Annotated in this window: 113 protein-coding genes (2 of these 113 only partly in view); 49 read left to right on the forward strand and 64 right to left on the reverse strand. The window is 54.8% G+C overall.

Features of this window, described 5'->3' with window-relative positions:
• Both OU789_RS02765 and OU789_RS02770 read right to left on the reverse strand, forming a co-directional pair.
• A protein-coding gene (locus OU789_RS02765; protein ID WP_274653077.1) for a Gfo/Idh/MocA family protein crosses the window boundary here: on the reverse strand, positions 1-212 show its start. It extends 799 nt beyond the left edge of the window; only the first 212 of its 1,011 coding nucleotides appear in the window; its start codon is at positions 210-212; its stop codon lies off the left edge, out of view.
• Between the two features lie 7 nt (positions 213-219).
• Positions 220-1,260 carry a Gfo/Idh/MocA family protein gene (locus tag OU789_RS02770; RefSeq protein WP_274653079.1) on the reverse strand — a complete coding sequence of 347 codons (1,041 nt, stop codon included), beginning with the start codon at positions 1,258-1,260 and terminating at the stop codon, positions 220-222.
• Positions 1,261-1,417: 157 nt separating this feature from the next.
• Between OU789_RS02770 and OU789_RS02775 the strand changes: the two genes are divergently transcribed.
• The 4 genes from OU789_RS02775 to OU789_RS02790 all read left to right on the forward strand — a co-directional run bounded on the left by OU789_RS02775 (position 1,418) and on the right by OU789_RS02790 (position 4,637).
• Positions 1,418-2,161, forward strand: a complete 744-nt coding sequence (locus tag OU789_RS02775) for a GntR family transcriptional regulator (protein WP_274654496.1) — start codon at positions 1,418-1,420, stop codon at positions 2,159-2,161.
• Positions 2,162-2,244: 83 nt separating this feature from the next.
• Entirely contained in the window at positions 2,245-2,988 is a 744-nt protein-coding gene (locus tag OU789_RS02780; protein ID WP_274653081.1) for a CPBP family intramembrane glutamic endopeptidase, read from the forward strand.
• A gap of 135 nt (positions 2,989-3,123) precedes the next feature.
• Positions 3,124-4,122: a Hint domain-containing protein gene (locus OU789_RS02785; protein WP_274653083.1), complete on the forward strand. Its 999-nt coding sequence runs from the start codon at positions 3,124-3,126 to the stop codon at positions 4,120-4,122.
• The gene (locus OU789_RS02790) at positions 4,119-4,637 is read left to right on the forward strand and encodes a toxin-activating lysine-acyltransferase (protein WP_274653085.1); all 519 of its coding nucleotides are present in this window, start codon (positions 4,119-4,121) and stop codon (positions 4,635-4,637) included. Before OU789_RS02785 ends, OU789_RS02790 begins: the two co-directional genes overlap by 4 nt.
• Here OU789_RS02790 and OU789_RS02795 read toward each other — a convergent pair.
• From OU789_RS02795 to OU789_RS02810, 4 genes are all read right to left on the reverse strand, one after another.
• Complete coding sequence (locus OU789_RS02795) at positions 4,634-5,413, reverse strand: LamB/YcsF family protein (RefSeq protein ID WP_274653087.1); 780 nt, start codon at positions 5,411-5,413, stop codon at positions 4,634-4,636. The two genes, OU789_RS02790 and OU789_RS02795, sit on opposite strands and share 4 nt — an antisense overlap.
• 1 nt (position 5,414) lies before the next feature.
• On the reverse strand, positions 5,415-6,437 hold the full coding sequence (locus tag OU789_RS02800; protein WP_274653089.1) for a 5-oxoprolinase subunit C family protein: 1,023 nt from the start codon (positions 6,435-6,437) through the stop codon (positions 5,415-5,417).
• On the reverse strand, positions 6,434-7,210 hold the full coding sequence (locus tag OU789_RS02805) for a 5-oxoprolinase subunit B family protein (RefSeq protein WP_274653091.1): 777 nt from the start codon (positions 7,208-7,210) through the stop codon (positions 6,434-6,436). The genes OU789_RS02800 and OU789_RS02805 overlap by 4 nt, the downstream gene beginning before the upstream one ends.
• A 68-nt stretch (positions 7,211-7,278) precedes the next feature.
• Positions 7,279-7,794 (reverse strand): winged helix DNA-binding protein, encoded by a 516-nt coding sequence (locus tag OU789_RS02810; protein ID WP_274653093.1) that lies wholly within the window; start codon positions 7,792-7,794, stop codon positions 7,279-7,281.
• A 147-nt stretch (positions 7,795-7,941) separates the two neighbouring features.
• Here OU789_RS02810 and OU789_RS02815 point away from each other — a divergent pair, with 147 nt between their 5' ends.
• Together OU789_RS02815 and OU789_RS02820 are read left to right on the forward strand one after the other, a co-directional pair.
• Positions 7,942-8,835 carry an NAD-dependent epimerase/dehydratase family protein gene (locus OU789_RS02815; RefSeq protein ID WP_274653095.1) on the forward strand — a complete coding sequence of 298 codons (894 nt, stop codon included), beginning with the start codon at positions 7,942-7,944 and terminating at the stop codon, positions 8,833-8,835.
• A gap of 103 nt (positions 8,836-8,938) precedes the next feature.
• Positions 8,939-11,110, forward strand: coding sequence for an esterase-like activity of phytase family protein (locus OU789_RS02820; RefSeq protein WP_274653097.1), 2,172 nt, complete (start codon positions 8,939-8,941; stop codon positions 11,108-11,110).
• Positions 11,111-11,174: 64 nt separating this feature from the next.
• Here the strand turns inward: OU789_RS02820 and OU789_RS02825 are convergent, their stop codons facing one another.
• On the reverse strand, positions 11,175-11,837 hold the full coding sequence (locus tag OU789_RS02825; RefSeq protein ID WP_274653099.1) for a GntR family transcriptional regulator: 663 nt from the start codon (positions 11,835-11,837) through the stop codon (positions 11,175-11,177).
• Positions 11,838-11,924: 87 nt separating this feature from the next.
• On the opposite strand from OU789_RS02825, the gene OU789_RS02830 reads away from it, so the two are divergent.
• From OU789_RS02830 to OU789_RS02850, 5 genes are all read left to right on the forward strand, one after another.
• Positions 11,925-13,067 carry a mandelate racemase/muconate lactonizing enzyme family protein gene (locus OU789_RS02830; protein ID WP_274653101.1) on the forward strand — a complete coding sequence of 381 codons (1,143 nt, stop codon included), beginning with the start codon at positions 11,925-11,927 and terminating at the stop codon, positions 13,065-13,067.
• Between the two features lie 50 nt (positions 13,068-13,117).
• Positions 13,118-14,350 carry an ABC transporter substrate-binding protein gene (locus tag OU789_RS02835; protein WP_274653103.1) on the forward strand — a complete coding sequence of 411 codons (1,233 nt, stop codon included), beginning with the start codon at positions 13,118-13,120 and terminating at the stop codon, positions 14,348-14,350.
• Positions 14,351-14,516: 166 nt separating this feature from the next.
• A complete protein-coding gene (locus tag OU789_RS02840; RefSeq protein WP_274653105.1) occupies positions 14,517-15,275 on the forward strand; it encodes a carbohydrate ABC transporter permease in 759 nt (252 codons plus the stop codon).
• A gap of 10 nt (positions 15,276-15,285) precedes the next feature.
• The gene (locus OU789_RS02845) at positions 15,286-16,119 is read left to right on the forward strand and encodes a carbohydrate ABC transporter permease (RefSeq protein ID WP_274653107.1); all 834 of its coding nucleotides are present in this window, start codon (positions 15,286-15,288) and stop codon (positions 16,117-16,119) included.
• A 6-nt stretch (positions 16,120-16,125) separates the two neighbouring features.
• Positions 16,126-17,193 carry an ABC transporter ATP-binding protein gene (locus OU789_RS02850; protein WP_274653109.1) on the forward strand — a complete coding sequence of 356 codons (1,068 nt, stop codon included), beginning with the start codon at positions 16,126-16,128 and terminating at the stop codon, positions 17,191-17,193.
• 75 nt (positions 17,194-17,268) lie between these two features.
• On the opposite strand, the gene OU789_RS02855 is transcribed toward OU789_RS02850, so the two are convergent.
• The gene (locus OU789_RS02855; protein ID WP_274653111.1) at positions 17,269-19,833 is read right to left on the reverse strand and encodes a hybrid sensor histidine kinase/response regulator; all 2,565 of its coding nucleotides are present in this window, start codon (positions 19,831-19,833) and stop codon (positions 17,269-17,271) included.
• A 43-nt stretch (positions 19,834-19,876) separates the two neighbouring features.
• A complete protein-coding gene (locus OU789_RS02860; RefSeq protein ID WP_274653113.1) occupies positions 19,877-20,308 on the reverse strand; it encodes a molybdopterin-dependent oxidoreductase in 432 nt (143 codons plus the stop codon).
• Between the two features lie 270 nt (positions 20,309-20,578).
• Between OU789_RS02860 and OU789_RS02865 the strand changes: the two genes are divergently transcribed.
• Positions 20,579-21,196 carry a response regulator gene (locus OU789_RS02865; protein ID WP_274653115.1) on the forward strand — a complete coding sequence of 206 codons (618 nt, stop codon included), beginning with the start codon at positions 20,579-20,581 and terminating at the stop codon, positions 21,194-21,196.
• 39 nt (positions 21,197-21,235) lie between these two features.
• On the opposite strand, the gene OU789_RS02870 is transcribed toward OU789_RS02865, so the two are convergent.
• The 4 genes from OU789_RS02870 to OU789_RS02885 form a co-directional block, all read right to left on the reverse strand.
• Entirely contained in the window at positions 21,236-21,670 is a 435-nt protein-coding gene (locus OU789_RS02870) for a universal stress protein (RefSeq protein ID WP_274653117.1), read from the reverse strand.
• Positions 21,667-24,276, reverse strand: coding sequence for a TRAP transporter permease (locus OU789_RS02875; RefSeq protein ID WP_274653119.1), 2,610 nt, complete (start codon positions 24,274-24,276; stop codon positions 21,667-21,669). Before OU789_RS02875 ends, OU789_RS02870 begins: the two co-directional genes overlap by 4 nt.
• A 104-nt stretch (positions 24,277-24,380) precedes the next feature.
• On the reverse strand, positions 24,381-25,346 hold the full coding sequence (locus tag OU789_RS02880) for a TAXI family TRAP transporter solute-binding subunit (protein WP_274653121.1): 966 nt from the start codon (positions 25,344-25,346) through the stop codon (positions 24,381-24,383).
• Between the two features lie 34 nt (positions 25,347-25,380).
• Entirely contained in the window at positions 25,381-26,253 is an 873-nt protein-coding gene (locus tag OU789_RS02885) for a MurR/RpiR family transcriptional regulator (RefSeq protein WP_274653123.1), read from the reverse strand.
• Between the two features lie 108 nt (positions 26,254-26,361).
• On the opposite strand from OU789_RS02885, the gene OU789_RS02890 reads away from it, so the two are divergent.
• From OU789_RS02890 to OU789_RS02910, 5 genes are all read left to right on the forward strand, one after another.
• On the forward strand, positions 26,362-27,678 hold the full coding sequence (locus tag OU789_RS02890) for an aspartate aminotransferase family protein (protein ID WP_274653125.1): 1,317 nt from the start codon (positions 26,362-26,364) through the stop codon (positions 27,676-27,678).
• A complete protein-coding gene (locus OU789_RS02895) occupies positions 27,675-28,448 on the forward strand; it encodes a 3-keto-5-aminohexanoate cleavage protein (protein ID WP_274653127.1) in 774 nt (257 codons plus the stop codon). The genes OU789_RS02890 and OU789_RS02895 overlap by 4 nt, the downstream gene beginning before the upstream one ends.
• 102 nt (positions 28,449-28,550) lie before the next feature.
• On the forward strand, positions 28,551-29,255 hold the full coding sequence (locus OU789_RS02900; protein ID WP_274653129.1) for an ABC transporter permease: 705 nt from the start codon (positions 28,551-28,553) through the stop codon (positions 29,253-29,255).
• Positions 29,249-29,965 carry an ATP-binding cassette domain-containing protein gene (locus OU789_RS02905; RefSeq protein ID WP_274653131.1) on the forward strand — a complete coding sequence of 239 codons (717 nt, stop codon included), beginning with the start codon at positions 29,249-29,251 and terminating at the stop codon, positions 29,963-29,965. The genes OU789_RS02900 and OU789_RS02905 overlap by 7 nt, the downstream gene beginning before the upstream one ends.
• Complete coding sequence (locus OU789_RS02910) at positions 29,962-30,765, forward strand: substrate-binding domain-containing protein (protein ID WP_274653133.1); 804 nt, start codon at positions 29,962-29,964, stop codon at positions 30,763-30,765. The genes OU789_RS02905 and OU789_RS02910 overlap by 4 nt, the downstream gene beginning before the upstream one ends.
• A gap of 8 nt (positions 30,766-30,773) precedes the next feature.
• Here the strand turns inward: OU789_RS02910 and OU789_RS02915 are convergent, their stop codons facing one another.
• From OU789_RS02915 to OU789_RS02935, 5 genes are read right to left on the reverse strand one after another with little or no spacing between them, the layout of a single operon-like run.
• The gene (locus OU789_RS02915; protein WP_274653135.1) at positions 30,774-31,253 is read right to left on the reverse strand and encodes a DUF6505 family protein; all 480 of its coding nucleotides are present in this window, start codon (positions 31,251-31,253) and stop codon (positions 30,774-30,776) included.
• Position 31,254: 1 nt separating this feature from the next.
• A complete protein-coding gene (locus OU789_RS02920) occupies positions 31,255-31,950 on the reverse strand; it encodes a biotin/lipoate--protein ligase family protein (RefSeq protein ID WP_274653137.1) in 696 nt (231 codons plus the stop codon).
• Between the two features lie 2 nt (positions 31,951-31,952).
• A complete protein-coding gene (locus tag OU789_RS02925; protein WP_274653138.1) occupies positions 31,953-33,020 on the reverse strand; it encodes an Mrp/NBP35 family ATP-binding protein in 1,068 nt (355 codons plus the stop codon).
• Between the two features lie 6 nt (positions 33,021-33,026).
• Positions 33,027-33,212, reverse strand: coding sequence for a DUF6494 family protein (locus OU789_RS02930; protein WP_263953916.1), 186 nt, complete (start codon positions 33,210-33,212; stop codon positions 33,027-33,029).
• A 32-nt stretch (positions 33,213-33,244) separates the two neighbouring features.
• Complete coding sequence (locus tag OU789_RS02935; RefSeq protein WP_274653141.1) at positions 33,245-35,212, reverse strand: 4Fe-4S binding protein; 1,968 nt, start codon at positions 35,210-35,212, stop codon at positions 33,245-33,247.
• A 352-nt stretch (positions 35,213-35,564) separates the two neighbouring features.
• On the opposite strand from OU789_RS02935, the gene OU789_RS02940 reads away from it, so the two are divergent.
• From OU789_RS02940 to OU789_RS02975, 8 genes are all read left to right on the forward strand, one after another.
• A complete protein-coding gene (locus tag OU789_RS02940) occupies positions 35,565-36,134 on the forward strand; it encodes a DUF3305 domain-containing protein (protein ID WP_274654498.1) in 570 nt (189 codons plus the stop codon).
• Positions 36,131-36,724 carry a DUF3306 domain-containing protein gene (locus OU789_RS02945; protein ID WP_274653143.1) on the forward strand — a complete coding sequence of 198 codons (594 nt, stop codon included), beginning with the start codon at positions 36,131-36,133 and terminating at the stop codon, positions 36,722-36,724. The genes OU789_RS02940 and OU789_RS02945 overlap by 4 nt, the downstream gene beginning before the upstream one ends.
• A gap of 1 nt (position 36,725) precedes the next feature.
• Positions 36,726-37,340, forward strand: a complete 615-nt coding sequence (locus OU789_RS02950; protein ID WP_274653145.1) for a TorD/DmsD family molecular chaperone — start codon at positions 36,726-36,728, stop codon at positions 37,338-37,340.
• Between the two features lie 68 nt (positions 37,341-37,408).
• A complete protein-coding gene (locus tag OU789_RS02955; protein ID WP_263953911.1) occupies positions 37,409-37,597 on the forward strand; it encodes a twin-arginine translocation signal domain-containing protein in 189 nt (62 codons plus the stop codon).
• Positions 37,598-37,728: 131 nt separating this feature from the next.
• Positions 37,729-40,623, forward strand: a complete 2,895-nt coding sequence (locus OU789_RS02960) for a formate dehydrogenase subunit alpha (RefSeq protein WP_274653147.1) — start codon at positions 37,729-37,731, stop codon at positions 40,621-40,623.
• A 12-nt stretch (positions 40,624-40,635) separates the two neighbouring features.
• Positions 40,636-41,229 carry a formate dehydrogenase FDH3 subunit beta gene (fdh3B, locus tag OU789_RS02965; protein WP_263953909.1) on the forward strand — a complete coding sequence of 198 codons (594 nt, stop codon included), beginning with the start codon at positions 40,636-40,638 and terminating at the stop codon, positions 41,227-41,229.
• A gap of 65 nt (positions 41,230-41,294) precedes the next feature.
• A complete protein-coding gene (locus tag OU789_RS02970) occupies positions 41,295-42,491 on the forward strand; it encodes a formate dehydrogenase subunit gamma (RefSeq protein ID WP_274653150.1) in 1,197 nt (398 codons plus the stop codon).
• On the forward strand, positions 42,488-42,613 hold the full coding sequence (locus OU789_RS02975) for a hypothetical protein (RefSeq protein ID WP_263953907.1): 126 nt from the start codon (positions 42,488-42,490) through the stop codon (positions 42,611-42,613). Before OU789_RS02970 ends, OU789_RS02975 begins: the two co-directional genes overlap by 4 nt.
• Before the next feature lie 8 nt (positions 42,614-42,621).
• Here OU789_RS02975 and OU789_RS02980 read toward each other — a convergent pair whose 3' ends face one another.
• The 3 genes from OU789_RS02980 to OU789_RS02990 form a co-directional block, all read right to left on the reverse strand.
• Positions 42,622-43,359 carry a Hint domain-containing protein gene (locus OU789_RS02980; RefSeq protein WP_274653152.1) on the reverse strand — a complete coding sequence of 246 codons (738 nt, stop codon included), beginning with the start codon at positions 43,357-43,359 and terminating at the stop codon, positions 42,622-42,624.
• Positions 43,360-43,475: 116 nt separating this feature from the next.
• On the reverse strand, positions 43,476-43,862 hold the full coding sequence (gene cueR, locus OU789_RS02985) for a Cu(I)-responsive transcriptional regulator (protein WP_274653153.1): 387 nt from the start codon (positions 43,860-43,862) through the stop codon (positions 43,476-43,478).
• Between the two features lies 1 nt (position 43,863).
• The gene (locus tag OU789_RS02990; RefSeq protein ID WP_274653155.1) at positions 43,864-46,326 is read right to left on the reverse strand and encodes a heavy metal translocating P-type ATPase; all 2,463 of its coding nucleotides are present in this window, start codon (positions 46,324-46,326) and stop codon (positions 43,864-43,866) included.
• A gap of 355 nt (positions 46,327-46,681) precedes the next feature.
• Here OU789_RS02990 and OU789_RS02995 point away from each other — a divergent pair, with 355 nt between their 5' ends.
• Positions 46,682-48,223 (forward strand): phospholipase D family protein, encoded by a 1,542-nt coding sequence (locus tag OU789_RS02995; protein WP_274653157.1) that lies wholly within the window; start codon positions 46,682-46,684, stop codon positions 48,221-48,223.
• 6 nt (positions 48,224-48,229) lie between these two features.
• Here OU789_RS02995 and OU789_RS03000 read toward each other — a convergent pair whose 3' ends face one another.
• On the reverse strand, positions 48,230-49,114 hold the full coding sequence (locus tag OU789_RS03000) for a LysR family transcriptional regulator (RefSeq protein WP_274653159.1): 885 nt from the start codon (positions 49,112-49,114) through the stop codon (positions 48,230-48,232).
• 99 nt (positions 49,115-49,213) lie between these two features.
• On the opposite strand from OU789_RS03000, the gene OU789_RS03005 reads away from it, so the two are divergent.
• Positions 49,214-50,194, forward strand: a complete 981-nt coding sequence (locus OU789_RS03005; RefSeq protein ID WP_274653160.1) for an NAD(P)-dependent alcohol dehydrogenase — start codon at positions 49,214-49,216, stop codon at positions 50,192-50,194.
• Positions 50,195-50,210: 16 nt separating this feature from the next.
• Here the strand turns inward: OU789_RS03005 and OU789_RS03010 are convergent, their stop codons facing one another.
• The 4 genes from OU789_RS03010 to OU789_RS03025 all read right to left on the reverse strand — a co-directional run bounded on the left by OU789_RS03010 (position 50,211) and on the right by OU789_RS03025 (position 54,497).
• Positions 50,211-51,320, reverse strand: coding sequence for an ABC transporter ATP-binding protein (locus OU789_RS03010; RefSeq protein WP_274653162.1), 1,110 nt, complete (start codon positions 51,318-51,320; stop codon positions 50,211-50,213).
• A gap of 11 nt (positions 51,321-51,331) precedes the next feature.
• Positions 51,332-52,234, reverse strand: coding sequence for a carbohydrate ABC transporter permease (locus OU789_RS03015; protein ID WP_274653164.1), 903 nt, complete (start codon positions 52,232-52,234; stop codon positions 51,332-51,334).
• Positions 52,227-53,150 (reverse strand): carbohydrate ABC transporter permease, encoded by a 924-nt coding sequence (locus OU789_RS03020; RefSeq protein WP_263953897.1) that lies wholly within the window; start codon positions 53,148-53,150, stop codon positions 52,227-52,229. Before OU789_RS03020 ends, OU789_RS03015 begins: the two co-directional genes overlap by 8 nt.
• Before the next feature lie 75 nt (positions 53,151-53,225).
• A complete protein-coding gene (locus tag OU789_RS03025) occupies positions 53,226-54,497 on the reverse strand; it encodes an ABC transporter substrate-binding protein (protein WP_274653166.1) in 1,272 nt (423 codons plus the stop codon).
• A 698-nt stretch (positions 54,498-55,195) separates the two neighbouring features.
• Here OU789_RS03025 and OU789_RS03030 point away from each other — a divergent pair.
• The 5 genes from OU789_RS03030 (at position 55,196) to OU789_RS03050 (ending at position 59,347) form a co-directional block, all read left to right on the forward strand.
• Positions 55,196-56,059, forward strand: a complete 864-nt coding sequence (locus OU789_RS03030) for a hypothetical protein (RefSeq protein ID WP_274653168.1) — start codon at positions 55,196-55,198, stop codon at positions 56,057-56,059.
• Between the two features lie 139 nt (positions 56,060-56,198).
• The gene (locus OU789_RS03035) at positions 56,199-56,450 is read left to right on the forward strand and encodes a helix-turn-helix transcriptional regulator (protein ID WP_108800536.1); all 252 of its coding nucleotides are present in this window, start codon (positions 56,199-56,201) and stop codon (positions 56,448-56,450) included.
• 1 nt (position 56,451) lies between these two features.
• Complete coding sequence (locus OU789_RS03040) at positions 56,452-57,753, forward strand: type II toxin-antitoxin system HipA family toxin (RefSeq protein WP_274653171.1); 1,302 nt, start codon at positions 56,452-56,454, stop codon at positions 57,751-57,753.
• 73 nt (positions 57,754-57,826) lie between these two features.
• Entirely contained in the window at positions 57,827-58,900 is a 1,074-nt protein-coding gene (locus tag OU789_RS03045; RefSeq protein ID WP_274653173.1) for a hypothetical protein, read from the forward strand.
• A 249-nt stretch (positions 58,901-59,149) separates the two neighbouring features.
• Entirely contained in the window at positions 59,150-59,347 is a 198-nt protein-coding gene (locus tag OU789_RS03050; RefSeq protein ID WP_108800533.1) for a hypothetical protein, read from the forward strand.
• 62 nt (positions 59,348-59,409) lie between these two features.
• On the opposite strand, the gene OU789_RS03055 is transcribed toward OU789_RS03050, so the two are convergent.
• From OU789_RS03055 to OU789_RS03110, 12 genes are read right to left on the reverse strand one after another with little or no spacing between them, the layout of a single operon-like run.
• Positions 59,410-61,539, reverse strand: a complete 2,130-nt coding sequence (locus tag OU789_RS03055) for a GmrSD restriction endonuclease domain-containing protein (protein ID WP_274653176.1) — start codon at positions 61,537-61,539, stop codon at positions 59,410-59,412.
• Positions 61,540-61,551: 12 nt separating this feature from the next.
• Positions 61,552-61,689, reverse strand: coding sequence for a hypothetical protein (locus tag OU789_RS03060; protein ID WP_274653178.1), 138 nt, complete (start codon positions 61,687-61,689; stop codon positions 61,552-61,554).
• A 39-nt stretch (positions 61,690-61,728) separates the two neighbouring features.
• Complete coding sequence (gene brxL / locus OU789_RS03065) at positions 61,729-63,804, reverse strand: BREX system Lon protease-like protein BrxL (RefSeq protein ID WP_274653180.1); 2,076 nt, start codon at positions 63,802-63,804, stop codon at positions 61,729-61,731.
• A gap of 9 nt (positions 63,805-63,813) precedes the next feature.
• Positions 63,814-66,309: a BREX-1 system phosphatase PglZ type A gene (gene pglZ / locus OU789_RS03070; RefSeq protein ID WP_274653182.1), complete on the reverse strand. Its 2,496-nt coding sequence runs from the start codon at positions 66,307-66,309 to the stop codon at positions 63,814-63,816.
• Positions 66,306-69,761 carry a BREX-1 system adenine-specific DNA-methyltransferase PglX gene (gene pglX, locus OU789_RS03075; protein ID WP_274653184.1) on the reverse strand — a complete coding sequence of 1,152 codons (3,456 nt, stop codon included), beginning with the start codon at positions 69,759-69,761 and terminating at the stop codon, positions 66,306-66,308. Before pglX (OU789_RS03075) ends, pglZ begins: the two co-directional genes overlap by 4 nt.
• The gene (pglX, locus tag OU789_RS03080; RefSeq protein ID WP_274653186.1) at positions 69,761-73,291 is read right to left on the reverse strand and encodes a BREX-1 system adenine-specific DNA-methyltransferase PglX; all 3,531 of its coding nucleotides are present in this window, start codon (positions 73,289-73,291) and stop codon (positions 69,761-69,763) included. Before pglX (OU789_RS03080) ends, pglX (OU789_RS03075) begins: the two co-directional genes overlap by 1 nt.
• A complete protein-coding gene (locus OU789_RS03085) occupies positions 73,291-73,842 on the reverse strand; it encodes a hypothetical protein (protein ID WP_274653188.1) in 552 nt (183 codons plus the stop codon). Before OU789_RS03085 ends, pglX (OU789_RS03080) begins: the two co-directional genes overlap by 1 nt.
• On the reverse strand, positions 73,839-75,026 hold the full coding sequence (locus OU789_RS03090) for an AAA family ATPase (protein WP_274653190.1): 1,188 nt from the start codon (positions 75,024-75,026) through the stop codon (positions 73,839-73,841). Before OU789_RS03090 ends, OU789_RS03085 begins: the two co-directional genes overlap by 4 nt.
• Positions 75,026-78,544: a BREX system P-loop protein BrxC gene (brxC, locus tag OU789_RS03095; protein WP_274653192.1), complete on the reverse strand. Its 3,519-nt coding sequence runs from the start codon at positions 78,542-78,544 to the stop codon at positions 75,026-75,028. Before brxC ends, OU789_RS03090 begins: the two co-directional genes overlap by 1 nt.
• Positions 78,545-78,548: 4 nt before the next feature.
• Positions 78,549-79,151 carry a DUF1788 domain-containing protein gene (locus OU789_RS03100; protein ID WP_274653194.1) on the reverse strand — a complete coding sequence of 201 codons (603 nt, stop codon included), beginning with the start codon at positions 79,149-79,151 and terminating at the stop codon, positions 78,549-78,551.
• Between the two features lies 1 nt (position 79,152).
• The gene (locus OU789_RS03105; RefSeq protein WP_274653196.1) at positions 79,153-79,767 is read right to left on the reverse strand and encodes a DUF1819 family protein; all 615 of its coding nucleotides are present in this window, start codon (positions 79,765-79,767) and stop codon (positions 79,153-79,155) included.
• Positions 79,764-80,636, reverse strand: a complete 873-nt coding sequence (locus tag OU789_RS03110) for a WYL domain-containing protein (RefSeq protein WP_260112387.1) — start codon at positions 80,634-80,636, stop codon at positions 79,764-79,766. The genes OU789_RS03105 and OU789_RS03110 overlap by 4 nt, the downstream gene beginning before the upstream one ends.
• A 570-nt stretch (positions 80,637-81,206) precedes the next feature.
• Here OU789_RS03110 and OU789_RS03115 point away from each other — a divergent pair.
• The 9 genes from OU789_RS03115 (at position 81,207) to OU789_RS03155 (ending at position 88,154) form a co-directional block, all read left to right on the forward strand.
• On the forward strand, positions 81,207-82,085 hold the full coding sequence (locus OU789_RS03115) for an ArdC family protein (RefSeq protein ID WP_274653202.1): 879 nt from the start codon (positions 81,207-81,209) through the stop codon (positions 82,083-82,085).
• Entirely contained in the window at positions 82,082-82,261 is a 180-nt protein-coding gene (locus tag OU789_RS03120) for a hypothetical protein (protein ID WP_274653204.1), read from the forward strand. The genes OU789_RS03115 and OU789_RS03120 overlap by 4 nt, the downstream gene beginning before the upstream one ends.
• Positions 82,262-82,711: 450 nt before the next feature.
• Entirely contained in the window at positions 82,712-83,020 is a 309-nt protein-coding gene (locus OU789_RS03125) for a hypothetical protein (protein WP_274653206.1), read from the forward strand.
• Positions 83,017-83,220 (forward strand): hypothetical protein, encoded by a 204-nt coding sequence (locus tag OU789_RS03130; RefSeq protein WP_025060004.1) that lies wholly within the window; start codon positions 83,017-83,019, stop codon positions 83,218-83,220. Before OU789_RS03125 ends, OU789_RS03130 begins: the two co-directional genes overlap by 4 nt.
• Positions 83,217-83,441 carry a hypothetical protein gene (locus OU789_RS03135; protein WP_446719156.1) on the forward strand — a complete coding sequence of 75 codons (225 nt, stop codon included), beginning with the start codon at positions 83,217-83,219 and terminating at the stop codon, positions 83,439-83,441. Before OU789_RS03130 ends, OU789_RS03135 begins: the two co-directional genes overlap by 4 nt.
• Complete coding sequence (locus OU789_RS03140) at positions 83,428-83,709, forward strand: hypothetical protein (protein WP_274653211.1); 282 nt, start codon at positions 83,428-83,430, stop codon at positions 83,707-83,709. The genes OU789_RS03135 and OU789_RS03140 overlap by 14 nt, the downstream gene beginning before the upstream one ends.
• A 174-nt stretch (positions 83,710-83,883) precedes the next feature.
• On the forward strand, positions 83,884-84,474 hold the full coding sequence (locus OU789_RS03145; protein ID WP_274653213.1) for a hypothetical protein: 591 nt from the start codon (positions 83,884-83,886) through the stop codon (positions 84,472-84,474).
• Entirely contained in the window at positions 84,461-86,269 is a 1,809-nt protein-coding gene (locus OU789_RS03150) for a relaxase/mobilization nuclease domain-containing protein (RefSeq protein ID WP_274653215.1), read from the forward strand. Before OU789_RS03145 ends, OU789_RS03150 begins: the two co-directional genes overlap by 14 nt.
• Positions 86,262-88,154: a type IV secretory system conjugative DNA transfer family protein gene (locus tag OU789_RS03155; RefSeq protein WP_274653217.1), complete on the forward strand. Its 1,893-nt coding sequence runs from the start codon at positions 86,262-86,264 to the stop codon at positions 88,152-88,154. Before OU789_RS03150 ends, OU789_RS03155 begins: the two co-directional genes overlap by 8 nt.
• A 123-nt stretch (positions 88,155-88,277) precedes the next feature.
• Here the strand turns inward: OU789_RS03155 and OU789_RS03160 are convergent, their stop codons facing one another.
• Both OU789_RS03160 and OU789_RS03165 read right to left on the reverse strand, forming a co-directional pair.
• Positions 88,278-89,165: an ImmA/IrrE family metallo-endopeptidase gene (locus OU789_RS03160; RefSeq protein ID WP_274653219.1), complete on the reverse strand. Its 888-nt coding sequence runs from the start codon at positions 89,163-89,165 to the stop codon at positions 88,278-88,280.
• The gene (locus tag OU789_RS03165; RefSeq protein ID WP_274653221.1) at positions 89,162-89,497 is read right to left on the reverse strand and encodes a helix-turn-helix domain-containing protein; all 336 of its coding nucleotides are present in this window, start codon (positions 89,495-89,497) and stop codon (positions 89,162-89,164) included. Before OU789_RS03165 ends, OU789_RS03160 begins: the two co-directional genes overlap by 4 nt.
• 145 nt (positions 89,498-89,642) lie before the next feature.
• Between OU789_RS03165 and OU789_RS03170 the strand changes: the two genes are divergently transcribed.
• Genes OU789_RS03170 through OU789_RS03180 form a run of 3 tightly spaced genes read left to right on the forward strand, consistent with a single transcriptional unit; the run spans position 89,643 to position 92,512 of the window.
• Positions 89,643-90,974: a nucleotidyltransferase domain-containing protein gene (locus OU789_RS03170; RefSeq protein WP_274653223.1), complete on the forward strand. Its 1,332-nt coding sequence runs from the start codon at positions 89,643-89,645 to the stop codon at positions 90,972-90,974.
• Positions 90,958-91,503, forward strand: a complete 546-nt coding sequence (locus OU789_RS03175; RefSeq protein WP_274653224.1) for a hypothetical protein — start codon at positions 90,958-90,960, stop codon at positions 91,501-91,503. The genes OU789_RS03170 and OU789_RS03175 overlap by 17 nt, the downstream gene beginning before the upstream one ends.
• Positions 91,451-92,512 (forward strand): CBASS cGAMP-activated phospholipase, encoded by a 1,062-nt coding sequence (locus OU789_RS03180; RefSeq protein WP_274653226.1) that lies wholly within the window; start codon positions 91,451-91,453, stop codon positions 92,510-92,512. The genes OU789_RS03175 and OU789_RS03180 overlap by 53 nt, the downstream gene beginning before the upstream one ends.
• 114 nt (positions 92,513-92,626) lie before the next feature.
• Here the strand turns inward: OU789_RS03180 and OU789_RS03185 are convergent, their stop codons facing one another.
• The 14 genes from OU789_RS03185 to OU789_RS03250 form a co-directional block, all read right to left on the reverse strand.
• Positions 92,627-93,625, reverse strand: a complete 999-nt coding sequence (locus tag OU789_RS03185; RefSeq protein ID WP_274653228.1) for a type IV secretion system protein — start codon at positions 93,623-93,625, stop codon at positions 92,627-92,629.
• Between the two features lie 20 nt (positions 93,626-93,645).
• Entirely contained in the window at positions 93,646-93,822 is a 177-nt protein-coding gene (locus OU789_RS03190; RefSeq protein WP_165590010.1) for a DUF4177 domain-containing protein, read from the reverse strand.
• Positions 93,815-94,810, reverse strand: coding sequence for an ATPase, T2SS/T4P/T4SS family (locus OU789_RS03195; protein WP_058260726.1), 996 nt, complete (start codon positions 94,808-94,810; stop codon positions 93,815-93,817). The genes OU789_RS03190 and OU789_RS03195 overlap by 8 nt, the downstream gene beginning before the upstream one ends.
• A gap of 2 nt (positions 94,811-94,812) precedes the next feature.
• Positions 94,813-96,126, reverse strand: a complete 1,314-nt coding sequence (locus OU789_RS03200; RefSeq protein WP_274653237.1) for a TrbI/VirB10 family protein — start codon at positions 96,124-96,126, stop codon at positions 94,813-94,815.
• Positions 96,119-96,814 carry a TrbG/VirB9 family P-type conjugative transfer protein gene (locus OU789_RS03205; RefSeq protein ID WP_274653239.1) on the reverse strand — a complete coding sequence of 232 codons (696 nt, stop codon included), beginning with the start codon at positions 96,812-96,814 and terminating at the stop codon, positions 96,119-96,121. The genes OU789_RS03200 and OU789_RS03205 overlap by 8 nt, the downstream gene beginning before the upstream one ends.
• Positions 96,815-96,817: 3 nt before the next feature.
• Positions 96,818-97,468, reverse strand: coding sequence for a virB8 family protein (locus OU789_RS03210; protein WP_274653241.1), 651 nt, complete (start codon positions 97,466-97,468; stop codon positions 96,818-96,820).
• 4 nt (positions 97,469-97,472) lie between these two features.
• Complete coding sequence (locus tag OU789_RS03215; protein WP_274653243.1) at positions 97,473-98,252, reverse strand: type IV secretion system protein; 780 nt, start codon at positions 98,250-98,252, stop codon at positions 97,473-97,475.
• Positions 98,249-99,397, reverse strand: coding sequence for a lytic transglycosylase domain-containing protein (locus OU789_RS03220; protein ID WP_274653245.1), 1,149 nt, complete (start codon positions 99,395-99,397; stop codon positions 98,249-98,251). Before OU789_RS03220 ends, OU789_RS03215 begins: the two co-directional genes overlap by 4 nt.
• Positions 99,390-99,548: a hypothetical protein gene (locus OU789_RS03225; RefSeq protein WP_274653247.1), complete on the reverse strand. Its 159-nt coding sequence runs from the start codon at positions 99,546-99,548 to the stop codon at positions 99,390-99,392. Before OU789_RS03225 ends, OU789_RS03220 begins: the two co-directional genes overlap by 8 nt.
• Positions 99,541-101,907, reverse strand: coding sequence for a VirB4 family type IV secretion/conjugal transfer ATPase (locus OU789_RS03230; protein ID WP_274653250.1), 2,367 nt, complete (start codon positions 101,905-101,907; stop codon positions 99,541-99,543). The genes OU789_RS03225 and OU789_RS03230 overlap by 8 nt, the downstream gene beginning before the upstream one ends.
• Positions 101,897-102,175, reverse strand: a complete 279-nt coding sequence (locus OU789_RS03235; protein WP_058260733.1) for a type IV secretion system protein VirB3 — start codon at positions 102,173-102,175, stop codon at positions 101,897-101,899. The genes OU789_RS03230 and OU789_RS03235 overlap by 11 nt, the downstream gene beginning before the upstream one ends.
• A gap of 7 nt (positions 102,176-102,182) precedes the next feature.
• A complete protein-coding gene (locus OU789_RS03240; protein WP_247034531.1) occupies positions 102,183-102,473 on the reverse strand; it encodes a TrbC/VirB2 family protein in 291 nt (96 codons plus the stop codon).
• The gene (locus tag OU789_RS03245) at positions 102,473-103,051 is read right to left on the reverse strand and encodes a lytic transglycosylase domain-containing protein (RefSeq protein WP_274654500.1); all 579 of its coding nucleotides are present in this window, start codon (positions 103,049-103,051) and stop codon (positions 102,473-102,475) included. The genes OU789_RS03240 and OU789_RS03245 overlap by 1 nt, the downstream gene beginning before the upstream one ends.
• Before the next feature lie 64 nt (positions 103,052-103,115).
• On the reverse strand, positions 103,116-103,442 hold the full coding sequence (locus OU789_RS03250; RefSeq protein WP_051371962.1) for a hypothetical protein: 327 nt from the start codon (positions 103,440-103,442) through the stop codon (positions 103,116-103,118).
• A gap of 163 nt (positions 103,443-103,605) precedes the next feature.
• On the opposite strand from OU789_RS03250, the gene OU789_RS03255 reads away from it, so the two are divergent.
• Positions 103,606-103,893: a hypothetical protein gene (locus tag OU789_RS03255; RefSeq protein WP_274653259.1), complete on the forward strand. Its 288-nt coding sequence runs from the start codon at positions 103,606-103,608 to the stop codon at positions 103,891-103,893.
• Positions 103,894-104,046: 153 nt separating this feature from the next.
• Here OU789_RS03255 and OU789_RS03260 read toward each other — a convergent pair whose 3' ends face one another.
• The gene (locus tag OU789_RS03260; RefSeq protein WP_170394736.1) at positions 104,047-104,502 is read right to left on the reverse strand and encodes a MerR family transcriptional regulator; all 456 of its coding nucleotides are present in this window, start codon (positions 104,500-104,502) and stop codon (positions 104,047-104,049) included.
• Positions 104,503-104,573: 71 nt separating this feature from the next.
• Here OU789_RS03260 and OU789_RS03265 point away from each other — a divergent pair, with 71 nt between their 5' ends.
• On the forward strand, positions 104,574-105,509 hold the full coding sequence (locus OU789_RS03265) for a cation diffusion facilitator family transporter (RefSeq protein ID WP_170394733.1): 936 nt from the start codon (positions 104,574-104,576) through the stop codon (positions 105,507-105,509).
• Positions 105,506-106,099, forward strand: coding sequence for a methyltransferase family protein (locus tag OU789_RS03270; protein ID WP_217354369.1), 594 nt, complete (start codon positions 105,506-105,508; stop codon positions 106,097-106,099). The genes OU789_RS03265 and OU789_RS03270 overlap by 4 nt, the downstream gene beginning before the upstream one ends.
• On the opposite strand, the gene OU789_RS03275 is transcribed toward OU789_RS03270, so the two are convergent.
• Entirely contained in the window at positions 106,087-106,437 is a 351-nt protein-coding gene (locus tag OU789_RS03275; RefSeq protein WP_170394730.1) for an ArsR/SmtB family transcription factor, read from the reverse strand. The two genes, OU789_RS03270 and OU789_RS03275, sit on opposite strands and share 13 nt — an antisense overlap.
• 62 nt (positions 106,438-106,499) lie before the next feature.
• Between OU789_RS03275 and OU789_RS03280 the strand changes: the two genes are divergently transcribed.
• Positions 106,500-107,348 (forward strand): cation diffusion facilitator family transporter, encoded by an 849-nt coding sequence (locus tag OU789_RS03280; RefSeq protein ID WP_170394727.1) that lies wholly within the window; start codon positions 106,500-106,502, stop codon positions 107,346-107,348.
• A 12-nt stretch (positions 107,349-107,360) separates the two neighbouring features.
• Here OU789_RS03280 and OU789_RS03285 read toward each other — a convergent pair whose 3' ends face one another.
• The 7 genes from OU789_RS03285 to OU789_RS03315 are packed head-to-tail and all read right to left on the reverse strand — an operon-like array spanning position 107,361 to position 111,671.
• Positions 107,361-108,713, reverse strand: coding sequence for a dihydrolipoyl dehydrogenase family protein (locus OU789_RS03285; protein ID WP_170394724.1), 1,353 nt, complete (start codon positions 108,711-108,713; stop codon positions 107,361-107,363).
• A 21-nt stretch (positions 108,714-108,734) separates the two neighbouring features.
• Positions 108,735-110,165, reverse strand: a complete 1,431-nt coding sequence (gene merA, locus OU789_RS03290; protein WP_217354368.1) for a mercury(II) reductase — start codon at positions 110,163-110,165, stop codon at positions 108,735-108,737.
• A gap of 1 nt (position 110,166) precedes the next feature.
• A complete protein-coding gene (locus tag OU789_RS03295) occupies positions 110,167-110,304 on the reverse strand; it encodes a hypothetical protein (RefSeq protein ID WP_160325920.1) in 138 nt (45 codons plus the stop codon).
• Positions 110,301-110,687 (reverse strand): mercury resistance system transport protein MerF, encoded by a 387-nt coding sequence (gene merF / locus OU789_RS03300; protein WP_057821980.1) that lies wholly within the window; start codon positions 110,685-110,687, stop codon positions 110,301-110,303. Before merF ends, OU789_RS03295 begins: the two co-directional genes overlap by 4 nt.
• A complete protein-coding gene (locus OU789_RS03305; protein WP_072629817.1) occupies positions 110,684-110,935 on the reverse strand; it encodes a hypothetical protein in 252 nt (83 codons plus the stop codon). The genes merF and OU789_RS03305 overlap by 4 nt, the downstream gene beginning before the upstream one ends.
• Positions 110,936-110,945: 10 nt before the next feature.
• A complete protein-coding gene (locus OU789_RS03310) occupies positions 110,946-111,248 on the reverse strand; it encodes a periplasmic mercury ion-binding protein (protein ID WP_170394718.1) in 303 nt (100 codons plus the stop codon).
• A gap of 15 nt (positions 111,249-111,263) precedes the next feature.
• Positions 111,264-111,671: a mercuric transporter MerT family protein gene (locus tag OU789_RS03315; RefSeq protein ID WP_174821699.1), complete on the reverse strand. Its 408-nt coding sequence runs from the start codon at positions 111,669-111,671 to the stop codon at positions 111,264-111,266.
• 76 nt (positions 111,672-111,747) lie between these two features.
• Here OU789_RS03315 and OU789_RS03320 point away from each other — a divergent pair, with 76 nt between their 5' ends.
• Positions 111,748-112,161: a MerR family transcriptional regulator gene (locus tag OU789_RS03320; RefSeq protein WP_170394715.1), complete on the forward strand. Its 414-nt coding sequence runs from the start codon at positions 111,748-111,750 to the stop codon at positions 112,159-112,161.
• A gap of 96 nt (positions 112,162-112,257) precedes the next feature.
• Here OU789_RS03320 and OU789_RS03325 read toward each other — a convergent pair whose 3' ends face one another.
• Positions 112,258-112,355: the final stretch of a hypothetical protein gene (locus tag OU789_RS03325; RefSeq protein ID WP_274653278.1), read on the reverse strand. It continues 103 nt past the right edge of the window; 98 of the gene's 201 nt are visible here — the last part of the coding sequence; its start codon lies off the right edge, out of view; the stop codon is at positions 112,258-112,260.

Consider the following 112,355-nt stretch of genomic DNA (forward strand, 5'->3'; position numbering starts at 1 on the left):
ATCAAGATTAGGTCGATCTCGGGGTCATCAATGATGTCTTGTCGGTTTGTGATCTGCGGAACATCTGGAAATCTTTTGCGCAAGCCCGCTTCAACGCCAGTTGGCCCATCATTCCACCAGCCGACAAAATCTGCGCCGGCGTCAATCATGTTTTGGGCCATGCCATAGATGTGACGATGTTCAATGCCCAGAGCGGCAAATTTAAGTGTCATTGGTGAATTACTCCGTTGCGGGCACATCAAGAATGCGACCCTCGCTCGATGATTTGGTGATGGCTTCAATCAGCGACTGTACTTTCAGAGCGTCGCGTCCAGTTATAGCTGGGGCACGGTCATTGCGAACCGCGTCGACAAAATCCTCAACCACCGCTTGATGCCATGCGTGGGTAAAGGCCATCGGGTCCGCTCCTCCGCCTGAGGCAGCTTCTTCTCCAACGACTTCCGAAGTGCCGTCCTGATAGCTCAGAGTGAATTTGCCAGACACCAAGCTCGCAGACCCCTTGGTGCCGTGGATGGTAATGCTCTCCGCGCTACCCGGATAGCTCGCTGTACTTGCGAGGAGCGAGCCAACCGCGCCATTAGCGAATTCTAGCCCCGCAGACACAAAGTCCTCGGATTCCATCTCGTGCAGCGATGTCGTGCGTGCCATCGCTTGAACTCGGGAAACTTGGCCAACAAGGCTGATAGCGACGTCAATCGTATGGATGGATTGGGAAATTAGAACCCCGCCGCCATCGCGCGCATAAGTACCTCTTCCTGGTTCATCGTAATAGGCTTGCTCCCGCCACCATGGTACGTTGATTTCGACCGCCGCGATCTCTCCGAGTTTTCCTTGCGCCAAGGCTTCACGAGCCGCGAGCGCTGACTGTCGCAATCGATGCTGAAAGAAGACGCCAAGCATCACGTTGTTGTTTTCACAAATCTCGACGATTTCTGTGGCGGCAGTGAGCGTTCGCTCAAGTGGTTTTTCTATGAGAATGTGTTTTCCTGCCTCCGCAAGCTCCTTCACGATTTCTGTGCGCGCGTTGGGCGGGGTGCAGAGCGCAACAATTTCAATTCGCGGATCAGCAGCGATTTCGGAAATATTCTCATATACGGTGATAGAGTCGGCGGCTTCGGAACAGTGTTCCTCAACGAATTTTTCGGCGCGGTCTTTGTGGCGCGATAGAACGCCAGCGAGCCGAACATCATCCCCAATGGATTGGATTGCCTTAGCATGTGTTCCTGCAACCATGCCGAGGCCAACAAGTGCAATTTCCATTAGTTTTCTCCCTATTCACAGCGTCTCAAACAGAGTAGCATACCAGTATACCGGTCTCAAAGGAGAATATGCCGGACCGCAATTTTTGATGTGCAAGGTACTTACCCGTTTGGCTGAAAACAGACAAAATCACTCACAGCTTCCTTTTGTTCCCTCAATGTCAGTGCGGGACTTGGAACTCCCGCGAATAGATACATTGCACCGCGCGGGCGATCAGATTTACGGGCTACTCCGGCGGCATATTCAGAGCATGCAGCTTGCCCCGGGCGCTTCGATCTCCGAAAGCGAAGTTGCCTCGATCTTGGGGGCAAGTCGAACCCCCGTTCGCGAAGCCTTTCAAAAACTGCGCGAAGAGGGGCTCATAAAGACCTTACCAAGCCGTGGAAGTTTTGTTGCAAAGTTGAGCCGTCAAAGGATTCACGAAGCGCAATTCTTGAGAGAAGCAATTGAAGTCGCAGTGGTGCAAAAACTCGCCACAAAAGGAATAAGCCGCCAAGTCATAGCTGCCTTAGAAGGTAACCTGCAGCAGCAGAAAGTTGCCGCAGAAAACGAAGACATTCAGGGCTTTCATGCTTTGGATGACGAATTTCACGGCTTGTTGGCAAAAGCGACCGAGCTGATGCGCGTCGAAGCGGCTTTAGATCGAGAGAAGGCCCATCTCGACCGATTGCGGGGTATTTCGCTGCGAGTTGATGGGCATCCCGCGGTTCTGTTTTCTGAGCATCAGGCTATTTTAAAAGCAGTTGTTTCTGGTGAAAGTGATCGAGCAACTCAGCTTGTCAGAGAACACTGTCAGTCCATTTTCAATGCTCTTAATGCGCTGCACAATCAACATCGCGATTACTTCGACGAGTTAATCCCATCGGCCGCGGATCGACAAAATCGCCATACCGAGCTGTAAATCAACGCTTCCGAAATAAAATGGCTGCAAATCCTTCGAAAGTTGAACAACACTATGCGAAGTTGATTTAGATGGACCATTTTATGATCGTATTTCAATTTCTCGCCCTCACGTTTACTATTTCTCTATTAGGGTTTGCTTGTATTTTCGTGCTCCCTTTCGCGCGAAGTCCGGACAATCTGAAAGGGCTGCCGTTCTGGCTCGTTATGGTGTGGGGCCCGTCACTTGCGGCGATGATCTTGGCCTATGCGAACGGCAATCTTCTTGATCTGCTTGGGCGCGCCGTCAGAGTTTCGGGCGTACCTATGTCTGTTTGGCTCCTCGTTTTATCTCCGCTTGTGGTTTTGTTCCTTATGCGAAAACGCGCGCCGGAAAAGGCGAGCAAGATCGGAGTGGGCGCTCTTGTGGGCATGGTCGTGTTTAATCTTCTGCTCGGTCCGCTGGGTGAAGAATTGGGCTGGCGCGGCTTTATGCAGGAGCACTTAACGCCGCAATTCGGATGGCTGGTTGCTTCGCTTGCGGTTGGATTGGTCTGGGCGGTTTGGCACCTTCCGCTCTGGGCAATTGATTCACCACACGCAAAAATATCGCTTCCGGCATTTCTGGTTCACGTGATGTTGTATTCGGTGATTATCGGTGCGGCCTATACCCTTTCTGGGGGCTCAATACTTCCCGCTATCCTGTTGCATCTGACGCTGAACCTAGCGTCAAATCTTGCAGTTAATGTTGGGTATCGCGAACCAAGTTCTTGGTTCCACGCGAGCATGCTGCCATATGCGATTTTGGCGATTGGCTCGGTGGTTCTTGTGTTCCTCACGGCGGCTTAGTTTCTTTGAGTGTTGCATCAAATACGCGGTGTTCCATTGGAGTGATTGTGAGGCCATATTTTCGACAGGAATTAGGTAAATATGCTTATTGATGGCATGAGATGGTGTTCGAGATAGCGTAAGAGTAGCGAGAACATGGGTTATAATATTACAGAGGTGTCCGGTAACGCGGTTGGAAGCGGCCTCGGAAATGTTGCTGAATGGACGTTCGATGTTCAGAAATCCGACCTTCTGGTAACTGGTGACTTTGACCTAGATGCCGGAGGGCTGGGATCGGGTGGTGCAGAACCCGACGAATACTTCATCTCAGACTTAAGCACGACGGCTTATGGAACTCCTACGATTGATGCTAATGGTATACTGACGTTTGATTTTTCTGCACACACAGCTGCGATCGTCGCAAACGGCGGAGCGGTGATAACATTTACCGTAACAGGCTATAGTTACAATGATCCCAACGACCCAGACGATGACGAATTTGACGCCGATCTTGTCACGATCAACATCGCCATCTGCGTTCAACGTGGAACCGAAATTCAAACCAAAGGCGGCTTAACGCTTGTTGAAGACCTCGAAGTCGGTGATTTGGTCCAGACCGTGGATTCAGGTCTGAAACCAGTCAAATGGATTGGTTCACGAACTCTGAATGGAACAGACCTTGAGCACCTTCCCGAACTTCGCCCCATCAGGATTTCCGCTGGCGCGCTTGGCGATAATACCCCGACCAGCGATCTTCTTGTTTCTCCGCAGCACCGTGTCCTTTTATCGAGCAGCAAAGCGGAGCTTTTTTTCGGCGAAAGCGAAATACTCGTTTCAGCCAAAAGCCTTGTGAATGACACCGATATCCGTGTCGCAAGTGACATTGACGATGTCGAGTATTTCCATGTTTTGTTTGACCGCCACGAGATCATGTTAACCAATGGTGCGGCGACCGAGAGCTTTTTCCCAGGCGATTATGTCTTGGATACGTTGAATGCCGGTACCGTTGCCGAACTCGAGGCGTTGTTTCCAGAACTGATGCAAAACCCAGAGGGCTTTGGCCCACCTGCGCGTTTGCCCCTCAAAGGATTTGAGGGCAGTCTGCTTCGTGAAACTGAACAAAGCGATGTCAAAAAGGCTGCCTCGCAATCATGAGCAAACTACAAGATTCTGCCGGCCGCGATATTCCTGCTTCCGAGGCTCCCTCTGCTGAAACGCTTCGTATCTACGGCGACTTCATGTTTCTTGCTTTTCGGAGCCCGTGGCATGCGCGCATGAGCGTCGCGAACATGCGAGCGGCTTTTGAACAGCCGATTGCACTGAAGCAATTTCAGGTTTTCCGTTTTGATGGTATCCCGCGCGGGCTACTGACTTGGGCCAACATGAGTGCCGATGCAGAGCGCCGTTACGTCTCCGGCGAGATTTTGAAAGACGAGGATTGGAGCTCTGGTGATCGTCGCTGGATCATCGACATAATCGCACCTTACAAAGGGTTAACCGCTAGCATAAGCCGTTGGACTATGGTGCCAGGGCAGTTCACCGATGGACAGTTTCGCTTTCGCCGCGTTCTTGAAAATAGCGGCACGCGCCGGATTGTTGAGGTGGATCTGACCAACCCGAAAGACAAAGCTACGATCTTTACCGAAGAAGAGTATTTGGAGCAGCTCTAGCCAGAGTTACCTGTGCCTTCCATAGGTGCTAGCGTAAATCCCGCACTTTTGAGCTTCTTGCGAAGTTGGCGTGCAATTTCCAAAGCGTTTTTTGTGTCACCATGGGTGCATATCGTGTCGATAGGAGTCGGGATGCGTTTTCCGCTTTCGGAAATTATTGCGCCTTCCTCAAGCATCGCAAGTATCCGTGAGCTCGCAAGTTCAGGATCATGTATAACCGCCCCATCAATGGACCGATCAACAAGCGTTGCGTCGGGGTTGTATGCTCGATCTGCGAAGATCTCGGCGGCCCACCGCGCTCGAAGCTCTTGAGCGACCTCTTGCATCGGCGTTGCGGCGAGGACCACTAGGATAATATCTGGATCAACGCTAAGCGCAGCCTCATAGCAGGTACGAGCCATGTCTTTATCTTCTGATGCCATATTCGACAGCGCACCATGGAGCTTAAAGTGCCGGACCTTTAGCCCTTGGGCCGCGGCCATCGCGCGCGCGGCACCTAGCTGATACCGGACCATATTGGCCAGTGTAGAGGGCGCTATCGACATGCGCCGACGACCAAAGCCTTGCAAGTCTGGAAAGCCGGGGTGCGCGCCGATGCCCACACCATTCTCGTGAGCACGGGCCATTGTCTTTGCCATCACATCTGGGTCACCGGCATGAAATCCGCACGCAATATTGGCGGAGGTAACGACATTTAGCAGCGCTTCATCATTCCCCATGGTCCAGTCGCCAAAAGACTCGCCCATATCCGCATTCAGATCGATCAGTTGAGCCATTTTAGCCTCCGTTATCCGTGTCCCAGCCTGTTATGGCTCCACTAATGAGTTGATACCCTAGCAAGTCTTTGATGTCATTTGGATCCCGAAGCAGCGGTCTCACTTTCGATTGAAGCGATTTGTAAAGAACGTCAACCGGCCTATGCACCTGTTTTGCTTCTTCATAGTCAATAAAGCGAAAGCGAAGCTCTGTTCCAACCGGTGCCTGCGCCACAGTCGGTAAATCATCTGGTAGAACCATCCCAATTCTTGGGTACCCACCTGTCGTTTGACACTCCGGCAAGAGCACAAAAGGCTTGCCCGCGCCGGTCATTTGAATGTCTCCCGCAAACATCGGCTCAGACAGGATAGAGAGCGCTGATTTCGTGGTGAAACCTTCGCCATCATAGACAAGCTCGGCCCCTTGGCGATTGCTATTGATGGACCGCGTGAAGCTGGTCTGCGTGAACCGCTGTCGTTCTTCTTCTGAAAACAGCGCGGTGTGCACCGAGGGTAAAATGCGTACCGTTCCACCGCCAAACCGTCTGTCGCTATCAAGGGTGGAGCTAATGAACTCCTCTGTGTTGTATGATCCAACAGGTAGGTTTTCACCTGTTTCGACACGTTTGCCAATTCCAGCAGTTAGATGCGCAGACCGGCTTCCTAGAAAACATGGCGTTTGAAACCCGCCGCCAACATGCAGATATCCGTAAGTTCCGGACAATGCGGAGCCGATGGACAGGGTTTCTCCATCGTTCAGCTTGTGGCTAGAGTTCCATTTGATAGGTCGGCCATCTATTGAGGCACTCATCGGAGCGCCGGTTAGGGCAATGTAAACCGTACCCTGTGCCTCGAACGTCCCTCCGAACCCTGCCATTTCTAGCGAGGCGTTGTCGGTGCTTTGGTTTAGTAGCGCAGAGCCTTCGATATGCGCAACGGGATCGGCGGCACCTCCGCGCGAGAGCCCTTTGGCAATGACACCAGTTCGTCCCAAATCCTGAATGGTTGCGAGAGGGCCGATGTTTCGAACAAAAAGTCTGGTCATCCGCCGACGACCTCAAAGCTTGCTCCGCCATTGCCTGATGGCGTTCCGGGGAGGTCGGGGTAGGGAGAGCTTGGGTTTTGAAGCAGTTTTGCAAACGTGCGCTCGGAAATAGCGTGAAACCTGACTTCGTCGCCTGGTGTCAGCGCAATTGGTGTTGTGCCATCTATGTTGAAGTTTGCAAACGCCATCTGGCCAATCTGCCGCCACCCAGTTGGAGCGGAGTTTGTGAACGTGGTGATCTGGCGAATTGCGACTGTGACTGCGCCTCGTGGTACGCTTTTTGTCAGCCCCGTTTGGCGAGGTATGTTCCAATTGTCAGGCAGACTGCCGAGATATGGTTGCCCAGGAGCAAAACCCAAAGTCATGACACGCAGGGTCGTTGCCTCAATCTCTTGTATGGCGCGTGCCTCCGAGATACCTGCAAGTTCTGCGGCTTCTCCGAGTTGTGGGGCATATTCACCAGCGAAACACGCCGGAATGTGCCAAAGCTTATGCGGCGTTGGCAGCGGGGCTGCTTCCCAATCTTGCTCGCCCAGCATCTTAAGAACGCACTTGCGTAGATCATCTCGCGACAATTGCGAAATATCGAATGATATCAATACCGATGTGAGTGACGTCGTTGTTTCCAGAATGCCTTCAACATCGGCACTGTCAACTGCGGCCCTAAACGCGAGGGCAGCACTGTTTGCCCCGTCTGTGAGCGTGTCTGAAAACGTCACCAATAGCCCTGACAGGCCGACGTCTCGCAGCAATGGTTGACTTGGTGAGGACATTTGCTCGGTGCCTTTGGTCGATGCGCTTTACATAATGACAATTTATCAACGTTTTGACAATGAGGCCTTCACAACGATGACGCGGATCGGCTCGCTTGGTCATAGTGGCCAGACAGCAACCGCAAGACTTTTGCCATCTCGGCAAGATCGTCATCTGACAAGCCAGTGTGATTGAGCCCGTCAACAAGGCACTGATTTCTGATGTCACGGTAGGCTGCGCAGGCTTTTTGGCCGGCTTCGGATGTTGCGTAAAAGACCTCCTTGCCACGTTTCTCCGTGGTCAAAAGCTCGAGTTTTACGAGCTTGCGCAACGCATATGTGATGGTGTGCGTATCTTCGATATTTAGTAAAAATGCGATATCGGTGAGACGCTTCTTGCGGTCCCGATGGTTCGTATTGTGAAGAACCAAAATTTCAGTCGCGCTAAGTTCCGGAAAACCCGCAGCGGCCATGCAGCGTTGTATCCATCGGGTAAACGCGTTGTAGGCCACAATAAGGCCGAATTCATATTCGGAAGATGCTCGCCCTTCGCCCTCTGCAAGGTGCCGCGAAGAGACGATGGGTCGGTTTTGTTGAGCTGTCATGGTCAAGCACCGTTTGTCTGGTCGCGGATAGTATAGCTTAAACTAAGAGCTTGTTGATAAAATAACGGCGTTTTCTCATTGTATGGGGCGCTTGCGGTTCCCTTCGACAGACATCATGTTGCACAAGACAGTTGAGGAGGCGAACAAATGAGAATTGCATTCACAGGCGGAACAGGAAAAGCAGGTCGGCATGTAACACGCTACCTACGCGATCAGGGGCACCACGTTGTTAACATCGACCTTAAGCCGTTGAATGAGGAGGGGATCGATGACTTGCTCGCCGATATCACCGACTCTGGTTCGATGTTTAACGTTCTGTCGAGCTATGCAAATTTTGGCGAGCTTGACGCCGGAACAGGCGTGCCGGCATTCGACGCAGTCGTTCACTTTGCGGCGGTGCCACGCATTCTTATTCATCCAGACCACGAAACTTTTCGGGTGAACACAGTTGGAACCTATAACGTCATCGAAGCAGCGGTGAAGCTTGGTATAAAGAAGGTCATCTTTGCCTCCTCCGAAACCACGTATGGGGTTTGCTTTGCGGATGGCGAAGTAAAGCCGCAATCGCTCCCTGTTGAAGAAGATCACGATGTAAATCCGATGGATAGCTATGGGTTGTCCAAGGTTGTTAACGAGAAAACGGCGCGTTCATTTCAAGTGCGTTCGGGTATTGATATCTATGGTCTGCGGATTGGAAATGTCATTGAGCCGCATGAGTACGGTGTATTTGCCGATTTCGTAAAAGACCCATCACTGCGTCGGCGCAACATCTTTTGCTATATCGATGCGCGCGACCTCGGACAGATTGTGGACCTATGCCTAAAGAAAGACGGGTTAGGATTTGAGATTTTCAATGCAGGAAACGATTCAAATTCGGTTGCCATCACCAACGACGAGATCGTTGAGCGGTTTTATTCCGGAGCAGAAGTCACGCGTGAATTGGGCCCGCACGAGGCGTTATACTCCAATCGAAAGATCAGAGAAGTCCTTGGCTTTAAAGAGCAATACAATTGGAAGGATTGTATGAAGGCGATCGCGTAGAGACCCAAGGCCGAGCGGTTTTTACAAAAACACCATAAATTGTTTACCTCGTTGTTTCCGTTGTCCCTCAGGCACAGCGCAATCATTTAAATGAGGGAACACAATGAAAATCCAACTGCTTGGCCTTACTTCTGTATTGGCGCTATCCGCCGGAGCTGCGATTGCGGAGAAGAACTTCAACCGCATCGCGTCTTTTGCCGTTGTGCAAAATATGTCAGCCGGAGAAGATCAAAGCCGCGAAACTTCTCCAGAGATTATTGCCGCCACCGAAGACGGCATGACGCTTGTATACACCGACAGCCCGCTTGGTGTTCTTGGCCGGATCGACATCACTGACCCAAAATCGCCCAAACCGCTTGGCAATATTGATCTTCAGGGCGAGCCCACATCGGTTGTTGTGATCGGGGACATCGCACTCGTTGGGGTCAACACATCGGAAAGCTATGTGAAACCCTCTGGTGAGCTACGTGCGATAAGCATCAAAACCGGTGAAATGCTTGCAAGCTGTGATCTGGGCGGCCAGCCGGATAGCGTTGCGAAATCGCCGGACAATAGCTTCATTTCCATCGCGATCGAAAATGAGCGCGACGAGGATCTGAATGACGGCATTCTCCCTCAGAACGACGCTGGGTTTCTAGCCATGCTTGATGTCACGGAAGGAATTCCTTCTTGTGACAGCCTCAAAACAGTCTCGGTGACTGGCCTTGCAGAAATCGCGCCAAGCGACCCGGAGCCAGAGTATGTCTCAATCAATGCGCTGGGCGAAACTGTGGTGACGCTACAGGAAAACAACCATCTCGTGGTTGTCGATCGCGACGGTGAAGTAATTTCTCACTTCTCAGCGGGCTCGGTTGACCTCGAAAACATTGACGCCACAGATGAGCGCGGCGCGTTGATTTTCACAGAAAGCCAGAAAGGCCGCCTGCGTGAACCTGATGCGGTCGCTTGGATTGATGAGACGCATTTCGCAACTGCGAACGAAGGCGATTACCAAGGCGGTTCCCGCGGTTGGACCATATTTTCCAAGGATGGCAGCGAGATCTATGAGAGCGGCGCATCTTTTGAGCACGCTATCGTTCAAATCGGCCATTATCCTGACAAACGCTCGGACGCAAAAGGGGTTGAGCCAGAGTCGGTAACGTTTGATGTGTTTGGTGATACGCCGATGGTTTTTGTTGGTGCGGAGCGCGCGAGCGTCGTCGGCGTTTATGATGTTACCGATCCGAAAGCGCCAGTGCTTGAGCAGCTACTGCCCTCTGGTGTCGGTCCAGAAGGTTTTGTGACAATTCCAAGCCGAAACCTTCTCGTGTCCGCAAATGAGAGTGACTTGATCGAAGATGGCGGCGCACGCGCGCACGTCATGCTTTATCAGTACGAAGATGCTCCGGCGGCTTACCCGCATATCACTTCCGAAGGCGCAGATACGCTTATCGGTTGGGGCGCGCTATCGGGCATGGTCGCGGGCGAGGGCCGGACCATTTATGCGGTCAACGATAGTTTCTATGGCTATCAACCGACAATCTTTACCATCGACGCAAGCACCAAACCGGCGCGAATTACCAAAGCGACACCAGTAACGCGTATGTCCCGCCCCGCCCAAAAGCTCGACATGGAAGGGATCACTACTGATGGCGAAGGTGGATTTTGGATTGCGTCCGAGGGGCGAACAGATCGCGTAACCCCGCACGCGCTATACCATTTGAATGCAGAAGGTGAGATTACTCAGGAGATTGGGCTGCCCCAAGAGCTCATGTCTGTTGAAATGCGCTTCGGCTTTGAGGGAATTGCACGTAGTGGTAGCACGCTTTGGATGCCGGTGCAGCGCGATTGGGCTGACGATCCGAAAGGGCACGTTAAGCTCGTATCCTACAATATCGAAACGAATGAATGGGGCGCTGTTCGTTATCAGTTGGACGGTGCAGAAGGCGGCTGGGTCGGCCTGAGCGACATGGCCATTTATGGCGATCATGCCTACATCGTTGAGCGCGACAACCAGCATGACTACCGTGCGAAAACCAAAAAGGTTTATCGCGTTGCCCTCGAAGAGTTGGTGCCAGCGCCGCTTGGCGGAGAGCTTCCGGTTGTATCGAAGGAATTGGTACGCGACCTCCTACCTGATCTCACATCGACGGGTGGTTTTGTCTTGGATAAGGTTGAGGGGCTTGCAATCACTTCTGATGGCGAAGCTTTCATTTCGACGGACAATGACGGTGTAGACGATCATTCCGGTGAGACGATGTTCTTTTCAATCGGCAAGCTGAACGCACCATCCTAGTCAGCGATTGAACCAGAAGAACAGGCGCTTCTTTCGGGCGCCTGTTTTGTCTTCAGCAGACGCGCTACTTCAGGCCGAGATTCCGGCTCAGTGCGTTCATCAAATGCTCACCAATTAGGTTCTCTGCAAGGTCGCTATCTCGCTTTTCGCATGCATCAAGAACTTTGAGGTGCTCTTCCAGCGAGGTGATGACCGTTGAGGGAGACAGGAAACTGGTAGTCTTTATGACCCGCACCATGAGGTGCAATCTTCGGAAAGAAATATCGATGAGCTCGTTTTGAAGCGAGTTAACGATGCCCGTGTGAAACTGGTCCTCAATTTTATCAACAAGTAGCGTCTGGTCCGAACTGGGATCACACCCTTTCAGGCGATTGATCTCTTCGAGGTGGATGTTCTTGAGGTCCAAAATGTCTTGCGACCGCGCATGTTGAGAAAATTGTTTAACCGCTGCACGCTCGATGATTGTGCGAAACTGGAACGTACTCCGAACCAATTCTGCGGAAGGTGTCACGACCTCGATACCAGATCGCGGATGCACCTTAACGATCCCATCAGCTTCCAAAACTTTTAGAGCATCGCGAATTGGTCCAACAGCGGTTCCTGTGATTCTCTCGAGATCTTTTTGAGACATGCGCGAGCCAAAAGGCAACTGCTTGCTAAACAGGGCGTCCAGAATGCTCTGATAGGCAGTTTCGCTCAATAATTTCTTAGGTGTTCCAGTTTTCATACAGGCAGCTTAATCACCATGTTGACAAACTGCAATGTCATTGTGCATCATCTGATTAATCAGTTTGTAAAATGAAAGCATCAGACAGTGCTGCCTAAAATCAAGAAGTTCGCTCTAACGCGTTTTGAATATCGTTTCGATCGCAGTATCGGCGATAGTCAGGTGTTCTTCGAGAACTCTCACAGTGTCGCGCTTGAACTGCATGATGACGCAGGGAACATTGGGCTCGGTTTCGGGCACAAATTGTTTGAGCCATACCCTTCGCAAGCCACGATGGAGGCGACTTTTGCGAAGTACATTTGGCCTGAGCTTGAGGGGCAAACAGCAATTGAGCTGGCGCAACGGGTTGAACGGCCACGCGGTGGCAATCAGCGGGATGCAAAATACGGTTTTGATGAAGCCCTCCAAATCGCACTTTGGGACTTGGCGTCTCAGCAGGCAAGCATGCCACTCGGTAAGTTTTTGGGAGGCACCCGCGAAAAAGTAAGAGCATACGCAAGCGGGCTCGACTTCCATATGAGCGATGAAGAGTTCGTTGAGTTCTTCTCGAATGCTGCATCCCATGGCTTTGATACATTCAAGATCAAGATCGGAAGTCCTGATCCAGAATGGGACTTGCACCGCCTCGAGCTCCTGAAAAAAACTGTTGGGCCTGATTGCGGTATCATGGCTGATGCGAACGAGGCTTGGTCGTGTAAAGAGGCGGCAATGCGCCTGACAATGTTCCACGATGCGGGTATTGATCTGATCTGGATTGAAGATCCAATCCTTCGAAATGATTTTGCCGGCCTGCGTTCATTGCGCCAAATGGCCCCGTTCACACAGATCAACTCTGGTGAATATCTCGGCCTTACTGGGAAGCGTATGCTGCTTCAAGCAGGTGGTACAGACATCATCAACGTTCATGGTCGGGTGTCTGATACGATGCGTATTGGCTGGCTCGCGGCTGATATGGGACTGCCTGTTTCATTGGGGAACACATTCCTTGAAACGGGTGTCCATGCCGCGTGTGCTTTGCCCGAAGTGGAGTGGCTTGAGTATTCATTCCTGAGCAACGAGCACCTTGTAGATACGCCGATCGAATTCAAAGACGGCTATGCACTATTACCCGAGAAGCCCGGTGTTGGCTTCGCGTTAAGCGACGCCGCGAGAAAAATATGGTCAGCGCCTGATCCTGTTGCGGCTGACGCGCTAAAGACCGCGCCGCCGTGCAGATTTATTTCCAAGTAGCCGACGACGCAAAATAACGAAAAGACAGAGACATTTTGGGAGGAAACGACATGAAAAAACTAAAAACAACACTGCTTTCAAGTGCAGCACTATTGACGTTTGCAACTGGCCTTTCGGCACAGGAGCTTACGGTTTGGGATTGGAAATCCGGAGATCCAGCAACGTTCGGCTATTTTGATGCTGCAAAAGAAGCGTTCGAAGCCGCAAATCCCGGCGCAACCGTTAAATTTGTTGTGCAGCCGCATGACCAATACTACACGCTACTGGGTACTGCCCTGACATCGGGCGAGGGGCCGGATGTTGTTCTTGTGCACGGTGGTGCAAAAACGCAATCGCGTGCCGAGGCTTTGGTAAATCTCACTGACAAAGCAGAGAACTTCTCTGGTGTTGAGGCATTTTCGGATGGAGCAGGTAATGTTTTCGCACTGCCGATTACCATCCAAGGCTTCGCTGTTTACTATAACAAAGATCTGTATGAAGCCGCAGGCCTTGATCGTGATGCAGCGCCTTCCAGCTATGAAGAATTGGCGGCAGCATGTGAAGCCATTATCGCGAAAGGTGATGTGCCTTGCTTTGCGCTTGGCAACAAACAGGGCTTTGGCGGCGAGTTCTTTGTAAGTCAGATTGCAACAAGCACCTTCACTGATGAGGACTATGCGGCATGGGTCGCCGGTGAGCTTTCGTGGACAGATCCGAAAGTGCGCCAGATTGTCGAGCTTTGGGTCGATGGAAACGAGCGCGGTTGGTTCAACGAAGGTGCAAACTCCATTGCCAAATTCATGGACGAATACGAAATGTTCATGCGTTCCGAAGCTGCTCACACAGTCGGGCTTTTGTCTGATGTCGCGCATTGGAAACAGTTTGAGGAGTTCCTTGGCGAAGGAAATGTTGGCGTGTTCGCATATCCGAACCCAGACGCCGAAGTTGCGCGCCTTCCTTTTGGCGGCGGGATCGGTTGGGCTGTACCAAAGGCTGGCGAGAACCAAGAACTTGCTATGAGCTTGGTTGAAATCCTTGCGGATGCTGAACGTCAGGCGATCTTTGCGGTTGAAACGGGTGCGCTTCCTGCGAATACCGAAGTTGATACATCAAAGCTTTCAAGCGAAGCTCTGGCGCGCGCTCTCGAGCTTATGGCAAGTGCGCCGGGTGCCAGCCCACATGCTCTACTGAACCCTGCCGTTCTGGAAGAATGGAAGCGTCAGTCTCAATCGCTGCTCAATGGTGACACTACGGTCGATGCGGCTGTGGAAGCTATGGAAGTAGCCCGTAAGGCAAACATGTAAGGGCAAATTCGTGAGTAGTCCTGAGAAAACAACCCCGCCGCGCAAAAGGCGCGGCGGTGAGGGAAGCAAAGCCGAAATACGCATGGCGTTTTTGTTTTTGCTTCCTGCCTTGTTATTGGTTCTCGCCTTTAGGGTATTCCCTTTGGCGTGGGGATTTGTCCTTTCCTTGACCAACACTGACGGGATCGGCAAAGGAGACTGGGTCGGGTTCGCGAACTATACGCGCGCTGTGAATGATCCGACATTTCAGGACTCGATTGTAAACACATTGCTCCTATTGGCGACGCTGCCGATTTGGGTGATGCTGCCCATGCTCCTTGCTATTCTGATCCACCAAGGTGTTCCGGGCGGAAAACTATTCCGCGCCGTATACTTTTTCCCTGCCGTTCTCTCGAGTGTGATCATCGGCTCTATCTTCAATATCGTATTGCGGTACGACGGGAGCCTTAACAATGCACTTGCTGCCGTAGGTATCGACGCGGTTGATTGGTTGGGTGGAAGCGCGACGGCACTTGGTAGCCTTATTGCCGTTCAGCTTTGGTCAACCTTTGGCATGGGTGTTCTGATCTTCCTGTCCGGCTTGTCCACAGTACCGGATGACATCATCGAAGCCGCACGCATAGATGGCGCTCGGTTCTGGCAGCGATTGTTCCTGATTATTGTGCCTTCGTTGCGCCCGATCATCGAATTTGTCGCGGTGGTCACCACAATCGGTGTGCTGACTTCGATGTTCGGATTGATCTATGTCCTTACGGGTGGTGGCCCAGGAACGTCCACAACGCTGCCGGAGTTCTTGATCTGGCTAGAGCAAGGCCAATTGAACCGACCAGGTTATGCCTCCGCTATTTCAATGATCTTGTTCGTGATGATGGGCGGTATTGCATATCTGCAAATTCGCATCATGACCCGCAACGCGAGCCTTTAGGAGCAGATTAATGTCCCGCAGGAGTAAATCTGACAGCCGTTCCCTCTGGATCGCTGCCGTCCCTATGTTTCTATTGGCGCTGTCGTGCCTATACCCGTTCTATTTTGCGCTGAATAACGCACTCAAGGACAACAGAGGATATATTCTCGACCGGTTTGGTTTGGTTAACGACCCAACGTTTGCAAACTTTATTACGGCGTGGAGCCGTGCGCGGTTCGATGAATACTTCATGAACTCCTTTACGGTAACGGTCGGAGCGGTTCTGGCGCTGTTGCTCATCTCTTCACTTGCCGGTTTTGCACTAGCGGTTTTGCGCTTCCCTTATCGCAAGCTTGTGTTTGTCGTAATTCTTGCGTCGCTCATGATCCCTGTCCAAGTTGTCTTGGTGCCCTTTTACCAGACCATCCTCGCGCTCGAGTTGTTGAACACACGCACGGGGCTGATCCTGTCTTACACGGCTTTCTTCTTGCCCTTTAGCGTCTATCTCATGACCGCATTCTACAGCGCTCTGCCACGCGAGCTCGTTGAAGCTGCGCGGGTGGATGGGGCCAAGTTTATCCATGTCTGGTGGTTCATCATGTTGCCAATGGGCCGTCCGGCGCTGCTCACTCTGGCAATTCTGAATACGCTATACTGTTGGAACGACGTTCTGATTTCTCTGCTCGTACTTCAAGATGAACGCACACTAATGGTGGGCATCACTGCTCTGCGCGGCGAATACACAACAAACGTTCCATTGCTTTCGGCCGCAATTGTTCTGGCCGCCGCACCAATCGTCATTCTCTACGTTCTGTTCCAACGTAAGATCGTTGCCGGCATCGCGACCGGTGCCGTGAAAGGGTAATATCACATGGCCAATCTCGCACTTTCCTCCATTGAAAAGTCCTTCGGCACAGTCAAAGTGATCAAAGGCGTCGATCTTGAAATTCCCCATGGTGAGTTCGTCGTGTTTGTTGGGCCGTCTGGTTGCGGCAAGTCCACGCTCTTGCGGCTTGTGGCTGGGCTTGAGAACCCTACCGATGGCGACATCATCATTGACGGTGAGGATGTAACCGACGAGGAGCCTTATGACCGCGGTATCGCGATGGTCTTTCAGTCGTATGCGCTCTATCCGCATATGACCGTTGCAGAGAATATGGGATTTGCGCTCCGTCTTCAGAAGCAACCCAAGAAAGAACGGCGTGCCGCTGTTGAACGTGCTGCGGAAATTCTGCAGATCACCCAGTTGCTAGACCGTAAACCTGCGCAACTTTCAGGTGGCCAGCGTCAGCGCGTTGCTATTGGACGCGCTATTGTTCGTGATCCAAAAGTCTTCCTTTTTGACGAACCTCTCTCGAACCTCGACGCGGAATTGCGCGTTCAAACCCGCATGGAAATAGCGCGGCTTCATAAAAAGCTGGGCGCCACAATGATTTATGTGACCCATGACCAGACCGAAGCCATGACAATGGCGGACCGTATTGTCGTGCTGCGTGATGGAATTGTTGAGCAGGTCGGAAGCCCGACTGACCTCTATGATGACCCCGACAATATGTTCGTAGCAGGATTTATTGGGTCGCCGAAAATGAACTTCGTTCCATGCGTTGCCACTGGCGACAATCAGGTTGTGTTCGGGAATGTGCCTATTCAACTGCCCGCGCTTAATTCATCATTGGTGAAAGGCGCGGAGTATACAATTGGTATTCGCCCCGAGCATCTGCAAAGCGACGCAGGGCAGGCGGTATCAATGAATATTGAAGCGGTTGAACAGCTCGGTTCTACGGCTTTTGTTCATGGCGATTTGGTTTCCGAGCAATCGACTTGTCGCTTGGTCGTGGAGATGCGCGATCAACGTCCGACTGCCGGTGACAATGTACAACTGCATTTCGATCCAAAGCGCCTTGTTCTATTCAACGAAGCTGGACAGCGCGTAAGATAGCAGGACAATAGCGAGCGGTGCCTTCCATAGCGCCGCTTTTAAGAACTCATTATTCAAAATGTGTTTTGCCGCACGCTATTTCTGAAGCTCGCCAGTGGCCCATGTTTCTTGCAGCACGAGTTGGCTTTTGATGATCGCTTGCAGGGTATCCTGAATACATCCATCAACAGTTGTTTCTTCGGCATTCTGCAACGCTTGATGCAGCGCTTTCGCACCCATCGAGGCCGCCAATCCGGACATATTATGTAGTTCATTGGCAATTGCTTTGCCCCGGTTGGACAGCACTGTCTTCTTCAGTCCGGAAAGGTTCTCTGTAATTTCCTGATAGAACTTTTCGGCGTTCTTCTTGTATTGCTCCGGCCCCAAAATATCACGGAGCTCCGCGACTTGCTGAAGGTTGATCAGCTTGTGATAGTCTTGCGATGCGAGCCTATTTTGCGCGGAACGCTTTTTAAGGAGGGCCTCGTGAACAGATGCGCGTGAAACGGGTTTAATGACGAAATCGTCGAGGCCAGCGTCGATGCATCGCTGTAAGTTCTCTTCGCTTGAGTAGGCAGTAAACCCAATGATCCTACTATTCTTGGATGCGCCTTCTTCACGGATTGCACGCGTTGCATCCAGCCCATCCATGACAGGCATGCTGATATCCATGAAAATGATGTCAAAAGCCGTGTGACGCGCGAGGTTTACGCCTAGTTCACCGTTTTCTGCTGAAGCTGTCGAAACGCCCAGCTCTGTTAAGTATTCGATCAAAATCTCTCGGTTGATCCTGTTATCCTCGACGATGAGCGCGGAAATGTTTTGTTGCAAATTGGCGGCCGGTGCAGCAGGGCTAGCCTCTTCGACCTTTTGACCAAGCAGTTGCTCAAGGTCATAGTTTGTTGGTTTTGTGAAAGGCAGTCGGACCCAGAATGTACTGCCTTCGCCGAACACGCTGTCGCCGCCAATTTCCCCACCCATGGCCTCCGCCATGCGTCGCGAGATACTTAAGCCAAGCCCCGTTCCTTCGGTGTCGCGCTCCAAAGATGTGTCGAGTCGTACAAAATCATCGAACACACGCGAAAATTGCCCGGCAGGAATACCGCGACCTGTGTCGCTGACATGAATTTCAATTTCGACTTGATCGCCTTGCTCTTCTGATACAGCGAGGTCTATTTGTACGTGGCCATTATGGGTGAATTTGATGGCATTCCCGATCAGGTTCAGCAAGATCCGGTTCAGGCATGTCTGATCCCCCATCAAATGCTTGTACGGAAAACCATCTACACGGGCTGTGATCCTGTTTCCATTTGAGCAGGCAAGCGGGCGCAGATTCTCGACCATATCCTCAATTGTGGCAGCTAAATCTACTGGGCTAAGCTGTTGAGACGTTGTCTTTGAATCCAAAGCCGTAATGTCGAGGATGTTGTTCACATGGGCCATCAAATGCCGGCCTGATGTATTCGCGATGGTTAGGAACCTATCCTGCTTTTCTGAAAGATCAGTGGCGCCGAGGATTTCGTGCGCTGCAATCAAACCATTCAGCGGCGTGCGCATTTCGTGGCTCATCAAGGCGATGAAATCGGATTTTGCTTTGTTCGCAGCAATCGCCTCGTCACGTGAATTTAGAATTTCTTTCTGCGCGGCAATCCGGTCTGAAATGTCACGAATGAACGAAATGAAAACCGGTTTTCCCTCTTCCGTGACGGAAGCAACTGAGACCTCAACCGAGATGCGCTCGCCACCTTTTCGCAAGGCTTCCAGTTCGACCAGGCCTTTCCCGATGATGCTGGAGTTTTTTGTTTTCAAGTACCGTCTGATGCCAGCGCGGTGGGCAGCGCGGTGCTCTTGGGGGATAAAGAATCTAGCCATATCCTTGCCGAGCACCTCATCTCGTGAATAGCCAAAAATCTTTTCTGCGCCACCGTTGAAATCAAGAATATCGCCGCGGTGATCAATGACCAGAACCGCGTCGAGCGCTGCCCCGACTGTTGATTGAAGCCGCTCTTTGGCTGCCGACAGTTGCTCTTGTACACGTTCTGATCGCATACGAGCCCGAATGAGCAGCGCGCCGACAAGCAGGAAGGCCCCCATCAGAATGACTGCTACCAATGCTACCTGAAAAAGCAGTGAGGCAAGTGTTGTACGTTGTTGATCAGAAGTGCTTGCAAAGAACGCAACAGTATCGACAGAGGCGTCACGAATATGCGGCGCAGTGCTAATTAGAGTTTGAGCAAGGCGCGCGAGCTCGTTGCGGAGAGTTTCATCTGACGCATCGATCGTTTTTGCGAGCTCATCAGCTTGCGCAAGAATGTCAGCCCAGATTTGCGGCGCATCAGCGTTATAGGACATACGTCCCTGTGCTTCGAGCGCGGCAACGATGGCTGCGCGTGAATAATAAAGATCAAAGCGCTTTCGAAGCTCCTCAAGATCGGGCTCCGATGACAAATTTGCTAGAATTGCTGCTTCGTGCAAACGCCAAAACTCGACCTCAAACTGGGACACTGTCCATTGCGCATTATCAATCGGCGTTGATCGGAGTAGAGCCAGTTGGTCGCGGACGGAAAAGCTAAGATAGATCAAGATCCCGAGAAGAACCGTGATTGCCACGCTCAATCCGGCAAGATGCCATTTAATGTGATTGAGAGAGAGCAACTTCACGGCCTGCGGAACTCCAATGGATTAAGTCGGTAACTGCCGAAGCTTACTCTTCAAATGTAAGTGATTCCAATTGCCAAACGCTTTCGGCGTAAATGGTTTTGAGTTGATAGTCTTTGGAATGGTCATAAGGGAACACAATCCAAAGAGGGCCTTTTTCCCTCAAGCTCATCGGTTTTCCGTTAAGCTCATATGCTATTATCGGGTACTTTGAGCCAGGCTCGGGAATCGAAATCTCTACGTTGTAATCATTTGCGGCAGTCGCAAATAGACGGCTGCCAGAAAGGCCTGTTTCATCAAGAACAACGGAAAGCGAAACGCCTTTGAATTCCAGTATGCCTTCTGTCCAAACTGTTGAAGTTTTGAAAGATTCTGAAGGGAGTGCGCGGAGCGAAGTGATTGAAAACGACGCATTCTCCCCTTGATCAGTGCTTTGTGCTCGCCCCGAAACTGTTAGTACGATTTTCTCTTCTTCCACGTTGCTTTCGGACGATGCGCTGGGTAATCCCGTGAGTGTGAGCGCTAGGGCGAAGCAAAATGAAGGAAGTAATTTCTGAAAAATCATTAACTACAGTTCCATTTTCAATTAATAAGACCTTAGCGAAATTTTATTCTGGCGTTGCGTCAATTTGGGATAGTGTCTTATACTTTTGTATAGGAATTTGTAGATTTTTTTGAATGCCGAAATTATGCCATCAATCTGCCTCAACCTTTGAATTGTAAATAATAGCATTAGGAACGACCTGTTTTGCGGCTTTTGATTGTCGATGACCACACTATGGTTCTGGACCTTATGTCTGCGCTTTTTGCGTCCGAGAAAGATATCGATGTATCTACGGCGGCCACGTACGAAACTGCGCTCAAGACCATAGAAACAAACAATCCTTTTGATCTGATCCTGCTTGATTTCAGCATGCCCGGACTTGTTGGTTTAGAAGGTGTTTCAACGGTATTGAAGCAGGCGCGAGGCTGCCCTGTTGCGCTAATGTCTGGTGTTGCCAATCGTGATGTCGCCAAGCTTGCACTTGAGGCTGGTGCAGTCGGTTTCATTCCAAAAACTATGCAAGCTAAATCGCTTATCAACGCCGTCCGATTCATGGCGTCAGGTGAAGTGTATGTCCCGAATGACTTTATGAATGCGCCGATCGATGAGCGGCGCGAGCACCCGCTTGCCCGCAACTTGAGCGAGCGAGAGTATCAGGTTCTGAAAGGGCTGTGTAAAGGACTGGCAAACAAGGAGATCGCGCGCGATCTTGAGCTACAGGAAGTCACCATCAAGCTGCACATGAAAAACTTGTGCCGTAAGATTGGAGCGAATAACAGAACCCACGCCGCGATGATTGCACGCGACGCGGGGTTGTTTTAGCGCCAATGATCGGGGTTTTCGACCCGATCAAATATCCAATTACCGAACAACAAAAACCGAACAGCGCGAATGCCGCACGACGCGTGCGGCGTTCGGGCCCAACAGGTAATCTTTGAAGTCAGGCTTATGCGCGCCGATCACAATCAAATCTGATTTGTCGAGCTTGGCCGTTTTGAGGATTTCCTCATAGGCCGTTCCGGTCGCGATGATGTGCCGAACTTTGGCGTTCACATCGCTCCCGAGCGCGGCCTGAACAAGGGCGTTGAGGTGTTTCTTTGCTTCCTTCACAACTTGGTCATGATGCTTCTTTTCAAAGAAACTGCCGACCCAGCTCGTTCCATAGTCGGGCAAGACAGTGATGACATCAAGCTGTGCATCATCATGCAGCCCTGCCAGTCTTAGCGCTTCCTGTAGGACGTGGATGTCGCGGTTTTCGTTGCTGATATCGACAGCGCAAAGGATTGTCGTACTCATGCTGGTACTCCTTGTTTTGTCATGCGACCACGTTGCAGCAAGGCGATGAGACCGAGCAGCAAGAGGGCAGGGATAAAGATGATCTCTTTCGGCATCTGTTCCTGTGGCACCTGAACGGCGGTGATTGTCACGGGCATATCTGCATAGAAATCAAAGTTGGCCATGGAATCTGAGATGGGTTTGCCGAACATCGGCTCTTCCATCAGGATTTGACCGTTATCCTCCATCAACATAAACCCGAACTCTTCAAGGCGGCTATCCGCATCGCCATCGCTCGTGATGTCGACCTGAAGTGTCGAACTCTTTGGCTCTCCGGTGTTGTAGTCCGGCCCTTCGACAAGAACGCGAAGCTGGTCTCCGACCTGTGCGGCACCTAGCGTTTCTGTGAATGCACTGGCCTCCGTTGTTACGAGTGGAGGTTGTAACCGATCCATGAAGAAATCAGGACGGAACAAGGCAAACGCGACGAAGATCAAGAGCAGACTTTCGTAAATTCGGCTCTTGGTGAGGAAGAACCCCATAGTTCCTGCCGTAAAGACCAAGATCGCAATCGAGGCGATCACAAAGACCAGTATCCCTTGAGCAAGTGAGACATCAATCAACAGCAAATCCGTATTGAAGATGAACACGAAGGGGAGGGCTACTGTTCGCAGGCTATAGAAGAAGGCCACGAAGCCGGTTCGGATAGCGTCTCCGCCTGAAACCGCCGCAGCGGCGAAACTCGCAAGACCCACAGGGGGCGTCACGTCAGCCATGATCCCGAAATAGAACACAAAGAGGTGTACCGCGATCAAGGGGACAAACAGGCCGCTTTGCTCACCAAGCTGAACCACAACGCCAGCCATAAGCGACGACACAACGATGTAGTTCGCTGTTGTCGGTAGCCCCATGCCCAGAACGAGCGAGAGCAGACCAACCATTACCAGCATCAACACGAGGTTACCGCCTGAGAGGAACTCCACAAGATCAGCCATAACCTGACCAACCCCTGTAAGAGTCACGGTTCCAACAATCACACCAGCAGTCGCTGTCGCAAGACCAATGCCGATCATATTTCGCGCGCCGTCGATGAGACCTTGGATAAGGTCCACAACACCCTGTTTAACTGCTTCGGTCATATCCGCGTTTTTGCGGAAGAAGGCCTTGAGTGGATGCTGTGTCAGAAGGATCACAAAGAGCAGTGCAGTTGCCCAGAAGGCCGATAGGCCGGGCGATTTCTGTTCGATCATCAGGAAGTAAACCAGAACAATGATCGGCAGAAGATAGTAAAGTCCGGCTTTGTAGATTTCGCCAACAACAGGCAGTTCAACCTTCTCGGCGTTTGGATCATCAGGCTTCAAGTCGTCGACAGTCGAGGCAAGCCAAAGCAGTGCAACATAGGCCACAAACACCAGAAGCGCGAGAATCCAACCTGCGCCCTCCGGCACCATCGAAGTTATGAACTGAACCGGATATTTGACGCCGTAACAGATCGCAGCGAAGCCGACGAAAAATACCGCCATCCCAGCGATGGTTCGCCCAAGGGAGACAACACGGTCGCCCAATGTCGGAAGGTTGTTCTTAACAGCCTCGAGGTGAACGATGTAAACCAGCGCTATGTAGGAAATCGCAGCGGGGAGGAACGCGTGGGTAATCACCTCGACATAGGAGATGCCCACATACTCCACCATCAAGAAGGCCGCAGCCCCCATAACCGGTGGCATAATCTGGCCATTCACCGAGCTTGCAACTTCAACCGCGCCCGCTTTTTCGCTGGTGAAACCAACGCGTTTCATTAGAGGGATTGTGAAGGTGCCGGTTGTCACCACGTTGGCGATCGAAGAGCCGGAAATAAGACCGGTTGCAGCAGAGCCGACAACAGCGGCCTTTGCAGGGCCACCACGGAGGTGGCCAAGTGCACCGAACGCCATTTTGATGAAGTAGTTGCCCGCGCCTGCTTTATCGAGCAGCGCGCCGAACAGCACAAAGAGAAACACAAATTTCGTCGAAACACCGAGCGCAATGCCGAACACCCCTTCGGATGTAATCCACATGTGGCTCATGGCCTTCTTGAGCGAAGCGCCTTTCCATTGGATAACTTCGGGAACCCAGCTGGATGACCCGAAGAAAACATAGGCGAGGAAGACAATCGCAATAATTGCCATTGCTGGCCCGAGCGCACGCCGTGCGCCCTCAAACAACAGAAGCAGTCCTGCCAGCGCAAACCATTTGTCTACGTCGTCGGCAAGGCCGCCGGAATTGACGACTTTTGTATAGAAAATATAGCCGTACATCGCGATGCCAGCACCAGCGATACCCATGATCCAGTCTTGGATCGGAATGTAATCACGCGGGCTTTTGCTGAAGGCGGGGTACGCCATAAAGGCGAGAAAGATAGCGAACGCCAAGTGAATTTGGCGTGAGTTATTGATGACCGATCCCGGCAATAGCTGGTTTGCCAACGGGGATGCGAGAATGACCTGAAAGACCGACCAAGTGATCGCCACGATTGCAAGGAATGTTCCAACACTTCCTGCCGGATTTCGGGCGCCCGCGTCGGAGGAGCTAACCAGATCCTGTAGCTCTTCTTCGCTTAACGGTCGATTATGTTTGTCGGTTTCGGCCATGTCACTCTCCCTGATCTGCCAGCTTTTTGCGCGCGGCTTGATCTTAAATTACCTTAAAAACAAAGAAGGGCCGCCCATAGGCAGCCCTTCTGAAAATGCGTGGATTAGTTAATCCAGCCTTTTTCACGGTAGTACTTCTCAGCACCTGGGTGCAGAGGAGCGGAAAGACCGGCAGTTGCCATATCTTCAGGCTTCAGATGCGCAAATGCAGGGTGCAGCTTCTTGAAGTCTTCGAAGTTTTCAAAGACAGAAGATACAACCGCATATACCGCTTCTTCGGAAACAGCATCTGATGTTACGAAGGTCGCGCCCACACCGAATGTGTTCACGTCTTCATCGTTGCCGCGATACATTCCGCCAGGGATTGTGGCGTGACGGTAGTAGGAGTTGTTCGCGATCAATTCTTCAACTGCGTCGCCGTCAACCGTTACGAGCACGGAGTCACATGCTGTTGTTGCTTCCTGAATGGAGCCGGAAGGGTGGCCAACGGTGTAAACCATGGCGTCGATCTGGTTGTCGCAAAGCGCAGCAGACTGCTCGGCAGCCTTAAGCTCTGTTGCGAGGCCAAGATCGCTCATAGCCCAACCTTTTTGGCCCATCAGCACTTCCATTGTACCGCGCTGACCGGAACCTGGGTTGCCGATGTTGACGCGCTTGCCTTTGAGGTCATCAAAGTTTGTGATGCCGGCGTCAGCACGTGCAACAACTGTAAACGGCTCTGGGTGAACAGAGAATACAGCGCGCAGGCCTTCGAATGGACCGGCTTCTTCGAACTTGGATGTGCCATTATAGGCGTGGTACTGCCAGTCAGACTGCGCAACACCGAACTCAAGCTCGCCTTCGCGAATTGTGTTGATGTTGTACACCGAACCACCTGTACTCTCGACAGAGCAGCGGATGCCGTGCTCTTTGCGGCCTTTGTTTACAAGGCGACAGATCGCGCCACCCGTTGGGTAGTAAACGCCGGTCACACCGCCGGTACCAATGGTGATGAACTCTTCGGCAAAAGCTGCCGGAGCCATCGTGGCCGCAATTGCGGCGCTGGCCAAAGTTGTGGTGATTTTTCTCATAAGTTTTCTCCCTTTTATGATTGAGTTGAAAAAGTTAGGCCTCTGCATCGCGCACTTCGTGAAGGCGCCTGTTGTTACTTTCAACAGCAGCAATTCTATCGCGTGTTTCCTCTCCACCTTGGCTGGCAAGCATTCCGACAATAGTCTCCACGAAGAATAATGTGGCCGTGTAGGACGTGAAAAAATGTGGTCCGTCTGAGGGGACGATAAAGGCAGTTGTCGCATATCGCAATGCCGGACATTTGTGAGTGTCGGTAATAACGATGACCTTAGCTCCGCGTTCGCGCGCCAGTTCGGCGGCTCGGATGATGCGCGGTGCAAAGGGCGGTTTTGTAACGATAATTACCGCGTCTTCCTGATCAAGTGTTTCAAGTCCGCTTCCGAGTGAGGCGCCCATTCGGCCGCCCAGCGTCCAAGAGGGGCTTACAAAATTGGCTACATAAGCCATGTGTTCTGTAATCCCGGTCGAGCCAAGTGCACCAAGAACAAGGACGCGTCGGGCGTTGTGAAGCTGCACTACCGTTTCGGCTAAAATCTCGGGGTCGACTGAGGCGGCAAAGCTCTGGATGTTATCGACGCAAGCGTCCCGATAGGCTGCCAAGTAGTTATCAGGCCCGCGGGAGCCAATTTCAGATTGAAGTTTTTCGGCACGTTGAGAAAAGCTGCTTACGCGTCGATTGATCGACAGTCGAATCACATCGCGCAGTGCCTCGAAACTCTCGTACCCGAGAGCGCGTGCGAGTCGTGAGTATGTTGCTGGAGCAAGCTCACTCTCCTGCGCAATCGCCCTCAGCGAGCGCGTAGCCACATCGACGGGGTGCTGCGCAACAAAGTCTGCGGCGACTTTAAGTTTCGCGCTTAACCCATCGTAAGCAGACGCAAGTTTTATATCGAAAGCTTCGCTCAAAATTCCTCCCCCCGAGGTTTTGAGACATTCTCACTCGTTTCATCTCTTGTCAACAAATGATTCATCTGTTTCAAGTTGGCGCATCTCATTTCGCTGCGGAGGCGCGCTATGTCCCATGTTTTCCACCGTCACACGAAGCACTCCTATCCAACTGCAATGCGTGGAGAGGGAGTTTACCTCTTTGATGATAAAGGGAAAAAATACCTTGATGGGTCCGGTGGCGCGGCTGTGTCCTGTCTTGGCCATGGCGATCCCGATGTGATTGAGGCGATCAAAGCGCAGGCTGAGTCGTTGGCCTATGCACATACAAGTTTCTTTACATCCGAGCCCGCCGAACAGTTGGCCGACAAGCTCGTGGCCGCATCGGATGGGGATTTTGAACGCGTTTACTTCGTTTCTGGCGGTTCTGAAGCTGTTGAGGCGGCGCTGAAACTCGCGCGCCAATATTTCCTTGAAAAGGGAGAGAGCACCCGCCGCCGGTTTATTGCGCGGCGTCAGAGTTACCACGGCAATACCCTCGGAGCGCTTGCAACCGGCGGCAACCAATGGCGCAAAGAGCCCTTCGCCCCGTTGATGGTTGAAACCTCGCTCATCTCGCCTTGTTATGCATATAGGGGGCAGCAAGATGGGGAAAGCGCGTTTGAATACGGCCAGCGCGTGGCCAATGAACTTGAAGAAGAGCTTATGCGCGTTGGGCCGGAAACCGTTATCGCATTCGTTGCGGAGCCGGTTGTTGGGGCAACATTGGGCGCTGTTCCACCTGTTGAAGGCTATTTCAAACGCATCCGCGAAATTTGTGACACATATGGGATTCTTCTCATCCTTGATGAGGTCATGTGCGGGATGGGGCGAACAGGAAGCGTGTTTGCGTACAAGCAAGAAGGCATTCGGCCGGATATCGTAACAATTGCGAAAGGGCTTGGCGCTGGGTATCAGCCTATAGGTGCCATGCTGTGTTCAGCAGAAATTTACGCGGCAATCGAAGCGGGCACCGGCTTTTTCCAGCACGGCCATACTTACGTTGGGCACCCGACCGCCTGCGCCGCCGCTAACGTCGTTGTCGATAAACTCACTGCTGGGCTTGCAGCACGCTCCGCTGACATGGGACAAAAGCTAAATGCGGCTCTCAAAGCCTCTTTCGGGCAACATCCAAATATCGGTGACATTCGCGGCCGCGGCCTGTTCCAAGGGCTGGAAATTGTAGAAAACAGAGACACCAAGTCTCCATTTGCACCTGAACTGGCAATCAATGCGAAAATCAAGAAAGCGGCCTTCGCCAACGGTTTAGGGTGCTACCCAATGGGCGGCACGGTCGATGGACGTAACGGAGATCACGTGCTTCTTGCGCCACCGTTTATCCTGGCAGATGAGCATATAAAGGAAATCACCGACAAGCTCGGAGCAGCCTTCGCGGAAGTTCTATGACGATGCTGCCAAAGATAATGGTGGCGCCCAATGGTGCGCGCCACGGCAAAGATGCTCATAGCGCTGTGCCAATTACATTATCGGAAGTTCTTGATTGCGCAGAGGCCTGCGCTCATGCAGGTGCTGACGGTCTGCATTTCCACCTTCGGGATGAAGAGGGCGCGCACTTACTCGATGCGGGCGCATATCGAGAGGCGATCACGGAACTACATGCTCGTGTCCCCGCGATGACGGTCCAGATCACAACTGAAGCTGCCGGAAAATACGAACCGCCGCTACAAATGGATGTTGCGCTTGGTTCAGGCTGCGAGCTTGTCTCGGTGTCCATTCGCGAAATTGCAGGCCGTCAGGATGAACAGACATCACGCCGCTTTTACGATCAATGTGCGGACGCTGGTATCACGGTGCAGCATATTTTGTATTCCACAGACGATCTGGCGCTTTTGCGTCAGACGATTTCATTGGAATTACTTCTGTCGCCCAATTTGCAACTCCTCTGGGTGCTCGGAAAATATGGCGATGAGAATAGCTCCTCACCCGAATTGCTTGATCCAATTCTTAAGGAAATGCGGCAATTTGAGGAAATGCCCGATTGGATGGTCTGTGCATTTGGTCGGGCTGAAACCGATTGTTTGGTTGCGGCGCATTCACATGGGGCCAAGCTGCGAGTTGGATTTGAGAATTCTTTCTGGAATCGCGACGGAAGTCTCGCGCTGGATAATGCAGAGCGGGTGCGAGAGCTCGTCCAGTCGCTTCGAGAAAACAGCTGAACGGCGCATTTCTTTGGCGAAATGAATACAAGTGCTTTCAATCGTTTGGAAATTCTCTAACACTTGCCGAATAGATTGTTTGGTTTTTGAACGCGAGAATGAATGGGCGAGATTCTTGAAGGGTTGAAAGCGGCGTTTTTGTTGCTGATCACGCTTGATAGCGATCTGGTCGAGATTACACTTCGCTCGCTTCAGGTTACGCTGTCTGCTCTTGTTATCTCTTCATTGATCGCGCTGCCCTTTGGCGCATGGCTTGCAATTCGCCGCTTCCGCCACCGGCGGCTCGCGATTGCTGTGTTGAACGCGCTTATGGGCATTCCTCCAGTTGTTGTTGGCTTGTTTGTCTACTTGCTGCTGTCACGATCGGGGCCATTCGGGGTTTTGGGGCTTTTGTATACGCCGTCGGCCATGATCATCGCGCAGGTGATTATTATTACTCCGCTGATTGCCTCTATTGCTCATCAAAGCTTGCGCGAACTTTGGGCTGAGTATCATGATCTTCTGATCTCACTAAACACCACACGAAACCAACGGATTAAAACGCTCGTTTGGGATGGGCGCAGGGCGCTGTTAACGGCCTCACTCGCTGGATTTGGCCGAGCGATCGGGGAAGTCGGCGCTATTATGATTGTGGGCGGCAATATCGACCATGCAACGCGTGTTTTAACCACAGCAATTGCGCTTGAAACCAGCAAGGGAGACTTCTCGTTGGCGCTTGGCCTTGGATTTGTGCTGATCGGCTTGGCGATTTCGGTGAATGTAGCGATCCATTGGCTAACACGAACAGAAAGGGAGGGGAGATGGTAAACTCGATCCTTCCACTTGAACTACAGGAGGTCGTTGTCGCAAAACGCGGGCGGCGAATTGTTGGTCCTGTAACCTATACGCTTGCAGGGGCAGGGACGACTATCGTGATCGGTCCAAACGGCTCTGGCAAAACCACTTTGCTTAGAATGATGCATGGATTAGAGCGCACATCCGAAGGGCGATTGCGTTGGGCGCAAGCATTTAATGCGGCGAGCGAGCGGCAATCGTTTGTGTTCCAATCGCCGATCATTATGCGCCGCAGCGTTTTAGACAATTTGGCATATCCACTTACCCTAGCCGGAAAATCCCGAAAGGAAGCAAACGAAGCTGCGGCGCGCTGGGCTGCGAAAGTTGGGCTTGCGTCTCGCCTGCAACAAAATGCTTCGCGGCTTTCGGGAGGGGAGAAGCAAAAGCTGGCCCTTGCGCGGGCGCTAATCCGAGAGCCGGATGTGTTATTTCTGGATGAGCCTTGCGCCAATCTCGATGGCAAAGCCACGCGCGTTATCGAGGGGGTGCTTCAGGACGCAAAATCAAACGGCACACGGCTTGTTATGTCGACCCACGATATGGGGCAGGCCCGAAGACTCGCGGATGATGTGATTTTTATGCTTGGTGGCCAAATTCATGAATGTGCACCCGCACAAGATTTTTTTAATTCTCCGGCCACTCCAGAAACCGAGCAATTTTTAAGAGGAGATATTGTAGAATGAAGCATCTGGTTTTAAGCGCCGTTTTTTCAATTTGTTCGGCTGTACCGACACTCGCCGAAGATTTGCGCCTTGCTGTAACAACGTCTTTTCATAATTCGGGACTCGCCGATGTTTTGCTGCCCGAAATCGCTAAGGATACTGGGCTAAACGTACAGCTGTTGGTGGTTGGAACCGGGCAAGCAATTCATCTGGGTGAGGCAGGTGATGTTGATGCCATTCTTGTACATTCCCAAAAGGCGGAAGAGGCCTTTGTTGATGGAGGCTTTGGCACGCATCGGCGAGAAATAATGTATAATGATTTTGTTTTCATCGGCCCGGTAGAGGATTCAGCGGGTGTCGGAAACGCAGAAAGCGCGGCTGAAAGCTTATCAAGTATTATGGCCAACCAAGCGTTGTTTGTCAGTCGCGGCGACGAAAGCGGCACGCACAAAAAAGAGCGCGCGCTTTGGCAGCTTGCCGGGTTTGATCCAGAGCAGTTTGGTGATTGGTATCGAGCGGTCGGGGCGGGAATGGGCGCGACATTGAATGCGGCGGCTGGGATGGGTGCCTATGCAATGTCTGATCGTGCAAGCTGGCTCAATTTCGGAAACAAGGAAGGGCTGGCGCTCTTGTTCTCTGGTGATCCACTGCTGTTTAACCAATATGCGTATCTGCCGGTTAATCCAGAGCGCCACAGTCATGTAAACGCCCAGGGTGCACAAAAGCTTGAGGAATGGCTGGTGAGTGAAGAGGCCGAAGCGTTGATTGACGGCTACCAGATAAACGGAGAGCAACTCTTTACATTCAACGCGACGCGGTAGCTATTCGATCAATCGTCAACAGAGCCATGGATGGCAAATTGTTCTAATCCCGCGTCTTGGGGTTCGATTTTGCGAAACTGTTCTTTGACACCAGCTTCAGTCAATTCGCGAGACACCATTAGAAGCGTGTTAGGCGCGTGGTCGGCGCATAAATCCTGCATAAACGCGATTTCTTCGGCGGCGACCTTGCTTGCCGCTTCCGCAGAAGGAGCGCCGTAAATTTCGACAAAATGTTGCGCCAAACTTTGCTCGAGGGCGTCGCGTTCAGCCTCGTTCAGTTCGGCAACGGCAACGAAGGTTGCGCGACCGAATGTTTCCAATCCAAGCCACCCGTTGGCAAACGCCTGACGCGACTTTCCCGTGAGATCGCCCTCGCTCCAGTTTGAAAACTCGAACCCGCCAGAGACACACCATTCCCCTGTACGTGCCGGATTGTGGAATACGTTTTGGTCGCTTTCATCAAGATGGATCACCCGTGCAAGTCGCATTTTAGCTCTCCAATACAGCAGTTAGTGGAAAGAGTTTGATCGTATCAGAGGTTTTGAAAAGCATGCCAAAATCCTCGACTACACCCTGAAATATTCCGCGTTCCCCGTTCATGTCGATCTGGTCTCCCATCTTCCAAGCCAGCCCGCTCCAAGCGCTATGAATGGCTTGGGTGCCTTCTTCTTCCCACCGATTGACCCAGACCAACGTGTGCTTTGCCCAACTTTCAAGGAGTTGTTCGATATCAATCTCGGCGCACCCCTCGTTAAACAGTGCGGTCGTTTCCGGTGTTTCTTCGCCTTCGCCTGAGGAGGGCCAAATCGGAACGGATAGCCCAATAACGAGCCAGTCAGGTGTTTGAGCAGGATCAGAGGTTGACGCAGCAGCGCGCAGCCCTCCGCACTTGGCTCCGTTGAGTATGAAGCCTCCGTCCCAAGCAAGATGAAGCGCAACCTCCGGTGGGGCAAGCACTCCAAGGGCGTTTTGAAAACCGATTCCACAAGTTGGAAGCATAACCATTGCTTTTGCGAGCGGAACTTCAGGGGCGAACACGATGGCAGCGGAAAGCTCATCTGGAGTCATTGAATAAGCAATTAGTCCTGCATCACATCCGCGTGCTGCGTGAGCCTGTGCCGCTTTGAATGCGTCACCCATAGGAGGCACTTCGATGCCGGACATGAGCGGAGGAAACTGCACCATTCTTAGGCCACGCCAGTCTCGATTAGCTGGTCGGCGAGGCTTAGGAATGCGCTCGCTTGGCTGCTCCCTGCTTTGGAAACAACAATCGGCGCACCGCCGTCTGCGGCAAGGCGAATATCAATATGCAACGGAATCTCGGCCAATAGAGGAACACCAAGCTTGGCCGCCTCTGCGTTTACGCCACCGTGCCCGAAAACATGCTCTTCGTGCCCGCAAGCGGAGCAGATATGCGTGGACATATTCTCGATCATACCAAGGATCGGTGTGCCGAGCTGGTTGAACATGTCGATGCCCTTCCGCGCGTCTAGGAGCGCGACGTCCTGTGGGGTTGAAACAACGATCGCGCCGGTTAGCTTGGCTTTCTGGGCAAGGGTCATCTGAACATCCCCTGTACCAGGGGGGAGATCGACGATCAGAACATCCAGCGCACCCCATTGAACTTGCCCCAGCATTTGTTGAAGCGCGCCCATAAGCATAGGGCCGCGCCATACCACGGCCTGATCCTCGTTGGTCATGAGGCCGAGCGACATCATCGTAACCCCGTGATTCCGCATGGGCAAAATCGTTTTGCCATCCGGAGAGGCTGGACGCCCAGACACGCCGAGCATGCGGGGTTGTGAAGGGCCGTAAACATCCGCATCAAGTAGGCCAACCTTTCGCCCCTTTGCAGCGAGCGCACACGCCAAGTTGGACGCAACGGTCGATTTCCCAACACCGCCCTTGCCGGATGCGATGGCAATTATGTTATTCACGCCAGGAATTGGTTCTGGGCCTTTTGGCTCCGCGCGGCGGTTTGGTTTGAGGTCTGGTGGGGCTTTCGGGGTGCTATGAGATGTCATGACCGCAGAGACGCTTTGCGTGCTGTCGAGGTTTTCAATCGCCTCTTTTGCGCGGCTGAGTACGTCTTCGTATTCTGCTGCAGCGCTTCCGCTTACCTCAAGCACAAAACGAACTTGCTCGGGTTCAACCGTCAACGCCCGAACTAGGCCAGCTTCGATGATATCGTTGCCTGAGATCGGGTCTTTTATAGATTTCAACACCGCAAGAACGGTCTCTCGGGTTAGGGTCACTTTAGATTAGCCTTCAATCGTGCCATTAACTTCGTGGACCAATTCGATCTCGTCGATTGTAAGAACAACTTTTGCCTTAAAAGGGCCTTTGCCTTTGTCACTGTTCCTTAAGGCCTCTTCGATTGCTTGCTGGGACGTTACCCCAACTTGCTTGAGAAATTTCCGGATCGACATGTTGAAATCGTCGCTCATTGTTGCTCCTTAGAATGTGTATTGAAAATTGATCAATGATCCTTGCGTTTGCTGAAGTAATCCTCGCTGCGGCGCACGGGGGGGCGCTCTTTTCCTGTGAATGGATTGTTCGCGCTATGCATTTGAGTTTTAACACGACAGTCGTCGCACATCTGAATCATGCGGGCAGCGTCGGAACTGGCGAACATGCTGTGTTTGCCTGCTAGCTTTTCCGTGATTTTCTCAATTGTGGATTTCACGCCAAACAGCTCCCCGCAGTTGACGCAGGCAAAGGGCTCTTCCTCGTGGATCACGGTTTGTGAAAGCGCACTTTCATCAAGATTTAGGCGCGGTTCAAGCGTAAGGGCGTTTTCGGGGCACACGTTTGCGCAAAGTCCGCATTGAAGGCAGGCGTCTTCCTGAAAGCGCAGTTGAGGGAGGTCAGGGTTGTCGCCAAGAGCGCCCGACGGACAGAGGGAAACGCAAGACAAGCATAGCGTACAGGCATCTGTATCAACTGTAACTGCGCCATAGGGCGCATGGTCTGGCAGTTCTATAATGTCTGCCTCCGGGTTGAGGGATTTGGCCGCGAGGCGGGTGACTTGCCTGCGATTTCCGAGCGGAAGAATGGGCAAAACTTCAGGAACTGCGGGGGCGGCGGCATAAAGCAGTTCGCTCAAATCGTCGGGGTCTGTCACAGAAATCAACAGAACTGAGGAATTTGAAGCGATCGCATTTGCTGTGGAGACTTCCCGTTCTAGTGCTTCGGTTTCAGTTTTTGGCGCGAGCAAGATGTCCACGGCCACAAAACCTGTTGCAAGAGCAGCAAGCGCTTCGGCATGACCGAATGTTGAAAGCGCCGAAACTTCAAGCGGGATCACATCGGCTGGCAGGCCATCCCCATATCGCGCGAAATTTCGAAGCAATTCAGTTCCAAACTGATTATCATGAACAAGTAGACGCGGCGCTTTTCCACCCTTATCAAGGCCCACATCAAGGAATGTGCGCGCCAATGTCTCTATCCGCCGAAAAACCTCGCTGCTTGTTGGGCTTTCATATTCAATCGCGCCAGACGGGCAAAGCGATGCGCAAGAGCCGCACCCCGCACAGACCATTGGATCAATTGCAACATGATCTCCAGCGGGTGTAATCGCTCCGGTAGGGCAAATATCAATGCAATTGCTACAGCCGGTTTGCTGCGCTCTTGAATGTGCACACAGAGGTTCGGTTAGACGAAGGAAGAGCTCCTTTTCAAAGGTGCCGATAAGCTGCGCGGCGTCAAATACAGCAGAGGCAATTGAGGGCGCGTGTTTCGGATCTGCGCGAAGATACCCATCGCGCTTTTCATGCGCGGGAAACAGCGGTGTGTTTCCGGTTAGATCAAGGATGATATCGCAAGTCGTTGTGCCGCGCCCAAGCACGGGCCCAAAATCCAATTCACCACGACCACCTTTTAGCGGCTCGCGAAGGTCCTCAATTTGCACTTCAAATTCTGTAAACGCACCCCGCGCAGATTTTAGCGATCCCGCAACTGTATCGAACCGCTGATCGGGAAATGGCGCGGTATCGGGCGGGAGCAAGACGGTAACGGCGAGCACCTCGCACAGTTGCTCTGCTGCTGGAATGGTTACATCCGGTTCGCCGAGTATTAGGCACAGGCCTTCAGATGAAACATCCATCGTTTTTGCAGGGGCGCCGGGCAATTGCGCCTCGGCTAATAGAGCGGCCATTTTGGGCGTGGTTGCAGCGGTATCCATCGTCCATCCCGCGCGATCGCGGATATCGATGCACAGCGGAGCGGGTACATTTAGGTCCTCAGCGAGTTCGGCGAAAAATGCGCTTTCCTGTCCGCAGGCAATAGCCACATCACCAGATATTAGCGCCTCGGCCACTATTTCCGCCTCTTGTCCGCAAAGCTCGTTGTGGACTTTAGAGCAAGCAAAGGGGGTGTTCTCAGAAAGCGCCTCTTGGTCGAGAGACTGGCTTCCAAGGCAATTACACAGCAACAATGATTTGGACATTGCAATTCCTCTTGCTCGCGACCGGATCGGTTGTTCCGGTGCTGGCTTGTTCTGCAAGGGTAGGCATGAAACGCATTGCCCGTAAACAGTTTTTCAGAATCAGCGAGCAAGAAAACGCGAAAGTAAGTTTGTTCTGAACCTGATTTTGCCTGTGGAATTCGCCTCGAAAACTGCTCGTGGCCTTGCCAATATTGCCGCGATGCAATGCTGGTTCGAAAAGCTATCGCAATTCATTTTCCGTGTTATACTCGATTTGATTGAAGAGACCGGCGGAGTTTTTTGACAGCCTGAATCCATACTTTAACTCAATTTCGGAGGAGAAGTGAGCGAAGCGCGACACAGAAAACAGGTGATGCCCCTTGGCGTTGTCATTCGGCGTGTGCCTGGTGCAACGAAGTGGGTTCCATTCGCTTGGAAAGCCGTTGCTGTTTTGCCCGGATCAGGAGATGCGAATTGGCGTGAGCTTCGCTCCTATGAAGACACCGTTGAGTTTCATGCCGCGACCCGCCCGCTTGAACTCCATAGAGCTGACGCTGAAGCCTATAAGCACGGACTTTCGACGCGTGTACCGTCAATCTATGTGGTTATGCGTCAGGAGATAGCGTCCGAACCGCCCGAGATCGTGCTTGTGACGGCTTCTCCGTATGAAGCGCAGGACTATACAGACAGCGGTGAAGAGCTGGTTGAGAAAGTGCCGATGCCTGAAGGGCTCGTTGCTTGGGTTCGGGATTTTGTTGATGCCCACTATGAAGAAGAAATCTTTGTAAAACGCCGCCGCAGGAACGAACGCGTAGATTTGAAAGATGACGGAATTGGCGACGCGCGGATCGAACAGACTGCCGATGTGTATCGTGCGCCGAGTTCAGTTAAGTCAAGGCTCGTGACGGCTGCCCAGAAGGGCGTTGTGGAGGTCAAGCAATGACAACAGGGCGCGATTTCTGGTCGGAGCGGATCAGGTCTGTTCAGAAAGAGGCAGAGGCCGAACAGGAAGCTGCACTTGAACAGGAACGGGCGAGTCAACAAGAACTGGCTGCGGAAAAATCTGATGCAGAGATCTTGGCAGAGTTGGACTTACCCGACCCCGAGACATTGAAGGCTGGTGACGATTTCTCTGCTTTTATGGGCAAGGCGGTTCCAGAACGTATTCGGCGCAAAGCCCTAAGAAAACTCTGGGGAACCAACGCGACACTCGCGAATTTGGATGGCTTGGTCGATTACGGCGAAGATTTCACCGATTCCGCCAATGTGATTGAAGGCATGCAAACTGCCTATCAGGTTGGCAAAGGCATGCTAGCGCATATTGCTCGGCAAGCGGAAGAAGCAGAGATTGCCGAGTTGCTTGAAGATGAAGATGCCTTCGATGCAGCCGAAGAGGATGGCACCGAACCCGAATTGGTTCTTTCATCAAATGAGGCAGTAGAGCCAGTCAACTCGGAAGCAGCGCCAACGGAACTTCCAAAGCGGCGCATGCGTTTTCGTGTTGAGCAGCCGCAAGAACGGGTAGGGGGCTGACATGAACATGGCGCTAAATGATGGTTTGGAAATTCCCGAAGAAGACCGTATGCGTGCGGATATGTACAACTTCCTCGCCGCTGTTCTTGCACGACCGGCGGATGGAACGATGCTCAAACAACTGAGCCAGTTGGAAGGGGATGAGAGTCCACTCGGCAGCGCAATCGGGTCACTGGCGCGTGTTGCCAAGGTTTGTAAACCCAAAACGGTCGAGAGTGAGTTTAATAATCTATTTATCGGCCTTGGTCGCGGAGAGTTGCTCCCTTATGCATCCTATTATCTGACGGGGTTCCTGAACGAAAAGCCTTTGGCAAAACTGCGACAAGACATGGCCGCGCGCGGCATGCAGCGTGCTCCAAATATATTTGAGCCAGAAGACAATATCGCGTCGCTCATGGAAATGATGGCGGGGATGATAACCGGAAAATTCGGTACAGTTGTTTCCCTCGGTGGTCAGAAAACATTTTTCAATCGGCACATTGGCCCTTGGGCTCCGCATTTCTTCAGCGACCTGGAAGGTGCGAAGAACTCAGTGCTTTACGCATCAGTTGGGTCAGTTGGACGTGAATTCATGGATATCGAACGCGAAGCGTTTCGACTTTTGGGCAGTTCTTAAGCCCACGGAAAGCGGAGTGATCCGCAACTTAACGGTGCGGTAGTACCACAAATAGGGAGGATTATCCCGTGACGAAAGACAGCAAGAAAGGCGCAAGCCGTCGGGATTTTTTGAAGCTTGCTTCGGCAACGGCTCCTGCTGCGGCAGTGGCACTTACAGGGAAAGAAGCTGAAGCAGAAAACCTTGAAAAAGCCGAAAAGGGATTGATGCAAGATACCGCACATACCCGCGCCTATTTTGACAGCGCCCGCTTCTAGGTAAGGGTGCCTTCTAAAGTCCGCGCGCGACATAAGCCGCGCGGAATAAGCTGGCCATAAAGCGATCATCAGGCCGGTAGCGACAATAACCAAGCAAGCGTGATCAGCCGCGCAAGCCAGGGAGAATAAAGATGCTTAGGAAAAAGACCAACGGAGCGCCGCGACGTTCTCCTCGGACAAGTATCCTGTCTGAGGTTGCTTCAAAATCAGTCGACAGACGCACATTTCTGCGAGGGTCAGGTCTGGCTGTTGGCGGATTGGCCGCGATTGGGGCAACGGGCGGAACTGTAGCGCCGGCCACCGCGCAATCAGCGGCAACACAGGCGGTTGAAACTGTTAAATCGGTTTGCACGCATTGTTCGGTTGGGTGCACGGTTGTTGCCGAGGTCTATAACGGCGTTTGGGTTGGACAGGAACCTGGATGGGATAGTCCGTTTAATCTTGGCGGACATTGCGCCAAAGGCGCGGCTGTTCGCGAGCATGCTCATGGCGAGCGTCGCCTTAAGTATCCGATGAAAAAAGAAAACGGCGAGTGGAAACGCATCAGCTGGGAACAGGCGATCAACGAGATCGGCGACGGCATGATGAATATCCGCGAAGAGAGCGGACCGGATTCGGTTTACTGGCTTGGTTCTGCGAAGCACAACAACGAACAAGCCTATCTGTTCCGTAAGTTCGCTGCTTATTGGGGCACAAACAACGTGGACCATCAGGCGCGTATTTGTCACTCAACCACGGTTGCAGGTGTTGCGAACACTTGGGGCTATGGAGCGATGACAAACAGCTATAACGACATCCACAACTCGCAAGCGATCTTTGTCATTGGTGGCAATCCCGCGGAGGCGCATCCGGTTTCGTTATTGCACCTTTTGAAAGCCAAAGAAGAAAACAACGCGCCGCTAATCGTGTGCGACCCTCGCTTTACGCGGACTGCGGCACATGCCGATGAATACGTCCGCTTCCGGCCGGGAACGGACGTTGCCCTTGTTTGGGGTATTTTGTGGCACATCTTCGAGAACGGTTGGGAGGACAAAGAATTCATCCGCACGCGTGTGTGGGGCATGGACCAGATCCGCGAAGAGGTGAAACGCTGGAATCCCGAAGAGGTTGAGCGCGTGACAGGCGCACCGGGCGAACAGCTTCGCCGCGTTGCGCATACGCTCGTCAATAATCGCCCCGGCACCGTAATTTGGTGCATGGGCGGCACTCAGCACACCACCGGAAACAACAACACGCGCGCTTATTGTGTACTTCAGCTTGCGTTGGGCAACATGGGGACCGAAGGCGGCGGCACAAATATTTTCCGTGGCCATGACAATGTTCAGGGCGCAACAGACCTTGGCGTGCTGTCTCATACACTGCCAGGGTATTACGGGCTTGCCGAAGGAGCGTGGGCGCATTGGGCGCGTGTTTGGGATGAAGACCTCGATTGGCTCAAAGGCCAGTTTGCAACTGCCCCCGGCGATGACGGTAATGAACAGAACCTGATGAATCTCATCGGTATTCCCGTTAGCCGCTGGATCGATGGGGTTATGGAGGATTCAGAAAACACCGATAACCCCAATCCCGTTCGCGCGATGGTGTTGTGGGGCCATGCGCCCAACTCTCAAACACGCGGTAAGGAAATGAAAACGGCAATGGAAAAGCTGGATATGTTGGTCGTGATCGACCCGTACCCAACGGTTTCCGCGGTTCTGCATGATCGCACTGACGGATGCTACTTGCTGCCTGCGTGTACGCAATTTGAAACGCGTGGGTCAGTTACCGCATCCAACCGCAGTCTTCAGTGGCGCGATAAGGTCGTAGACCCTTTGTTTGAAAGCCTGCCGGACCATGTGATCATTGCGAAGTTTGCCAATAAGTTTGGTTTTGCTGATCGTTTGTTCCGCAATATCGAGATGGAAGATCCAGAAACGCCAAATATTGAAGACGTTACGCGCGAATTCAATCGCGGCTTGTGGACGATTGGCTATACCGGCCAAAGCCCTGAGCGGATCAAGCTTCACATGGAAAACCAGCACACGTTTGATCGCACGACGCTCAAGGCTGTTGGTGGCCCCGCCGATGGTGATTATTATGGTTTGCCATGGCCGTGCTGGGGCACCGCAGAGATGAAGCATCCGGGTACGCCGAACCTCTATGACATGTCGAAAAAGGTGTCAGAGGGTGGCCTTACGTTCCGCGCGCGGTTTGGTGTGGAGCGAGATGGCGACAACCTTCTGGCTGAGGGTGTGTTCTCCAAAGGCTCGGAGATCGAAGACGGCTATCCCGAGTTTACCATGCAGATGTTGATGGACCTTGGATGGGATTCTGACCTGACCGCAGAAGAGCGTGCAGCGATCGATGCTGTGGCTGGGCCAAAGACCAATTGGAAAACCGATCTTTCCGGTGGAATTCAACGCGTTGCGATCAAGCATGAGTGCGCACCGTTCGGCAACGCCAAGGCGCGGGCTGTGGTTTGGACGTTCCCTGATCCGGTGCCGATCCATCGCGAGCCGCTTTACACCAACCGTCGCGACCTTGTGGCGGATTACCCAACCTACGAAGACCGCAAGTTTTATCGCCTTCCAACCATGTATGCTTCTATTCAAGAGCAGGATTTCAGTAATGAATACCCGATCATCCTGACATCAGGGCGGCTGGTTGAATATGAAGGCGGTGGCGACGAAAGCCGCTCAAATCCATGGCTCGCCGAACTTCAGCAAGACATGTTTGTCGAGATCAACCGGCGCGATGCCAACGATCTTGGTATTCGTGATGGCGAGCAGGTTTGGGTCGAAGGTGCCGAGGGCGCCAAGGTCAAAGTGATGGCAATGGTGACGGAGCGTGTTGCCGCGGGCGTTGCCTTTATGCCGTTCCACTTCGGCGGCCATTTCGAAGGAGAGGACTTGCGCAGCAAGTATCCTGAAGGCGCCGATCCTTATGTATTGGGTGAAAGTACAAACACCGCCCAGACATATGGCTATGACTCCGTAACCCAGATGCAAGAGACGAAATGTACTCTTTGCAAGATTTCAGCAGCGTAAAGGAGAGATACGATGGCTAGAGCAAAATTTCTCTGTGACGCCGAGCGCTGTATTGAATGCAACGCATGTGTGACGGCTTGTAAAAACGAACATGACGTGCCGTGGGGCATCAACCGACGTCGCGTGGTGACGATCAACGATGGCTCACCAGGAGAGCGATCTATTTCGGTTGCCTGTATGCATTGTTCGGACGCGCCGTGTATGGCGGTATGCCCCGTAGATTGCTTCTATCAGAACGAGGACGGGATCGTTCTTCATTCCAAAGACCTCTGCATCGGTTGTGGGTATTGCTTCTATGCTTGCCCATTCGGCGCGCCGCAGTATCCGCAGGCAGGCAACTTCGGTAGCCGCGGCAAGATGGATAAATGTACCTTCTGCGCTGGTGGCCCTGAGGAAAATGGTTCAACCGAAGAGTTCAAGAAATATGGCCGCAACCGTATAGCCGAAGGCAAGCTGCCAATTTGCGCAGAGATGTGTTCTACAAAGGCGCTTCTTGCAGGGGATGGCGACACCGTTTCCGAAATTTATCGCGAGCGTGTTGTGGCGCGAGGCTTCGGTGCCGGTGCTTGGGGCTGGGGAACTGCCTACGGATTGAAGGGCGGTTGATAACCCGCAAAATGGCAATAGGGCGGACAGTGGTTCGCCCATGCTCGATGTTTTTCGGGGTGCATATGCTACGATTTTTACTTGGAATTCTTCTCTCGTTCGTGCTGATCATAGTACAGCCAACGGGCGTTTTTGCACAAAGCTCAGACAGAAGCGCAACCGGCGGCGCGCAAACGCTCGAAGATATCATGGCGCGGCAACAGAAGATCGTCATTGATGATAGTTTCCGCCGCGATGTCACAGGAAATACAGAAGGTGCCGCGATCACCGATCAACTTGGAACGCTCGGTGGCGCCTCGGATCCGGACCTATGGCGCGCGCTTCGGTATGGTTCCGCGAATGTGACGGTCTCCACCGGAGGGGAAGCCGCCAAAAGCGTTATCCAAAGCGGTGGCATGTGGTGGCTTGAGTTCCGACGTGACGTGCTGGCCCCATTTGGAAGTTATCTGTTGCTCGGTACCATCCTTCTTCTTGTTCTATTTTATCTAATCCGCGGCAAAATTCGAATTGATGGCGAGAAAACCGGCGAGACGATCCTTCGTTTCAATACGATTGAGCGCATGGGGCATTGGATTCTTGGCATATCGTTTATTCTGCTTGGAGTGACGGGTTTGATCTCACTTCTCGGTCGGATGTGGATAATACCGTGGTTGGGGAAAGACGCTTTCGCAACGCTCGCTCTGGCCTCAAAATGGATCCACAACAACGTAAGCTTTGCGTTCATACTGGGGCTGATAATGATCGTCGTGGTTTGGGCCAAAGACAACATTCCAAATCGCGCAGACCTTCAATGGATCGCTCAAGGGGGAGGGATATTCAAGAAGGGCGTACATCCCCCCGCCAAGCGGTTTAACGCGGGTCAAAAGGTTATTTTCTGGTCGGTAGTGTTGTTCGGTAGCGCGATCTCGGTCACAGGTGTCTCGCTCCTGTTCCCGCATTCTATTCCGCTGTTTGAATCCGTATTTCAGATGCTGAATGCTACGGGCCTTCCGCAGATCGTTGGATATGGTGAGATTTCGACTGTGCTCTCACCCCAAGAGGACATGCAATTCGCGCAGCTTTGGCACGCGGTTTTGGCGTTCATGCTTATGGCCATCGTGATTGCGCATATCTATATCGGTTCGGTCGGGATGGAAGGCGCCTTTGCGGCGGTTGGTTCGGGCGAAGTTGAAAAGCAATGGGCGCGTGAGCACCACTCTCTATGGGTTGAAAGCATTGAAGAAAAGCAAGCCAATGAAGATGAAACGGCAGAGGCAAAATGAAAGTTATCGCATCCGCAGCAGTTTTGATCGCAGTGATTTCCGTTGTCGCCAGTTTCTCTCTCGGGAAAATCGGTAAGTCGAGCGCAGAAGAGTATGCGAGTCCGTCGGTGCGCCTTGACTAAGAGGCGCGCTAGGCCGCTTTCAAACTAATATTCCGCATGCCGCGCGCCGCTCTCCCTAGAAGTAGGCGCGTTTCATAGCGGCTTAGGCGTCGGTACTCTGAGAAAGCAAAGCCTTGTGTTGGCTCCCCAATCCAGTGAACGCGGTTGTGTGTTGTTGAGGAACGGGCAAGCCGCGGACCGGATGACACCCAAGCGCCATCTGCGTTGATGACCTCTTCATTGTCGAACGAAAGAACGTGGAAAACCGACGTCCTTCGCGCAGAATAGAAATCAACACCGTGATAATCGAGGCAGGAATAGGCATTCACCAATACCTTACCAGTCTCAAATAGAATACGCGCACGCTCGCTTTGGATAAGAAACTCAACAGATGGCATGACTTTCATAGGAGCAACATTGCCGAATGTTCCTGCGGGAACAACGATGGGCCGCAAGGTCGGGCAGCATGCAATATCATTTGGCTGAATGTCGTAACTGCCAACTGCCTTGACCTGCGCATATCCGCCGTCTTTGGTGCGCACCTTGTCGCCTGGTCGGATGTTCTCAATCGGTGATGGTCCCAAATCCGTAAGAATTCGTGTGCCTGCCGCAAGTCCAGAGAGCGAAGCAAGCCCTTGTTGAAACTCGGGGTGAAACGAGCGTTTGCATCGGTTGGCAACAAAGCCTGCGATATCTGGGTCGCTGTTAGCTGGAAGTCTGTTTTGATCGTTGAGATCAGCCAGTAAATCGGAGGCTTTGAACGGCATTTATGTTTGTCCCTTTTCGGCGTCTGTCTGTTTTGCACAGACATTGGAGCCGGAAAGCGGTCTGACTGGGATATCTTTGTGTCAAATCTCGCAAAACCTGTCGAGAATGTGGCGCATCAAGAGGGGCTTAAAGACGCGAGGATCGGGCAATCCGAACGAGAGCCGGAAGCGCATTCGGAAACGAGTTTGGTGAGTGTTGAGCGCATCTCTTGAAGTTTCGCAATTTTCTCTTCGATCAGGTCTAAATGCTCTTGTGCAACGGCTCGGACGTCCGCGTTTGCACGGTTTTCATCCTCCCAAAGCGCCAGCAGTGTTCGGCAGTCCTCAATTGAAAACCCGAGAGCTCTGGCACGGCTGACAAAACCGAGTTTGTGAACATCTTTGGAGTCAAAATCACGGTACCCGTTCGCATGGCGCTGGGGGCTGACGAGGCCAATATCTTCGTAGTATCGTATTGTTTTTGAGGTAAGGTCCGTCAGCTTTGCGGCGTCTTTGATGTTCATCTCAACCTCCTGATGTGACGCTTGGTGCTGCAGCGTTTCTAAGCCGTAAAGCGTTACTTAGAACAAAAACGCTCGATAGCGACATGGCTCCGGCCGCAAATATTGGCGAGAGCAAAATCCCGAAGGCTGGATAGAACACCCCAGCGGCAACAGGGATGAGTAGTGTGTTATAGGCGAAAGCCCAAAACAGGTTTTGCCGGATGTTTTGAAGGGTTTTTGCGCTAAGGTCCAATGCTGTAACGACATTGGTTACATCGCCTTTCATGAGCACAACGTCAGCGGCTTCGATCGCGATGTCGGTGCCGGTACCGATTGCAATGCCGACATCTGCTTCCGCGAGAGCAGGGGCATCATTTATGCCGTCCCCCACAAAGGCCAAACCCTCGTGTTTGGATTTGAGTGATTTGATCGCTTCGGTTTTTCCTTCTGGCGTAACTTCCGCGACAATATCGGTAATTCCGAGTTCTGCGCCAATGGCTTGGGCCGTTTCTTTAGCGTCACCCGTTATCATCGCGATATGTAAGCCGCGTTGTTTAAGCGAAGAAATTGCAGTTTTGGCCGTTTCTTTAATTGGGTCGGCAACAGCGAGGATGGCAGCGGTTTTCCCATCAATTGCGGCGTAGATAGGCGTTTTTCCTTGATTGGCGAGCTGAGCCGCTTTGTCATTGAGCCCGCCAAGCTCGATATCTGCAGATTGAAACAGCCGCTCCGCGCCGACCATGACTTCAACGCCTTCAACGCGCGCTTGAATGCCGAAACCTGTCTTAGATTTGAATTGCTCTGCATTTAGAGTGGGCAAGTTCCGCACGGTCGCTTCTGCGACGATGGCCTTGGCAATCGGATGCTCCGAAAAGGCTTCGACGGCGGCAACTTTGCCCAGTACTTCAGCTTCCTCAAAGCCTTCAGCGAGGATTATGTCCGTGAGTTCGGGTTTGCCCTTGGTTAGAGTTCCGGTTTTATCAAAGGCTATGGCGCTGACCGCGTCGAGCGATTGCAGCGCATCACCTTTTCGGAACAAGACGCCAAGCTCTGCCGCGCGTCCTGTGCCAACCATGATTGAGGTTGGTGTGGCCAGACCCATGGCACAAGGGCAAGCAATGATAAGAACCGACACTCCAGCCACAAGTGCGAAACTAAGAGCAGGCGCAGGGCCGAAAAAGAGCCAGGCGACCACGGTGACAAGTGCAGCGAGAAGAACAGCCGGTACGAACCAAGCAGTGATCTTATCCACGACGCTTTGGATCGGCAGTTTGGCAGCCTGCGCCGATTGAACGAGCGCCACAATCCGCGCGAGGACAGAGGCCTCGCCCGTCGTGGTTGCCTTGAAAACTAGGTTTCCTGCACCGTTGATTGTTCCGCCGATGACAGTGTCACCTTTGGATTTCTCGACAGGAATTGGCTCCCCGGTGACCATGCTTTCGTCAACGTAACTGCTGCCGGAAACGACGTCTCCGTCAACCGGAATTTGCTCGCCTGGATAGAGGTGGACCGTATCTCCCGGAGCGACCTCGTCGACATTTACATTGGTGAGTTTACCTTTCCGTTCAACGCGCGCTTGTTTGGGCTGAAGATTGAGAAGCCGTTGGATGGCTGCGCCAGTGCGCCCCTTTGCGCGGGCTTCCAGTGTTCGGCCCACAAGTATTAATACAACGATTACGGCGGCCGCTTCGAAATACACATTCGCTGTACCTTGCGGTAGAATTTGCGGCACGAATGTTGTGACAATCGAAAAGCAATAGGCGGCAAGTGTTCCAAGGGCGACCAAAGAGTTCATATCCGGCGCACCACGAAAGAGCGCTGGGATCCCTTTGGTGTAGAACTGTCGCCCAGGCCCTATTAGAACTGCGCTGGTTAACGCAAATTGAATCAAGTAGCTGTTTTGCATGCCCAATGTGGCCATGATGAAATGGTGAAACGGCGGGAATAAGTGACCGCCCATTTCTAGTACAAACACAGGAGTGGCGAGAAGCGCGGCAATGATCGTTTGACGTTTGAGCCCGTTGTAGGCGTCATCGGCTGTGGAAGATGCCTTGGAAGCTTCTGTGACAGGCCGAGCGGGATAGCCCGCTGCGGTCGCCGCGGATGCAATCCTCTGTGGTGTTGTTGTGCCAACCACGTACTCTATATAAGCCGTTTCCGTCGCCAAATTTACCGTTGCTGAACGAACGCCGGGAACCGATGACAATGCCTTCTCGACGCGCGAGACGCAGGATGCACAACTCATCGAAGATATTGCGAATGTTACAGATGTGACTTCTGCAGGGTAGCCAGCTTTTCTAAGGGCATTTTCGACCTCAATGAGGTCAATCTCACCAGAGCCACTGATCGAAACTTGTTGCGTGGCGAGATTTGCGGATGCCGACTGTACCCCGCGCAGGTTTTGGAGCGCCTTTTCAACCCGCCCAACACAAGAAGCGCAGTTCATGCCAGAGACATTTATTGTAAGGAGGCTGGTTTTCTTCATAGGTCACTCGCGATTCTGCTCATGCAGTTTGATATAGACCTTCCAGTAATGGGAAGGTCAAGGCGGCTACGCAAGACGGTCTGCTTTCAAGGTGAAGGATGCGCCGAGAGGATATTTTCGGTTGAAGTTGTCGGGCTTGGCGCGAAAGCTCGGCGAAAATCGCCTATGACGCGTAAAACTAGATTGAGTTGTGTTACAGAGTTGTTGGCCTAATTTACTGTTTTCAAATAAGAAAGTCTGAGATCAATTGTCCGCTTGCCGCAAGTGGTGAATGTTGCCTAAGCTGTAGTCGCGCAACTCTGGATTTTGGGTTTGCCGTTTCTAGAGATGAGTTACAGTTGAGAAAGGACGAAAAATGCGTCTACTCAGAGTACTTTTGGCTATCGCTGCGGTCATTGCTCTCTTCGTTGTTGGAATGAGGATTGCGTTTCCTCTACCGGACGAAAACTTTGCAAGCACAGAAACGAGATCAGAGCCGCAATGGGATACAAATCTCGGTCAGGCGATCAAGTCAGCCGTTGAAGCGCATTCAGATCTCAATGGCCTACGACCACTTACCGATGGCCGCGACGCATTCGCCGCCCGTGCATTGTTGGCGAGAACTGCTCAGAATTCGATTGATGCGCAGTATTACATTTGGCAGCACGACACCACTGGGCTGATGCTTCTTGATGAGCTTCGAACAGCCGCAGAGCGAGGCGTGCGCGTACGGCTGTTGGTTGATGACAACGGCGTAGGTGGTCTGGACCAGAAGCTTGCAGAGCTGGATGCAATCCCGTCTGCACAGGTGCGTATTTTTAATCCATTCACATTGCGCAAACCAAAACTGGTTTCTTACCTTTTTGACTTCAAACGTCTAAATCGCCGAATGCACAATAAATCGATGACAGTTGATGGAGTCACCACAATTGTTGGCGGTCGGAATATCGGCGACATATATTTCGCTTTCGGTGAGGGGGCGCATTATTTTGACGTGGACACGATCGCCATTGGGCCGATTGTGGATGATGTGTCTGCTGCGTTTGACACATATTGGAATAGCGGCTCCGCTTATGATGCAGACTTAATCCTTGCGTCGGTATGGGAGCCCTCGATTAAAGCGGATGCTGACAAAGCAAGAGCGACGGCACTTGGTGCTGGGTATCGGGAGGCCATTGAAGAGCACGAATTTGTCCAAGACCTTATTGATCGCTCAATAGAGTTTGAGTGGGGAAAAGCACGTTTGCTTGTCGATGACCCTGTTAAAGGATTGGGGCAAGCAACGGATGACCAGCTTGTTGTTACTCAACTTTTTGAGCTTCTCGAAGCGGCGAAATCATCAATCGATCTTGTGTCTGCATATTTCATCCCGGGCGAGCGCGGAACGGATACCTTGACCACTGCCGCAAGAAGTGGCGTACGGACTCGGGTCTTAACGAACTCATATGACTCGACCGATGTGATGCCGGTACATGCCGGTTATATCCGATATCGAGACGATTTGATCTCAAGCGGTGTTGAAGTGCTTGAGTTGCGGGCCATGCGCGAAGAACATGCCGAGCGCACATTGTCCCAGATTCTTGCGGGGTCTGCTTCGGGTTTGCATGCAAAGGTGTTCGGAATCGATGAGACAAAAGCGTTTATAGGCTCGTTCAATCTTGATCCCCGTTCAGCCCAGCTCAACACAGAGATGGGAATTCTCGTCGACAGCCCAACGATTGCTAAATTTCTTTCGAACCTGCTGGAGGCTCCAACCTTTGCCTATCAGGTCGCGCATACCGTCGATGGCGATACGGTTTGGGTGCAATATGACGAGAATGGCCCGACCCGAACTTTTGCGAACGAGCCAAACTCAACGGCATTTCAGCGAGGATTGCTGTGGTTTGTAGGCTTGTTGCCCGTTGAGTGGATGCTCTAAGACGCCCTACGTTCCGATGAAATCTGCACGGCGCTCGAGTAGTGCGGCACAGAGATAATCGACAAACAAGCGTACTCTTTTAACGCGCCGGAGATCGCTGTGAAGTAAAACCCAGGTCGATCTACGCTCGTCGAGCACTGTGCCCGGAACGCGTTGAAGTTCGGGAAACACAGACTGAACCCACGATGCAAGAACAGTCATGCCTGCACCGGCACGCGCCATTTGAAGATGCATTGCGGGGTCGGGGATTGTGTGGCGGACCTTTGCTTCAGGGAATGGAGAGTTGCGAATGAGAGCATTCAACTGCGGAACATCGCCATAGCCGATCCAAGTTAACCCGCGCCCTTTGGGGCCTGCTTCGGGCAGTGCTTTGGCAATGTAATCTGCGGAAGCAAATACCCCTATTGAAAGCGGGAACAGTTTGCGACCAACCGCATCTTCGTTGACTTCGGTCACGTGCCTTACAGAGACATCGGTTTCGAGTTTGGAAATTGAATCTACGCCAAATGACAATTGCAGGTCGAGGTCAATTTCGGGGTAAAGCTTTGCAAATTCAGCCAAAACTGGCGCTAAGAGGAAATGGGCGGTCATCGGGTCTGCTGAAAGGCGAATACGCCCAGAGGCTTCGCGGTCAAGGCCTTTAACTGCGTTTGTTCCTTGAAGAAGAGCGGCTTCTGCATCAATGGCGCGGGGTAGGAGTGTGCGCCCGGCAGCCGTGAGGTGAAGGCCATCGGCAGCACGTCGAAAAAGCTGCACGCCAAGCTGCGCCTCAAGCGCCTCAACTTGCCGCCGAACAGTGGCATGCGTGCTGTCACATTGGTCGGCGGCCGCTCTGAGTGAGCCATTTCGAGCAACGGCGAGAAAAGCAGGAAGAGACTTCCAGTCGATCATAGGTGGTCCGTTTTTTTAACCGATGCGGTCACTTTTTGTCAGTATTCGTAACCTTTTTGCTCCTCTAAGCAGGTTTCGTCAACAAAATTGGAGCGAACAATGAAAATCAATCGCAATGCATGGCGCATTCAAAAGTATGGCGGACCAGCGGTTTTGACCCCTTTTCAGGACGTCTTATCGCAACCTAGCCCAGAAGAGATCGTCATCAAGACCAAGGCGTCAGCGGTGACGCGTGCGGACACAATGCTCCGCGAAGGAACGCCGAAATTCGCGCGGCTGTTTCTCGGTTTTAGGAAGCCCCGTAACGATCTTGTCGGGACGGGTTTCTCGGGAGAGGTCATCGCAGTTGGTAGCGAAGTCTCGCGCTTTGCCGTTGGAGATGAGGTGTTTGGTGAAGCGGGCCTTCAGTTCGGCGCAAACGCCAGCCATATTTTGACGAATGAAAACGGCGTTATCATGCCAAAACCGCGCGAGCTATCGCATGAAGAAGCAGCGGTCATGTGTGATGGTCCGCTTACCTCTTACAATTTCTTGCACCGAATAGCCGCGGTTCGTCGTAACGCGCGCGTTCTTATCTTGGGCGGATCTGGAAGCCTTGGAAGTGCTGCTGTACAAATCGCGGCCCATATGGGAGCTGAAGTAAGCGCGACGACCAGCGCCGGAAATGCGGGCCTTGTGGCATCGCTCGGGGCAGGGCGCGTGATCGACTATTCCCAAGAAGACTTCACGATGGGCGCGGACACTTACGACGTGATATTTGATACGCTCGGTGTATCGTCATTTGGGCAAGCTAAACGTGTTTTGACACCCAATGGTCGCTATATTTGCCCTGTTCTCGGGTGCGATCTTTTGGGGGCATCGCTTGTGACCTTGGTATTCGGGCGGAAGCGCGCTCAGTTTTCGGCGACAGGAATGCTAAAGCCAGCAGAGTTGCGTGAGCTACTGTCCCAAGTGCTCGAGATCGTGGAAGCCCGCGCATTGGCGCCAGTGATTGATCGAACATACCCGCTAAACGCATTGCCAGAGGCGCATCGCTATGTCGATTCAGGCCGCAAAGTCGGCAACGTTGTTGCGGCCTGATTTAAGGTTTTCACTATTAAAGGCGCAGTTCCGACTTTCGATCAAACAGGCTGATTTTGGTCATGTCGATCTCGAAATCGACAGTGCCGCCAATGGCTGGTGCTGCGTCTGGCTCGCAAACAATAGTTGCGTTCTGTCCTGCGATCGTGGTGAGCAGAACGGTCTCCGATCCGGTTGGCTCGTCCATATCCACCCGAACAGGAACGGCAACCGAAGCAATGCCTTTGCGTTCTGCACGGTTGTCCGATGCAGGGCTGAAGTGTTCTGGGCGAACACCGAAAATGATCGATTGCCCGTCTGTGAGTGTGTCGTAGCGATCTGCTGGCAAAGGTAATGGTGTGCCTTCTCCACCCTCGATGACAACGCTAAACCCATCGCCGTTCTTGACGGCCTTTGCCTTAAAGAAATTCATATTCGGCGAGCCCATAAAACCAGCCACGAATGTATTTGCTGGTTTCTCATAGATGGTTTTAGGCGTGTCGTATTGCTGCAAGACACCTTGATACATCACAGCAATCCGTGTGGCCAAGGTCATGGCTTCGATTTGATCGTGGGTCACGTAAACGGTTGTTCGGCCAACGGTTTGGTGAAGCTTCTTGATCTCGCTGCGCATCTCAACGCGGAGTTTTGCGTCAAGGTTCGAGAGCGGTTCGTCAAACAGAAACAGTTTGGGATCCCGAACAAGCGCGCGGCCCATTGCAACACGTTGGCGTTGACCGCCAGACAGCTGGCCGGGTTTGCGATTTAGAAGCGGTTCGATCTGCAGCAGGGTGGCGACGCGTTTGACGGTTTCATCCTGTGTCGCTTTGTCGATGTTGCGGCATTCCATCCCGAACGTCATATTCTGGCGCACGGTCATGGTTGGATAAAGCGCATAGGATTGAAACACCATTGCGATGTCGCGGTCCTTTGGAGCAGCGTCATTTACAACGTGGTCCTCAATTAAGACCTCGCCCGATGTGACACTTTCGAGCCCCGCAATAATTGAGAGCAGCGTGGATTTTCCGCATCCTGAGGGGCCGACAAGCGCAACGAATTCACCTGACTCGGCTTCGAGGTTGATATCCTTGAGGACTTCGACCGCGCCATAGCTCTTGCGGAGATTTTTGATTTGCAAAGATGACATAGGTGATTTCCTTATTTCACGGCGCCGGAGGTCAAGCCCCGAACAAAGTATTTGCCGCCGATAACGTAGATGAAGAGCGGAGGAAGCGCGGCGAAGATCACCGATGCGGCCTCAACGTTGTAGTGCCGCTCACCAGTTCCCGAGCCCGAGAAGGCCACGATGGCAGAGGTGATAGGCTGGTTTGCACCGGATGTGAAAACGGTACCAAAGAGGAACTCGTTCCAAATGCCTGTGAACTGCCAAATCACGCAGACGATCAGGATTGGAGGCGACAAGGGAAGCATGATCCGTCGGAAAATGCGCCAGAAGCCAGCGCCATCGATCCGCGCCGCTTTGATGAGATCGTCAGGGACGCTTACGAAATAGTTTCGGCAGAAGAGCGTGGTAAAACTGATGCCCTGAACCGTGTGAACCAATACAAGGCCCGCGATTGAGTTCGAGAGACCAAGCTTGCCCAGAACGAACGCCCAAGGTAGCAGCGTCATTTGGGCCGGAAGGAACACGCCAAGCGTAATCAGCCCGAATACCCACATGTCACCCTTGAACCGCCATTTTGAAAGCGCGTAGCCGTTCACCACACCAAAGGCCGTCGAAAGGATTGTTGCGGGAACGGTCATGAGCAGCGTGTTGCTGAAGTAGCGCGAGACGCCTTCACAGGTGCCGCCGATACAGAACGTGCTCCATGCTTCGACCCAATACCCAAATGACATGCTGTTGGGCATAGAGATAAACCCTTCACGCACGATCTCTTCCAACGGGCGGAAGGCGTTGGTTAGGATGATGAGAAGGGGTGAGATATAGATGAGCGCAAAGACAACGAGCAACGTATAGACAATAGCACGTGAGCGGCGCTGTTTTGACCTGCTGCCTGTCGCAAGTGGATCAAACTCCTGATGAGTGGTTGCTTCAGCCATGGGAGCGAGCCTCCTTACGGGCGCGCCAGCCGGACCAGAGCGCATAGGGAACAAGAACAAGAGCGAGAGCCACAAGGATCATTACTGCGGCGGCAGCACCTTGGGCGATCTGACCGCGTTGGAACATCAGGTCATACACAACAATCGCGGGAACTGTCGTTGATACACCTGGCCCGCCTTGGGTTAGTGCGACGACGAGATCATAAGTTTTGATTGCGAATTGAAGCAAAACAACCGTGACGGCTACGAAGATCGGCCAGATCGTTGGAAGCACCACTTTGCGGTAAATACGAGGCATTGAGGCACCGTCTATTTGCGCGGCTTTCACAAGATCGCCGTCAACAGAGCGCAGACCTGCAAGAATAAGTGCCATGGCAAAGCCGGACGCGTGCCAGATGCCGGTAAAGACGACCACATAAATCGCCATGTCGCGATCTGTAATCCAGTCAAATTTCGCGGCAATCCATCCTAAATCTTGCAGAGCAAGCTCAACGCCAGTTTGCGGATGGAAAATCCAACGCCAAACGGTACCTGTCACGATGAATGACACCGCGAGCGGATACAGGAAAATCGTACGCCATACCGATTCATAGCGAACGCGTTGGTCGATCAGAATTGCGAGTAGGGTACCGAAGAAAATGGAACCGGAAACATAGAGAGCGCCGAAGAGGAATAGGTTTTGATAGGATACGATCCAACGCTTGCTTTTCCAAAGCGAAGCATATTCGCCGAAGCCACCGTAGGCCATATTGGGAAGCAAAGTCGATTGTGAAACCGAGATCCACAGTGTCCAGAGTGAGAAGATCACCACATAGACAAGCGCGGCAATCAGTGTCGGCAGCAAAACCATTTGAGGTGTGAGCGCGGCGAGCCGGTTTGCCCAGCCTTGAGAGCCGAGGGCGGGTTTACGTTGCATTTAGTCCTCCGCGGTATTCTTTATGCAGGAGCCGCGCCGCTCAAAGGGAAAGCGGCGCAGCTGGTGGCAAACTGCTTAGCTTTGCAGTTCAACCGCGTCCGCGAGTTGGTTTGCGGCTTCTTCTGGTGTGATCGAGTCGTCAGCGACGAATTCTGTGATCACTTCCATCATTGCGCCCCGATACTTTTGCAGCACAGTCATATTGTGCGCCATGGAGCGAACCAGTGTTCCTTCTTCAACAGATGCCTTGAGGTCTTCGAGACCCTGTTGCTGGCACTGTGTGAAGCCACCAACCGAGAGGTCAACATCCGTACGCGACGGGATAGAACCTTTGGCAACGTTGAACGTAACCTGGAACTCTGGAGACATAATAATCGATGCGAGAAGCTTCTGGCCTTCGATGTAGTCCTCGTCCTTCTGATTGAAGAACACAACGGAGTCTGCGTTCAGGATGAATCCGTTTCCACCCCAGTTCACAGGTGTCTGGTTACAGTAGTAATCTTCGCCTTCGACAAATCCAGCAAGGTTGGCAGAGGCAACCGTCCAATCCCCCATCAAGAAGAACGCCGCTTCGCCCGACATGGTCATCGTCATGGATTGCTCCCATGAGCGGCCGTTGATGCCATCATCCATGTAGCCAACCATTTTGCGGAGTTGTGCAAAAGCGTCGATCATACCTTGGCTGCGCATGGCTTCTACATCCGCTTCTTGGAATGCCTTGCGATAGAGATCGATGTCCATGCCGTAAACAACGCTGTCGAAGGTTGTTGTGTCGGACCAATCGGCGGCGCCGTGGGCAATACATGTGTAACCAGCGGCAGTGATTTTGTCGCACGCGGCGTTGAATTCGTCCCAAGTTTTGGGAACTTCAAGACCAAGCTCGTTCAGGATTTTGGGTGAACTATAAAGCCAGTTCACGCGGTGGATGTTCATTGGAGCCGCGACCCAACTTCCTGTCGGTTTCATAACCGAAACAAGCTCCGGTGCAACTACGTCGTCCCAGCCTTCAGCCGCTGCAAGCTCGTCGAGATTTGCCGTCGCACCAATTGCATTCCACTCGGCAATCTCAGGGCCCTTTAGCTGAACAGCTGCGGGCGCGTTGCCTGCAACAACATCAGAGCGCAATTTGGCCAGAGTATTAGATGTGTGGCCGGAAATCGCGGTTTGCTCCCATGTTCCCCCCGCGGCCTCATACATTTCGCCAAGCTTTGCGATTGCTGCAGCTTCTGAGCCCTGCGCCCATTGGTGCATCATATTTGTCTTAGGCTCCGCACCGGCGACCGAAGCGGCGGTCATAGCACCGAGAACACTCGCGCCAAGCAGTTTTGCTTTGTTTGTAAGTTTCATTTTTTCTCCTCCGTTGGTGCGGCGGTGCCGCAATAAAGCAACTCGGGACTGTTTCGGCTTCGGCGCGATCTCAGGTGGGATGACTGCTTTTGAAGCAAACCTCTCCTGTTGCCGAACTGCACGCAGAACGGCTCTTTTGATCGTTTTCCGAATCGGAACACTCCTCTGTTCACGTGAACATCGTGCAATTTGAGGGTATCTGTCAAGCGGCGTGTTTGTCTCTAAAATCTGGGGAAGTTTCTATCAGCGCGCATATTGGAAGGCCGCAATCAGCGTGGTTCAGTGCACTCCGCGTGAATGTAGGTGAGGCTTAAAGTTTGCAATAAATTTTGGACAAAGAACTTGCGAAACGATTGAGCGTTTGCGGCAATACAACCGCACTATCACATTCAGATGAAGCTTGGAGGCGAGTACCGGAATCGAACCGGTGTACACGGATTTGCAATCCAGAGAGAGCGTAAGCGAAAACAACGGCTTAAGGGTGCAAAACACCCCCAGACAAAAAGTGAACAAAAAGCGAAAGTTTCAAAGCCAAATTCGCCGGTTCAAAACGAAAAAGGCCCCGTCACAGCGGCAACTGTGAACCGGGGCCAAATAGAAAAAGCCTGTCAGCTTTCGCAGCACATTAGCATGAGCCAGTGCCGTACCGCAAACGCTCAGTCGGCTCTTTCGTGGCCTCTGACTGGCGAGGTGGTCCAATGAGCTGGCGTATCGCAAATGAGTGCGCTGAGCGCCGCTTTGGCAGCGCCGCGCGCAAGCAGATCATCATGTTCCTGGCGGATAAGGCGAGCGATGACGGTTCGGGTATCTGGTGCTCCAAAGGGACCATCCAGCGCCATACAGAGCTTAGCGAGAGCACGGTTAAGCGCACCATCATCGACTTCCTGCGCGAAGGCATTCTGATCGAGACAGGGCGGCGGCACTGCAAGAACGGCTACACCGTCATTTACCGCATTGTTCTGGAGCGCGTGGCCGGGCTCGAACCCACGGCCGAGCCCGATATTGAGACGGGGGTCACTGTGAACCCCGTCCAGCCTGAACCCGGTACGGGGTCCACGGTGAACGGGGTACGGGGTTCACGGTGGACCCCAAACCATCCTAAAACCATCCATAAACCACCTACGCGCAGGCGCGAAGTGGCGGAAGAGGTTGAAAATCTTGAAGCTGAGAAGATCTTGGCGGTCTATCCCGAGGACAGGAACCGAGACCGGCGGACCAGTCTGCGCCTGATCGCAGCAGCTGTGAAGGCGGGAGTGAAGCCCGATGATCTGAAGCAGGCGGTCAAAGCCTATGCCAAGGAAAGCGAGGGCTACACGCGCAGCAAGGTCTGTTTCTCAGACAACTGGTTCAAGATGCGCCGGTGGGAGAAGGGACTGGCCCAGATCCAGGCCGACCGCGAGAAGGCGCGAGAGGCCGAAGCCAAAGGCCGAGCGAGCCTCGCCGAGTGGATCCACGAGCGCCATCCCCTTTGCCGCCACATCACCAACCGGCAGATCGAGGATTTGATCGCATCAAAGCTGGTGACGCCCGAGCAGGTGCGCGCTGCGGGGCTGCAGGTGTGAGTGCATTCGCTAAGTCTGGGAGACAGCCACCAATGTCGTCGAGCTTTATGGTGCTCAGATCATACTGCGCACTTATGATTTGGAGATCATATTGACAATTTATGATCCAGAGGTCATATGGAGTGGCAGGAGAACCGCCATGAAGCACCTCGTGCGTACATCAAAAAACTTGGGCCACGCAATTCGTCAGGCTCGGAAGGCAAAGAACCTTACCCAGAAGGAACTCGCCTCGATGAGCGGTGTCTGGCAAGAGACAATTTCCAAGATCGAGAACGGCAGCGGTGGAACCAAGCTGGAAACGGTATTCGATTTGATCGCGGCTTTGGATCTCGAAATAACTGTGACCGAGCGCAGTAAAGGCACATCAGACGGGCTAGAGGACATCTTCTGACATGGGCCGTAAGCGCAGCTACACACCGCTGAACGTTTTCCTGAACTCGCGGCTCGTGGGCCAGTTGGTCCGTGAGCCCTCGGGCGGCGTCAGTTTCGCCTATGCGCGAGACTGGCTCGAATGGGAGCACCGGATGCCGGTGTCGCTATCATTGCCATTGCAGGAGAACCGCTACAGCGGCGCTCCTGTGCTCGCCGTTTTTGACAACCTGTTGCCTGACAGCGACGTCATCCGCCGACGGGTCGCGGAACGTGTAGGGGCTGAAGGCGTCGATGCCTTCAGCCTGCTGTCCCAAATCGGGCGCGATTGCATTGGCGCGCTGCAGTTTCTGCCCGATGGGCAAGAGCCCCAGCCAATGTCCGAGTTAACGGGAGAACCTGTTGACGAGGCGCAGATCGGGGCAATTTTGAGCGACCTCGATCTAGCACCACTGGGTATCCGCCGCGAGAATGACTTTCGCATTTCTGTGGCTGGCGCGCAGGAAAAAACGGCTCTGCTTCGCAAAGACGGCCAGTGGATTGAGCCAACCGGCACGACACCAACCACGCACATCATCAAGCCGCAAATAGGCAGACTGCCCAACGGCATGGATCTGTCCGACAGCGTTGAGAATGAATACTTTTGTCTCAAGCTGATGGAGGCGTTTGGGCTTCGGGCGGCGAATGTCGAGATGGCGCAATTTGGCGACAAGAAAGCCTTGGTGGTTGAGCGTTTTGATCGGCGCTGGACGTCTGATGGCCGCTTGATCCGTCTGCCACAGGAAGATTGCTGCCAAGCACTATCCATTGTGCCCACGCAAAAGTACCAGAACGAGGGCGGTCCAGGGATCCCGGATATCATGGATCTCTTGTTGGGAAGTGATGACCCCAACAAAGACCGGTACGATTTTTTCAAAGCGAATGTCCTTTTCTGGTTGCTGGGTGCAACAGATGGTCATGGAAAGAACTTCAGCGTCAGCCTCTTACCCGGCGGCCGTTTCCGCATGACACCGCTTTACGACGTGCTGACGGTGCAGCCGACCGTCGAAGCCCGGCAGATCGAGCGGAAATACTTCAAGCTCGCTATGAATTTCGGAAACTCAAACCACTACAAAGTGGCAAATATAGTCGGCCGCCACATCGTGGAGACAGGAGTTAAATCCGGCTTTTCCCGCGCAGTCGTGCAGCGCCTGTTCGAAGAGCTGCAGGAGACTTCGCACGCGATCATTGAGGCCACGTTCAATCAGCTTCCGGAAGGTTTCCCTGAGGCGTTGCTTGCTTCGATCGATGGCGCGCTGAGGAGTCGCCTACCTCTTTTGAAGTAGGGTCACAAAAAATGCCCCTTTAAGAGCAATCTTCGACGGAGCTTAAGTAATTGATTTTTCAAGGCGAATGCTAATGAGCAGATCCAAATTTGAACTTAATCTCGATACCGTTCGAAAATTGTCGCTTTTCGTTTTGAACAGCTTGGCTGATCAGCCAAAAGAGTGGATTGCTGTCGGTAAGGCTTATCAGGAACTGCACGGCTTTGGCGACGATCCGATCTTCAACCAGGTTTTCGTGCGCCTCTTCACTGTGATGAGAGATGAAATGTGGGTCGGGTCTCCGCAAGAAGGACCGAAATTCACGGTCGGCCTGACCTTCAAAGGGCAAACCGTCATCCGCCACGAGGCGGAAATAGACTTGATCTACGAGCGACACTTTCATTCATGGGCAAAGACTATCGAAACAGCTGCTAGAAAGCAGCGGCATATCGATCAACAACAGGCAGCCAAAGAGCAAAAACTCCAAAAGAGGCTGGAAAAGGGAAAATCAAAAGAAGCTCGCAGAAAAGAAGAGGTGAAGCGGCAAGCAAAAGCTCGTCAGAAGCGAGAGATGTCATCACTCGTCGAAAGCGGAAAAAGAATTCGCTCTTCCCTGTCCAAGTCAAACAATGAGCAACTCTTAAACCTGTGGAAGGCAAACACATCACGTGCAGCCAATTCGACAGGCCAAAAGAAAAACGAACACCTTTTGATTGTTTCAGCTGTCGAAAAGGAGTGGAGGCGAAGGGTCCGAGATTTGCCCGAGGTGGAAGCCTTCAAATGGCCTACCACAGATGTTGGAAGTGGTCATGGTGGCGGTGATTTTGAGAGGGCTGAAGAAAGTTTTCTGAAAGTGCTCGGATATACCGTCGGGAAAACAAATGGCTTGCCAGCATCGACACGGCGGTTGATCCTGGACCGCTGCTTCTCGGGACATCTTCCACCAGTCGAAGGGATTTCGGCGCTTCGTATGTGGGGCGAACCAAAGTCTGCTTTGAGGCTTAGAAAAATCGCTTATCACATTGCCGGTCTAGCGAAAAACTTCAAAAAAATGCAGTCACGCGGCTACGAGGATGCGATTTCGGATTGGGAAGACGATCTGAAGTACATGCATGACAAATACTACGTCCGTCATTTTGGTTTCAGTTGGCCAGGCCGTGGTCTCTAGTTCTGGTTCTTTTGGGGTTTGTGAAATCTACGCAGCAGTATTTTGGGGTTGCCAGTTTTTCATTCTCAGTGCCGTGTTTCCGACTGCTGAACATAAGCGGGCAGCCGTAGCAGACGCGGGGCAAGCCCCGCTTCAACAAGAAAATTCCCCTGCGCCAGCGCATTCCTCGCGAGGCAAGTTTCTCGCTGACAGCCCCTTGGTACCAGCTTTGGTCATGTTCATCGAAACACTCAAAGTGAGGATCAAAAAATGGCTACTCAAACTCTGAAACTGAACGTCAAATCCGGTGAAAAAGACGGCAAGAACTTCTGGGACCGCTGCGGCGTCGTATTCGTCAACACCGACGACAGCGGCAACATCACTTCGATCAACGTCAAGCACAGCATGTTCCCCGACGTCGACATGGTCGCCTTCCCTCGTCGCGATGAAGACCCGGTCATCGAGTGATCTCAGCGCCAGGGCGGGATTCCCGCGCTGGTGCCCCGTTGCTCAAGGCTCTGAATCTTTTCTCAGAAGCGTCCCTTGTTCCATTCATGCTCTTCCGCACGCGAAAGGGGCTGCGATGATCCTTCTTTGCGTACGAAGAACTCCTCCTTACCTTCGGAAATCACGTAAACGGGTTTGTTAGCCCTTGTGACCTCAACATGACAAATCTGTTTGTCGTCATAGGTGGGCCAGTTGAGCTTCCAGAGCTTCATAACATCCTTGCCGAGGAACTTGTCGAAGATATTAGCAATGTGGAGTTGAAAGCCGTCCCGATCTTTCTTTGAAAGTGTGCCGCAGTCGAGTTCGAGGCCAATGGCATTCCCATGGTCATCTACACCAATGAAGAGGCTTCCACCGTCAGAATTCATGAATGCCGCAACTGTCTTGGCGACCACATGCTCGAGCTTCTTGTTCACTTCGCCAGTACGCATGTCGTACCGCAGAGTGGATTTAAACTCTACCAGCTGGCCTTCCCCCTCGAGGATCATTTCGTGGATGGGATCGATCTGAGCAGCTGCCTCGGATGGTTCGATGCGCTTCAAGATCTCGGCATAGAGAACTTCTGAGCGACGCTTCAGAAATGCAGTGAAATCGTCTTGAACAACTGAGGCATCATCCAACTCGATGAGATGGCTGCTCAGCGCGTGTTTCAATTCTGAGTTCTCATCTGCAAAATCCGCTAGATAGACCGAGGGGGCCTTTGCGCCGATCCGCTTCTTGTTCAGTTCGGCGCTGACCAAAGTGATGTTGACAATCGAGTTGGCATAAGGGGTTTCTGCATCGCTGCCATGTTTACGGACAAATGCCCTCGGAAAGAAATGGTGGTAGTTCTTACTGCTGGCGATCTTAAGATAGGAGTTATCCAGAAGCACTTTACCGTTTGTGTCGAAATCTTTTGGTTCATGATATGCGAGAATGCACAGGATCGACTTGCAGATGGCGTTCCCGGTCGAGAAGTCTGTTTCACGAAGATCTTGAGCTGAATTGATGAAAAGTTTGAACTCGGGGTAAGCTGGCCGCTGGCCTGCTATGATTAGATCAACTTTCTTGATATCAGCCGCCAGCTTGGATTCAGTTGCCGATGAATACCGCAGCGACAAGGAAGAACGCCAGAAGAGCTCTTCCAGATATTTCCGTTGCTGCCCGCTGGGTGACTTACCCGTTTTCAAGAAGAAGTAGGCAAAAGGCACGATAAGAGTGTCGTAGGGCAGAATTTGGGAAACAGGTATCCGCAATACTGTTCGGAAGTGATCGATGGTCTTCTCGATCGCAGAGATGACATCATCCCACCTTGCGATGATGTCCGCCTTGTCCAGGCCAAGGATCGTTTTTCGCTTGCACTCCTTCGACTCGCTTATGACGAGGCTCAGGATTTGCAGAAGAACAGAGGGAGAAATGTTTTCGTACTTGCTGTCATTAAGCCTTTTCTGGAACTTCTCCCAACGGGCCTGCATGTCGAAATCAGCGGCTTCATCGTAGGTCTTGGCCGACATGATTTCGAAAAGCGTGAGAACCTTTCCCCCCGTATTTATTCGAGTAAACACCTCAATGGCGGACTCGATATCGTTCTGTCGAAGGGTGACGGTTGAGAACGCATAGGTCTTAAAGGCGCTGGAATAAGCACTGATCTGATTGATTTGTGGTTTCTCAAAACCACGCTGTTCCAGTTCATTGCCCATCTGGTAGTCAAAGTTCAGAACGTCATGCAGAGGTATGAAAATCTCCGCTTCGTCTTTCACGGTGACGATGTCCTTTTCCTTCTCCTCGAGGTTCTCTTCCAGGTTCACGACGATGTCTTTGTAGTCGGTCACCTTTTTCTCGGTGGGTTTTCTGATCTGCGCACCAAGATAAGCTGCGAAGAGGGAAGTGATGCGTTGCTGCCCATCAAGGACATACTGAACATTGCGCCCTATGGGCGTCTCGGGTAGGTCAAAGCCACCAATGTTTTTTATATCATTGATGCGTTGATCCGTTTCCCAAAGGATGAAGGTTCCGATGGGATAACCTTTAAGGATCGAGTCCAGAAGCTTCGCGGTTGCCTTCAAGTCCCAGACGAAATCCCGTTGGAACTTGGGCACTTTGATGATGCCTTTTTTGACGTCCGAGATCAGGTCGTCGTATGTCTTCGAATCTGGCTTTGGCTGGTTATTCATTCGTTCGTCCGTCTAATTTCTGCGCATCTGCAATTTTGGTTCGTTCGCAAGCCGTTCCTGCAAATCGCCGCGCTCGCACAGGCTCAAGTCGGCGAAGCGCTTCTGGGACAGGCGGGACAAACGGTTTTGGTTCAAATCAACGCGGAACATGGCTTTGCTCTTTTCCGAAATATCTACGCAGCTTCACTGTTAGTCTTGCCGCACATAGGTCACATAGAAGTTCTTCAGCATGCGGTGCTCCTGCAGCCGGTCGCCAAGGCTGAATCCGTCACGGCGCATGGGCGCTTGGAAAATATCTAGACCGCGATCCAGGACGATTTTCCAGCCAGTGTCGGTGACGATATCTCTGGAATGAGCAGTCCCCGATCCATCAAATGCCCAGGTGAATTCAACACCTGAACCGATGCATGCCTCGGTAATGCTCTCGAGCAATTCGCGTTGCTTTTGGACGTTTCCGTCATCAGGCCCGGTGACAAGATGGATGGCCACTTGATCTTCCAACGCCTTGCGCTGGATGACCATCTCGACGAATTCCATCATGTTCTTGATCTGGTAAAAATAGCGAATGTAGGGGTCTGTCACCACGATCCGAGATGCACCGTCCAGATAGGGCCCAAACAGTTTATCGTAGCTGATGCCTTTACGGTTTTCGGCGAATACGTGGTGACCCTCTTCGGCGCGCGGCTTGGCGGGCGCTGAGGTCTCCGATGTGTCGCGCGGCTCATGTTCGACTTCGATGACGTCATCATCGACTGCATCAGTGGATTGGTCCTGCTGCTTTGGGTCTAAGGCAGGTTTCAGATAGTAGAATTGGGGGAACTCTTGCTCTTCGACGGTTTGGACGCGCCGCTTTTCCCCGTCAGAGCCAGTGTAGAAGAAGTCGACATCTGGATAGGTCGCATCGATCCGAAACAGTTGGTCCTTTACGCGCTTTCGACTTTCAAGTGCGAGCTGCAAGAGCTCTTCAACGTCATCGGCTGTTTCATCTCCGGCAGGGAAAATCACCTTCAGGAAGCCCGACATGGTCTTGTAGACGGCGTCCCGATCACGGGTTGAAATCTTCTCGCTGACTTTGAAATGCAGGTCCGGCCGGTTGGAGAAGTCTTCTTGGCGCAAATGGCGAAGGATCTCGGCGAGGTAGTCGACAATGAACCCGTAGCCAGTGGTGAACATCTCGCCTCGGATCACGTCGATCTCCCAGCCAGGCAGATAAGCGTGGAGGCGGTCAATGAATGCAGAGTCATGGAACTGGGGCGGCAGGGCTTCGAATAAGTCGCTGTTCTTGAGCATGAATGGCACATTGTGGTCTGTGTTGCCGACAAACGCGAAGCTCGCTTCTGCCCCCATGGGGTTAACCCCGCGCGAGAAGGTCTTGTTTGCCATGTAGTTTTTCATGATGTCGACCAAGGCCTTGTTCGCAGTTTTCTCGCGCCCTGCAAATTCATCAAAGGCCACCACATCCCAATATCCGACCAGTCCGATCCTCCCATTCGAGTTGTTTACAAACAGCTTCGGGATGGTCACTTCGCCGCCGGAGATCAGCTGCCCGTGTGGCGAAAACTCAGAGTAGATATGCGATTTACCCGTTCCCTTTGGGCCAAGTTCGATGATGTTATAGTTTCGCTCGACGAAGGGGATCAGCCGCATCAGCTGCAAAAGCTTGCTGCGACGTCCGAAGGCTTCAGGATTGAAGCCAATCGACTGCATCAAGAGGTCAATCCATTCGTCTTTGGTAAATTGCGCGCGCGCCTCCTTGTACCCATCGTAATCGACCTTGGCGATCTGGATGGGTTTGATGGTCTCGAGCACCCAAGGAGACGTTCGCGCGTCTTCGGAAAACTCATATTGGACATCAGCAATACACCATACGCCGGTCACAAGCAGCTTTGGATGCGCTTTGACCGTGCCGCTATCCACCGCAACCTTTTTGATGCCCAAGTTGTCGAACGTGGCTTCGTAGCTGTCTGTTTTTTCGTTCAGCGAGACGCTGATCTGGTCGATGACCTTGTAGCGTCCCTTTTCCTTGATCGTGGATTGGATCAGTCCCGCTTCACTTCTGTGAACGTAGTGCTTTCTGAGGATTTCTTTGACGGTTTCGATGCCGCTCTCGATCGATGCTTCGTCGTCAGTCGCACAGTACTGCCCAAGCAGGTATTCGAGGACATATGTTGGAACTATTGCGTTGCCTTTGACCGCTTTCACAAGGTCTTTGCGGACCACGTAGCCCGCGAAATGCTCGTTAATCTTTTCGTCGAGTGCGCTCATGATAGGTCCTTAAAAGTCGAAATCTGTCGATATGCCACGACGCAGTTGGAAACGGTGGCTTGTGTAATCTTCGAAGTGGCTCGTTTTGCCGATACGTTCGCGAAGCTTGAGGAAGACGTCCTGGTTGTTGAACCGATCAGCATCGCGAGAAAGCAGGAACTTGATGGGCAGCTCCCGTTCGCGCGCATTTTGCGAGGTGTAGTCAAAGGTCAGCGGGTGCTCATCTGAAATGAGCGTGCCGTCCGAAGCGTAAATCCCAGCAAGAACATCACGTTGTTGCTGTTTCTCTGAAACCGGCTGCGTTTGATAGAGAGTGACCGCCGTTTGGCCGGAAGAGATCAGGCTTTTTCCAGTTACGATGATCTGCACTTCAACTTTTTCGACATCGGCTTCGCGTCGTTTACCAACGCGGAGTACGGGAACAATGACCTCTTGAAGCGTGGCCCCGCCATGCACAAACCGGCTTCCCGCCCCCTTGACGCGCATACGATTGATCGAATTGGGCAGTAGAACATCCAAGTTACCTGATAGACCCAAATTTGCGGATGAGAACTTCTTCATTCCAGATGTCGCATCAAGGTCTCGCCCAATGATAAATCGACGATTCTTAACAAGGATTTCCGCACCAGCAGGAACCGCTACCGAAAAATCTGTCTCATCCAACGCGCGGTGCTGATAGATGAAGCCGTGATCGGCCGTCACAAGGATGTTGGAAAAGTTGGCCGTCGTAAGCTTGCGGACCAGTTTGGTCAGATCCTCGACAGCGACTTCTGCAGCCTCTGTCACGCGTTCCTCAGTGGCGAGCTTGTCGCCAACGATGTCGATCCTGTTGTGGTAGAGGTAGAGAATGTCATGATCGCGGAAAATCTCTTTGCCGTCGTCCGCCTTCAAGCTCATGAAATCATCGGCCTTCATGGCTTTGACACGGTCTCCGGCACGCCCCATGCCCAGAACCTTTTCGCGGTTTGCGGTTCCCTGAGTAGGCAAGCCAAACGAAGACACGTTGCCGTCCTCCGACAGCTCCAGATCCTTGTTCGGTAAGAGCGCAGCCATGCCGAGTTGCGTGTAGCTGGGCAGCGCAGAAATCATCGGCTTTAGGTCGGCGTCGAACCGGTTCAGCTTGCGGATCTCGCGCAGCGCTTCTTCTGCAACCTCATAACGCAACGCGTCAGAGATGATCACCACCACCTTCTGATCGCGGCGGCGGAATTCAGCGGCCTGGTCCATATAGAAATCGGTCTGATGCGCAAAGCCCGAGATCTTCCAATCGCTCAGTCCAGCGATCTGATCCTGCCAGGCATCATTGACGGCCTGAAGGAAGTTGGTCGTGTAGCGGTTCTCTACGCTCTCGAATAACGCGCTAAGCAGCGAGGCCTGACCGCTTTTTTGCATATGATAGATGAATTTGCGGTAGAGCTGGTCGATCTTGTACCAGTGCGAAATATACCGCTTAACCCCCTCAGCGGGGGAGGTCATGGTCAGGTTCGCCTCAGCCAACGCCTGCTGGAATTCTGTGGCATAGCCGATGGCTTGATAAATATCCTCATAGGTTGGATACCAATGGCTTTGCCGACGCTCTCGCACAGTCTTCAGTACCTCGGCAGATGAGACTGTCTGGCTCGCCATCTCACGGACCAGAGACCGGATGATCTGTCGGTCGATCTCCTCGAAGTGGTCAATGGCACGCAGAGCCTTGATGTCGCGCTCTTGCACGTCTTCGGGGATCCTCAGGATATCTTGATACTTCCCGCTCAGCGTTTCAAACGCCTTCGCCCCCAGCCGGTTATTCTTCCAGCGGCGGAAGACAAGCAGCGCTTCGCCGTTCAGCTTGCCATCTTCGCCCAAGGCGCGGGCATAGCAGGACTGGAACAGGGTGATCGCGAAATCCTCAAAGTCAGGCGCATCGCTGACATAGCCGTAGGCATTCTCGACCTGTTTCCAGAAGAACTCTGTCAGACCGGATCGCTCCATCAGGCGCATCGCATCGTCGCGCTCGTCCGCCAGCTCTGCCAACAGCTCCTCGATGACCGTGTCCAGGGCACCCTGAGCCCCGGCGCAGACGGCCAGCATGCGGCGTAGCACATCGGTCTTGGTGTCCGATGGCGTGAGCATCTGCTTCAGCGCCTCGATGCGGCTCTTGGCGCGGTAGAACTCCATGTGGTCGCGCACCACGTCTTCGAATTGCAGCGGCAAGCCCAGTTCTGCCAGCCAGATCGCCGCTTGATCGGCCTTGAAGACGCCGCAGGCGAAATAGAGGTCCAGCAGCCAATTGTCGGCCATCTCGGGCGCGGGGCCGTCGTGGAACACCAGAAACTTCTGTTTCGGCTCTTGCCGCAGCATGCGGTATTTCAGGCCGAACTCGTTATTGGTGATCTCGACCTTTTCCACACCCGGCAGATCCACGGCCTCATATTCGCCCCGCATGTCGCGCGCGGCGTCGTACCAAAAGACGATCCGGTGATCGATGAACAGCCGCTCTAGGCCCGCCTTGATCCGGTCCGTCATGACAGCCCCGCAATCTTCTTCAGGGCAGTGCCGAACTTCGGATAGTTTGCCTTCACCCCGTCATCCAGATCCATCTCGATCTTCTGCTGGGCCAGCGGGAAGATCACGTCGCGTTCCCATTCGTTCAGCTCGTCGATCTGCTTGGCGACCTTCGCTACATCCTTCAGCGCCTTGGTCTTTTGGCCTTGGGTTGCGGTGGGATCATCGGCCAGCTTTTCCAGCCGCGTGCGCTCGCCCTCAAGCTTGGTGATGAATTCACGCAGGTAGTCGTTGAGCAGCACCGACACCGTATCGCCGCGATAGCGGTGCATGTAGATCAGCGCGTTGAACGTCCCCTTGGGGGAGGAGACCATCCAGTAGATCGGGCGCTTTTTATAGCGCTTCACGTGGTCGGCGTAGAAATCCTTGGTGAAGTATTTGCGGATGTCCTTGCCCAGAGAGTCCTCGATGAACTTCAGGTTCTCGCGGAAATGCGCCTCGCCGAAGGTCACGCGCAGGAACAGGCGGAAGCGTTCAGTGATGTCGTCCGGGAACCAGTCGCCATCCAGCACGGGGATGACGTTGTCTTCATCCGGCATGAAGCGCGGCTCGGGGATGCGGGCGAGGTAGTCGGCCAGCCGCTCGCCCTGATTGGCGAGGATCAGGCCCGGTTCGTCGAGGCTGTAGCGCCCAAACATGCAGCCCACGGCATAGCTGAGGAACTCGGCCATGGTGTCGGCGCGCAGGCGGGTTTCGCGGTCGGCCTCGGTGCCCTTCACCCCATAGCGATAGGCGGGGTTGCAGGTGAGGGTGATCTCGTTCAGCGGCACCTCGGGGGTCAGCTCGTCTTGTAAGCCGTAAGCGTCGATGAAGATGCGGTTGTTCTCTTCCTCCAGCCGCTGCATTTCGTCCGTCATATCCTGCCAGTGGGCGCGGAGGGTGGCGTAGCTGTCCTCCAGCGTCGCGCCGCGATGTTCGGGCGAGAGCAATGGAAGCGTGGTGAAATCCCAGGAGGCTTCGTAGGCGTCCCAGTCGAAGCGGGCGAGTGATAGCAATTTCTCGATTGCTTTTCGGCTGCTTGCGTCGAGATATGGAAGCCGTTCGATATCTCCGGTTTGAAAATTCAACGTAGGGTTAAGAGCGTCTAGGAAGTGCTTCGCAGAATTTGAGTTGACTACGGCAAGCGTCGGCAGAACTGCGTTCCCCGAGAAAATTCCTGGAGCAGCGTCGGAAAAGAGAATGCCATTCTCAACAAGCCGAAAGCCAATGTTGCTTGATGTAATACGTGACCAGGTTACAAATGGCTGGAAATACAGGATTTTCTCTCGCAGCCTGTAGTTTAATCCCGAATTTTTGATATCGTACCCATCGTTCTCAAGGTTCACTACATGTGCAAGGTTTCCATACCATTTCCTGAAGTCACCACCTTTGCTCATAGGATAGAATTTCCCAGTCATTTCGCTGGAATCGCGCAGACCAAAGGAAATGCTTCTGAACGGGACTTCATGCCAGTTACGCAGGAACGCAGTATCATTGCCTGTCATAATCCCTGACTTGACCGGAAATTCCTCAGCTAACTTTGGAAGACTTGAAAATGCGGAGATGGTTCCTTCGCCAATCCAGTATGCAACAGGGGAGTTGGGTATGGATTGGATGTCTGTTGAAGTTCTGCTGAACGTCCCGTTTTCAAGACTGCCAGATTTAGCAAGCGCGAAGCGCTCGGGTTGCTCGCCTGCATTACCAAGGTAACCAAGGTCGTAGTAATGAGCTGGAAGATTTGGTTTCTTGGATCGAGTTACAAGAAAGGCGCAAATTGGAACAATCGCAGATTGAAAAAAGGCTGTATATGATGGTCTTACGAGGCCAAGGAGCGTGTTGTCGGAGAAAAACAGATTCCTCAGATGCTCGTGTGTCGAAATGAACATCCAGACGAATGGTGTCATAAGCCCAGACACCCCATTGTCTTCCAATAGTGACAAACATCTGGCGCAGAAGGCGGAAAAGAGGTCAGATTTGTAGTTCTTGTATTGCGAGTTTAGCAGTTCTTTGAGCGGGCCATTTGCACCGGACGCATTCATATACGGCGGGTTGGCCACCACGACGTGATACTTTGGCGACAGCGCCTCGGCCATGCGCAGCACGGCGATGACGCGCTCTTGCACCTCCTTCAGCAGCAGGTCGCCGCCGAAATCGCGCGCCGCCACCACCCGCAGCGTCTCGGCCGGGTCGCGCAGCTTCGGCACGATCAGCGAACCGAAGTTCTTGGCCTGCTCGAACTGGCCCAGCGTCTCGCGCAGCTCATCGGTGAACAGATCCTTGCCCACTACGGCGGCCACGTCCTGCATCTCGGTATCGGTAAAGACCACGTTCTGCAACACGCAGATGTCGGGCTTGGCCGCCATCCGCAGGAACCGCCGCCGCCCCAGCTTGGCCGCCGCCTTCATCGCCAGCGCAAAGGCCGCCAGCGCGCCCGCGCGGTCGTCAATTTCCACCCCTGTCAGGTTGTGCGTCAGGATCAGCGCGGGGATCTCGGTCGCGTCATAGCCCTCTTCCTCGTAGATGGCGTAGAGCAGGTCAAAGGCATAGGTCAGCATGTGCCCCGAGCCTGCGGCCGGATCGCAGATGCGGATCTCTTCGGGCTTGGTGATGCGCAGGAAGTCCGTCTCGGGCTCTTCGGGCGCGATGTAATAATCCATCTTGGCCGCCAGCCCGCTGTGCGGTTTGTTCAGCAGCCAGAGCCGCCCCAGCGAGTTTTCCACCAGGTAGCGGACGATCCAATGGGGAGTGAACAGCTGCGTCGCGGCGGGGATGTTTTCGGCCGTGATCTTCTGGTTCTGCTTGAGGCCCGCGAAGACCTGATCCTTCTTCTCCGAGATGTAGAACTGGTAGAGCCAGCCGATGATCTCGACATCCTGACAAGCGTCTTCGGTCATGACCTTGCGCAGTTCGGCGAGGATCGAGGTCTGCGACAACAGATCCTCCGGCATCAACAGTTCGGTGTAGTCGTCGATCTGTTCAAACAGGAACGGCATGGGGCCGTGCCACTGATTGCAGGTGTGGACGAGCAGGAGGCGGTATGCTTCGGCCTGTGGGTCATGGGACGGCGTGCGCCCGTCGAGGAGGGATTGGATAGTGGCAGGCGCACTGTCCGGTAGGTTGCCCGCCATCGCCTCTGACAACAGCTCGGGCCGGGTTGCGCCGTCAGCTGGGGAGACGGTACGGACCGGCGTGTAGCCGCCCGCATCCATGAAGCGCAGGGCGGTGAAGCGGTTGAACCACGTGTAAGCGACCTGTTCGATGACCTGCTGTTTGTCGGCTTTGGCGATGGCGTTTTCGAGGTCTTTGACGGCTTTGGGGGCCTCCCGCCGCGCGGCGCTGCCTTCGGCCAGCACGACGTCGAGCTTGGAGGTGACCTGATCGATCAGCAGGTTGCGGGCGGCCTGAGCAAACTTCTTGAGCGCGTTGGTATCCATCAGTTGAGCCCCGTGATCTTCTTCAGGGCTGACCCGAATTCCGGATAGTTTGCTTTCACCCCTTTATCGAGGTCGATCTCAATTTTCCGCTGCGCGAGTGGGAAGATCACCTCGCGTTCCCATTCATTCAGTTCGTTGATCTGCTTGGACAATACGCTGACTTTTTTCAGTGCCTTTGTTTGGTTAGCTTTGGTCTCAGTCGGATCATCAGACCTTTTTTGTTCATTCACGCGTTCACCCTCCAGCTTGGTGATAAATTCGCGCAGGTAGTCGTTGAGCAGCACGGACACTGTGTCGGCTCGATAGCGGTGCATGTAGATCAGCGCGTTGAACGTGCCCTTGGGGCTGGAAAACATCCAGTAGATAGGGCGCTTCTTGTAGCGCTTCACGTGGTCGGCGTAGAAATCCTTGGTGAAATAGTCTCTCAGGGACCTTGGCTTTCCGTTCTTGCCAAGCGCGTCCTCGATGAACTTCAGGTTCTCGCGGAAATGCGCCTCGCCGAAGGTCACGCGCAGGAACAGGCGGAAGCGTTCGGTTATGTCATCGGGGAACCAGTTTTCGTCGAGCACAGGAATGACGTTGTCTTCGTCCGGCATGAAGGTGGGTTCGGGCACGCGGTCGAGGTAGTCGGGCAGCGTCTCGCCCTGATTGGCGAGGATCAGGCCTGGTGCGTCGAGGCTATATCGACCGAACATGCAGCCCACGGCGTAGCTGAGGAACTCCTCCATAGTGCGCTTGCGAAGGTCGGCATCGCGCTCAACGTCGGTCTTATCTCCCTTGATCGAATAGGCGGGGTTGCAGGTGAGGGTGATTTCCTCGATCGGCACCTCGGGGGTAAGCTCGTCCTGCAGGCCATAGGCGTCGATGAAGATGCGGTTGTTCTCTTCCTCAAGGGCCTGCATCTCGTCCGTCATAGACTGCCAATGGGCGCGGAGGGTGGCGTAACTGTCCTCCAGCTTCTCGCCGCGATGATCGGGCGAGAGCAGCGCAAGCGTGGTGAAATCCCAAGAGGTTTCGTAGGCGTCCCAGTCTGACTTCGAAATTGCTACAGCCCTGCGCGCGGTTTCGGTTTGGTCGGGCAAGGGGTTGGACGTAGGTACGCGAGCCACATCGCCTTTATTAAATGATATAGTCTGACTGATGTGTGACAGGAAAAAATTAGTTGTAGAGGCACATGCCAATGCAACGAGGCTGAGAACTGAAATGCTTTGCCTCTCTGGGAAAGCCGACTGCCCCGTGTCATCAAAAATAAATCCTTGGGGTAGAAGTCTTGGCGAGAAATTCCCTGTGCTAATTTTAGCCCACGTGAACCCTGGTCGAAAATAAAATTCTCGACTGCGCGGGCTCGCCTTTAGGCGGCCGTCAGGAGCGGCGAACTCTCGGATCTCCTTCCCGTCATTTCGCCAATTTACAACAATTTCGTTATTTCCATACCACTTGCGATACTCTCCTCCACTGCTACACGGAAACCACGTTTTTCCTGACAGAATTGCGTCGTCGCGGCTTGCTGCATCCAGTTTCATTTTTAGAAAGGATGTTTCTGTCCAGCGCCGCTGGAAGATTGTGTTGTCGCCGGTCGTTAATCCTGCGCGGCAATTGGCTATATCGGCCATTGATTTGCCCGAGGAAAAAGCTCGGAGTGTTGCTTCAGATGCCGAGTAGACGATAGGCATACCCGGGAGGGATCTGAAATCGGACGTGGCTGCATGGAAAACTATACTGCGATCTTCGCCGCTCAGTGCCGCCGTGAATTGGTTCGATTTCTCGGCTTCCGACCGACCTGAGGTCAAATCGAGAAAAACACCTTTCAAATGATCATTCTTTAGGTTTTGGATAACAAAGGCGGTTGTGGAAACGACTTCACCGCCAATGCTGTCAAACCCTCTCGCGCCGATGTGTGCCATCGATGTGATGTGGCACTTTGAAAGCAACTTTTGTCGCAATTCTTCATAACCGGACAGATACATCCAAGCTTGCATGTTTATCATTGCCAACGAAGCAGACTCTTCGGATAGCTGGAGGCCGCGCTCCATGAACATCCCGAACAAGTCTGATTTAGACGCGACGTAATTGAATTTTGCGAACTCAATCAATCGGGCGTTCATACTTTTGGCATTCATATATGGCGGGTTGGCCACCACCACGTGATACTTTGGCGACAACGCCTCGGCCATGCGCAGCACAGCGATGACGCGCTCCAGCACCGGTTTCAGCACCAGATCGGCATCCGAAAGTCGCGCCTCGACCACCCGCAGGGTTTCCGCCGGATCACGCAGTTTCGGCACGATCAGCGAGCCGAAGTTCTTGGCCTGCTCGAACTGTCCCAGCGTCTCGCGGAGCTCATCGGTGAACAGATCCTTGCCCACTACGGCGGCCACGTCCTGCATCTCGGTATCGGTAAAGACCACGTTCTGCAACACGCAGATGTCGGGCTTGGCCGCCATCCGCAGGAACCGCCGCCGCCCCAGCTTGGCCGCCGCCTTCATCGCCAGCGCAAAGGCCGCCAGCGCGCCCGCGCGGTCGTCAATTTCCACCCCTGTCAGGTTGTGCGTCAGGATCAGCGCGGGGATCTCGGTCGCGTCATAGCCCTCTTCCTCGTAGATGGCGTAGAGCAGGTCAAAGGCATAGGTCAGCATGTGCCCCGAGCCTGCGGCCGGATCGCAGATGCGGATCTCTTCGGGCTTGGTGATGCGCAGGAAGTCCGTCTCGGGCTCTTCGGGCGCGATGTAATAATCCATCTTGGCCGCCAGCCCGCTGTGCGGTTTGTTCAGCAGCCAGAGCCGCCCCAGCGAGTTTTCCACCAGGTAGCGGACGATCCAATGGGGAGTGAACAGCTGCGTCGCGGCGGGGATGTTTTCGGCCGTGATCTTCTGGTTCTTCTTGAGGCCCGCGAAGACCTGATCCTTCTTCTCGGAGATGTAGAACTGGTAGAGCCAGCCGATGATCTCGACGTCCTCACACACGTCAGGTGTCATCGCCTCACGGAGGTAGGCGAGGATCGAAGCGTTGGACTGGAGGTCCGAAGGCATTAGTAGCTCAGTATAGTCGTCGATGCGCTCGAACATGAACGGCAATGCCTCATGCCAGTAGTTGCATGCCGCGACCACAAGCAATCTGTACGCCTCTCCTTGAGGGTCCGGACTATCGATACGCCCGTCCAACAAGCTTAGGACCTTTTGCCGGGTGATTTCGGAAACAATTTGCTCGTTGATACTCCCTGATTTTGCATCCGAAAGTATCTCAGGTTGAAATTGACCAACGGACGGAGACACAACGCGAACAGGAGAGAGACCGTTCACATCCATGTACCGCAAAGCGGTGAACCTGTTGAACCAGACATAGGCCACCTTTTCGACGACGTGCTCTGGTCCATGTTTGGCGACAAATGCCTCAAGTTTCTTGAACGCCTTCGGGTGTTCTCGTCGAGCCCTTGAGCCGTCGCTCAAGACGGCGTCCATCCTTGCGGCGACTTGATCAATCAAAGTGCTCCGCGCAAATTGGGCGAACTTTCTAAGCTTTGTGGTATCCATCAGTCGATGGCCTCCGCAATATCAGTCGCTTCGGCAATCCGGGCTACGGGCCAATCGGCGAATGTTTTGTTCCAGATATCAACGGACACCACCACACAATCAGCTATGTGTTGCCGTCGCCAGGGGGTGTCTGTCTCGCATCGAATATCGGCTAGAAGGCGATCTTTGAAGCCCGTAAGCAATGCCTTCTGTTGAATCGGATCGTAGGCATCGAGACCGATTAGAACGACGTATTTGAGCGGTTTGGTGTCTCGCTCCATCAAATGCAAAAACGTATATGAACTGCGCGCCTTCGGTGTCAATTCTTGGGTTAGAATCGAATTGTCTGAAAGCCTTTTGAAATATTTCGCTCTCTCATCAGGTGGAGTTCTCTTGTTCGAAGGATCCTTAATTTCAACAAGCAAAATGTCGTTCTCTCTTTCGATAACGAGATCGACAAATTTCATTTGAACCGGAAGCTTCACTCCCTGTTTATCAAGTTCATCCCATATCGCTTCATCTGGAAACGAAAACTCGAGATCAGCATTTTTTTCGGCTCTGTACAGCTTCATGGGCTCGGCGCTCCGAGCGCACGAGCCATGTCTTCATCGAAGAGTTCAGCAAAGGTGTCCGAGATAGCTGTCTTGGAAATAAGCGCATAGCTGTCGGCGCTTTCGACGCTCATTTTCTGCGTGGCAGGATCCTGGTAAATCGCGTGGAAACGTATATGGTCTTCTTTCCCTTCGTCCGTAAGAAGATCTAGCCACTTCAGAAGCACGTAGTCGTGGGTAGCAAGAATGATTTGTTGTCCGTTGCGGGAAAGCTCCAAAAGAACCTGAACCAGCTTCTTCATCAGTTTTGGATTCAGGTTCGACTCTGGCTCATCCCATAGAAGGGCCCCCGTTTTGCCGGGGCTGATCGATCCGTTACATAGTAAGCGGTGAAGAACACCGATCTTGCGGTATCCTTCAGCAGTCATGCCAGTTGGGAAAGCCTGAACGTCATTCGAAACAAATCTGGTCTGGGTCGAATCTTGATATGCCTTCGCGATTTGAGCTTTGGATTTACCCTCACCATCGTCTGTCGTCGGCTTAACTTTTTCTTCATACCGCCCAGGCTGAAACTCGAAACCGCCGTCACTTTTTGCGCGATAGCGCCCCCCCACCAGAGTAACCAGATCGCGAATTACATTCGAGAGCCTCGGATCTTCGAGGAGATCAGATTTTTCGTCGAAGCCAGGCTGCATAAGAAGTTCAGCAAGGTTCACATAGCCATCATCGAAAATCATCTCGACAGTAGCGCGGTCATGTTTGGGGTGGCGAATGCCACGAACCAAGGAAAGCACCTCTTTGGTCGGGATGTAGACAGGCGTGTCGGCAGATTTGGGTTTCGCGGCGGCTGAGGCAAAATCCAAGTATTGAGACCTCGCACTGAAAGTTACCTCAACGGCGGAATCATCGCTGTTCACCAGTCGCAGCCGGGTTTGCGATTGAGTCCCTTTGGAAGAGAGGGTTCCAACCTTGTCGTCCTCAGTTGAAAAAATGCTCAGGAATTTTCCTGATGCTGAGGCCGCGAAACCTTCGTCTGAGCGATTAGGATATCTATTGCCGGCGATCAGGCCTAAGCCATAGATAGCCTTTAATAGAAGCGTTTTCCCAGTCCCGTTTGACCCTATAACAACGTTAAGCCGAGGGGAAAGAGAAAGATCCAGTTTTTCGAACGCTGTGAAGTTCTCGAATTTAAGATTAGCTATCATTACACAATTACTTTCTTGCCCGCGCGGATTTCGGCCAGCAGGGTCTTTTTCATTTCTTGAAGGTATTGGTCGACGTCGGCCTCATCGGTCAGCAGCGTTTTAGGGGCTGTGACCTTCAGCTGCGAGGCGAGAACCGTTGTGGGGGGCAGCGGCGCGGGCGCAGGCCGGTCCGACATGCCGGGCTGAGGCCCGGGCGCAGGTGTCGGTCGCGCGAGGTGGTCGAGTTCGGTGACGACGTCCGACAGCAGGTTGGTACGCGCACCATTGGCACGGTCGCGCAGCACGGGGATCAGCGTGACCGTATCAAGACCTGCCTTGTGGCTTTCAATGCGGGCGGTGATGCGGGCCTGTTTGTCCGTGTCGAGCGCCTGGAAGTCCGGCATTTGTGCGATCTTGGCAGAGACGTCTTCGACCTCTGCGATGACGGCTTTGCGTTCCTCAAGCACCTTGAGTTCGACCTTGTTTTTCAGATCAAACAGGTCAGATTTGAGGTTCTGGATCATTGAGCCTTTAAAGCAGCCCGGATCCTCTAATGCGGCGCGCAGCTTCGCCCCAGCATCAGGATCGACATAGTCGATGTTGGCAGATTGGCTGGTGAGCATATCGCGGGCATCGTCGTAGATACCCTTTTGCGCGCCACCCATGAAGGACTTCACCTTGTCCAGGATATCTTCCTTCGCGTTCAGAAGGTCATCCTCGCGCTTGGGCGCGTCGGAAATATACCAGTTCGCTGGCTTGCCTTTCATGCCCCGCAGCAGTTCATGAAACGGCTCGAGCGCGGTTAGGAAAGGGTAGCGGTGCGACTGGCGAACAAGCCCGTCTACCTCGGCTTCAAGTGTATCAATGCTTGTAGCCCATTCCGCACCCAAACCACGCGCATCTGTTCCTGATGAGGGATGTGCAAAGAGTTCCTGATAAAGTTCTTTTGCCCGCCGTATTTCAGCAGCGGAGAATTCCGTCTGAGGGGTCAGTAATATGTTCGGTAGCGCGTGACTGTTGTTCAACGCTTTGGCAAGCTCCAAGCCTTCCTTGATGGCGCTGTCGACGCGCGCTTCGATTTTGCCTTTGGCGACCAAGCTGCCCGCAAGGCAAAGGACTGCGGTAACTGGCCAGCCGTAGGGTTTGGATGTGAACCGATCAGCAAGATATTTGACGGAGACCTTCACCCCGTTGCGTGCCTGCGCATTGATGAAGCTGAGGACGTCTTGTTCGGCTTCGTTGATACCTGTGCCGTCAGAACCGAAGAGCCCGCTTTCCGACTGTACCGCTTTGTTGATATCGGCCTCGGTATAACTGACGCCGCGCAGCATCGGGAGATTGGTGTAGACTTTGTCGACCAGGGACTGGAACGCCTTGCTAATGCGCTCTTGAGCATCCTCTCCACCGATCTCCAATTCGTCACCCCTGACGAAAAGTCGGGCGCTTCCCATCAACTTGCGAAGCCGCATTTCAAGGTCCTTTGCGCGGCGGCCGTTTTGTTCTCCTTTTTCTGCGACGATACGGTCGCGACCCGGCTGCGTAGAACCGCTGCGGGACTGACGGATAAACTTGTCCGTTTGCTTAAACAGGATCAGGTCGCGGACGAAGTTGGCATCTGGTTTCATGGCAACCGCTAGCTCTTCCCGAGACATGGTTTTCATTCGAATGCCATCGGGGCTTTCAACCTCGTCGCTGAGGGGCGAAACGAGATTGATTGCCAGTTCGTACTCGCGACCAACCGCGTGATCATCGAGTTTCCGGGTAAAGGCATATTCGCTATTCGTTGCGAGATGCTTGATCTTGCGATGACGCAGAATGGTATCGAATGCGAGGGTTTCGAGTTCCTTCGAGAGCTCAGAAGGGTCTATGTCGAGGGCTTTGATTTCCGCTTCGACATCCTTTTCCTCATTGGTGAGGAACTCATAGACCTCACCGTTCCGCTGGATGTAGGTTTCCCTTTCCAGACGGCTCAATGCTTCCTCGATCTTGCGGCGTTGGCTCGTCTGGTCCGCCTCAAACTCTGACAGCAGCAGAATTCCGATGTTTCGAACCGATGGTTTGAAGCCTTTGACGTATTTGACAAGAAACAAGGATTTCAAAACCCGAACGGCAAAAGGATCGTCCAGGTTTTTTTCGGCAATCTGAATACTCTGTTGAACCGAAGATTTCAGTGCGGTGCGGATCCCTTCGAACATGAGATCGAAAGTGGCCAGCCCACCAACTTCTTTGTCTTTCAGCTTCTTCGAGACCTCTTGGAAAACGCCCAACATCGACCGCTCGCCGACCGAGCTGTGTTTGCCTTCAAATGCGTTGTGCTCCGACAAAGACGTGATCGCCATTTGAAAGAGGTCATACTGATAGGGGGGGAAAGGATAACTTGAGATGAAGTGGTCGCGATCCCGGTAGTTTTTGAGCTTCATCGAGCCGTCAGCAAAATCGAACAGGGTCTTGAGGTTGTTTTCTTCGCGGTCATGAAGGTTGCCAAGCGTTACTTGCCCTTCCGACGTCTTGGCGAGGAGGCGGCGCTGGATCACTTCGGCGACATCGGCCGAGTTCAGCGGCATGCGGTTGCTGAAGCGGGCCTGGATTTTGGAGAAGTCATTCTCTTGCTGTTGCGTCATGTCGCCGATAACCGACGCCATGTCTTGCTGCGCAGTTACTATGATCCAAGCTTGCCCTTTGCATTTGGTGTTAAGGCTCTCTGCAATAGTTTGCAGGTTGGTCATGAGTTTTACATTGTCCGCAATATACTGGCCGACTTCGTCAACGAAGAAGTTGAGCCGGAAGCCCTTGGGCTGGTCATCGATCCAAGCTTTGACTGTTCCAGCGAAGTCCTCAATCGAGACGCGTGTGTCCTTCCGGTATTGGCTCAGGATGTCTTTTGCATCTGAAGGATCACCACCGGTTGCTTCTGCAAACGCTGTCGCAATGTTCTTGGCTTCGAGTAGCGCCTGTTCTCGACCGCGCTCCCAGTCTTTCCCGGCAGCGCTTCGAAAAGCTTCTTTGAATGCCTCGAATTGCCCACGCCCCTGCAAGTCGCGTTCGAATTGCGCGATATGAGGCTGTTTGCCATAAAACCCGCAGGCTTCGTCAAAGACCTTTTGGAAGACAGATAGAAGCGCATCTACATCCGTTTTTGAGATCACATCTGCCTTCTGGTCGATATTGAACAAGATCGATTTCGACGGGATGGAAACGGCCTTGTTGAGTGCGCCTGCCAGCATTGGCTCGCCCTTGAGTTTTTCAGCGAAGATCTCGTGAGCGGTTTTGCCGTCGACTTCACGATTTTCAAGCAGTAGAGCCAGCATCTTCAGCAAGTGCGACTTACCAGAGCCAAAGAAGCCAGATATCCAGACGCCATTTGAAGTGTCATAATTGTTGTAGGCCTCGAGGAACTGTTCCAGCCGTTGGCCGATCTCCCCTGTGATGACGTACTCGTCGAGTTCGATGCGAAGGCTTGCCTCGTCATCGGCCTTAATGACGCCGTCAATGGCGCGATCAACGGGTTTCTCAAAAATGTCTTTTAGCAGCTGGGCCATGGGCTTAGACCTCGTAATTCAGAATGTTGAAGGCGCGGTAATACTTGTCGTCATGAAGCTGACCAAAGAGATCCAATGACGCGCCAGTCGCCAAAGCATGGGTGTAGCTTCCTGGGAAGAAGAGAACGGTTGGTGCTTCTTTCGCCGTGCTTTGTAGGTTGTTCAGCACGTTGTGAGAGCGGATGTAAGGGTATACCTCACCGACGCCCGACAAGAAAATGACGTCATGTGGGGTCGCTTGGATCGCCTGGCCAATACGCGGGATCAGGTGGGCCTGTGGGTCCAAGACGCCTTGTAGAAGCTCCTTGATCTCACCCTTGCTACTGTCGGCCTCAATTTCAAGAACCTGCTCTAAGATCCCGCGCTCTGAAAGTATTTCGAGAGCGAGATCGTAGAGGTTCAGGTCCAACACTCGAGTGCCGGAGTGCTGAATTCGGGTCACAAGATCTTCACGATCCTCAACCATGGTGAGCCCTTCCTCAGCGGGAAAGGGATAGATGAAAAATGGCACTTCATTCCCTAGGCCTTGTTTGGTCAGGAAGCGTTCACTCGTGATCACGCGGTAGAGGTGCTCGGCCCGCTCTTTCCGGTTTAGTTCTCGTTTCAAATTAAGCTCCCTCAACCGGAACACTGGGGAAAATGGCCAGTTCGCCGGGGTTGTGATCTTCAATCATGTGTTTCAAATGTGTGGAAATAATCGCGGTTTGAATGCGATCATCTTCTGAAATGATCCCGGCTTCACGCATCATGCGAAAAGTGATTTGACGAAGTTTAAGACGGGTCGACCGACTTAATCCGGCCAGTCCTTCATCCCATTCAGCTTTTGCCTCAAAAAGAATGTCAAAGCTTTCGAGCGGTAAATCGAGTTGGTAAGACAGGTATCGCTCTCTCACCACTTCCACCGCAAATTCACGAACGAACCGGTATGCGCGGCATGTGGCGATCCACAACAGCGCCTGCTGTTCGGAGCGGTCCGCCTCTTCCACAAGGTAAGCGCGTTCCTCATCCGTAAGAGTAAGCAGTCGGTTAGAAATTTCGCGCAACGATCGGCGGTTCGATGCTGATTTCGGTAGGCTGGTTGTGCCTTCCTCCATGGCTCTGAGAATTGTGTCTTCCCACGCTTCACCGTCTTCATGCAAGCGCGCGACTTCCAGGCTTTCGTTCAGGAAGAGCCCGCCGGTGCTAAATGACATCTTGTAGTCTTGTCTCGCGAAAGCACTCATCGCCGTCCCCTCTCGAGAGCAGCGCGGACTTCTCCGTCATTGATCAAAACTATATGCTGATCCTGTGGGGTGCGGATACTTGGATCAACATCAAGGCCTAGCCGCTTCAGATTGTAAAACAATAGGCACTTTCGCACTGAAAGTTCTGCCGCCCCGTCATTCATTGCATAGTCGAGCTCGACAATCCTGCGTTGGTTTTCAGGAAGGCCAGGGTGCGGTGCGATTTTGAGCGTTACTGTTTGGTGCCAGTCTTCATCTGTACCGGCGTCGACATCTGATTGTTCCCCCAATGCGCTCTTTAGTATGCGTCCGAGAACAAAGTCTTTGAAGACTTGGTCTTTTGAGCAAAGCGCTCTCGCATGCCAACGAAATCCGTCATGTGCAAGGGCATGAGGAATGATAACGCGATCTTCTGGATCGGGGGACGACATCGACTGATAGCTTATTTGCAGCTCTTTGCGCTGTTCACAGGCTAATAAGAGGTTGCGAAGTGTTAGCGCGCTTAGTCCGCGTCCAGGCACAGTGGTTGCCAGAATGTCCGGTTGGTAGACAATCCAGTCTGCAGCGGGGACTGAACCGCCCCGTGAGATCGACAGGAGATCATCAAGATACTCTGACGGATCAAGCGCAGTGTAGTGTTCTTCGAATTTCGGGCCCAGAACGTAGGTCTTGGCCGTTTTATCGTAGATGATGTGTTCGGGATGATCATTGATGTAGCTATTGAGGTCTTTCGAAGCTTGAGCCCGACTGAGGCCCATAACGTCCATCAGATCCGCAAGGCCGACACGTCCACGCCAAAAGACCCTGTGCTCAATGAATGCACGGCGATCCTGCTGCCATCGTGAAAGACTGTTCGATTCGCTTGTCATAGCCTAAGTCTAGTGCAACCTAGAGGATGGGTCTAGATTTAAGAACCATATACTCAGCGGACTGTCTGCAATATCTTGTAATTCTGTCAGCGGGTTGAGGGATTGCTTCGGTCTTGTATCGCGCGCGACCCAGGAAGTATCGCATGGTTTCAGAAGAACCCGCGCTTAAGCGCGCGGGCAACATCTCCCAATAGACTGCACCGAGGCTCAACGGGCCGTTGGCCCGCTCACCCCGATCCAGACATCATTCCTTTTGTTTGGTCCGCCCAACATCCCTGACCGTGGCGGTCAACCTTGGGCCATCCCCAAAATAAGCCACCAATTTCCCCTGTCTCGCGGGCGAGCCATTCCTCGCGGGGCAAATTGGCGTCTGATTTTGGCGCAGACATTTTCTTCGCAAATGTGGCCGATTGACAGCCCCGTTCAGGGCCGTGGGTCGGGCTTTGCCCTCTCCCACTCTGTTCCGCCGAATACATGCGTATTCGGTCAGATCAGGTGGCCGAGGCGCAGCCCATCGGCGGAAGGGGGCGCAAAGCCTCACCCGCGTCACTTTGATCGAGGAGGCCACAAATGGCACCGAAGTTTGATGTTTATGCCCACGTCACCGACACCATTATTGCAGAGATTGAGGCAGGCACGCCGCCATGGCGCAAGCCGTGGACAGGCAGCGCGACCGGCATTGCCCTGCCGACCCGACACAACGGCGAGGAGTATCGCGGGATTAACATCTTGATGCTCTGGGTCATGGCGGCCAAGCATGGCTATGTGTCCAGCCGCTGGATGACCTATAAACAGGCGCAGGAACTGGGCGGACAGGTCCGCAAAGGTGAAACGTCGTCGACCGTGGTCAAATACGGGACGTTCACCCGAGAGAACGAATTGGGCATTGAGGAAGAACTGCCCTATGCGCGCGCTTACCGCGTCTTCAACGCGGATCAGATCGAGGGTTTGCCGGAGGACTACTACATCCGGCCCGAGGACCCCCGCGATCTTGGCACGGCCGAAGATCCTGAACATGAGGCGTTTTTCAGCCGGACAGGGGCGGAGATCCTCACCAGTGACGACCCGCGCGCCTATTACAGCCCCGCCAAAGACCACATTCACATGCCGCCGATTGCCACGTTTCACAATGCGGCAGGCTATTATGGGACTTTGGCCCATGAGGTGATCCATTGGACCGGCAGCGAAAAGCGGCTTGCGAGGATCAAGAAATTTGCGCACCGTGAGGCCTATGCCTTTGAAGAGCTGGTGGCGGAAATCGGTGCTTGTTTCCTTGGTGCTCAGATTGGCGTCGCGCCGGAATTCGACCAAAGCGCCGCTTATGTTGAAGGGTGGTTGAAAGCTCTCAAAGAGGACAAGCGGGCGATTTTCCGCGCGGCGTCCGAGGCGCAGAAGGCAGCCGATTTTGTTTTAGCAGCAGCAGGTCAATCGAAAGCGGCCGCAGCATGAGCGGCCCCGCAATCCTGCCCCCGATGACGTGCCGCAAATGCGGCGCGTCAAATCCGGTGATCTTTCTTGCGCCGGTCATCGTGACAGGCAGTGGCACCTGTATTTGCTTGGACTGCGCAGAGGCGCGCAAATGGCTGGATCCGGACGGCAACTTGAAAGCCGGTATTGAGCTTTGAGCACCTGCGCCCCGCCTCACGTGGCGGAGCGCAGGCCTCGGGGGATGAAATGAGAAATTGTGGCCCGTGCTGCTGCGCACGGGCCGCCCTGAGAAAATGACTGTGCGGAGGATCGACAGCTTTCAGCCCGCTCACCTCCTTCAGGCTTCTTTCAGTTTGATTGGTCCGCCCAACATCCCTGTCGCGTCCCGTCAATGGGCAAGCGCCGCGCGGGGGCGCGTCGTCAAAGCCTGCAACCCGTGTCCTCGCGCGAAGGCGCGCTGCGGGCCGCACCAGTTGCTGGCTTTGACCCATTGACCGGCCGCTCCTGGGCCGTGGGTCGGGCTGTGCCCCCACCCACTCTGTTCCGCCGAATACATGCGTATTCGGTCAGATCAGATTGGCCGGTGTGCAGCCCATCGGCGGAAGGGGGCGGAAGCCCCAACCGCAGCACCCAAGAGGAGGCCACAAATGGCTCACAAATATCAGCCCCCGAAATTCTGGACCTGCGACTGTGATCGCGCGACCGGCGGTCACATCATCGACGGGCTTTATAGCACCTGCGTATATTGCGGGAAGCATCGGCACGAGCTGAAGGAAATCGTTGTTCCGTCGGGTTTGGGCGGCGTGTTCTGCGTCGAGATCCTCAGCATCGAGGATGATTGCGCCAAGGTGAAGGTGGTCAAAAGCTCGAACGGCTTTGACGCGCTGCCGCCCTTCACGGTGCCGTTCAAGGACATCGCCCCGCGTTGGAAGCACAAGGCGGGAGAAATCCGATGATCCCAGACTATCACAGCGATGATTTTGCGACCGCGCGTCTGGAAGATACCGTGAGTTTGCGAAGCGCCGCCCGTGAGGCCCGCGCCACGCTTTACGCGGTGTTGAACCGGCTGGAGCTGAACGATCTTGACGGCGAGGAGCAGCCCTACATCGACGATTGTCTCGGGGCTCTCGCAATCCTTGAGGAGGCGTTGCGATGACCTTGGAAGATATCAAAGCAGCAGTGGACGCGGGCAACCGCGTTCACTGGGTCAACAGCGGATATGTAGTGACGAGTGATGACCTCGGGCAATACCTCATCACCTTCACACGGAATGGGTCAGCTATCGGCTTGACCAGTCGGGATGGCACCCGCCTGAATGGCGAGCCTGACGAATTTTTCATCGGGGAAAGTGCAGAGGTTCGCCATGAGGTATTCTGACATCAGGCAGGCGGCCCGAGAGGGCCGCGCCAGCGTGCATCTTCATGGGTTCTGCAATCTGCCCGATGGCGGGCAGGAGTATTGTGATGATCCAGTACTGATCAATGGCTGGACGATCTATATCCGAGTTGAGACCCCAGACGACCCGCAACAGCCCTTTGATCTACACGAGCTGCCCGACCATCAAACCTATGCCAGTGCGGAAGGCGCGGCCCGCGCAATAGCGCTGCAATTGCTTTGCAATGCTGAGGCTTGGAACCACGATTAGTGGTGCCAGGCCTCACGCATGTGGCCGGGCTTTGCCCGGCGGTCGCAGCCTACGGCTGCTCCAAACGGAATACAGGCAGTTGATGCAATATTATAATATTGAATCAATTATAGCGAAGTGCCATAACAGGGCTGCCTGTATGATGCTGGCAAGAAATAGGGGGGATTACTTCACATGGGCCGACCGCGCACACCACGGCACAAGCGGCTTACGCAGAACCAGCGTTTTGCCATCGTGCGCAAGCGTGCCGAAGGGGTGGCGATCGAGGATTTGGCCCGTGAATTTGGCGTCACGCCCCGCAGCATCTTCTACACGTTGAAGGCCGATCAAAGCCGCAAGCTCGACGCGCGCGTGCGCTCCGAATTGGTGAATGTCCGGCTCACGCCAAAGGAGCTTGCGAGCTTTGATGCGGTGCTGACGCGGCATGATATCGCCAGCCGCGCCGACGGGTTGCGGCGGCTGATCTATGCGTCGAACGATCTCTTCGTTCCTGACGATGAACTGGCCAACCAGATGCAGGGGCTATCGGCTTCGCTCAATCGCACCGGCAACAACATCAACCAGATCGCGCAGCGCCTAAACGAGGCAAAGCGCCAGGGCAAGACGCCGCCCTATGGCAACTCTGCCCATAGCCAGGTGCGCGCCTTGGCCGGGCTGATTTTCGATATCGCCGACCAGGTTCAGGACATGGCGCAGCGCCGCCGAAGCGCGCTGTCCGGCGAGGTTGCTCGCGTACTGGGAGGTTTTGCCGATGGCCCGGAATAGCGCCGTTGCTGCCGCGCAGGAGGCCTTCTTCGATCGCGACTGGAGCCGCATTCGCGGCAGCGTGCCGCGTGCCCGTGCCAAGCAAATGGCCCGGGCGGCGATGGGGCATTCGCCCGCGATCTTCAAAGCCATTCGAGACGGCGGAACACACAACAAGACTCAGCTGCGCAACCAGCTGGAGTACCTGACCACCAAGTCGAGCTTTATCATCGACAGCCGTGGCACCTATGACGGCCAAAGCGTTCTATCAGGCAAGGAGATCGAGCAGGTTACGCGCCGGTTTTCCGCACAGTGGAATGAGGGGTTCCATCCCAAACTGGGACATACCTCGCACCTCTTGATGGCCTTCCCGATTGGCACGCGCGGCGAGGATGTCGCCGAGATCACGCGCGAGATCTGCGAGCGTTTTTTTCAAGGTGAAGGCAGCCACTTTGACTACATCGCCGCCGTGCATGAGGACCGGGACCATCCACACGCCCATATCGTCCTGAACCGGCGCAGCAAGGACGGTGAATTCTTTTTTCTGAAAGAAGGGCACCATTTCAACTACGACAGTTTTCGCGAGGCAATGGTTGAGGTGTCGGACCGCTATGGGTTGCGGCTTGAGGCGACCCGAAAGCTCGAACGTGGGATCACGACGAAGAGGCCAAGCGATGCAGACCAGCGTCGCGCGGAAGCCACGGGCAAGAAGCTGACCGAACGTGAGCGCGTGGGGCCGGAGCTTGACCGTGCCTTGGCTGAGGTGGCGCATAACGCGCGGCTTTATCGCGGCCTGGCCGCCGAGGCCTCTCGCGAGAACCAGCATGACATTGCAGCAGCCTTGGACAAGGCCGCGCGGCTCTTGGCGCATGGCAAACCGATTGAAGCAGATGGAAAGGTATACGGCATGGCCGAAGAACAGCATTCGTTTGATGAGGTCGTGGATGCCTTTCACGACAAGATCAAAAAGGCCGAACGCATTGTAGCGGACGCCCCGGTGGAGCGACGTGCCGCGCTGGAGCATGAGCTGAACGACATCTATCGTTCTTTGTCACATCTGAGCCCAATGGGAACGCAGTCCCACACCTTGCTCGAAGATGCCTCCAAGAGCGGGATCTATTCGGCCGCGAACATTCAGGCCGACGCCCAAAGTGCATTGCGGGATACAGCTCTTACCGAACGTCTTGAACAGGCTTTGAAAGGCACCGGCATTGACGCGCAGGATGTAGCGCGTCGGGTCGAAATCGGCGCGGGCAATGCCGCGCTCGAGCGGCAATGGCTTGGACAGGATTTGAAGGCGATTGCCGAGAAGGACGGCTTTGACCTGTCACGCGCCGATGAGCTTGAGAAAGCGATCGACCGCCTTGACCATGTGCACAGTGATCTGGGCCGTATGTTGGCCGATGCTGAAGTTCTCAAGGACAGTGGAGCGGTGGAGGCCGACCGGGAGGAAGCCATAGTCGACGGGTTGCCGCCGACCACCTCTGACATCCTGAGCCGTTTGAGAGATGATCCGACCGCAGATCCATTCCGAAACGATCTGGAGCGCGAGACTTTGAGGGCCGAACTGGAGGATCTGGCCGGTGAAGAAAATACCCCGGACTTGGCAATTGGCGATGAGACCGCGCTGGAGGAACATATCGAAGACCGCCTGGACCGGCTCTATGCGGCTAAGGCCTATCTGCAGAGCGATGCCGCTCTGGCGAACAGTGTGGCGATGGAGCATGTCCTAGACGAGATCGCCAATGAAGAAATTGATGTTCAACGCGAGCGGCATGTCGATGCCGACGGCGAAAAAGGTGTGACGCATGGGTAAGGCGCGGATCGCACTCGGCGTCATGAGCTTTGCTCTTCTGGGCGCGGTGTTGGGGTATGTTCTGGCGTCGGCCTTTCTGACGTTCCACTGGTTCGGGGTCGGGGCGGATATCGATTTCTTGATGCTGGCACGCAGCTATGGGGTTCTCCGAACGACGCATCAGGCCGACATGCAGATTGTTCACTTGGTCGTGGGGATCAGCACTGGTGCCGGTGTTTTGCTCAGTGCGGTGTTGATGAACGATGCGCTGACCAAATTTGGGGAAACCCACTGGCTGCAGATGTCCGAGATGAAGCGGAACGGTTTCTTCGGCAAGCCTGGCCACGGCTTTGTCCTCGGCAAAATGGGAAAGCCCAAGAGCCGCAAACCCTTTGTCATGTCCAAGGTTTTTCCCCATGCGCTGATCGTGGCTCCAACCGGACGCGGAAAGACCACGGGGTTCGTCATTCCGAACCTTCTGACTTATCAGGGCAGTGCCGTCGTGCTCGACGTGAAGGGCGAAAACTTCGAGGCAACGGCCCGCCACAGGGCTGCGCAGGGCGACAAGGTGTTCCGGTTCGCGCCAACAGACTGGAAGGATGGCCGTTCGCACCGGTACAATCCTTTGCTGCGCATATCGGCGCTGGAAAACGTCGACCGCCAGCAGATGGAGCTGCAACTTCTGGCTTCGCTGTTCCTGCAAGCAGATAACGACCGGGTGCAGGGGCTTCTCGATGGCGGTATTGACCTATTCGTGGCGGCAGGACTTTTGGCGTTCGAGCGAAAGCGGCCGACCCTGGGCGAGATCTACCGCATCACCGCATCGGGCGGGGACAAGCAGAAAGAGTATCGCCGCCGCGCCGATGAAGTGGTCAATCCAGCCGCCAAGCTGATCTTCATGCGGATGGCCTCGACCAACAACGACACGCTGACATCCTACCTGTCGCTCTTGATGACATCTGGCCTCAAGCAGTGGTCAAACCCGGCCATCGACCGTGCGACCGCAACGTCGGACTTCGATTTTCGCGATATCCGAAAATCGCCATTTTCGGTTTATCTCGTGGTCGAACCGCTGATGGTAAAACCGCTCGCGCCGTTGATCCGCCTGTTTTTCTCAGACCTGCTGGCATCGCTGCAGGACCATGAACCCGGCAAGGACGAACCCTGGCCGGTTATGATCATGCTCGATGAATTCAACCGCCTGGGCAAAATGCCGATCGTTCTCGATAGCATCGAAACCCTGCGATCCTACCGGGCCAACCTCGCGATCGTAACGCAGACGATCCCGGCCTTGGACGAAATCTACGGTGAAAATGCCCGGCGTGCCCTGCAGGGTAACGCGGGCATCAAGCTCTATCTCACGCCCTCAGATGAAAAGACCATCGAAGAGCTCAGCAAAGCCGTCGGCAAAACCACCAAGCGTGTTGTGACTCGCTCGCGCTCGGTCGGTCGCAACCCATTCGCCGGACGCAGCATGTCTGAACGGACTGAAGAAACCGCGCTGCTTCCCGAGGATGAGGCGCGGCGTATGGATCTTGATGACATCGTTCTGGTGGTCGACGCGCAAATGCCCGTGCGCGCCAAGCGGATAAAGTACTATGACGATCGCTTCTTTAAGCAGATCTTCGACAAGCAGACAGGCGACCTCCCATATCCCTCGGCCGGGGACCAAATGCGCGGCCTACAAGGGCAGATCAAGGCACTGGAAGCGAAGATAGGGGCGCTTGAGATACCGAGAGCAGTTTCAGGTGGCGGCTCTGAAGGTGAAGGGAAGCGGCGAGAAGAGATCGATAATTTGGTCAGCGAAAAGCGGGGTGAGCCGAACGAGGGCAAGCCTAGTTTGGACGAGTATCAGGCTGGTTCAGATCGGGTGGAGAAATTTATGGAGGCGGCAGTCCAGGGATGAGAGCAGAAAGAAAACGTTGTTGCCTGCCGACGAAGGACTCATTGCAGCAGAAACGAGTAGATTTCTAAATTGACCAGGAGACAAGAATTCCCAACCCGCATTCGAAAGATTGACCTTCGAATTCTAACGCCCAAGTGCGAACCGTGGCGTCCAGCTCTCAATTAATGCTTCTTCTTCCGCCAGATCTTCATCATCTGGATCTTCGGCCAGCTCGTCGCTCGATAAAACAGTCAGAGTGAAACCATAACTGCCTAGCCCAACGACCTCTTCGTCTAAGGTCAAGCGGCGAGTACAAGAAAACCAGTTTGCAAGCGTGGTTTGCCCGCACAGGGTTCGACCCGAAGCAACGTTGCCGGGCTTCCGATTAAATTCGCGTGTAAGGCTTGCTGGCAAAGATACGCCCTTGCGAAGAAACGTAAGCTTGTCGAGTTTCTTGAAGCTATCGGACAGGAATGCGTATGCCACTTTGTCACCGGAACTGACGATCACCGCCATCGGATAGTCACAACACTCGGCAGCCCTGATCGCTGAAGCCGTCAGCGAACACTCCGCGCTGTGACCCAATGTCATGATCGCATCAAGGCCGACGCGGCTTGTACCGATGACGTTTGAAACCAGCCTCGATGGCATCAACAGACCAGACGCGAAGTGATCGGCTTCGAGCTCAATGGAGTTTGAACCTTGCGAAAATCCCGCTTTGGAGATGTGAATCGGAGCTGACTTTAGGATCTCTTCCGGATGCCCTTCCAGAAAATAGTGCCCAAGCTCGTGAGACACTGTAAATCTGCGGAATCCCTCGCTTACAATATCTGTCGCATAGAAAATGCCGACACGGTCGTCGAAGAATATGATTCCTCCGCTGACACCTGGTCGATCAGGCGGTTTTGGCTCAATCATGATGTCCTCGGCCTCTGCGATCGCAAATGGATCAACCGGGAAGTTGTCAAACCCCATCTCTTTGGCCTTTAGCTCGCCCTGACGTCGCGCCATAGTGAGCCGGAACTTGCTCATTTCTCCGCTTTCTTTTGATTCATCAAGTCAATCATCATCTGGATGTGCTCTCTGTCGCCGTCAGATAGGTTTTCTTCCCCCCGGAACACTGTTGTTGCTTGGCCCATCTCCAAGGTGCGCCCAAGGAGATAATCCGAAGTCACATTCAGTGCTTTTGCGAGGGATCGGATATTGGCGAAAGATGGCTTTCGTCTTTCCTTCTCGAAATGTCCGATGGCGGATGGTTGCAGGCCGGCCTTTGCGGCCAATTCGGTTTGATTAAGTTCTCTGTTCTCTCTGGCTCGGCGTAACCTTTCGCCGAATCCTCCCGTTTCATCTGTTGAGTTTGACATGACGCCCTTGGTTGTGTTACTATGACGAAATCGTAGGATTTCCGCCGCTTGCTCGCGGCTTTTTCTTTCGCGAAACGCCCTACGAAAACGTCAATAACTGTAAGACAGATCGTAGAATCCGTCAAGCCTGAGGGGGCAGAAGGAAATGAATGTAAGAACAAATTTTGAAGACTACGCGCGGAACCTGGATATCGATCCGGTTGAAGCAGCGCTGATGGATGTGGCTCGGGCCATCCAGATCACCGTGACAATGCATCGCGAGGCAGAAGCTCACTATCGCGGATTGGCCAGCCATGTAGATCGGCCGGGAAGCCCATTTGAAGACCTTGTCCACGAGATCTACGCGTCCGGCAGCTTTGCCATTCACGCACCGACGCGATCTCGCCTTAAGCGAGATCAGCATGATGTCGACGCTGTCATTGAACTGAGCGTGCTACCAGGTAGCGACCCTGAATGGGTCTTGACCATGCTCTACAAGGCAATCAAAGGCGATCCGGGCAGCAAGTATCATGACTATCTGATCGAAAAGAACAGCCGCTGTGTGACTGTGACATATCCGGATGGCGTGACCGTGGATCTGATGCCGGTTGTTCGTTTGGCTGGCACCCCGGAGCGCGTCGCGACCCTGTTCCACCACAAGCCGGAAACGGGTACTTGCTACCACAAGGAGGTGAACCCAAAGGGGTTTGCCGACCACTTCAATGGCCATATCGAAACAAGCGCAGTCTTCCAGGATCTTTTCGACGCGCGGCGTTTCCTCGTAGACGGTGAAACCTACGAAACCATGGCAAAACGCGTGACGTCTGATGGCAGCATGATAAAGGCTGATACCCAACCGATGCCTGTCCATGTCCCGCTCGACCAAAAGTCTCCGCGGGTTGTTGCTCTGCAATTGATCAAGCGCTTTCGCGACAAGCGCTTCCGCAAACATGATGACCACCGCGGCAAACGGAAACCTCCCTCGATCATTATGGCTGCGATCGCGCTGGAAGCTGGCCCAGTGCAAGACAGTCTCGTTGACGAGGTGATTGCACTGGCAATTCGTATGCGCCGCCGCATTCAGGATGCCGAAAGCTGCCTGCGGTTGTTGAAAGTTCGCAATCCGGCTCATACACCCGACATCTTCACCGACCGGTGGCCTGAGCAACGGAGCGACCAGCAACTCTGGGCCCGCGATCTCCAGACACTCATTGACCGCTTGAAGACTCTACAACGCGTTGGTTTCAACCCAGCGGTAATTCAGTCAACCTTCGACGATCTCTTCGGTGAGAAAGCCGGTGAAACGGCGCTGCAGGCGTTTCACCGGGCGCGGATGGTTCAGCTTGAACACGGCGCGATTGGAATGAAACCGGGTGGAGAGTTCAAGCCTGCGGCCCCTGCTTTGGGTGCCGGTGTCGCGACTGCAAACGGTCTCATCACGCCTGCCCGAGCCAATACCAACATGGGGGGCGTCGTGCCCGATGATAACTGTTGGTAACCAGATCGCGGATATGCGCGCTATTCTCCCGACCTGGTCGTGCAATCAGCCGGACAAACGAACTGCCATTTGGCATGGCACGCTCAAGCCTCATAAGACGACCTATGGGTTGCGCGTGGAATACACCGAACCACTGTTGCCCGAGGGGCGGTCAAATCTCTATCTTCAGCCTCTGGTAGAGGTGTTAAGTCCACCGCTGACCCGGAGATTTGGAAATGCGGAAGGCTCGCTCCCGCATGTCTACGTCGCACATCCGCGAACGCAGCGGATCGGTCCCTTTCTTTGCCTCTTTGATGATGAAGCAAACGAATGGACACCAGATGATCGCATTAGCAATACCACCATCCCTTGGGCTTCAAACTGGCTTAGCTGCTACGAGTGTTGGTTGTTGACGGGCAAATGGTTCGGCACGGGCAAGCACATCAGGTTAGAAACAGATAGCCGCAACCCAGTAGCGGCAAGATTGGAACGTTACCATGGAACAACCTCAGTTGCGGCGGTCACACGGCACGATTTTTCATCGGCGTGAACAGCTCGAATGGACGGCCGACACCTTCCGCATCCTCTCGATCGATGGTGGCGGAATAAAAGGCATATTGCCTGCCGCCGTGTTGGCCGAATGCGAGCGCCGATTTCTGAAAGGAGGATCAGCAGCGGCCTATTTCGATTTGCTGGCAGGAACATCAACTGGCGGCATAATCGCGCTTGGTCTGAGCGCGGGAATGCGCGCGGCGGAGGTTCTCGACATTTACCTTACCCACGGCGGGAAGATCTTTCCAAAAGGCTGGACCCCGCCATTCGCTTTGGGTCGGGCGGCTAATTCTGTTTACGGGTTCGCGCGCAACATGGCCGTCTATCGCTATGACCGAGAGCCCTTGGAACGCGCCCTTCGGGACTGTTTCGGCAACAGAACTCTTGGGACTGTGGATCGGCGGTTGAACATTCCAACCTTTGACGGTTTCAACGAGGTCACTGTTCTGAAGACTCCACATCATCCTGATTTTCGCCTGGACTGGCAGGAGGAGATCGTGACGGCCGCCCTTGCGACCTCGGCGGCACCTACCTTCTTTTCGACATACCGAAATGGCACGCGGCACTTTGCCGATGGAGGTGTTTGGGCAAACAACCCAGCCATGGTTGCGCTGGTTGATGCCCTTTCGTGTTTCGATCTCGACCGACATACCGTCGACATTCTATCTCTCGGATGTGGCGAACAGGATCTGCTATTGTCGGACTCGCAAATCAAGTGGGGAGGGATGTTTCACTGGCGCACCATCATTGAGACGGCCATGCATCTACAAAGCCAAAACGCACTGGGTCAGGCCGGTCTGCTGATTGGGCGCGACAGATTACTGCGGGTAACAACTGCACCTTCATTAGCTCCGATTGCGATGGACGACTTTGAAAGAGCTCGTGATGAGCTTCCCACTCAAGCCCGGCGACTCGTCGAAGAGAATTCCGAGCGTTTGGAAAGGTTCTTCGATGCGGAAAGGGCACCGGTAACCCTCTATCATGGAGAGCAGGCTGCCGACCTTTGATTGCAGCAAGTAAGATCGCTTGACCGGCGCACCTAAGACATTTATCTGCGTTTAGTTAGGAGTGACTGCGCCGCAGCAAAGACCAGTCCGACCAACAGCAGGAAGGTGCCGATTTCACTTCAAGCGCTTGGCCCGTTCAGCGACCTTCTGAACCATAGAAACAGTAGCTCCGCCCGCCTGCCGTATTCCGGCTCCCGCGATCTCGGAGTTTGATCTGGTCCCAAAACGTGCCCGAGCCCGCGAGCCCTTTGTGCCAATCAACCCCTTTGCGAAGCCGCCAGGGCCTGGAATGCTCGGCGGTCCGGCCATCATGAAGTTGCCTGAAATTGAACGGACGATCAGCGGGGTTGCGATGATCATGCCGCCTGCGAGAAACATCATCATGAAGAAGGGGACCAGCGCGCCGATATTGCTTGCACCGGATGGATCTCCGAGTTCGGTCATCAGCGAACGCGACATGCCGACGACGGTGGAAAACACGCCTGCGATCACGAGAGGGTAGAGAGCGTAGGACACAGTGCTGGACAGCCAACGGTGGAAATAGTCCTTGCTGACATCGAACAACGAAAGCGCGATCATGATGGGGGCGATGCCGATCATGAAGGCCAGCATGATCTTGGCAAAGATCAGAACAAGCCCGCAGAGTGCGCCGATGACGCCCAAAAGGAACGCACCGATCGCGCCGATCAGGGCTCCGGCCATCCAATGCATGTTGTCTCCAGCCGCGTTAAGGTAGTCGCCGAACTCTTCGATGAGATCGTCAAAGGCCCCGGCAAAGTAAGACGCGCCAGCCCCGCCGCCGCCAAGCCCCGCCACCATGCCGCCCGCGAGTTGGTCGAGCCCATCGACTAGGGCGCTGGCCACCGCGTTGAACTGGACCCAGTTCATCGCAAAGAGGGAGATCAGCATAAGCTTGAGGACGAACCAGAACGCCGTCCGCCCATCCATGGACTTGTACTGAAACACCATGTTGAGGAAGACGCCGATCACGGCGAGCGTGGAGGCGACCGCAATGACGCCGCCAAGCTGTCCGGCGACGTTGCCAAAGGTGGTTTGGGCTGCGTCTTCCAGAAAATTGTCGGTGGTCTCTACCATCCAGGTGACGACGCCCATCGGATCTTCCTCGGTCTGCTTTAGGCGCTCGCGCCGGTGCGTCGTTTCATGAAGGCCTTCAGGATATGCTCGCCGTCAAAATCCGGCACGACCGAGACCAGCTCCCAGCCGTCTTGGCCAAGAGCCGTCAGCTGCGCTTCGATCTTCGGTGGCTTTGTCTTGGCGGTGTTGATCTGTTCAATCTTGTATTCAAACATGAGCTGTTTCCTTTGAATGGGCCGGATCAATCGGCAGGTAGAATTCGGTGATGCCACGTGTGCCTTCATAGCGACCGGCCTGGATGATCACATCGATCGAGCGGGTGATGTAGTCGTTCATGTCCTGGTAGGTCATGGGCACGTCAGTTTTCAGGGCGGCGATGGCGAGGCGCTGCACGGCCAGCTGAGGGGTTTCAGCATGCAGCGTGGTGAGTGAGCCACCATGGCCCGTGTTTATGGCCTCAAGGAAGGTCATGGCCTCTTTGCCGCGCACTTCGCCTAAAACAATCCGGTCCGGCCGCATTCGCAGGGTGGAGGTCAGCAGGACATCAGCGCTGCGTGTGGCTTCGTCGCGATCAGACATCAGCGTGACGACATTGGGCTGCGTCGGACGCAGTTCAGCGGCCTCTTCGATCGTGACGATACGCTCGTCGGCGGGCACGAAGGAGAGGATTTTACGTGCCGTGACGGTCTTGCCGGTCGAGGTGCCACCAGAGACGATCATGTTGAGCTTGTGCGTGACGCAGAACTTGATCGCCGCATCGATGTCGCCGGTGGCCACGACATCGCGCAGCTCGGCGTTGCGCTTGCGCCGCGCACCTTCATTGTTGCGTTCTTTGCCGAAGAGATAAGACAGTTTGATCTGGTCCAATGGTAGGTCCGCAAAGAACCGCAAAGAAATCGCATAGCCGCCATCGACAGCGGGGGGCTGAATGACTTGCGCGCGGATTGGGCGGTCACGGTAGGTGATGCTGACCGACACGATGGGCTTGGTCCGGCTGAGCGTGGTGTTTGCGGCCGAAGCAATCTGATTGCCCAGGTCTTTGATTTCGTTGGGCGAGAGCGGTCGATTGACGGACCGCATAAAGTGATCCCCCTGAAACTCCGCCCACAGCGTGCCGTCGGGGTTGATGCAAAGCTCGATCAGCTTTGGATCACGCGCTTCGGGGATCTTGTCCATCGAGCTTTGCAGATAGCTGGCCGCCATGATCAGAAAATCTCCAGATCGCGGTCGACCATCACGGTGACGCGGGCACCTTGATCGACATAGATCACGGGTGAGACGGAAAGATATTCGCCAATCACGCTTTGCGCGCTGTCTCTCAGATCTTCGCCAATGCCCTCGAGGACATCCGAAGTAATCTCATCTTCGGTGTTTTGCGCGGCGACGGCGGGCAAGGCTCCGATCAGCGATATCAGGGCGGCAGAACCGAACCGCGTGCCAAAGCGGCTGTCGACGAAACCGGTCGTTCCGGAGCGGCCCAGTTCATCGCCTCCGAAGGCGCTGATTTCGACGGTCTGATTGCTGGGCAGAATGATCCGGTCCCAGGCGGTCGTCACGCGTTGCTGCGCGATATCGAGACCAGATTGATACCGCCCGATCAGACGCGCGCCGCGCGGGATCAGGATCCGCGAGCCGTCATAGGCGTGGACATCTTCAGACACCATCGCGCGGACCTGACCGGCGAGCGAGCTGTCGATCGCTGTCTCGAGCACGGCCTGGATCATCGTGCCCTGAACAACCGTGTTTGACGGGTTCACGATCAGCTGGGCCTGCGTCACCTCAGCGGGTTCAGCGCCGTTGCGAACAAAGTCTGTATCGCCATCAAGTCGACGCTGCTCGGCGGCGGTATCATTGTTGCCGCTTCCAGTGCCGCCAAAAGCGATAATTGGGCTGGCAATACGCGCTTGCAGTTCCTCAAGCTCGGCTTGCCGCCGCCGCTCGAGCTCTTGCATACGCAGTTCCTCGGCCGTGGGGCCGGTTGGTGCGGGCGTGCCCGGGGTTTCCAGGCGCGCAAGCTCCAAATCATTTTGAAGTCGCTGGATTTGCCGTGCGCGCTCTTCCAACTCTTCGCGCAAGGCGGCTTGCGTAGCAGCGGCCTCACTGCGCAGGGCATCGATCTCTGCACCCAAGGTCTCCAATGCTTCAGTGTTGACGGCTGGGACTTCAGGTGCGGATGCGTTGCGCAGGGCTTCGAGCTCGGTGCGCATAGCGTCCATTTGCGCGCGTAGCTCTTCCGTTTCGCTATCTGGTTCCGGCTCCGGCGGCGGAGTTGTGTCAATCGGTGCAGGCGTGGGCTCGAGCGCACCAAAGCCCGGTCCCGCTGCTTGGAATTCATCCGGGGAGGCGGTTTCCAGGCTGTCGGGTTCAGAACCGCCAGAGAACAATAGCAAGAGGCTGCCTAGAGCGGCGATTGCCCCAATGCCTAGGGCAATAGTGACAACGGACGGTCGCGATTTTCGGTTTTGTGGTTTGCCTTCAAGCGCTTCGAGGCGTTTCTTAAGCTCAGCTGTTTCACTCATTGTGGTTTGCCTCGCTCATCTCTTGGACGCAGATTTCGTCATCACCAAGCCTGAGAACCCATCGAGTGCTGACACCCGATACGCGGATCACGCCGTCTGGCCGGGCTAGAGCATTGACACTGCGCTCATTGCCACCGGACCAGCGAAAGATCGCGGGCAGCGGCGCGTTTGCGGCAAAGCGGAAGTAGGTGAAGGTCCCGTCGTCCCAGATTTCTTGCGGGGTGATCTCTGATCGCGCGCTGACGCCATAGGCATGGTTTGCGGGCTCGCTTGCAGCCACTCGGGATTGCTGGGGAGCGGACTCAGGATAGGTGAAGCGGATGACATAGAAGGTCGGTGAGCTCGCCTCGGTCACGTTGAAGTAATAGCTGCGCCGGTTGGTGTAGACGGTGATGTTAGTATGCGCGCCGCGCGTGACGGGCTTGATCGCGAAGGCCTGACCGCCGGGCACGCCGTCGAGAAGAAAGCCTTCAGTGTCTCCAGCAATGATCGAGCGGATGGTTTCGCCTTGGCCGAATTCGATGCTGGTCACGTGGGTCAAGCTGGTGCGGATGCGGTAAACCTGCCCATCCTGATAGGTGGCCAGCCGGACACGGGCATCATAGGGGCCCTGGCGCGGCTGCGTTTCTGCATAGGCGGTGCCAGCAAGCGGAACAATGAGGGTGAGGATCAGGAACAGGCGGCGCATTGGTTACTCCAGACGATCCGAGCGGATCGCGTATTCGGTGACGGTGAAGCCGAAAGGGTTCTGCCAGACATCGTCGATCGACCGGCTGTTCTCGGGTCGAAACTCAAACATCAGCGTTGCGGTGAAGAGCCCGTTTTGAGTGCCGCGCGGCGAATTAAGCCGCTTGCGCAGACGCACCTGGGCACGGTTGGCGCTGATATGGGTGATCGACAGAACCTCGACATCAAGCCGGGCATCTGTGCCGTAGCTGTCCGGCGGATAGGCTTCGTGGCCACTGGTCCAAAGCGCGCGCAGGCCGGCGGCGGCCGCGCCGCCCGACTGGTCCAGGACCCGCCGCACGCGCACATCATTGTCGAGCTGATTGTACGTCTCTCGATCAATGACATAGCGGTAGACCTGTGCCTCGATGATAGCGGGGCGTTCCGTGAGTGAGACCGCTTCAACCATGGCATTGGGGAGGGCCATGCCGGTTTCGCTATCAAAGGGCACGATCATGGGCGGCGGGTCCACGTCGAACAGGGCGACAAGAGCAGCGGAGAGGCAACCTGCCATGCCAAACGCCATGCCTGTCAGCCCCAGCTTCTGCCACATAAGCTCGCGCCGTCGCGCGCCGTAGACGAGCTCTTCCTCTATGATTTCTGCTTCACTGTTCATGAGGTCAGTCCGCGCGCAGGTCTGGCAGGGTGAAGTCCATGTAGCGGCGTTCTTCAGCAAGGGTGGCGGCATCGACAACGCCGGATTGGCCTGCGCCGACGGTCTGGATGGCTTCGAGCTCCCACATGCGCGTCATGGCGATGGCAAGCTCTGCAGTGACGCGGGTGTTGTGATCGACGGCTTCCTTGAGCGTTTCCATGTCCGGGATCAATGTGACCAGCTGCTCGACGCGTTCGAGAGATTGCGCGGCCTCTTCATAGCTGTTTTCTGCCGCCGCTGACATAACGGCCCCGGCGCCTGCTTGGCTGGCAATGCGTTCCGCCCCCGCATTGCCGCTGCTGGCCATTTCAGAGAGGGTATCTTGGTCAAAGCCTGCGTCCTCCAGGGCTTGCGTCATGCGACCCTCCATCTGAGGGGCCGCGTTGCCGATCAGGCCGCTGAAGTCGCCGTTTTGGATCTGCCGGATGGTGCCAAGAAGATCGCCGAATTCCTGATCGAGAAGCCCGTCGAGATCACCACCCATGGCCATCTCGATGATATCCGTCGCGCCGGTCAGCGCGGCGTAGGTCTCGTTGAGCGTGTCGAGTTGCTGCTGCACCAGGTCGAGCTGTTCGAGAAGCGTGTCAAGCTGGTCGGTCTGGATCCCGAAATCCTCCAGCATCTGCTGCAGCTGGCGAATTTCCTGGGCGATGTTGCGCGTGTCGACCGTCGGCACGCCTTGGGCAGATACGGGTGACGCAACCAGTAACGCGCAGATGGCTATGGAAGAAAGAAAGCGGATCATGGGAATGCCTCCAGATCGAATTGCATGAAGTCTTGTTCGCGCGCCTGAGCGGCCGCCATGGCCAGCTCTGCCGCGCTAAGCGGGCGGGTATGAGCGGCCTTGAGGCGCGTGCGGATCGCGATCATGCGAGCGAGTTCTGCCCGCGCATAGGTGTTGAGCGACATGGCCGCGTGAATGTCGTCGGTTTCGCCAATACGCCTGATGATGTCCTGTACGCGCTGCGCGGCAGCTTGCACGGAGACCAAGGAGTAGTCGCCATAGACCCCTGCACCGAAAGAGGTCAGGCTCATCGTGGAGTTGGCCAGCAAGACAGGATCAATCGTGCCAAGCGCATCGACGCCACCGACGCGGGCAAGGTAGAGATTGTAGCGCTCGGGGATCACCTGAACGTAGTGCTGGGTCTCAGCGAAAGGGGGCACGCCGCCGTTGCGTTGCACATTGCCCGGACCGGCATTATAGGCCGCCAGCCCGTGAATGATGTTGCCGTCAAACATGGCCAGCATCTGCGCCAGATAGCGCGCGCCGCCGGTGACCTGGATGTAGGGGTTTTCGTAATAGGCCGGGTAAATCCCGAGATCCTGCGCCGTGCCGGGCATGATCTGGGTTAGGCCGAATGCGCCGACAGGGGAACGCGCGCCGATGGTGAAGCGGCTTTCTTGCCAGATCAAGGCCTGCAACAGACAGCGCCACTGATTGGGCGATAGACCGGCAGCGCGCACGCCGGACATATGGTGCGTTTCTTGCGCGGCACGAATGATGAGCTCTTCGATCGAGCCGGACGCATCGCCGAACATCTGGGCTGCGCCTGGGTTTGGGTCGACCGAACCATAGAGCGTGTCTGCGGCGCTTTCAGGCGATGAACCAGCTTCCAGGCTCGCGACCAGTGCGCCTGAGTTCCCGCTGGCAAGCGTCGCGGCATCGAGAATGTCTTCCAGCGCTTGGAGTTGTTCTTGTTCGAGCTCTTCAAGCTCTTCTTCTTTGGACAGCCGGTCCCGTTGCAGCGCCAGATCCTGCTCGCCCTGCTGCAACACGCGCTCGCGCTGCAGGAACATGCCCGCATCAAAGGTCGGCACGCCTTGGGCATGGGCCAATGGCGCGTTGAGCCACACCAGACCCGCAAGGATATGCGGGCGGAGGCTATTCATGCAGCGAACCAATCGGCCCGAGCAGCTCGAAATTGCAATTGCTGCGGCTGACTTCGGCAAAAGAGTTGAAGCATTCAGCTTCGGACGGCCGGTATTCCGCGCAGGCTGTCAGGGTCAAAAGGGTGAGGGTCAGCACGCAAAGTCTAGGCATCGATCTGTCTCCAAAAATCGGGGTTCTGGCGATAATCCGCGCCAACCAGCGCTTCGCCTTTTTCCATGCCGCCAAGGATCGTGAGGTAAGGGCCAAGCGCACTCAAATTGGCGTCGACCACCACCGAGCCTTGATCATCGCGCACTAGCGCCAGCCGGGAGTTGCTGCCTGTGCCAAGCAAAACGCTCAGCTCTTTTTCAGTGAGGCCCAGCATGGTGTAATCGCTGGCCGAAGCGCGGATGTTGGGAAGCAGAAGCTGTGTCGGTACGGCCTCGACAATCGTCTTGCCGGTGCGGGTTTTCTCAAGCTGGCTTGCGTATTGGGTCATCATCACGACGACGGCGTTCTGTTTGCGCGCCGTGACCAGCCAATTGCTGAGCCGATCTGCGAAATACGGGTTGTCGAGCGCCTTCCAGGCTTCATCAATGATGATTAATGTCGGCTTGCGGTCCTCGATTACACGCTCCACCCGCCGAAACAGGTAGGACAGGACCGCCATGCGTTCTTTTTCGCTTTCGCTGTCGAGAATCCCGGTCAGGTCGAATCCCACCACATCACCATCGAGCGAGAAGGTGTCCTCAGAGCTTTGACCGAAGATCCAGCCATATCGGCCGTCTGCGGTCCATTCCTGTATCCGCTCAAACAGATCCCCTTCATCCGCCCCGGCGACAAAGAGCGAGGCCAGATCCTGCCAGTTGCGTAGCGCGGCATCGCTGGCTCCGGCGTTCTGGCGCACCACTTCCTGAATGCGGTTGATCTGGACCGGGCTCAGGGGGTTGTCGGAGCGATGCAGCAGCGTGGCTAACCAATCAGAAAGCCAGGCTTGCCCGCGCCCGTCAATTTCTGTGCGGAGCGGGTTCAGTCCGGTGGCTTCACCTGCCTTGATGGCGCTGTAGCGCCCGCCATTGGCGCGTACGGCCATTTCCATGCCAGCGCGATAGTCGAAGACAAACACGCGTGCGTCGCAGCGCCGGGCTTGGGTCATGAGGAAGGCTGACAACACCGACTTGCCGGAGCCAGGACGACCGAGGATCAATGTGTGTCCACCGGTCGGCTCTTTGTCCGGCTGACCTGTCTCATGGTAGTTGAACAGGAAGCCCGAACGCTCCGGCGTCGGGAAGAGAGTGATCGGCTTGCCCCAAGGCACTTTGTGTCCGGGTTTGCCCAGTTGACCGCGATGCAGCGCTGCGAGATCGGCAAAATTCGTGTTGGTGATGGCGGCCTTGCGGCTGCGCATCTGCCCATTGCCCGGATGCTGCGCGAAATAATGGGTCCGAGCCGCAAAGCTCTCATTGACCAAATTGACGCCTTCGCTGGCCGCGATGTTGCGGACCTCGGCGGCGATGGATTCCAGCTTTTCCTCGGTCTCGGCGAAGACCGTGACCGTCATGTGATGATCGCCGAAGCTGAGGCGCTTGGATTCAAGATCGTCCAGCGCGTCGACCAGTTCTTCAGCAAGAGAAATCGCACCATCATCACTGGCCTTCATCAGCCGCTGTTGGCGCTTGATCCGGCTGGCCATGATGTTGCTGTTTATGGGCGTGAAGGAATGTGTGACCACCATGTCGACGGGCAGGTTCAGCTCATCGAACATGGTGCAGTTGGTTTTGGCCGGATAGGTCTTGATCGCAAAGCTGGTACCAAACCGCTTGCCCGTCGTCCCATCGTCGAGCGCAAAACCTCGCCCCTGAAACGTGACGCGGGTGTTTGCCACATCCTCGGCAATGATGCCAAAGCGGGATTTTGCGAAGAGCGGTCGCTCTTGGCCGATGTTGAGCGCCCCGAGGAAACCCAGCAGTTCGCCGCTTTCAGCGCCGAGCAGACGCGGGTTCATCTCGGCAAAAGACGATTGCAGAAACCCGACGACCTCCTCGAGCTGGCGCAGCTGCTTGGCCGTCTGGTCTTTCAGCTGAGCGATTGAGTCCGAGCGCTTTAGTCGTAGCCGCGTACTGAGAGGAGGATGTTTCAGCACTGTCAGCGTGAGTGTTTTGTCCCGAAGGCCTGCTCGCACCATGGCTGCTTGCCAGCGGTTGTCCAGCGCATGGGCAAACCCCTCATTAGGCACCGGTGGTAAGGTGGTCTCAATTGCCTTTGAAACCTTGTGCACGTAGAAACTGTACTCCGGCCCGATCTGCGCGATGATCGCCGCGAAGAACGCGCGGACCTTCTCCAGATGCGCGTCATCGCTGGTCATGCTGTTGACGCCATCAAGGCGGATGCACTGGAACAGAGCATTGCCGCGCGTGCGGATCGTCACGTCATTCACGAGGCTGACATAGGGTAGCATGCTGGCCATCGGGCGCTCTTTGCGCGCCCAGTCCGGCAGCGTTGCAAGATCATCCGACGGATCATGGAGCATAGCTGTCCCCCGAATGGATCTTGCGGTTCGGGGTGGGCGGCGTTTCCTGCAGGGTGGTGACCATCACCTCAAGAAAGGCAGGATCCCAATCGGCCGCTTTCCAAAGTGCGGGATAGGCCAGAGCGGCGATGATGATCACCGGCCAGCTTTGGACCCAAAGAAACAGCAACACAAACCCGAAGAGCCAAACCATTGCATACATGATTGGTAAGCCGATGAGCTTTGGCGGCCGGATCAGGCCCAGGAAGAGGCGGGTTTGCGTTGCCATGCCGGATTTATGCGCCCCAGATCGCGGTCACGATGGTCGGCGCAGCAGCGATGCCTGCAATGGCAACCAGCACCCAGAGGGCTTGGCGGAAATCCAGAATGCCGAAGAGCCAGGAGAGGAACACACCGATCAGGGCCAAGGTGCCGATGACTATACCCAAGGGGCCGGTGATTGTGTCGACGATGCCCTGCAAAAGGTTCTGCACCGGCGAAAGGTCAATGCTCTGCGCAAAGGCGGGGTTGGCAATCATCAAACTGGCCAGAGCCAGCGACAGGATCGTGCGGAATTGAATTTGCATCAGGAGGCTCCAGTCAGTCGATCACGCACGGCCGTGACCCGGCGCACGTGATTTTGGGTTTCTCGATAGGGAGGGATGCCGCCATGGCGCGCGACCGCGTCGGGCCCCGCGTTGTAGGCGGCAAGCGCGAGTTCGGGCGTGCCGAACTGCGCCAACATCATCAAAAGGTAGCGGGCAGAGCCATCCAGATTGGCCCGCCAGTCATGCGGATCCACGCCGAGCTGCGCGGCCGTCGCTGGCATCAGCTGTCCAAGGCCGATCGCCCCTGCCGAGCTGCGCGCATTCGCTCGATAGGCGCTTTCAATCTCGATATTGGCTTGGAAGAGGGCCTGCCATTCCGTCACCGACAGCCTGGCGCGGCGCAAAGCCGGGTGCCCGCCATAGCGATGCGCCGTGCTTTCAAGAGCTGCGAGGATTTCAGGTCGGGGAACTGCGCGGGCGGGTGCAGGAGGGGGATCTACAGGCTCTGGCGCTGCAAAAACGATCAGCTCTGGTGGGTTTGCGCCAATCCCGTCGACATAGCTTTGTGCAAACCCTGATTGGGGAGCTTTGGTTTCCAGTTGGCCATCGGCCCGCATGGAAAGCACGAAGCCTTCAGAATAGGCGGGCGCAGCAAGGAATGCCGCGAGGGTGGCAAGTGTCTTAGCCTGCGTCTTCCAATTTGTGCGAGGCGATCTTGCCTTCGAGCATGGGGATCGAGACGATCGAAACGCCAAGGCCAGCCAGGAAGCTGGATAAGCCGTTGATTGTCTTGAATTCTCGGGCAGCCATGTTGTTGCGTGCAGTGACGAGCAGGCGACGCGTCTCGCCATCTGGCGAGACGCAATGCACGGTCCAAACTCCGGACCACTGAGCACCTGTACGTTTGGGCGTAACCCGGCACACAACATCCGCCGAATGACCCTCGGCAAGCAGCGTGCGCAGCCCGTCTTCACTGACAACATTGGGGGCGTCTTGCATCAAATTCATAGGATCGAGCCTTGCAGAATTGTGCATTGGCCCGGCAGTCCCTTATGGACTAACGAACCGATACAATATTATAACTTTGCAATCAATAGGTGCAACTTGTTTTATTGCGCCTTTCATGCGTTGAAACAGATTTACTGCAACGGAGTGGCTGAGCCAAGATAATATGGCGCTTTTGAAACAAACATGGGTGGTTATGGTCGTTCTGAGCTGGGGTTCTGCCGCGATTGCGGGCACTTGCCTGCCGCCTGCGCCGCCTTGGATGCCGACCAATGCCGACCACGTGCGGGCATATGCTGACCTGTTGAGGCGCGATGCTGACGTCTATTTTGCTGATGTCGAGCAGTACTTTCGGTGTCTAGACCAAGAGCGACGTGAAGTCTTCGAGCAAGCGCGCAAGGTCAGTGGAGACTATGCGCGCGTTCTGGAGTTCCTGGACGACATGAGGAAATGATACCCGTCCTCACGTAGAGAAAGCTGCCTTTCAGTAAAGCTGCCGCGAAGGTCGCCAACGCGGACAAAGCGTGCATTCGCTGCGGCTGCGCCAACGGCGGCTTTCGGTCCTTCGACGAAACCGTCGATGTTGTCACAAGCAACTGAATTTCGCCTAGCGTCCGGATAAGTCTGCGCTACCGTCCGGCAGATCATGCGCACCGATACAGAGCCGGTGATCCCCCAGAACCTCGATGACGCGACACTCTCCGGCGTGGCCTGGATCGTCCGCACTGGCCATCCGCACCAGTTCTTCCCGAAGCTGCGCGAGAATGGTCATGCGCCGGTCCACCGCCGCGAGCTGCTTGCGTGCGATCTCATGGGCAGGTGCGCAATCCTCTGACGGGGCTTCTGCCAAGGCCATCAGATCGGCGATGTCATCGAGCCCGAAGCCCAGTTCCCGCGCGTGACGGAGGAAAGCGAGGCGTTCGAACGCCGCTGCATCATAGCGCCTCTGCCCGCCTGTCGTCCGCGCCGGTGCCGGTATCAGGCCCCGGCTTTCGTAGTAGCGGATCGTCGTCACCTTCACACCCGTCCGGCGCGACATCTGCCCGATGGAATATTCTTTCATGTCGCCTCTTGAACCTCCAGTCGCTGTAGATCGTATCTACACTGAAGTGATACGAATCGAAAGGAGCTACTATGGGGCACGGCCATCATCATCACGTCGATCCGGAAGCGGGCGACCGCCGGGTCTTCGCCGCCATCGCAGTCAATATGGGCCTGACGGTTGCTCAGATCGTCGGCGGCATCGTTTCCGGTTCGCTGGCGCTGATCGCCGATGCGCTGCACAACTTTTCCGATGCAATCTCGCTCATCATCGCTTTCGCCGCCCGGAAAATCGCGCGGCGACCTCGCGATGCCGACATGACGTTCGGCTACGGTCGGGTCGAGGTCGTGGCCGCGCTCATCAACTACACCACGCTGATCGTGATCGGCCTCTACCTGCTCTACGAAGCCGCAATGCGCTTTGCCGATCCGCAGCCGGTCGAGGGCTGGCTGATCGTCATCATCGCCGGAATTGCGCTTATCGTGGACGCCGTGACGGCTGCGCTGACCTACGCCATGTCCAAATCCAGTGTGAACATCCGCGCGGCGTTCCTGCACAACGTCGCCGACGCGCTCGGCTCCGTCGCGGTGATTGTCGCTGGCACGCTGATCCTGCTTTACGACTGGCGGCTGATCGACCCGCTCGTGACGGTGCTGATCGCAGGCTACATACTTTGGCAGTCGTTCCGGGAAATTGGCCCGGTGATCCGTATCCTGATGCTCGGCTCACCACCGGAAATCGAGACGCAAGCGGTGCTGGAGACCGTGCGCGGAACCGACGGGGTGACCGGCATCCACCACGCGCATTTCTGGCAGATGGACGAACACCGAGCGGCCCTCGACGCACATATCGTAATAACCGAGGGCCGTTGGTCCGACGCAGACGCGGTGAAGGAGCGGATCAAAACAGCGCTGGCAGACCGCTTCGACATCGAGCACACAACGCTGGAGCTGGAATGCGCGCGCCACGCCTGCGACGACCCGTCCGAGTTCGGCGGGCGCGGGCATGGCGAGGAGCGGCACGGATGACCGACTTTGCTTCCGTCGCGCTGACCGTCGCGCTTGTCTGTGAAACAGTTCTTATTGCGATGCTGCTTTGGTCGATCCTTGTCCCATCCCGCCGTCTCTGGCCCCCGCAACGGGTGAACTGGCTCAGCCAACTCATGGTCTGGCTCCCGACCCTCGCGGTCTTCAGTAGCGCGATCCTTGTGGGCTCCGCCGGATGGAATGCTCTGGATTGGCCGCTCTGGCTTCGTTGGAGCGTAGGCCTGCCGCTGATCATGGCGGGCAATGCCGTGGTCTGGCCTGCTGCCTTGGGCATCGGCCTCGACGCGACCAGCGGCGCGGAAGCCGAGCTGAAAACCGATGGTTTCTATCGTTGGTCGCGCAACCCGCAATACGTGGCAGACATGGGCATCCTGGTCGGATGGGCAATCCTGTCCGCCAATCCCGCTGCGTTGATCATCGCGACGGGCGGTGTGGTCGCCTTTGCTCTCGCCCCTTTTGCCGAAGAGCCATGGCTGGAAGAGATCTATGGCGCGCCCTACCGCACGTATCGGAAACGGACGCCGCGGTTTTTCGGGTTTCCAAGCCGACAGAACGCTGACTACTCTGTGTAGCGTTCGCAGTCGCCGAGCCCGGTCGCGGTTGAGGCAAGGAGCCGATCCGCGGCACGGATCAGCTCGGCAACCCGCCTGTCCGCCAGGCGATACCGGACAAATCGACCTTCGCTGCGGCGGCTGACCAGCCCGCAATGCAGAAGGCAGCGCAGATGGTTCGAGACATTGGGTTGCCCCAACCCAGTATGAGCGACAATCTCCTGAACGCTGCGTTCGCCCGCCACCAGCGCATCGAGGATCGCCAGACGGCTGGGATCGCCGAGGCCCCGAAAGAGCTTTGCCCGCAGTTCTAGGGCGTCGGGTGCCAAAAGATCGTCTTGAACGTCTTGCGTCGTCATATCATTATCCACTGATACGTTAGCGGCGGCACTTTTGCCCGCCACTTTGAAGAGGATCGCACATGAACCAGGCCGAGAACAGCACGTTGCCGACGGCCTCCACGCCGATCCGAATGCGGGTGCAGGGCATGGACTGCGCCAAGGACGCGGCCGAGATCGAGCGCGCGGCCCGGTCTGCGGGCGTGGCCGAAGGCGATGTGAAGGTGTCTGCCGCAACCCACGTCATGACATTACGGATCGCGGAGGGTGACTTGTCGAAGGTGCGGCCCGCGCTCGATGCGACCGGCTACGGCTTTGAGAAGATCGAGGACGGCGATACATCCTCCGATCCGGCCTACAAGGACCCGAGTTATCGCCGCGCCCTCTGGATCGTGGTCCTGCTCAATCTCGGCTACGGCGTGGTCGAGATGTTCGGCGGGTTCCTGTCCGGGTCGCAGGCTTTGAAGGCGGACGCGCTCGATTTCCTCGGCGACGGCGCGATCACGTTTCTGGGCCTGCTCGCCATCGGTTGGAGCCTGACATGGCGTGCGCGGTCAGCGATGATCCAGGGCGTGTTTCTGGGGCTTCTGGGCCTCGGCGTCGTCGGCAGCACGCTCTGGCGTGTCCTCAACCAAACGACACCCGAAGCCGGGTTGATGGGAGCCTTCGCGGTGGGTGCGCTGATCGTGAACGTCCTCGCGGTCCTGCCGCTGCTGAAGCACCGCAAGGGCGATGCCAACATGCGGGCCGTCTGGCTGTTTTCGCGCAACGACGCCATCGGCAACCTTGCCGTGGTCATCGCGGCCGGGCTGGTCGCATGGCTTGGCAGCGCCTGGCCCGACCTGATCGTCGCGTTCGCCATCGCAGGGCTGTTCCTGCATTCGTCGTGGATGATCATCCGCGACGCGCGGAATGATCTGAAGGACGAGTAGGGGGCGCTTGCGTTAAAGAAGTGACCCCAAGTCCGATCCGACACTTGGATAGGCCGCCGTCATCGACTGAAGCTGCTTGGCCGTCAGGCCCAGCTTGATCGCCAACCCGAAGAAATTGATCAGCTCGCCGTATTCCGGGCCGAACAGGTGCGCGCCGAGAATCTTGCCATTCGACCTATCGACGAGGATCTTCGCGGCGGCGGAGGTTTCGCCGATCCGATAGTTCGAATACCAACCGCCAGTGTCGGTGAACCGGACATCTATGTCATGCCCGGCGTCCCTTGCCTCGTCTTCCAACATGCCGACACGCGCCACTTCCGGAACGGTGAAGACGGCCGTCGGAATACCGGCATAATCCGGTGCGGTTTGCGCGTCTTTGAGCATGTTGGAGGCCGCGACCTTCCCTTCGATCACTGCGACCGGCGTCAGCGGCATGCCATCGGTGTCGGCGGAATCTCCTGCGGCATAGACCGCGCTGTTTGTCGTGCTTTGCAGATGGGGGGCTACAACGATGCCCTTGTCACTGTAGTCAACACCAGCCGCCTCAAGATTCAGGTCGGCCAGGGCTGCAATCCGGCCCGCGCCATGCACGACCAAATCGGTTTCGATTGTCCGGGTCTGATCGCCCGACGCAACCTCGACAGTGAATGCTCCACTGGTTTCCGCGACCGAGACGATTTCGGTCTCGCGCATCAGGTCCACGCCGATACCGGCGCCGCGCTCGATCAGCATTTCGACCAGATCGGGATCGAAGCCGCGTAAGGGCCGGGCGCCACGATCCACGATGATCGGGTTGGCTCCGGCCCGTGCGGCGATATGCGCAAACTCGAAGGACACGAAGCCGCCGCCGATAAAAAGAACCCGTTTGGGAAGGGCCTCCAGGTTGAGGAAATTCGTGCTGTCGATCACGAGATCGGCCCCTGTGAAGCTCAGCGGCCTGGGCATGGCACCGGCGGCCACGAGGAACCGTTCCGACTGATATGCCGTTCCATCGACCTCCAGCGTGTTGTCTCCCGTGAAGCGGGCAGCTCCATGCAGGGTTTCGACGCCGTTGCCCGACAGGCCCTTTTCCATCTTGTCCGGCACGGGATCGGTGAAGCCACGCTTGTGTGCCATCAGATCGGCCCAGTTGATCGACAGATCACCGGGATCGATCCCCTTGCCCTGCATGAGCCGTGCCGCGTCCATGATTTCCGCACCGCGCCGCAGGATTTTCTTTGGATCGCAGCCGCGCAATGCGCAGGTGCCGCCGTAGGGCAGCGCATCGACAATGGCCACACGCCATCCTGCTGCGCCACACTTGTTCGCCGCGGCCACGCCTGCCATGCCAGCCCCGATGACGATCAGGTCGCAGTCTTCGCTCATTATCCGGTCCTTGTCTTGGGTCTATCCGGCGCAGCAGCTCAACTTTGCCACGTCCATATCGAAGGTTTGCGCCGCCAGCTTCAGCCCTTCTACCGTGGTCAGATACGGGAAGACCGTCTCGCCAAGTGCCTTGGTGGTCATGCCAAACTTCAGGGCCATAACGAGGGTCTGGATCGTATCGGACCCCTCGGGCGCGACGATCTGGCCGCCAAGCAGCCGGTCGGACTTTCTGTCCGCCACCAGCTTAATCAATCCGCGCGTGTCGCGTGCGGCCAGTGCGCGCGGCACCTGATCGAGCGGTACGATGGACGTCTTGACGTCGAGGCCCGCGTCCCGCGCCTGGGCTTCACCGAGACCGACGCCCGCGACCTGCGGGTCGGAAAACACCACCCAGGGCATCACGGCGTTGTCGTAGCGATGGTCTTCGCCGAGAACCGCATTTTTGGCCGCGAGCTTTGCACCATAGGCCGCCATATAGACGAACTGGTCGCGGTCGGTCACATCGCCTGCGGCATAGATGCCACGCACCGATGTCTGCATGTCCTCGCCGACGACGATGGACCCACGCGCGTCGGTTTCCACGCCGATTGCGTCCACGCCCATATCTTCGGTATTGGCCCGCCTGCCAGCGGTCGAAACGAGCTGATCCGCCGTCACTTCGACAGGCTTTCCGTCCTGGATCACGCGCAGTGTCACGCCCGCGTCGTCGCGGCGCACAGTGTCGTAGCTTAACCCGGTCAGAAGGGAGATGCCTTCGGCCTCGAACGCCGCCGCCAATGCCTCCGAGACCTCCGGTTCCGCGCCGGGCAACAGATGCGAACGGGCGACAAGCGTGACCTTCACGCCCATGCGGCTCATCATCTGGGCCAGTTCCGCGCCGATGTAACCCGCGCCGATGAAGATCAGGCTTTTCGGCAGTACTTCGAGTTCCAGAAGACTGGTGCTGTCGAGCGCGCCGATGTCCTCGATGCCGTCGATGGTCGGCAGGACGGGACGCCCGCCCGTGGCGATGATGGTCCTCGGTGCTTTCAGGGTTCGCTCACCGACTGTCACGCCACCTTCGATCAGCCGCGCGGGACCGGCGTCGATGTAATCGACACCCTCATATTCCGGCAGAAGGTCCGCGTATTTCTTCTGGCGCAGGGTCGCGACCAGATCGTCTTTGGACTGAACGAGCGTCTGCCAATCATCCACTTGTGCCCGTCCCGACAGGCCGGGGAACCGCTTGGCAGCCCCCGCACCGTGCACGGCCTCTGCCGCGCGGATCATCGTTTTGGAGGGCACACATCCCACGTTGACGCAAGTTCCGCCGATGGTGCCGTGTCCCACGAGGGCGACGCGCTTTCCGGCATCCGCGCCGGTAATTGCGGCGGAGAACCCCGCCGATCCGGCCCCAAGAACGATCAGGTCATAGCCGCCCTGTTCATCGTCGTTTTTGTTCAGGTCTTTCATCTCAGCGCGCCTCACCATACTCGGGGTCTTTTGGTCTGGCGGCGAACAGATATATGACCGCGCCGATGGCGATCAGCGGTGTGAGCATGCCGAGAAGACCGAAGAACATACCGGTGGCGGTGCAACATCCCATCATCATGAGAGCGTTCCTTTCTTTTGCGCACGGTTCACGAGAACCGCGTAGAGTGCCGTGGCGGCGAAAACGCCGATTGTGATCCGTATCGCGAACCTGAACTCGAGGAGAATGATCAGGATCGACAGAGCTGCCGCGAGGCCGGTGGCCCAGAGTTTCGGGGCCGGTCCCGGTTTGCCAGCGCGCAGCCAAAGGGCCTGTGCCACCACGGCGAGGCTGAAAAACAACAGCGGGAACAGGGCGTAATCGAGCCAGCCCGTGAGGGCCGACAATCCGACGCCAGCGACGATGACGACCAGAAGCGGTGTAAAGCAGCAGAGCGCGGCGAAGAGCGCACCGCCAAGCCCCCATTTCAGCAGACGGTCGGAATTTTCAGGTGTGTCAGTCAAGGAGCCGTCTTTCTCTGTGATGGGTCGGGGCCGGAGGCGCGTTTCATTTGCGAACGACGCAGTGCACGGACGATCAGGTAGGTCAGACCCGCCAAAACCAGCACGGCAATGCCACTCATTCCAGAGAGCCAAGCCCCAACGCCGCCGAACAACGCTGCAAGCACGGCAGTTCCGCCGCCGCAGCAGACGACCACGACCGGAGCTGCTATTCCGAAGGCCAGCAGGCCACCCATCAGATTGTCACGCATTGCAGGCGGCTCAGGAGGCTGTGTCGGGCAGCACCTGCGCCGGATAGCCATTGGCCGTCACCGCGCCGATGATGCTTTCGATGGAAGTTTCGGCGTCATCGTAGGTCACGCTGTAAACACCCTGCCCGTATTCGGGGCCGTCCTGGAATGCAACGATCTCGACCGATGGCACACCACGCATCGAACTGGCAACAATGAACGAACAGGACGGGCATGTCAGTTCGCTGACGGCAATCTCGACCTGGCGCTCTTCGGCGAGGGCCGGAGTCGAGAGTGCGGCGATGGTCAGGGCGGGTAGCAGGAGGTGCTTCATGGTCGTTGTCCTCGTTCAGAATTTCAGGATGAAGGGGGTGATGTAGGGAAAGATCATGGCGACAGCGACAATCGCGGAAGCGGCCCAGAGGGTCGCCCGCATGATGCGGCGGTCGATGGGGCGGGCGCAGGTGCCATCGGCACAGGACTCGGCATCTACAGGCTTGTAAGCCTTGTAGAAGCCGTATCCCAAAAACGCGGCGCTCAGCGCGAAGGTGTACCACTTGTAGGCATAGAGGGCCCCGAGCTGCGCGATGAACACGCCCGTCACGCCAAAGCTGACCAGAACAAGCGGCAGAATGCAGCACGAGGTCATCGCCAGCGCACCGAGGACGCCGAGGCCGGTCACGCCCCATCCCTTGGTGGTTTCGTCGCCAATTTTCTGCGACCGAGATTGCGGAAGTTCCGCCAAATTTTGTTCCATCGAATCTTCCTTGAACAGTTATTTCCACCGTTCTAGGGTCTGTAGTTGATACAGGCTCAAGGGGTTTTTTTGCGAAATGAGTAACACAAGCGTGAGATCAATTCGGCGGGGTGATTTGGCACGAGCAACGGGCTGCAATCTTGAAACCATCCGCTATTACGAAAAGATCGGCATCATGCCGGACCCGCCGCGCAGCACGAAAGGCTATCGCAGCTACGATAACGCCCATGTCAGACGGCTGAAATTCGTCATGCGGTCCCGAGATCTCGGTTTTTCTCTCGAAGAGGTTCGCGGGCTGCTCGGGCTGGTCGATGAGCAATCCCGGACCTGCGCCGAGGTTCAGATCATCGCGGAAGATCACCTGACTGACGTTCGAGCCAAGATCGCGGACCTGCAGCGCATCGAGCATGTCTTGTCGGACACAGTTGCGCGATGCACCGGCGATGCTGTCCCAGAATGTGCGGTGATCGACGCGTTACTTGATGCGTGAGCAGATCAGCATTTGATTTGCGACCGCTGCGGCCCGAAAATGAAGCTGCCATTGGCCGCAACGCAGAAAATCGGAAAGATGGGCTCTTTCCGGCCGTTAGCTGCGTTTTCCACCAATGTCTGGTTCAGTGGTAAGCTCTGAGTTGTGTTGCGCTATAGGCTCGCCGTCATTGTGCAACGCAGCCTGCGTCTCGC

The sequence above is a fragment of the Halocynthiibacter sp. C4 genome, assembly GCF_028823805.1.
Taxonomy (GTDB): domain Bacteria; phylum Pseudomonadota; class Alphaproteobacteria; order Rhodobacterales; family Rhodobacteraceae; genus Falsihalocynthiibacter; species Falsihalocynthiibacter halioticoli.

Coding starts and splice junctions, on each gene's coding strand:
- OU789_RS02890 (WP_274653125.1), top strand. CDS start 26,362: ATGTCCCATGTTTTCCACCGTCACACGAAGCACTCCTATCCAACTGCA.
- OU789_RS03265 (WP_170394733.1), top strand. CDS start 104,574: ATGGGGCACGGCCATCATCATCACGTCGATCCGGAAGCGGGCGACCGC.
- OU789_RS02910 (WP_274653133.1), top strand. CDS start 29,962: ATGAAGCATCTGGTTTTAAGCGCCGTTTTTTCAATTTGTTCGGCTGTA.
- OU789_RS03045 (WP_274653173.1), top strand. CDS start 57,827: ATGAGCAGATCCAAATTTGAACTTAATCTCGATACCGTTCGAAAATTG.
- cueR (WP_274653153.1), bottom strand. CDS start 43,862: ATGAACATCAAAGACGCCGCAAAGCTGACGGACCTTACCTCAAAAACA.
- OU789_RS02895 (WP_274653127.1), top strand. CDS start 27,675: ATGACGATGCTGCCAAAGATAATGGTGGCGCCCAATGGTGCGCGCCAC.
- OU789_RS03120 (WP_274653204.1), top strand. CDS start 82,082: ATGAGCGGCCCCGCAATCCTGCCCCCGATGACGTGCCGCAAATGCGGC.
- OU789_RS03220 (WP_274653245.1), bottom strand. CDS start 99,397: ATGAATAGCCTCCGCCCGCATATCCTTGCGGGTCTGGTGTGGCTCAAC.
- brxL (WP_274653180.1), bottom strand. CDS start 63,804: ATGAGCGCACTCGACGAAAAGATTAACGAGCATTTCGCGGGCTACGTG.
- OU789_RS03060 (WP_274653178.1), bottom strand. CDS start 61,689: ATGTTCCGCGTTGATTTGAACCAAAACCGTTTGTCCCGCCTGTCCCAG.
- OU789_RS03200 (WP_274653237.1), bottom strand. CDS start 96,126: ATGAGTGAAACAGCTGAGCTTAAGAAACGCCTCGAAGCGCTTGAAGGC.
- OU789_RS03105 (WP_274653196.1), bottom strand. CDS start 79,767: ATGAGTGCTTTCGCGAGACAAGACTACAAGATGTCATTTAGCACCGGC.
- OU789_RS03175 (WP_274653224.1), top strand. CDS start 90,958: ATGATAACTGTTGGTAACCAGATCGCGGATATGCGCGCTATTCTCCCG.
- OU789_RS03315 (WP_174821699.1), bottom strand. CDS start 111,671: ATGGAACAAAATTTGGCGGAACTTCCGCAATCTCGGTCGCAGAAAATT.
- OU789_RS03025 (WP_274653166.1), bottom strand. CDS start 54,497: ATGAAACTTACAAACAAAGCAAAACTGCTTGGCGCGAGTGTTCTCGGT.
- OU789_RS02970 (WP_274653150.1), top strand. CDS start 41,295: ATGCTACGATTTTTACTTGGAATTCTTCTCTCGTTCGTGCTGATCATA.
- OU789_RS02900 (WP_274653129.1), top strand. CDS start 28,551: ATGGGCGAGATTCTTGAAGGGTTGAAAGCGGCGTTTTTGTTGCTGATC.
- OU789_RS03030 (WP_274653168.1), top strand. CDS start 55,196: ATGAGCTGGCGTATCGCAAATGAGTGCGCTGAGCGCCGCTTTGGCAGC.
- OU789_RS03310 (WP_170394718.1), bottom strand. CDS start 111,248: ATGAAGCACCTCCTGCTACCCGCCCTGACCATCGCCGCACTCTCGACT.
- OU789_RS03085 (WP_274653188.1), bottom strand. CDS start 73,842: ATGAAGCTGTACAGAGCCGAAAAAAATGCTGATCTCGAGTTTTCGTTT.
- OU789_RS02785 (WP_274653083.1), top strand. CDS start 3,124: ATGGGTTATAATATTACAGAGGTGTCCGGTAACGCGGTTGGAAGCGGC.
- OU789_RS02915 (WP_274653135.1), bottom strand. CDS start 31,253: ATGCGACTTGCACGGGTGATCCATCTTGATGAAAGCGACCAAAACGTA.
- OU789_RS03190 (WP_165590010.1), bottom strand. CDS start 93,822: ATGTTTGAATACAAGATTGAACAGATCAACACCGCCAAGACAAAGCCA.
- OU789_RS02800 (WP_274653089.1), bottom strand. CDS start 6,437: ATGACCAGACTTTTTGTTCGAAACATCGGCCCTCTCGCAACCATTCAG.
- OU789_RS03240 (WP_247034531.1), bottom strand. CDS start 102,473: ATGCAAATTCAATTCCGCACGATCCTGTCGCTGGCTCTGGCCAGTTTG.
- OU789_RS03000 (WP_274653159.1), bottom strand. CDS start 49,114: ATGATCGACTGGAAGTCTCTTCCTGCTTTTCTCGCCGTTGCTCGAAAT.
- merA (WP_217354368.1), bottom strand. CDS start 110,165: ATGAAAGACCTGAACAAAAACGACGATGAACAGGGCGGCTATGACCTG.
- OU789_RS02975 (WP_263953907.1), top strand. CDS start 42,488: ATGAAAGTTATCGCATCCGCAGCAGTTTTGATCGCAGTGATTTCCGTT.
- OU789_RS03160 (WP_274653219.1), bottom strand. CDS start 89,165: ATGAGCAAGTTCCGGCTCACTATGGCGCGACGTCAGGGCGAGCTAAAG.
- brxC (WP_274653192.1), bottom strand. CDS start 78,544: ATGGCCCAGCTGCTAAAAGACATTTTTGAGAAACCCGTTGATCGCGCC.
- OU789_RS02940 (WP_274654498.1), top strand. CDS start 35,565: ATGCCCCTTGGCGTTGTCATTCGGCGTGTGCCTGGTGCAACGAAGTGG.
- OU789_RS03205 (WP_274653239.1), bottom strand. CDS start 96,814: ATGCGCCGCCTGTTCCTGATCCTCACCCTCATTGTTCCGCTTGCTGGC.
- OU789_RS02845 (WP_274653107.1), top strand. CDS start 15,286: ATGTCCCGCAGGAGTAAATCTGACAGCCGTTCCCTCTGGATCGCTGCC.
- OU789_RS02950 (WP_274653145.1), top strand. CDS start 36,726: ATGAACATGGCGCTAAATGATGGTTTGGAAATTCCCGAAGAAGACCGT.
- OU789_RS03130 (WP_025060004.1), top strand. CDS start 83,017: ATGATCCCAGACTATCACAGCGATGATTTTGCGACCGCGCGTCTGGAA.
- OU789_RS03055 (WP_274653176.1), bottom strand. CDS start 61,539: ATGAATAACCAGCCAAAGCCAGATTCGAAGACATACGACGACCTGATC.
- OU789_RS03275 (WP_170394730.1), bottom strand. CDS start 106,437: ATGACGACGCAAGACGTTCAAGACGATCTTTTGGCACCCGACGCCCTA.
- OU789_RS03035 (WP_108800536.1), top strand. CDS start 56,199: ATGAAGCACCTCGTGCGTACATCAAAAAACTTGGGCCACGCAATTCGT.
- OU789_RS03170 (WP_274653223.1), top strand. CDS start 89,643: ATGAATGTAAGAACAAATTTTGAAGACTACGCGCGGAACCTGGATATC.
- OU789_RS03320 (WP_170394715.1), top strand. CDS start 111,748: ATGAGTAACACAAGCGTGAGATCAATTCGGCGGGGTGATTTGGCACGA.
- OU789_RS02795 (WP_274653087.1), bottom strand. CDS start 5,413: ATGGCTCAACTGATCGATCTGAATGCGGATATGGGCGAGTCTTTTGGC.
- OU789_RS02905 (WP_274653131.1), top strand. CDS start 29,249: ATGGTAAACTCGATCCTTCCACTTGAACTACAGGAGGTCGTTGTCGCA.
- OU789_RS03090 (WP_274653190.1), bottom strand. CDS start 75,026: ATGATAGCTAATCTTAAATTCGAGAACTTCACAGCGTTCGAAAAACTG.
- OU789_RS02960 (WP_274653147.1), top strand. CDS start 37,729: ATGCTTAGGAAAAAGACCAACGGAGCGCCGCGACGTTCTCCTCGGACA.
- OU789_RS02930 (WP_263953916.1), bottom strand. CDS start 33,212: ATGAGCGACGATTTCAACATGTCGATCCGGAAATTTCTCAAGCAAGTT.
- OU789_RS03230 (WP_274653250.1), bottom strand. CDS start 101,907: ATGCTCCATGATCCGTCGGATGATCTTGCAACGCTGCCGGACTGGGCG.
- OU789_RS03245 (WP_274654500.1), bottom strand. CDS start 103,051: ATGCGGGCCGATGGCCAACTGGAAACCAAAGCTCCCCAATCAGGGTTT.
- OU789_RS02770 (WP_274653079.1), bottom strand. CDS start 1,260: ATGGAAATTGCACTTGTTGGCCTCGGCATGGTTGCAGGAACACATGCT.
- OU789_RS03005 (WP_274653160.1), top strand. CDS start 49,214: ATGAAAATCAATCGCAATGCATGGCGCATTCAAAAGTATGGCGGACCA.
- OU789_RS02850 (WP_274653109.1), top strand. CDS start 16,126: ATGGCCAATCTCGCACTTTCCTCCATTGAAAAGTCCTTCGGCACAGTC.
- OU789_RS02945 (WP_274653143.1), top strand. CDS start 36,131: ATGACAACAGGGCGCGATTTCTGGTCGGAGCGGATCAGGTCTGTTCAG.
- OU789_RS03180 (WP_274653226.1), top strand. CDS start 91,451: ATGGAACAACCTCAGTTGCGGCGGTCACACGGCACGATTTTTCATCGG.
- OU789_RS02805 (WP_274653091.1), bottom strand. CDS start 7,210: ATGTCCTCACCAAGTCAACCATTGCTGCGAGACGTCGGCCTGTCAGGG.
- OU789_RS03280 (WP_170394727.1), top strand. CDS start 106,500: ATGAACCAGGCCGAGAACAGCACGTTGCCGACGGCCTCCACGCCGATC.
- OU789_RS02815 (WP_274653095.1), top strand. CDS start 7,942: ATGAGAATTGCATTCACAGGCGGAACAGGAAAAGCAGGTCGGCATGTA.
- pglX (WP_274653184.1), bottom strand. CDS start 69,761: ATGGATACCAACGCGCTCAAGAAGTTTGCTCAGGCCGCCCGCAACCTG.
- OU789_RS03270 (WP_217354369.1), top strand. CDS start 105,506: ATGACCGACTTTGCTTCCGTCGCGCTGACCGTCGCGCTTGTCTGTGAA.
- OU789_RS02780 (WP_274653081.1), top strand. CDS start 2,245: ATGATCGTATTTCAATTTCTCGCCCTCACGTTTACTATTTCTCTATTA.
- OU789_RS03215 (WP_274653243.1), bottom strand. CDS start 98,252: ATGATCCGCTTTCTTTCTTCCATAGCCATCTGCGCGTTACTGGTTGCG.
- OU789_RS03115 (WP_274653202.1), top strand. CDS start 81,207: ATGGCACCGAAGTTTGATGTTTATGCCCACGTCACCGACACCATTATT.
- OU789_RS02920 (WP_274653137.1), bottom strand. CDS start 31,950: ATGGTGCAGTTTCCTCCGCTCATGTCCGGCATCGAAGTGCCTCCTATG.
- fdh3B (WP_263953909.1), top strand. CDS start 40,636: ATGGCTAGAGCAAAATTTCTCTGTGACGCCGAGCGCTGTATTGAATGC.
- OU789_RS03020 (WP_263953897.1), bottom strand. CDS start 53,150: ATGCAACGTAAACCCGCCCTCGGCTCTCAAGGCTGGGCAAACCGGCTC.
- OU789_RS02790 (WP_274653085.1), top strand. CDS start 4,119: ATGAGCAAACTACAAGATTCTGCCGGCCGCGATATTCCTGCTTCCGAG.
- OU789_RS03110 (WP_260112387.1), bottom strand. CDS start 80,636: ATGACAAGCGAATCGAACAGTCTTTCACGATGGCAGCAGGATCGCCGT.
- OU789_RS03185 (WP_274653228.1), bottom strand. CDS start 93,625: ATGGGCGTCGTCACCTGGATGGTAGAGACCACCGACAATTTTCTGGAA.
- OU789_RS03145 (WP_274653213.1), top strand. CDS start 83,884: ATGGGCCGACCGCGCACACCACGGCACAAGCGGCTTACGCAGAACCAG.
- OU789_RS02820 (WP_274653097.1), top strand. CDS start 8,939: ATGAAAATCCAACTGCTTGGCCTTACTTCTGTATTGGCGCTATCCGCC.
- OU789_RS02825 (WP_274653099.1), bottom strand. CDS start 11,837: ATGAAAACTGGAACACCTAAGAAATTATTGAGCGAAACTGCCTATCAG.
- OU789_RS03010 (WP_274653162.1), bottom strand. CDS start 51,320: ATGTCATCTTTGCAAATCAAAAATCTCCGCAAGAGCTATGGCGCGGTC.
- OU789_RS02875 (WP_274653119.1), bottom strand. CDS start 24,276: ATGGCCGAAACCGACAAACATAATCGACCGTTAAGCGAAGAAGAGCTA.
- OU789_RS03050 (WP_108800533.1), top strand. CDS start 59,150: ATGGCTACTCAAACTCTGAAACTGAACGTCAAATCCGGTGAAAAAGAC.
- OU789_RS03040 (WP_274653171.1), top strand. CDS start 56,452: ATGGGCCGTAAGCGCAGCTACACACCGCTGAACGTTTTCCTGAACTCG.
- OU789_RS03195 (WP_058260726.1), bottom strand. CDS start 94,810: ATGGCGGCCAGCTATCTGCAAAGCTCGATGGACAAGATCCCCGAAGCG.
- OU789_RS03255 (WP_274653259.1), top strand. CDS start 103,606: ATGGCGCTTTTGAAACAAACATGGGTGGTTATGGTCGTTCTGAGCTGG.
- pglZ (WP_274653182.1), bottom strand. CDS start 66,309: ATGACGGACCGGATCAAGGCGGGCCTAGAGCGGCTGTTCATCGATCAC.
- OU789_RS03150 (WP_274653215.1), top strand. CDS start 84,461: ATGGCCCGGAATAGCGCCGTTGCTGCCGCGCAGGAGGCCTTCTTCGAT.
- OU789_RS03225 (WP_274653247.1), bottom strand. CDS start 99,548: ATGCCTAGACTTTGCGTGCTGACCCTCACCCTTTTGACCCTGACAGCC.
- OU789_RS03015 (WP_274653164.1), bottom strand. CDS start 52,234: ATGGCTGAAGCAACCACTCATCAGGAGTTTGATCCACTTGCGACAGGC.
- OU789_RS02775 (WP_274654496.1), top strand. CDS start 1,418: ATGTCAGTGCGGGACTTGGAACTCCCGCGAATAGATACATTGCACCGC.
- OU789_RS03260 (WP_170394736.1), bottom strand. CDS start 104,502: ATGAAAGAATATTCCATCGGGCAGATGTCGCGCCGGACGGGTGTGAAG.
- OU789_RS02990 (WP_274653155.1), bottom strand. CDS start 46,326: ATGAAGAAAACCAGCCTCCTTACAATAAATGTCTCTGGCATGAACTGC.
- OU789_RS03125 (WP_274653206.1), top strand. CDS start 82,712: ATGGCTCACAAATATCAGCCCCCGAAATTCTGGACCTGCGACTGTGAT.
- OU789_RS02880 (WP_274653121.1), bottom strand. CDS start 25,346: ATGAGAAAAATCACCACAACTTTGGCCAGCGCCGCAATTGCGGCCACG.
- OU789_RS02995 (WP_274653157.1), top strand. CDS start 46,682: ATGCGTCTACTCAGAGTACTTTTGGCTATCGCTGCGGTCATTGCTCTC.
- OU789_RS03235 (WP_058260733.1), bottom strand. CDS start 102,175: ATGGCAACGCAAACCCGCCTCTTCCTGGGCCTGATCCGGCCGCCAAAG.
- OU789_RS03155 (WP_274653217.1), top strand. CDS start 86,262: ATGGGTAAGGCGCGGATCGCACTCGGCGTCATGAGCTTTGCTCTTCTG.
- OU789_RS02810 (WP_274653093.1), bottom strand. CDS start 7,794: ATGACAGCTCAACAAAACCGACCCATCGTCTCTTCGCGGCACCTTGCA.
- OU789_RS03295 (WP_160325920.1), bottom strand. CDS start 110,304: ATGATGATGGGATGTTGCACCGCCACCGGTATGTTCTTCGGTCTTCTC.
- OU789_RS02870 (WP_274653117.1), bottom strand. CDS start 21,670: ATGAGTACGACAATCCTTTGCGCTGTCGATATCAGCAACGAAAACCGC.
- OU789_RS03165 (WP_274653221.1), bottom strand. CDS start 89,497: ATGTCAAACTCAACAGATGAAACGGGAGGATTCGGCGAAAGGTTACGC.
- OU789_RS03250 (WP_051371962.1), bottom strand. CDS start 103,442: ATGAATTTGATGCAAGACGCCCCCAATGTTGTCAGTGAAGACGGGCTG.
- OU789_RS02835 (WP_274653103.1), top strand. CDS start 13,118: ATGAAAAAACTAAAAACAACACTGCTTTCAAGTGCAGCACTATTGACG.
- OU789_RS03285 (WP_170394724.1), bottom strand. CDS start 108,713: ATGAGCGAAGACTGCGACCTGATCGTCATCGGGGCTGGCATGGCAGGC.
- OU789_RS03140 (WP_274653211.1), top strand. CDS start 83,428: ATGAGGTATTCTGACATCAGGCAGGCGGCCCGAGAGGGCCGCGCCAGC.
- OU789_RS02935 (WP_274653141.1), bottom strand. CDS start 35,212: ATGTCCAAATCATTGTTGCTGTGTAATTGCCTTGGAAGCCAGTCTCTC.
- pglX (WP_274653186.1), bottom strand. CDS start 73,291: ATGGATACCACAAAGCTTAGAAAGTTCGCCCAATTTGCGCGGAGCACT.
- OU789_RS02980 (WP_274653152.1), bottom strand. CDS start 43,359: ATGCCGTTCAAAGCCTCCGATTTACTGGCTGATCTCAACGATCAAAAC.
- OU789_RS03210 (WP_274653241.1), bottom strand. CDS start 97,468: ATGAACAGTGAAGCAGAAATCATAGAGGAAGAGCTCGTCTACGGCGCG.
- OU789_RS03305 (WP_072629817.1), bottom strand. CDS start 110,935: ATGCGTGACAATCTGATGGGTGGCCTGCTGGCCTTCGGAATAGCAGCT.
- OU789_RS03135 (WP_446719156.1), top strand. CDS start 83,217: ATGACCTTGGAAGATATCAAAGCAGCAGTGGACGCGGGCAACCGCGTT.